This is a genomic window from Microcoleus sp. C2D2, assembly GCF_036702495.1.
Lineage (GTDB): Bacteria > Cyanobacteriota > Cyanobacteriia > Cyanobacteriales > Microcoleaceae > Microcoleus.
Genome location: NZ_JAUBTO010000012.1, coordinates 14,045 through 100,947, shown reverse-complemented (window position 1 = coordinate 100,947; position 86,903 = coordinate 14,045). Strand labels below are relative to the sequence as shown.

Below are 86,903 nucleotides of genomic sequence, written 5' to 3'. Positions count from 1 at the left end.
GATTCACAAGCAAATTCACTTGTATCTTTACTGTTGCCTAATGTTATATATCCTCGATTTTCTTGAGCATCGAAAATCCCATGTGGAATTACTTTTCCGTGACCTAAGCTCCAAAAATCATGATAAGACAGTAGTAACAGGCTCGGTTGTATAGAGAGTTCCCGGACGATACAAATTCCCTAAAACTTCTTTTTTTTTGTATCAAAACTAATAATTGGATTACCCGCTTCTCTATACTCTGTATCGAGTCTAGCAATATTTTCAAATTGAGCATTACGATTTTTATTAATTCCTGTTGTCTGTTTTTTTTGTGCTTTTCGCTTCACATATCCATGTTTTTTTAGGAGTTGTCCTACTAGAGGAAGACTCACACAAAATCCGGCGTTTTTCAGTCCGACAGCTATTTCTTTATGCGTCAAATTAGTCCATTTAATTAGCTCATTCATTGGGTCTCCCGCTGTCTGGAACTTTAAGACTTCTAAAAAGGCTTCATCAATACCGCTCCTGGTAGCTAAAATACTTTTTCTTCCTCCTCCTTTTTTTCTGATCCTTAAATTATTAATAGTCGTTTCATTCATTGTTTCTAAATCTTTAATTCCCTGGACAATAGTATTTCGACTGCATCCGCAAAGTTTCATTATATAGCTAATTCCACCCCATCCCAATTTTTGTGCCTCGAGCGCTGCATACCTTCTTTTATTTTTTTCTGATAAAGAGTTATAAAATTTCTTTATTTCCGACTCAATTGAACTAGAATAAAACATAGGTTTAAATGTCAGATAAAGTGGTAGAATAGAAAAATACCTTGCGAGTTTCTATCAATTTTAGAGAAAATAGCAATCAGGGCGCTGTTTTTGATTATATCCGACAATCCATCAAGTTATTTATTTTTCAGTCCTATGCACAGTCGAGAAATTGTCTCTTTGCTTGCCTTAGTCCCTACCGCCGATAGGCTAAAGCAAACCGATCGATCCCTGCTAAATCCGAAAATATCTGAACTTTGCCATAACTCCCGTGACTTTCCAGCATATCAGCTACCGCCTCAGCCTGTCCCGCCATCATCTCAACCAACCAAACTCCCCCGGATTCTAAATAATCGGGAGCCGTTTCTACCAAATGCCGGATGCAATCTAACCCGTCAAAACCGCCGTCTAAAGCCAGATGAGGTTCGTGTCGGACAACTTCTGGTTGCAGAGTCAGCACCGTGCTGCTGGGAATGTAAGGCGGGTTAGACACCATGCCGCTGACTTGACTTTTGAGAAATGCTAACGGTTCCCACCACAAACCTTGATAAAAATTAATTCGCGATCCAAAACCCAAATTCTCAGCATTCAGTCGAGCAACTGCCAAAGCTTCCGAACTGCAATCTACCGCATAAACCCTAGCATTTGTAAACGCACAAGCCAAGCCGATCGCGATCGCCCCGCTGCCCGTCCCCAAATCCACCCAATGGGATTTGGCAAATTCTCCCCCCCGAAGCTGGGATACGTTTAAATCTTCTCCCCCCGTTAGTAAGGGGGGGTTGGGGGGGGTAGATTTTTGATTGATATTTTCTGCTTCTAAACGGCTTTTAACAGCTTCTACAGCCAAATCGATCAGCAATTCCGTTTCAGGACGCGGAATTAGCACCGCCGGCGTTACTTGGAGCGAAAAATTCCGCCAATGTGCAACTCCCGTTAAATACTGCACCGGCACCCGTTCGTGCAAGCGCCGCTGCCACAATTGAGCAATTTCAGATAAAGACAACTTTAATTCAATTTTTGGCAAATCTTTAAACGACTCCAAACGCAGAGCCAACTTATCTAAACCTGCCAGCTCTTGCAGCAGCCAGTCGAGTTCTGCTAGGGGAATGTCATAATCGATCGCAAGAGCCTTAGCTTGATTCACCCATTGCCAAAGCTCTAAACCAGAAACAAACATAAGACTTTTTGGTAATTGGTAATTGCTAATTAGTAATTGCTAATTGGTAACTGGTAATTGGTAAATAGTAGGTTGAGTCTAGAAACCCAACCTACTAACTGATGACTGCTGACTGATGACTGCTGACTAAATATTAGGGCGTCGGCCGAGCTGGAGTTGGAGCCGGAGCCGGGGAGCCTGGAGCTGGCCGAGTTTGATTCGGAGCCGGGGAGCTTGGAGCAGGCCGAGCTGGAGCCGGAGAGCCTGGAGCCGGCCGAGTTTGATTCGGAGCAAGCTGTGGATTTTGGTTGCCAGCACCGGCAGGTTGGAGCGATCGGACAAATTCTAGCGACTCTTGTGACGGAACCAAAATCAATTGGCTCAAAAATGGATCGTTCTTAGTTCGCAAATCTTCCATAACGCCCTCCAAATTGACCACCTCAATCTTAAGTGTGGTAGTTACATTCGGCTGCTGCTGCTTGAAGAGATCCACCGCTGCCTGCAATTCCTCCTTGTTAAAAAACAACGGAATCACCTCTTGCTGACCCTGTTGAAAGGTCAAAACACCATCTTCCGTAGCGGTTCTGGCATAGAAAAGAGGCACTCCGTCGAACTCATTAACTTGTTGTCCAGTCTGCCGCAGCACCGTTTTCGCCGACTCAACTTGCTGCGGAGCCGGGATATAGCCAAATAGCAGCTCATTCGGCTTGTCTTTATTAGCTTGAGAAATCTGATAAATTTCCCCTAGCGACACCAGCGTTACCCGCGCCGAAGCCGCCAACTGAGGGTTTCTAGTTTTCAGTTGCTCGACAAAAGCTTGAGCATCCTTTTGGCTGATAAAAATTCTTGCCACCGAAGCATTGCCGCTTTGACCCTGACCTTGTTTAGGAACAGAATTAACTAGGGGTGTACCCTGAGCGTCTGTAATCGTAAATACTGGCACCTCGCGCAACTTTTCCAAAATTTGCGGCTCCGGCAGTGCCAGTGCAGACATCTTGCCAATTGGGGAGGGGCCCAGCAGAGCGCAGCCGACAATTCCCAATATTGCGCCCAAACGAACTAATGATTTCATATTTTTTCCATCAGGAGCGATCCTGAAACACATTAACGCAAAGACTGGCGACTTAACACGATCGGCAAAAACTGCCTGTGTTTTCCTTTTGACCAAATGTTTTGACCAAATGTCAACATCAGAGGCAGGTTGTGCCTCAATCTATTATTTAACATTGTGCGATCGGGATGACAGGATTTGAACCTGCGACATCCTGCTCCCAAAGCAGGCGCGCTACCAAGCTGCGCTACATCCCGGTGTTATAGTTAGCTAACCTCTAACAATTAACGCACAAAACCCATCGCTTGTCAAGCTTTTTTAAATATTTAGCTCTCGATGCAGCTAAGGCGAAGTTTTTTTCAGGTTGTGCGGTTTAACCCCGCGCAAAAACGGATACCGTGCCACGTACTCCTGTCGTGAGCTGCCCACAAATTTAGACCCTAGTTCAAGCTCCCATATTCATCTGTGGAATAAATCTCAAATCTCAAATAGTTCGACGGCTCGGGCGACTCGACGGCGAGACCTGGCGCTCGCCCCCGTCTCGCCCCCGTCTCGCCCCCGTCTCAAATCTCAAATCGACTGACAGTAATTGCACAGATTCATAAATGCCCTGCTGCCGGGATAAATCCTGTGCGTAACTGACCGCAACCCACAGGTGCAGTCGGTGTTGGCAGCGTCAATATTGTATTGTATTTCCTCAACAAATCAACGCCGACGGGCACCTCTAGGCTAATCTGGATACCAAAACATACCTTTAATCCCCTCTGGATCGGACATAAAGCCCAAATTGCGGTAAAAATCCACCACCTGAGGGTCAGCAAATAAGGTAATGTTGCTGATATCTTCACTGCGGAGTTTTTTAATGATGTATTTCATCAGCGCCTTGCCCATGCCTTTGCCCTGGTAATCAGGATGAACTACCACATCCCAAAGCGTGGCATTAAAAGCATGGTCTGAAGTCGCTCTGGCGAAACCCACCAGCCGTCGCTGGCTGCCCCGCATCTCCCACATAGAGACGACTAGGAAGCTGTGCTGAATAGCTTTTTTGACTTTACGCAGGGGACGGCGGGACCAACCCACTGCATTACAAAGTTCTTCGAGTTCGTAGAGGTCAATGTCCCGATCGCAACTGAAAAAGATGCGAGCGTTGCCGCTGGCGGGTTTGCGAAACGTTGGGGAAAGCGGATCGCCTAACCCAACAGCCACATCTTCCTCAAATTCCGCTGTTTGGGGTACAGAGGCAGACTCAGAACTACTAAATAAGTTTTTCCAAAAACCCATGCAGGCGCGGTTAAGGTAGTAGAAGTTGGACGACGAGAAAGAGAACCCGACAGATAAACCCACTCCGATCGGCGTGGGATGAATTGCCGGTAGCCTCTTGAGGAACAGTTTACGGTACACTCATCTTACGCCGAAAACAGGGATTTGTCGTCCTACATTGAGTCTGCGCTTTTTTGATTCTCGTCAAGTTTGGTAGAACTGTTCTGCTAGCCAGTGCCCGGACAACCCGCTTTTAAGGTAAAATTTGTTGCCGAACCAGGACACAGGCATTTTGGGAATTGCTTCTGTTGAGTGCCGCCGATCGCGCCGGAACTTATACCCTTGGTGGGAAATACCACTGGAATGGCGCAACGGTGACATTCGCGTGATACGTTCCAAAACAGATTTGGCTTCTGCTTTTACTGAGGAGTACAACTTAATCCCGAAAAAATTAGCTAAACTTGTTCATAGTTAATCGCCAAAAGAGGTTTGTATGTTTTGTGTCAAATTAGCCCTCAAATTGAATAATAGAGAAGCAACCTTGATGGCAAAACACGCAGGATTTCGGCGAGTTGTCTTTAACATGGGATTGAGTCTTCGGACTCAGATGTACAGTGAAGGTAAGTTTTCGGACTCAAAAGTAATTAACGAAGTCAAAAAAGTCTTGACCGATCGCGTCAACAAACTACCTGAATTTGCTTGGATGAATCAACTATCCAGCCGAGTGTATCAAAACGCATTAATTGATTTAAAAGATGCGTTTAGCAGATATCGCTCAGGAAAATCTGGTCATCCCACATTTGCAAGTCGTCGAAATAAGCAATCGTTTACTGTAGATTCGTCCAACGGAAAAGTTGTACTCAGTGCTGGAAACACAATTAAAATTCCTACACTGGGGACATTTCGACTTCATGAACCACTGGAATGTAGTTTTGTCTCTCAAACCTTTACCTTATCAAAAGAAGGAAGCCATTGGTTTGTCTCTTTCTGTGTTGATGTCGAACGTTTGCCAATCCAGCAACTCCAAGATTCGATAGGAATCGATCTAGGGGTGAAAGTTTTTGCTACGTTGTCAAACAATCAAGTATTTGATGCGCCGAAACCGTTGAAGCGAGCGAAAACCAAGCTAGCAATATTGCAACGTCAGGCCTCAAAACAAGTAAATGGTTCTAACAATCAGCGGAAAACCTACAATAAAATTAGTCGAATTCATTCACGAATATCCGCCAACCGCAAAGATTTCCTGCATAAGTTGACGACTTATTTGGCTAAGACTTTTAAGCTGATTAAGATTGAAGACTTGAATGTCTTGGGGATGATGGCTAACCATAAGCTGGCGGAAGCTATAGCGGTTCTCAATAAAATGAGGTACACACCGCTCGCAACTGATGCTCTATGCCCTATGCCCTATGCCCTATGCCCTATGCCCGCGAGAGCACCTCATGTTACTGAGAAAGGCTATATATCCGACTTAGGGTTTTACGAATTCAAGCGCCAACTGACTTACAAGTGTCAGATGTATGGAGCAAGTTTAGTGCTAATAGACCAGTGGTTTCCTAGTTCTAAGACTTGCTCGAACTGTGGAAACAAAAAAGATATGCCACTGAATCTCAGAACTTATGATTGTCCTGTTTGTGGCCGCTCAATTGACCGTGACTTAAACGCCAGTTTGAATATTTTAAACTGGGAACAACCCTCGGCTTGAGGGGGATAGCCTACTTATCTTGGGATGGCCGACCACCCAACAGCGTAGGAAGTAAACACTAATTACTCAAAGAATAACTTTGGGTAAGTCTAGATAAGTTTTATCGAGCAGATATACTAGGTATTTACTCTTCCATGCCTTATGGCGATGGGATTTTCGATTTGACGATTCGACTTAAGTTGTGCTCCTCTGCTCCCGCACCTTCCCCTCAATTATGGCTTCGGGTTTAAAACCATCTACACTAGAACTCCTCAAGCGCTTTAACCGAGCGTTTCCGCAGTTTTATGAGCAATTTGTCAGCAGCGAAATCCAGCTGCAAAACCTCAAATTAGCTTACCAGCTTTACAAAACTCGGCAAGCAGTCATCGAAATCCGAGCCGAAGGTAACAAAAGTGCCCTGCATTTTGCTTACCGGAACCAGTCTTTTCTACTGAGCGATATTTTTGGAGTGCTCGCGGCCTACGGACTTACGATTCACAGTCTGAGTCTGTACGGTCAAATTTACCCGCCCATGCTGGTATTTATCAAATTGGTCGTATCTCGCGGTGGCAAGGTACTGGCAGATAAAACAGCAGAAAACGTCTGTAGAGCAGTTCGAGAAGCCTTGGCGGGGCATTTTGAGGTTGAAGAGATGTTGGCGGTGGAATTTAATTTAGACGCGGGTTTGGAAGATGTGGCAACTGAATTCTACGTCGATCCGGTTTTCCACTTGCCAGCTTTGCTGATTGAAGCAGATAATCAACCTGGACTTTTTTACAAAGTTATGTATGCCATCTGGCAAGAAGATTTGTTGGTGGTAAATGCTAATTTGCTGGTTTGGCGGGGGCGAACTCGCCTGATTCTCTACTTGTTGGGGCCCAATGAAAGTTTAATTCCCGAGTATCTGGGGCAGAAAATCGCTGAGGGGGTGCGACAAAGATTGCTGGGCGAGCGGTTTTAGGGCAAGCTGCCGATCCCTAAATAACTAGATTTACCGAAAAATAGGCTCTAAAGCCCTCTCATAAGCTTGACGGCTTTTCTGAGGTGTATGCTAGAAACTTATCCTAGGCTAAAACGATAAGATGCTCATCTACGAAGCACTCGCTAGAAGGCACGCAAAATCAATACTAACGGCTTGACGAGGCTATTCGCACTGGTCGTTTTGTGCGTAATTCTATCATTCGTGCTTGGATGGATGGGCAAGTAAAAAGTCGGAATGATGCTTACACATACTGCAAAATATTAGCCGATAATTCCGAATTCCCTTGGGCGCGTCTGTTAAATTCTTAGACCCGACAAGCTCATCCTGAAAAAGCTTGGGCAAGCATCGAGAGGTTTTCTCAAAAATGCCGCTCACAAGTTACAGGGAAGAAGGGATTCCCTCTGTTCAAAAAACATCACGTTAGAGCATCAGTAGAGCATAAGGTTAGCGGGGGGAAGCTGTCAGAAGATAGACGCTACCTAGAATTCACCGATGGTATAAGCTGTCGCGCATTTAAATTGTATATTCAGGGCGGGCGGGACACCCCACAAGACTTTAAATTTTTTTACCTACAATTTAAATGCAGAACAGCTTAAAAGCTGGTGTATTCTTGATGGGGGAACGAGAAATTTGCACTTCTAGCAACTCAACCCAATTAAACGGGTAAGAGTTATCAGAAGATTCGTGAAGCCAGAGGTTATAACCGTACAAAAGCCGTAAATAAGCTCGCGAAACTACAGGCTTAAGTCGCAGATATCCGCAAAAATGCGCTCCATAAACTTACGTGTTACCTAGCAAAAAACCACGGTGAAGTAAAGATATAAAATTTATAGCGGTTCTCAAAAAAGTGAGGTATGCCCTATGCCCACGGAGGCCTATGCCCACGGAGGCCTATGCCCATGAGTACCTCATATGAGAGCTCGAAAGGCTATATAGCTTAAAACATTTTTGAATAATCGCAAGTTAGCGGGTGCAGTAGCCGACTGTGAAATGTATAAATTCCCAGCTCAAATAAAATACAAAAGTGAAAAGTTTTCATCTCAATTGACACTGATAGACTGAGGGTTTCCCAGTTCTCAAAACTTGCTGTGACTATTGGGAAATTATCGCCACAAAATGCCCTTAACAAATCGCGTTTATGTATGTCCAGATTGCGGTCAGACAGCAGATAGAGATTTGAATGCTGCAAAAAACATAGAACGCCGGTTTGAAGGAATATTTATTCCAGGGCGATCGGATAAAATGGCAAGCTATGCCAAGATTGCCTCTGAAGTGGACAAACATCTTGAGCGTCAGCTTAAGACCGCCCTGAAGCAGGAAGTAAGCGGTAAATCGATAGAGTTGAGTCTTTTTGACTGACTTACATAGGTTTACATAGGTCTTAGAGAGCGGATAAGATAAAATTATGACAACAATCGACATTCTAGGGGTTCGGCACGCTTACGATTTGACGGCTGCGACTGCAACTTCCCCGGTTCTGGTATTTGTCCACGGCTGGCTGTTAAGCCGTCGCTACTGGCAACCTTTGACCGATCGCTTGGCACCAAACTATCAGTGCCTGACCTACGATTTGCGGGGGTTTGGCGATTCTCAATCCGACGGAAGCGGCTATACCGGGCTTTCGGAACCGCTAAATTCCTGCTACACTCCCGCAGCTTACGCTCGCGATTTGGAAATTTTACTCGAAAAACTGGATATTTCTTGTGCTTGGCTGGTGGGACACTCTCTCGGCGGTACGATCGCTCTTTGGGGAGCCAGCAAATTGTCCGATCGCGTTAAAGGTGTCGTCTGCATCAATGCAGGCGGCGGCATCTATCTTAAGGAAGAATTCGAGCGGTTTCGCTCGGTCGGCAAGCAGCTAGTGAAAATGCGTCCCGGCTGGCTGTCTCACTTGCCGTTAGCAGATTTCGTGTTTGGCCGGGATTCTGTAGCCCGCTCGATCGGTCGCTCCTGGGGACGGCAGCGCTTGAGAGATTTCGTGAGAGCTCAGCCAGAGGCCGCTTTGGGGGCGCTGTTGGACTCGACCACAGAAGCCCAGATTCACCTCTTGCCACAAATTGTGTCCCAACTAAAGCAGCCTGTTTATTTTATTGCCGGCACTAAAGACAAAATTATGGAACCAAAATACGTGCTGCATTTGGCTAGCTTTCACTGGATGTTCCAAGGTTCCGGCGAGAATGTCCTTCAGCTTCCCGATTGCGGTCATTTGGCAATGGTGGAACAGCCGGATGCAGTGGCTAGTTACCTGCAAAATATTCTGCAAGAACACACTTAAAGGGCATTTCGTAAAGCGAAACCGAGGAATGGGGCCTTGGGCAGATCTCCGGTTCTCTGAAGCGAAGCTTCCCAAATAGAAAGTTACAAGTTAAAAGTTAAAACATTTTTCCCTGTTCATTCCCTCAACATCGATCCGTAAAATCCCGTACACAATCCGTAAAATCCCGTACACAATCCGTTGCCGAACTCACCGAAGCCTAAATCTGTTATCTTAAATAAATAACTCTGCCCGATCGCCCTTAAGGACAGAGCTTCTGACTCGATAGTGGCAAATTGTCTGAATACTAATTCTGCTTAAATATCTGTGCGCGTTAACCTCACCGATCGGCAACAACACATCCTTTGGGCAACGGTTCGCCACTACATAGCAACAGCGGAACCCGTTGGCTCAAAAGCTTTGGCTGACGAATTCAACCTCAGCGTCAGCCCAGCTACAATTCGCAATGCGATGGGGACTCTTGAAAAAGCTGGACTGCTTTATCAGCCCCACACTTCCGCAGGACGAGTCCCCTCTGACTCCGGCTACCGAATTTACGTAGACCAGTTGATTCAGCCGTCTGATACGCTGGCCCGCAAGGTGGAACAGGTACTAGACCAGCTCAATTGGTCGGACGGTCGCATGGACGCGGCACTCCGCGGCGCCGCTCAAATCCTGGCAACTATCAGCGGTTACATAGCCATGATCACCATACCGCAAACCAATATGGCTTGCTTGCGCCACTTGCAACTGGTGCAGCTAGAGCCGGGAAAGGTGATGCTGATCGTGGTGACGGATGCCTACGAAACTCAGTCGGTTTTGGTGCAGTTGCCGAGGGACGCAGAAGGTAACACGCCTGATGTCGAAATCGTCGATCGCCAATTGCAGATTTTGTCGAATTTTTTGAACACCAAGTTGCGGGGACGATCGCTCTCGGAACTCTCGACTGTAGACTGGAGCGAGTTAGACCGGGACTTTGAACTGTACGCTGAGTGGATGGGAACGATGCTGACTGCTTTGAGCAGCCGCCAAAGCAATCCAACCTACACGCGGATTCTGATCGGCGGTTTGGCAGAAGCGCTGCGCTTGCCTGAGTTTTCGCAGTTGCAGCAAGTTCAAACCCTGGTGCAACTGCTCGAACAAGAGCAAGAACTGCTTTGGCCTTTGATTTTTGAATCGCCTGAGTTGGACACCCCCGGGAAGCGGGTAACGGTGCGAATTGGTTCGGAAAATTCTTTAGAACCAATTCGTGGCTGTACTCTGATTTCTTCGACTTACCGCCGGGGATCGGTGCCGGTGGGTAGTGTAGGGGTTTTGGGGCCGACGCGGATGGTTTACGAAAATGCGATCGCGGTGGTGGAAGCTGCAGCGGATTATTTGTCAGAAGCTATTGGCGGAAATCGAGTTAGTTTTCCTGATGGCGATCGAGGGCGATCGGATAATCCGTTGTTAGATGCACCCTAATTTGATAGCCCTAAGCTTAACTGGCTTGGGGTTTTATTATCTGTGGACGCACTCGCCACCTTTATAAACCGGGTTTTGTGAGAAAAAACCTAGGCTTTTATACTCTTTTTGGGGCAAGAAAGTAAAGCATCGCGCTTGACGAGAGAGTTTCCTAAATAACCCGGTTTCTGCGTCCATGAGCGGCTCGGAAATTGGCAGGAGTTGCGGACGATCGACTGTCCGGGGATCGGGGAAAGAGATGGCGATGGCGAGCGCTCGCGCATTCACAGAAAGTGGTCGCCAAGCGCCAGTCGAACGGCGGGTTTAGCGGCCCAACCGATGAGTTTTGGTGCTTGCCTAGGTGCGCGGCCAACTCTAGGGATCGCGGCTGCGAAAAATGAATTGAGGACGCGTTCGCGACAATGGCGCGGAACCCGAAGCCAGCAAAATGTCAAAATATTAAGACATTTCAGAGAGTTTGTCAAAAAGAACTAAAAAAGATTAGTGTTGATATGAAAGCGATATTTCTTTTGGGAATAGCCCGGGTTAGACAATTGCAAATAACTTGCAGTAAATTTGGCTTGATTGCCACTTCATAAAAAATTTAACCGCTGAGTTAAGATCGAAACGAAATTTAGGGAATTTTCTTTTAGCATTCAATGAAATCGACCGATAAAACTAAAAATACCTTTGCGATCACCACGCCTCTGTATTATGTAAACGATTTACCTCACGTTGGCAGCGCTTACACGACTATGGCAGCCGATGCCCTAGCTCGATTTGAGCGGCTGCGGGGCAAATCAGTTTTGCTGGTGACGGGGACTGACGAACACGGGCAGAAAATTCAGCGGACAGCCGAGAGTTTGGGACGATCGCCTCAAGCTCACTGCGACTTAGTGGTTCCGGGGTTTGAGGCGCTTTGGGAGCAACTCTCTATCCAGTACGATCGCTTCATCCGCACCACTTCGCGGCGCCACGAGTACATTGTCAAAGAATTTTTCCAGCGCGTCTGGAACTCCGGCGACATCTACTTGAGCCAGCAACAAGGCTGGTACTGCGTCTCCTGCGAAGAATTCAAAGAAGAACGGGATTTGTTGTCTGGAAATCGGTGCTCTGTCCACACCAGCAAGGAAGTTGAGTGGCGCGACGAGGAAAATTACTTTTTCCGCCTGTCGCGGTATCAAGACCAACTCCTGGCCTTGTACGCAGAACGTCCCGACTTCATCGCGCCGGAAAGTCGCCGCAACGAAGTGCTGAGCTTCGTCAACTCTGGACTGCAAGACTTTTCGATTTCTAGAGTGAATCTGGAATGGGGTCTGCCGATGCCGGTTGACCCCAGTCACACCATCTACGTCTGGTTTGACGCTTTGCTGGGATACGTCACAGCCTTGCTAGATCCGGACAGCGACCCGACGTTGGAGAATGCTTTATCTAAATGGTGGCCGATTGACCTGCACTTGATCGGCAAAGATATTCTCCGCTTCCATGCTGTTTACTGGCCGGCAATGCTGGTGTCAGCGGGTCTGCCGGTGCCGGGCCGGCTCTTCGCTCACGGGTTTTTGACCAAAGACGGCAAAAAAATGGGGAAAACTGAGGGTAATACTTTAGATCCAGTCGAATTGGTCAAGAAATACGGCGCTGATGCAGTGCGTTACTATTTCCTCAAAGAAATTGAGTTCGGAGAGGACGGCGATTTTAACGAAACTCGGTTTATCAATATATTGAATGCTGAGCTAGCAAATGATTTGGGAAATTTGCTTAACCGCACTTTAAACATGGCTCGCAAATATTGCGGTGGCTGCGTACCAAATGTGTTGGGAGAAAACATTGACGGCGAGAACCTTCTCAAGAGTATGAGCCTGGATTTGGGCGATCGAGTAGCGGGTTTTTACCAAGAGTTGGCTTTGAGCAAGGCTTGCGAAGCCGTGCTCGCATTAGTTCGAGCCGGGAACAAGTTTATTGACGTGCAAGCACCTTGGAGTTTGTACAAGCAGGGACAGATAGAAAGTGTGGAACAAGTGCTATATTCTGTTCTGGAATCTGTTAGACTAGCATCTTACCTTTTATCGCCGATTATTCCGAATATCAGCAACGCTATCTATCAGCAGCTAGGTTTTTCAATTGACTTTAACGATCGGGTTACAGTTAACAGTTTAGCGAATTTTGCAGATCATGCTGCCTGGGGCGCTTTGCCGGCAAACCAAACTCTGGGGGAAGCCCAACCAGTGTTTAAGCGACTCGAACTGCTGGAAACAGTAACTTGATAGTTGGCAGCCAGCGCTCGGGGTGCTATGACAGATTACGAATTAGCAGTTATTTCCTTACCAATCTTTCATAAAAATTGAGGCATAAGAATCATGTTGAATAGAATAGAAAGCAATGACCTTTTTACCCCGGAACAGGTTCTAGAAAATCGGGGTCGAGTAGCAATTTTCATAGATGGCTCTAACCTTTTTTACGCGGCTTTGCAGTTAGGAATTGAGATTGATTACACTAAGCTGCTGTGCCGTTTAACTGCGGGTTCGCGGCTGCTGCGCTCTTTTTTCTACACGGGTGTCGATCGCACTAACGAGAAACAGCAGGGGTTTTTGCTGTGGATGCGCCGCAACGGCTACCGGGTGATTTCTAAGGATTTGGTACAGCTGCCAGATGGTTCTAAGAAGGCGAATTTAGATGTAGAAATCGCTGTGGATATGATGGCTTTAGTGGGGTCTTACGACACGGCGGTTTTGGTCAGCGGTGATGGCGATTTGGCTTATGCTGTGGATGCTGTGAGCTATCGCGGCGTGCGGGTTGAGGTGGTGAGTTTGCGATCGATGACGAGCGACAGTTTGATTAATGTAGCCGATCGCTATATTGATTTGGAAATGATTAAGGACGACATCCAAAAAACATCTCGCCCTAATTATGCTTACCGCCCTTTGTCAGGTCTGAGCTTGATGGAGGAACACGACGACAGATAGGAATTTGGTAATGGGTAATAGGTAACGGGTAATGGGTGATAGTTAATTGGTTGAATCATTGAGAATTAGAAGTTAAAAATTTAGACACAACATGACACATTTTTAATTTTTGATTAAGTGTTTTTCAATACCCAATTATCAATTACCAATTCCCCATTCCCCATTCCCCATTCCCCATTACCGATTAGACATTCCCAATTGCCAATGATTAATCTCAAATCCCAAATTCCCAATCTCAAATCCCCAAAATTGATGCTGCTATTTTTACCAGCACTGATTTTGGGGATTGCTGCTTGTGCGGCTCCCCAAGAGACTCAAAAGAACAAATTAGCTGAGGATATCAAAACTGCTCAACAGTCAAACAGCACTTTAACTTTGAACAAAGTAACTCTAGAACAAGCAAACGAAAAGGGCGAGACGTTCTGGAAAGTAAACTCGCAAAATGCTGTTTACAGCAAAGACAAAAAGATAGTTAACGTTCAGAAACCTGTGGGCAAATTGTTTCAGGACGGCAAAGAAATTTACGATATTCAGGGAGAAACGGGGCAGGTCTTTCAGGAAGGAAATCAGGTTTTTCTCAAAGGTAACATAGTCGCTAAAGACCTGAAAAATGGAGTGGTATTGCGGGGAAATGAGTTGGAGTGGCGGCCGAAGGAAGATGTTTTAGTTGTTCGCAACAATTTGACGGGAGAGAACAAACAGGTGACGGCTTCAGCGAAGGAAGCGCGGGTTTTCAGTAGGGCTAAGAGAATGGAGTTATTCGGCTCTGTGGTGGCCAATGTTAAAGATCCGGCTTTGCAATTGCGAACTGAGCACTTAGTGTGGTTTGTGGATCAACAAAAGGTAAACAGCGACAAACCGACTCAAATTGATAGATACAAAGACAAAATAGTAACAGACAGCGGTTTTGCCGACAAAGTAGATGTAGACTTAAAAACTAAGATTGCGACGCTGACGCAAAACGCTCAGTTGATGCCATCAGACCCGCCGCTGCAAATAGAAAGCAGTTTGATGAGTTGGAATTTTCCGGCGCAATCTGTGATATCGCCCGGGCCTGTGAAGGTTTTTCACCGCGTGGAAAAGGTGACGATGACTGGGGATACGGGGCGGGGAGATTTAGAGAAAAAAGTTTTTTATTTGACGGGAAATGTGGTTGGAATTGGGGAAAAACGTCAAGCTCAATTAAATACCGATCGAGTAACGTGGTATTTAACTAATCAGACTTTCGACGCGGAAGGAAATGTGGTATATCGGCAGCTAAATCCGGTGTTTAATTTGACTGGGCCGAGGGCGGCGGGAGAGTTGAAAAATCAAACTGTGATTGTCAAAGGCGACGGTGGCGGCGGCCAAGTGGTTACGGAATTTGTACCGGACGAGTATAAGGGAACTTTGGGACGGTAGATGGGATTGCAACCGCAGATGTCGGCAGATGAACGCAGATGAACGCAGATATAATTAAGATTGGATTGAGTAAGGAGCGGTTGGGGTGAGGCTGTCGTTTTTAGATGGGGTATTTAAGATTAGACATAGGCCTGGAAGAGAACATGAAACAGCCAAACAGCGGATTTCAACGCTGGTCGATCTGTTTTTGGAATATGCAGGGATTGACTTTACGCCAACGGGTTCGGTCACATTAGAAAGTGAAACTGGAAGGGTGAAGCGAGAAGCGGATCTGTCTTATGAATTGGAACCTAACCGAGAATTTCCTGATTTGGCGGTGGAAGTGGTGGTGAGTAGCGGCGGTATTAACAAGTTGGAAGCTTACAAACGCCTGCAAATTCCTGAAGTTTGGTTTTGGGAAAATGGCGCACTTCGTATGTATTCGTTGGGGGCTGATGGATATGCAGAGGTCGATCGCTCTTTTGTTCTACCTGATTTAGATGTTGTACTATTGGTGAGGTGTATTAATATTGAAAATCACCTTCAGGCTATGCGCGAATTTAAACAAACGATTCAAAGTTTTTAGCAGCCTTTTTTAGAGTAGATTATTGAACCGCGAAGACGCAAAGGACACGAAGGAAGAATGAGGAAGAAGATAGATTGTTGATAGGGATGCGGCCTACGGTATCTACTTCTTCCTTATACTACAACTGTCCGAAACCTTTTTTAGGCTTATCTTTTTTCTTTTTCTTCTTCTGCTGGGCACCCATATAGCCGCGGGAACCGGGCTGCATTCCGGGGCCGCCCATTCCGGGCATTCCGGGCATTCCGGGCAATCCTCCCATTCCTGTAAAGTTGCCTTGACTCATTTGCTGCATCATGGTGCGCATTTTCTGGAAGTCGCTGACGAGCTTTGTTACGTCGTTTTCTGCGTAGCCGGCGCCTTTGCCGATGCGGCGGCGGCGGGATGGAGAACTTGCTAAAAGTTCGGGGTTGCGGCGTTCTTCCACTGTCATGGAATTGATCATGGCTTCGGTGCGTTTTAGCTGCACTTCTCCCTGCCGCATTTGTTCATCTGAGAGTTTGTTCATCCCCGGAATCATTTTCATGATGCCACCGAGGGAACCCATATTTTTTAACAGTCTGGTTTGTTTGAGAAAGTCGGTAAAGTCAAACTTTGCCGTGAGCATTTTCTCTTGCATTTTTTCGGCGTCGGCGATGTCGAATTCTTCTTGCGCTTTTTCTACTAGCGTCAAGACATCGCCCATGCCGAGTATTCTCGATGCCATGCGATCGGGATAAAATGGTTGCAAGGCTTCCACTTTTTCGCCGACGCCGACAAATTTAATCGGCGCGCCGGATATTTGCCGCACGGATAAGGCTGCGCCGCCGCGGCTGTCGCCGTCTAATTTGGTTAAGATTGCGCCGGTAATGCCGATTTGTTCGTGAAAGGTACGGGTTAAATTTGCTGCTTCTTGCCCGGTCATGGCATCAACAACTAACAGCGTTTCGTGGGGTTGTACTGTTTGTTTGATGCGGCCCAATTCTGCCATCATGTCTTGGTCGATTTGCAGGCGGCCTGCTGTATCGACGATGATGGTATCAATGCCGATTTGTTTGCCGTGTTCGATGCCTTGGCGGGCAATTTCTACGGGGTCAATGTCTTTGCCTAATTCAAATACTGGTACGTCGATTTGTTTGCCGAGTGTGAGCAATTGGTCGATCGCGGCGGGTCGATAAATGTCGGTTGCGACTAGCAGTGCGGTGCGGTTTTGCTTGCGGAGGTGGAGTGCTAGTTTGGCGGTGGCTGTGGTTTTCCCGGTTCCTTGCAAACCAGCCATCAGGATCACTGTGGGCCCGGATTCGGCGGTGGCGAGGGGTACGTTGGTTTCCCCCATGACGCGCACGAGTTCGTCGTGGACGATTTTGATGAATTGTTGGTCGGGACGGACGCCTGAAACTACTTCTGCTCCTTGTGCTTTTGCTGCTACCTCTCCGATGAAGTTTTTGACGACTTGGAGGTTGACATCGGCTTCCAGGAGGGCGCGGCGGACTTCTTTGAGCGCGTCTTGGATGTTGGACTCGGAGATTTTATTTTGTCCGCGCAGTTTTTTCCAGGTGGATTCGAGTCGATCGGCAAGGGCTTCAAACATAGGGCTTTGTTGGCTAGTCAGTCTTTTTAATTTTAATGCTAAATGCGGAGGTTTGGATTAATGTTTTGCTAATTTTTGAATAATCCTTTCAGGGCGGGCTCGCGTGCCCACCCCACAAGAAAATTTATATATTGTGGAACAGGCATCTTGCCTGTTATTAAAACTGCTGCCACAAAATTCATCTATTGTGGAATAGGCATCTTGCCTGTTCCTAAAACTGCTGCCCTAAAATTCATCTATTGTGGAACAGGCATCTTGCCTGTTCCTAAAACTGCTGCCCTAAAATTCATCTATTGTGGAACAGGCATCTTGCCTGTTCTTAAAACTGCTATAAGATGTGAGTTTTTATGTATTCTGCGATTGCTGGTTGGAGTTTGAAGAGGGTTCGATCGCCTTTTTGGACTTTTTCGATTTTCGATTAATGACCTGCGTCTCAATGATGCGACGGCTTTTAGGAATTCTGAAGGGGATAATTCGAGAATGGCTGGCTTTTTGGAGATTTCTAGTGCTTTGATTTGATTTGCTAACCATGACATTACTTGTTTTTCGCTTTCTGACAATCGCTGAAAATGTTGGTGCAATAAATATTCTAAGTCTCCTAAAACTAGGCTATCATAGGATAAAAATTCAAAAACTTTGCCGCTAAATAAGTCTTGAATTGCAGCAGATACTATATTTAACCACAAGGGGTTGCCTCGGTAAAGGTCTATCAATTCTGACCATTTTTCCGATTCGGTTAAGCCTTTTTCTGTGAATATTTCTCGCGCTGCTTCGCCTAAACTATTGAGTTGCAATGTTTGAAAATTTTTGCGCTCGCCTTCTAATGCTGCAATTTCTCTGGGTTTTTCCCAACTAAGCAAAACTATGCAACTGTTGTGACATGATTCTGCTATTTGTTTGAAGAAAGTGCCATAATTTTCATAGCCTTGTTTGTAGTTTCCTGCTAGTTGTTGGCTGCTGAAGATTGTTTGCACGTCATCGAGGATGATGAGACAGCGGTGCGATCGTAAATAGTTGATTACCCCCCCCAGCCCCCCCTTGCTAAGGGGGGGAGACGGAGGTTGAATATCTTCGCCCCCCTTGGCGACGGAGGTTGAATATCTTCGCCCCCCCTTGATAAGGGGGGGTTGGAGGGGTTAGTTTCTTGCTGCTGCGAGAGGAATTTAATTAAGTCGGTTTGGAGTGTTTGGAGGGGTGGGGCGTCGCGGAGGCTTCGCCAGATTATACAGTCTAATTCATATTGAATGTGTTGGATTAGTTGGAGTGCGATCGCACTTTTGCCGCTTCCGCTTAATCCTAAGATGCTGATGAGACGGGTGCGGCCCAAAATCCAGTTTTCGAGGGTGGTGAGTTCGGATGTGCGATCGAAAAATGTCGAGATTTCTGGTGCGTCGCCTAAGTCTATGCGGGGCTGTTTTGCTGTTGGTTGGGGGTTTTGGGGCGAAGTGGGCGATCGGGCTTTTTCACGACAAATGTTAAGCTTATTATTAACTGTTATACTCTCGCCTATTATATTTTCAACAATTGCTGATTAATAATTATAAATTTTACCCTTCTCTAATATAGTCCTAAAATTGGCTTTAGTAATATTTTTTCCTAATTCTTTAGAAAGTATTTTCCAAAGTTGTGATCCGACATTTCTGACATGACTTGGACTTGAGTAAACTTCTTGAGCAATTTGCGTGTAAGTTGTGTCTTGTAAAGTTCCCCCCAGGATAGCTTCTTGAACGTAATCTAAATGCTTTCCCGTCTTAGCAAAAATTAGCTGATCTGCCAGTGTCAAAACTTCGGCAATATCCATAGATTAGGGAGAAGCTGGAGTTTACGCCATTCATTATACCTGACATTTCGTACAATCGTGACATTTTTGATTTTGTCATCTATCTAAAGTCAGGATTTTTCCTACACAGCTCATCCTTTATATTAATTGATTAAGGTATTAGCAGGATATTTATATGAAGCGAGTGCGGTGGCTCAGCGGTTTGTTCTCGGCTGGGGTGTTGTCTTTTACTCTAGCGACAGTTGGCGCACAAGTGGCACAGGCCCAGCGCCCAATCCATGTACTCGACCTGCAATGTCTTGTTACAGGGGGTTACCTTGATAATCGGGGCAACTTACAATATGTTAACAGGCGGCCTACAGACATTTCCATAAGCCGACAACTATACACCAGTATTATGAGTGTACGTGAAGCCAGTTGGACTTGTAAACTTCCCGGTGGTCGTGCTTCTCTCCGATTAGAGTATGGAGTTGACGATCGAGATGAGATTTCACCCCCCAAAATAGAGGTTTATGTAGATGGAAATCAAGTAGCTTCTCAGGTGGGCAAGCCGGGGAAAATCAATAGAATGCTTGTAGATGTTAGTAATGGTAAAAGTCTAGCTCTTGAGATTTATTTCCACACAAAAAAGATGTAATTACAGGTCTTATCACTTCTTCAAACTTAATCTAGAGCCGGGGGCAAGTTCTCCAGGGAGTAGATAAATTATGAGTATTACCCGCCGTCAATTTAGTCGGATCGTCATCTGGGGTGGCGCTTCTTTTGCTGCTTCCGCAACATCCGGCATCTTTTTCCCCAAACCTGCTGAAGCTTATTCTCTAGAATTTCCGATTAGTGCCTTATCAGCCGATCGCGTTTTCAACGGTATTCAAAAATATTGTGGAGCACAGCCCATTCCCGGGGTTCTATCACCAATCTTGCAAGGCAATACTAATGTTAGCAGTAAAATAGAGGCAAGTGCCGCTAACGTTATTCGCACAGCCGACCAAGAATTTGTCGCTCGAAATTTTACTAGCAAAAGAACCGAATTAGCCTTGACCGGGGAAGGTATTCAGGAAAATAGAACTATCAGTCGTTGGTGGGGTAGGCAAGGACAGGATAAGTTCGGTCCTAATGTTGGCTTTGGCTTCGTGGAAAAGGTTAATGATCTATATAGCGATTCCAAAATTTCCGGGCCGACAATGTGCGCTATTCATAATGCTCAACAAGTCTTAGCCGATCAAAGATTAACACCTCCAGAAATCGCCGCTTCTATCTTACCAACTCGATCGGGATTGGATGATTGGGGTTCTTGGGGAGGAGATGCCGATGCGTCTGCTGGAAGAAATCCCGGTGCTGTTTTTGCTCAATACGATACAGCCGCAGGTACGGTGACATCTCGCTATGATTTAGTTGAACCGGGGCCTAAAGGTTTTGGGCGTGTTGAGTATATTATTGAAGCGGAAGATCAGCCTCGGCGGGTGATTTTGGTGACGGTGAGGTTTTAGGGGAAATCAGCATCACGATGATCCTGTAGGGGCGGGTTTCACGAGTATTTCTAATTCACATCCAGGGTATTTATAAACCCGCCCCTACCCTATTCGTGGGATTGGGGCGGGTTTATTTTACCTGTTTGTTTGTTTGTTTCAAATATTGTTGGTGAACCCGCCCGTTGTATCTTGAAAAAGGTAGATTGCGATTTGCCGTTGGGTGGGGCGGGTTTACAAGATTGTTTGTTTCAGGCAATTATTGTCGGTGAAACCCGCCCCTACAGGGTTAATTACCATAGATGCAAAATATAAAATTAATTTTACCTTTGCAGTTGACCAATCAAATCTAATGCTTTTTGAGCATCTGCCGCCATTCCTTGAGCTCTAAATAAATTAGCAGCTTGTTGCAATGCTGGTGAGGGAATCAAACCGCGAATAACCCCTATTCATAGGTGCTTGATAAAGAGTAAGATTTTTTATACTTAGGACTTACGCATCGGAGTCCAGAAACCGGGTTTTTTGCTGAGAAGACGCGTTATAACCCACAGATTCGGTAAAAAACCCGGTTTATTTGGTCGAAATGCGTAAGTCCTAATACTCCGAATAGTATAAATGAAAATGAAGTGTCCGCAAACAATAAATACTGGAGGTTTTCCGATGATTTCGATTTTTATGACATTTCGTCCATTTCGTATATTTCCGCCATTGCCGACATTACTCGGCCATATTTTATTTGTATATCTTCTAGGTTAACCAGCTCGAACTGCATCCCGAAACACTTTCAAAGCTTCTTTTTCTTCCGACATTTGCAGGCATCTCCCCAGCAATTCTAGATCCAAATCCGGCAACAGCATACTCCGAGAAACCAGATCGTAACCCTCCGAGTTCAGTTGGTAAATCGAAAATACTCCGTCTTCCCAAAACCAAACTTCCGCTACGTTAAATCTGCGGTAGTATTCCAGTTTATTAATAGTTCCGCTAGTAAAAATAACTTCGATCGCCAAATCGGGTGTTTCTCGCTGCCGTCGGTCTTCGCCAAAATAGTAAGATAAATCTGGTTCCTTGCTGCTGCCTTTTGCTTCCCCTTGGAGTGTAGCGCTACCCGTCGGTCTAAAACTAATATCTTTTTCTACGAAAAAGGTCATTAACATTCCTGCCAGCAGGCATTTAATGGTTTCATGTTCTGGCGAAAGTGTCATAATTTCCACATATCCGTCGAGGTAAGACAAGCGAACACTGCGAGTGTACTCTAGCAAGGAATCCAAAGCTTTGAACTGTTCCCAAGTCATTGATAGCGGCAAAATCAACCGCTGTTGGGGGAGTGCAGTTAATTTGGGGTGAGTCGCAAGGGTCATATATACTTTCCCAGAGTTGGATTTTCTACTTTTAGATTAGCATAAAAAATATTTAAAGGGATAACTATTTTAATATCAATTCTGCAAAGTACGGTTGCTTAAAGATAGATTTCCCGCTATCTCTAGGGACACGGCACTGCCGTGTCCCCTACCCGTAATTAGCCCGATCGCCCGTCTAGTTCCCTACAGATAACTAAGCCAAAAACTGGAATTGAGAACCATTAATTGCCAAAGCAAACGGACTAGCCTGTTCAAATGCACCAGTAAGTTCAAAGCTGTTGGTATTTAAAACTACCCCCACAATCTGTCCGGTAATTATGTTTTCAATCACCATGTCGTTGATAATTCCGTCATTATCGTAAGCAATCAAATTGTCGTCTTCAAAGAAAAGGTCTAGTTCTGTTAAACCGTCCGTCAAACCGATGCGATCGCCCTCGTCAAAGTTAAAATCGGTAATGACATCTGCTCCATTTATACCAAATGCTTCATCGTTGCTTCTGAGCACACATATGTCAGCACCCGAGCCTCCCGTGAGCACGTCAACTCCCCGATCGCCCGCTAAGAAATCGTTGCCCTCATTGCCGTCTAAATCGTCGTCTCCTTGCCCTCCCCGCAGGATATCGTTCCCGAACCCTCCAAAGATCATGTCGTTTCCGGCGTCGCCCCTAACTACGTCGTTGCCATCATTTCCATCCAGGAGATCGTTATCTTTCCCGCCGTAAATAATGTCATTTCCGCCACCACCGCCGATCGCATCATTGCCATTATTTCCTAACAGCCGTTCATTGGAATCCGACGAACCTCCTATAGTATCGTTGCCGTCGAGTCCCCAAACTCCCCAGGGAAAAGACGACAAATTTCCACCCTCTACGTCAATCTCATCGGGTGTAGCAAATCCCAAAAGACGTGGTCCACCGCCAGCAAATACAGGAAATCCTGTCCGATCGCTGATGAGATTGTTAATCCTTAAAGCCATAAGTATGTCCTTTTCCCAATGCTGTTAGCTGTATTATATATTTTAATACTTGCGTTGCCAAATAGCCAGTATATTTAAGTTTTGGTCGCAAGTTTATTTGCTAAATTAGTGACAAGCAACCTGCTTGCCAATTGCCAATTACTAATTACCAATTACCAATTACCAATTACCAATTCCCAGGGCTGTGCCTCATTAACCCAAACCTGCTATATATCTCGCCTCTGAGTCAAATAGCATTAGTTGCTGACACTATCCGCTACTATATACCGCTTATAATGGGTGTTACCCCCTAGGTGGTACACACGTTAATATCACCTATAACGTTGAGACTGAGAGGTTGTTTGTGAATAAAAGTAACAGTCCCTGGGCCCATCGTCCGAGAAAAAACCCAGTTTCCCATACCCATACACAAACTTTACAAACAGGCTCAAAGTTCTTTACAAAGCCATAATCGCCGATCGCTGATATTCTTTGGCAAAATCCACTGCTTTCAGGTCTTTTACTCATGTCAACTCCTAACTCGTCTTCCCATCAAAACAACAACAACTCTGTAAAATCACTGCCAGCGACAGATATCGTCCCAACACAGCAAGACAGTAACAATCTGCCCAGCGAACCAAGTATAGAACAGCTACTGGAAGCTTTGGCGGGCAAAGTACCCACTGAATCTGCTGAAATTGAACGCTTGAAAACGTGGAAACAAGATTTCAAGCGACTGTTTCAATTTCTAGGCGACCGCCGCGTTTTAATCGCAGTAATGGAACCGGGAACTTTTGCCCTGCGTTACGCTAACGCTGCATTTTGTCGCTTGGCCGGTTGGGAGGGTACGTCCTTGGCAACTCAATCTACCAACGGTGGGTTTGCAGAAACCGGCATCACTCTGCTGGAAATGTTCGAGGATTGGAAGGGCAAAACAGCAGGACAATTGTACCGCCACCACCTTTTGCACTGGGTATTTAAGCAATATTATCAAATTGATATCGACGGTTTGCAGGTGCTAGACGAACCTGTCACGGCGAGTGTAAAAAACCCCAAACACCGACAAGCCAGATTTATTGAATTTTGGCTGTGTTCGGAACAGTTGAAAATTAGTCGGATTGACTCAAAAATAGATGAATTTGCGGATGTTTCTTTAAAATTAATGCCTGTTGCGGAACGGGAAGCTTGGCTAATGCAGCCGAATCAACTGGAAAATTTAGCCGATCGATTGCAGTTGGATAATTACCGCGTAGAAGGTTTGCTGCTGCTAGAAGGTTTTGATGTCACCGTGCAGGAACAAATTCGGCGGCTGACTCAGTTATTGATCGATCGAGATTCAATGCTGCAGCCAGAAAAATTTGAGAGAATCGATCGGTGTTTGCGATCGCTCTTCAATGCTGACGGCACTTTGCTGCTGCGCCCCGACGACGAACAGGTACAGCTATTAGTTGCAAAAGACGGCCAACATTTACAGCCGATTCTTTATTCAATGCACTCCCTAGAAGATTCTCACTTTTTGAAGGCCACAGCAGCAAATCAAGTTTGGAACGTGCCAGACTTGCGCCGGGAGTGCGAAACCGAGTGCGATCGAACTTTGCGGAAAATGGGGACTCGATCGATGCTGCTAGTGCCCTTGGTAGTCAAATCTATCACCCGCGAGGGGTGCGGGCAGCAGATTTTGGGTGTCGTGGGGCTGTTGTGCGATCGGCCCAACCACTTCAACGGCATTGACGCTCAACACGCCCAAGAACTCATTCCCGCCTTCATTGCAGCCCTGCGGCAAGCTATCCAAGAGCGGTTTACCCACATTCACAACATCCACCCCGCAGTCGAGTGGCGGTTCGCCCAAGAAGCAGAAAGGCGAAGTTGGGGACTGCCCGCAGAAACAATCGTATTTGCTGACGTTCATCCGCTGTACGGAATTTCGGACATTCGCGGTTCTAGCGACGAAAGAAACCGAGCCATTCAAACTGATTTGCTCGAACAATTCCGCTTAGCTTTAGTCATAGCTGATGCCGTTTGCGAAACACAAACTACCCACCTCGGCGAGCAACTCCGGCTCGACTTGCTCGACTACATCCAGCATTTAAAAGAAAAAGTAACAGTTGATATGGAGGTGCGAGCAGCCGAGTATTTAAACGAGCATTTAGAAGTATATTTTGACTATTTTATGCAGTGCGACCCCATGGTTCAGGCAGCCGTTGAAGCTTACCGAGCAGCCTGTGAAAACGAACACAACTGCGTTTACAGCGATCGCACCCGCTACGACCAAATGCTGAACCTAATCAGCACCAAACTCCAAGAAACCTGGACCCGCTGGCAAGAAAAAATGCAGCAAATTCTCCCCCACTACTGCGACATCGAATGCACCGACGGCATCGATCACATGATTTATGTAGGAAAATCGATCGACCCCAAATTCAGCCCGTTTCACCTGCACAGTTTGCGGTACGAACAACTGCGAGCAATTTGCGACTGCGGCCGCACAGTTTTTCGCCTGCAAGCCGAGTCTCACATTAACATGGAACTCGCACATTTAGTTTTAGTGCAGAATACCACGATCGACATTTTTCACAATGAAAACACAGAAAAAATGTTTGACGTAAAAGGCACTCGCGACATCCGCTACGAACTCGTGAAAAAGCGGATCGAAAAAGCCGTTGACAAAGACTTACAAGAGCGAATTACCCAGCCAGGAATGTTAACCGTTGTTTATTCAGCGGAAGACGAATGGGAAGAGTACCAACAATACTTGCGCTACTTGTCTCGCGAAGGTTGGGTAGAGGCAAAAGTTCAAACGGGCCTAGTAGAATCACTGCAAGGAGTCAGCGGTTTAAAATTCGCTCGCGTGCGTATTTTGCCGGAGCCAGAATCAATTTCTACTATCTGTGAAGTTACGGTTATTACTGATTGACAACCCGTTCAAGTGCCTGTTTTGGGCGGAGTGCGATCGCTCCCATCTCCTCCTGTTTTAGGCGGAGTGCGATCGCTCCCCTCCCCCCTTAAAAAGGGTGAAGCGAAAGCATTCGGGACTCACACACAAGACCGATATTACATTTAAGATGTTTGTTGATACCCACGATCCCTGCCGCGTTTTCACTTAGTGTATGTGCGGTGTGATAGGAGATACATCGCAAAATATACGAGCTGAATCACACAAAATCAAGAGAAAGTAGTGTTAATCTAATGATAATTATATTCTGTAAACTATCAGTTAAGTTATGTTAAAACTATCCGGATACCAAATTAATGGTACTCTGCACGAAGGCGTCGAAACAATAATCTATCGCGGACAAACACCGACAGACGAGTCCGCAGCAATTCTGAAAGTCCTCAAAGCCGAATATCCGACACTCGAAGCCATTACCAGGCTCAAACACGAATATCAAATCCGTCAAAATTTAGACAGCGAACAAATCGTCAAAGCCATCAGTCTCGAAACATTTGACCACCGATTAGGAATCGTTTTAGAAGACTTTGGCGGCGAATCCCTCGCCAAACTGCTGGAAAGAGAAACCTTGAGCCCGCGAGCAAATTTAAACATCGCCATCCCAATAGTCAAAGCCTTACAATACCTGCATTTTCAGCACATTATCCACAAAGACATCAAACCCAGCAATATCATTATCAACTCGCAAACAAAACAAGTAAAACTCACCGACTTCGGCATTGCCACAAAACTCAACAAAGAAAACCCGCAATTTAACAATCCCAACTCAGTCGAAGGCACATTAGCCTATATGTCACCCGAACAAACCGGGAGAATGAATCGCACCCTCGACTACCGCACCGACTTTTATTCCCTCGGTATCACATTATATGAAATGCTGACCGGAAAATTGCCTTTCCCCAGCAATGACCCCTTAGAAATAGTTTACAGCCACATCGCAGTTCAACCAATATATCCCCACCAAATCAATCCAGAAATACCTGTCCCCATCTCTGAGATAGTGATGAAATTGCTGACCAAAAATGCCGAAGATAGATATCAAAGTGCGGCAGGATTGTTAGCCGATTTAGAAATTTCTTTGCATCAGTTAGAAACCACCGGACAAATTGCCGACTTCATCCCCGGACGCTTAGATATTCTCAGCCAATTGTTAATCCCCCAAAAATTGTACGGTAGGGAAAATCAGGTTAATCAATTGCTAGCAGCATTTGAACGTGTAGGGGCGGGTTTAGCCAACAATCTCTTAGAAAAACCAACAACCTTAGAACCAAAGCTGCCCCCATCAGGAACCAGCGAATTAATGCTAGTATCTGGCTACTCAGGCATCGGCAAATCAGCCGTAGTCAACGAAGTTAGCAAACCCATTACCAGGTCAAAAGGTTACTTCATCAGCGGCAAATTTGACCAATTAAAACGCAATATTCCTTATGCCTCATTAATCCAAGCATTTAACTCCTTGCTGCAGCAATTGCTAACAGAAAGTGCAGTTTCATTAGAAATATGGCGCACTAAAATTTTAACAGCATTGGGAACAGACGGGCAAGTAATTGCCGACGTAATTCCAAAAGTTGAATTAATCATCGGCAAACAGCCAGAAGTGCCGGAAGTCAGCCCGACAGAAGCACAAAATCGCTTCAATCGGCTTTTCAAAGAATTTCTGCGAGTTTTCGCGCAAAAAGAACACCCGCTAATCATATTTTTAGACGATTTGCAGTGGGCTGATTCAGCAACATTGAAATTAATGCAATTGCTAATTACTGACCCAGAGCAGCAATATCTCTTGCTAATTGGTGCTTATCGAGACAATGAAGTTAGTCCGACCCACCCCTTAATTCATACTGTAGAAGAGATTGAAAAAACTGGTACAATTGTCAACAATATCGTGCTGCAACCGCTGGATTTAGCAAATGTGACTGAATTAGTCACTGAAACACTTAACACTTGCACAGAAAAAGTAACAAATCTAGCCGAGTTAATCTGGAATAAAACGGGCGGCAATCCTTTTTTCTTGACTCAATTACTCCAAGCACTGTATCAAGACTCTCTTTTAAAATTTGAATTTAATCACATTACAAATGAGGTAAGTCAAAGTGGCTGGTATTGGAGTATCGATGAAATCCAAGCCATTGGAATCACCGATAAAAGTGTGGTGGAACTGGTAGCTTCTCGCATTGAAAAGCTGCCCGCGCCCACGCAAGAAGTGTTGAAGCTAGCAGCTTGCGTGGGAGATAAATTTGCTCTAGATGTGCTGTCACTTGTTAGCGAAAAGTCAGCTAATACTACAGCTACTGAACTTTATTCAGCTTTGCAAGCCGGGTTGATTCTGCCCTTGAGCGATGCTTATCGTATTCCTTTAGTTTTCGATCGAGCCGAATCAATCAATCTCAAGTTAGACACTTCGCGGGTTAGTTACAAATTTTTGCACGATCGCGTTCAGCAAGCCGCATATTCGCTAATTCCCGAAGACCAAAAGCAATCCACCCATTTAAAAATCGGTCAATTACTGTTAAACAATACTCCACCCGACAAGCTAGAAGAAAACATTTTTGATATCGTCAATCAATTGAATGTCGGAATTGACACGATTAGCCAACAGTCAGAAAAAACTCAGTTGGCACAATTAAATTTAACTGCTGGACGCAAGGCCAAAGCGGCTGCTGCGTATGAAGCTGCTGTTAGGTATTTGCGGGTTGCTATGGAATTATTGCCAGCGGATTGTTGGCACAGTCAGTATGACTTAACGTTAGCAATTTACGAGTCAACAGCCGAATCTGAATATTTAAACATCAACTATGAATATTCAAAAAACGTGGTCGATATCGTACTTAAAAAATCTAAATCTTTACTGGATAAAGTGAATGTTTATGAACTTCAAATTCAGTCTTATAATGCTCAAAATAGACCGTTAGAAGCACTCAATACAGGACTGGAAGTCCTGAAACTGTTAGGCATTTCTTTTCCTCAAAATCCCAAGGCGCTAAATATTGTGGTGGGACTGATTAATACAAAACTGAGCTTAGGATTGAAACGAATGGAGGATTTAGCTAACTTGCCAGAAATGACATATCCTGACAAACAAGCAGCCATGCGGATTTTATCAGGGATTCTCAGCAGTGCTATTCAGGCCAAACCCCTACTGGTACCGCTGCTTACATTTAGGATGGTCAACCTGTGCATTAAATATGGCAATTCGCCTTATGCAAGTATTGCCTACGTTTATTATGGCGTAATTCTGTGCAGGGTAGGGGACATTAGTTTGGCATACCAATTCGGCCAACTGGCAATTAGGCTGTTAGGCAAATTTCCATCCCGTTCAATCAAAAGTAGAGTTTATGCAGTCTTTGGTTCTTTTATTCAACAATGGAAAACCGATCTCAAGTCAGGATTAGGCGATATCAAGGAAGGTTTTCAAACCGGGATGGAAACTGGAGAGTTGGAATATGCGGCTTATTCTCTTAATATATATTGTACTTATAAACTGTCGATGGGAGAGCGTCTCGATCTGGTTGAGCAGGAGACTGGTAAGTATGTGAAATTAATGCAGCAATCTCAACTAGAAATGGCTGTACAGTATATAAGTGTAGAGAGACAGACAGCCCTCAATTTGTGTGGCACAACTGTCGAACCATGCAATTTAGTAGGGGAGAGTTTTAATGAATTCAAAACCCTACAAATTTTAATAGACGCTAAAAGCTTTATGGTAGTTTGTTTGGTTTACAATGCCAAAACAATGCTTAATTTTATCTTCCGAAACTACGCGCAAGCCTTAGAAAATTCAAGGTTATTTGAGAAATATGCAGAAGCCGCATCCGGACTTTATGTAGTTTCCGTGAATAATTTTTACTTTTCTCTCAGTCTCCTCGCTTTGTATCCAGCAACTGGCAAAGGGGAACAAAAGCAATATCTGAAAAAAGTGCTGCACAACCAAAAAAAGATGAAAAAATGGGCAGTTCATGCTCCGATGAATTATCAACACAAGTACGACTTGGTAGCAGCGGAAACAGCGCGAGTTTTGGGGCAAAATACCGAAGCAATGGAATTGTACGATCGCGCAATTTCTGGATCTGCCAAAAATGGTTACATTCAAGAGGAAGCATTAGCCTATGAATTAGCAGGAGAATTTTATCAAGCTTTGGGTAAAGAGGTAGTTTTTCAAGCATATCTGACTAAAGCCTATTATGGATATATCAATTGGGGAGCCACAGCTAAAGTTAAAGACTTGGAATCAACACATCCTTTCTTAGCAGCACAGACGCGCACAATTCAAACCCAAACCCTCGATGTCAGCCGCACAACCACTGGAAATACTACCAGTGGTAGTTTAGGCGATTTCTTAGACTTAGCTACTTTTATTAAGTCGGCGGAAGCCCTTAACGGTGAAATTGTTCTTGAAAAATTGTTGATAAAATTAATCAAAATTATTTTAGAAAATGCGGCGGCTCAAAAAGTCGTGCTGCTGCTGCTGAAAAAGGATATCCTCTGCATAGAAGCTACTGGCAGTTTTGCGGAGGATAAAGTGACACTTTTACCGTCTATTCCCGTAGAAAATCGTCAAGATGTACCCCTGTCTGTGATTAATTACGTACACCGCAGTCAAAAGCATCTGGTTTTAGACAATGCGACTGTCGCCGAACCTTTTAAGGTGGACACCTACATTCAGAAATATCAACCAAAATCAATCCTCTGTTTGCCGATGATTTATCAATCTCAGGGGCGCGGAATAATTTATCTAGAAAATGCTTTGACGGTAGGAGCTTTTACAGCAGAGAGAGTAGAAGTATTCAAAGTGTTAATTTCTCAAGTTGCTATTGCCGTAGAAAATGCTGGTTTGTACGCGCGGGAGAAAGAAAAATCTCAACAGTTAGAAAAATCTTTCAATGAACTACAACAGGCCCAACTGCAACTCATTCAAAGCGAAAAAATGTCGGCTCTAGGCAATTTGATTGCAGGGGTTGCTCACGAAATTAACAATCCGCTCGGTTTTATTGCGGGCAATGTTGATGCTGCTGCTGAGGCCAGCTTAGATTTGATTGATTACTTGCAACTTTACCAAGAAAAATTTCCTAAGCCTGGAGATGAATTAGAGGATAAAGCATTGGAGATTGATTTAGAATATTTGATGGAAGATTTGCCAAAAATGCTTTTATCTATGAAATCAGGTACAGAGCGCATCCGCAATATTAGCACGTCTTTGCGGACTTTTTCCCGCGCTGACAGTGCGAATAAAGTGTCAGCAAATATTCATGAGGGCATCGACAGCACTTTGATGATTTTACAGTATCGCCTGAAAGCTACAGATACTCGCCCCGCGATTAAAATTATCAAAGAATACGGAGATATCCCCCCTGTTAAATGTTATTTTGGGCAACTGAATCAGGTATTTATGAATTTGCTGGCAAATGCGATCGAGTGTTTTGACGAATCCAATCAGGGCCGCACTTACGCTGAAATTGAAGCTTTACCGAATACGATCGCCATTATCACTCAAGTCTCCGAGGATAGCCACAGCGTGGTGATTAAAATCAAAGATAACGGTCAAGGGATGTCATCGGAGGTCAAGTCGAAAATATTTGACCATTTATTTACTACCAAAGGAGTAGGAAAAGGTACGGGTTTGGGGTTGTCTATCAGCCGGCAAATTGTGGAAGAAACCCACGGCGGTAAACTAACTTGCGAATCGGTGCTGGGAGAAGGTTCGGAATTTGCGATCGCCCTGCCGCTTTGATAAAATTTATTCACCACCCTTACCGAATTCAGTCATTGCCAATGCTTCAATCTAAAATCGATTTACCCCACAGATAAATCTGGGAGCTTGAACTAGGGTCTAAAATTTTTATCTTTCCACGACTTAAGTACGTGGCACGGTATCCGTTTTTGGACTGGGTCAATGCTTCAATTCTTTAATCTCAAATCTCAAATCTAAAATCGATTGACTTGTGCTTAACACACACTTTGAAATTTGTCAATTCCTAAATATCTATCAAATAGTCCACAGTTCAGTGTTTAAAGCAGGCAGTATGCAGTTACATTGTTAGCTAAATCATGTAATAACTGTATTTGATAGGAGTTTTTCGAGTGAACGCTGCCGAACAAGCCAGAAATATAGAAGTGGCCAGCAAAATTGCTGCCGTTGTTAATTTATTCAAGTCCGAATTCCCGGATACGAAAGTCGATTTGAAGCCTTGGATGAATGACGAGGATACCAGGGAACTTGTAGATCCAGATTCGATCGACATTGGTTTCCATTTCCCCGGTAGAAGCCGCTTGCTGCAAAGCCGCAGCATCCTGATTCAAATCCGATTTTACCAAGATCCGGTAGAAGGAAGCCGTCGGGCGATCGGGGTTGAGGCGGCCGGTTACGATCATACTGGTCAGCAGTGGCGCTTTTCCACCGTGGAAAATTGGAGTTTTTTCGGTCAAACCGAACCCGCTGCGGAGTCGGCCCAAAAGCTCAAAAACTTTTGCCGCGAGATATTCGGTTTGTTTAATAGTTAAGTTCCAGGGATTGTAGCAGGGATTTGGCGCCACATCCTAAGTAAATTGATATCAATTATCTTGCACCATTGGTAATAATCCCTTTAGAGGCGTTGCTGAGAGCAACGGCCCACAATAAAATTAAATTTTTGTGGAACAGGCATCCTGCCTGTTCTTGAGAATAATGCGAAGGAGTGAGTTATTTCACACTATCGCAATTGTCGATCGACCTACAGCCAACAGGATAAGCAGATTTGTAAGTCGTCGGACGCTTGCCAAACAAAGTATAGCGGTTATCGCGGACTTGTTCGTACACGCGATCGCCCATCCACTTCATCCCCGGCATTGCCCGGTAAGCAGCCACAAACACCTCACCTCCGGGCAGTATCCGCCCGATTTCCTCCGCCGCATCGCTGCCCTGCCAGCGCCGTTCCGGGGTATTGCCATCTATCAAAATCATCCCCATTTCGCAGTCGCCAGACGTAATCCCAAAGCGATTTAATTGCTCTAAATCTTGCATGGGAATATACTCAAACCGCTGGCCTTGGTCTAAATTTTCTAGTAACTGTACCAAGGTAACGCAGAGATTGCAAGTGCCGTCGTAAATTACGTTATATTTCATTAGTTGACTGTTGACTGTTGACTGTTGACTGTTGACTGTTGACTGTTAGCTGTTAGCTGTTGACTGTTGACTGTTAACTAATGACTACTGCCAACTGCCAACTGACTAAAGACTAAAGACTAATGACTAATGACTACTGACTACTGACTATTCGCCACAGGAATCTCGATCGCAAATTCCGTGCCTTGACCCGGCGCAGAATTGCACAAAAGCCGCCCGCCGTGTTTCTCCACCACAATTTGATAGCTGATAGACAGCCCCAAACCAGTACCTTTACCAGGTTCTTTCGTAGTAAAAAACGGATCGAACAGCCTTTCGTGAACATCTACCGGAATCCCTGGCCCGTTGTCAGCAATCCGAATCACAATATGAGAAGGATGCCGAATTGAACCATCAGAAACAGCAGAATCTGCCTGCATCAAAGCATCCTGTTCATATTTTACCTCCGTACAAATCCGCAGCGTCGGCGAAGGACAATAAGGAATAGGCGCCAGTTCGCCGTCCGCCCACTGTCCAGTCTCCATTGCCTCTTCCAAAGCATCAATTGCATTGCTAATAATATTCATAAATACCTGATTCAACTGTCCTGCATAACACTGTACGCGGGGCAAATTTCCGAACTCTTTGAGCAGCGTAATTTTCGGATGTCCTGCCGTTTCTTTGAACCTGTGCTGCAAAATCAACAAAGTGCTTTCAATCCCTTCGTGAATATCCACCTGCTTTTGTTCGGCTTCGTCCAATCGCGAAAAATTCTTCAGCGACAGGACGATCTGGCGAATTCGCTCTGCTCCCATTTTCATCGAGTTTAACAGCTTCGGCAAATCTGCGAGCAGAAAATTCAAATCCATATTATCTATCTCTCGTTGAATTGCCCGTGTTGGGTGCGGGTATTCCTGCTGGTAAAGTTGCAGCATTTTTAGCAAGTCTTGAAAGTAATCGTCAGCGTGCATGACGTTACCGTAAATAAAGCTAACTGGATTGTTGATTTCGTGAGCAACGCCAGCGACTAATTGCCCCAAACTTACCATTTTTTCATTTTGAACCATCATGCTTTGAGTTTTCTGCACGTCCCGCAGGGCTTTTGCCAATTCTTGATTTTTAGTTCTCAATTGACTTTCCGAAAGCCGCACCGCTTCTTCTGCGTGTTTGCGCTGGGTAATATCTTTACGAATTGCTACATATTGATGGGGTTCTCCGCTGCTATTTAAGAAAGGTACAATCGTAGTATCCAACCAGAATAATGTGCCGTCTTTAGCTTGATTTTTCATTTCTCCCCGCCAAACCTTTCCCTGGCGGATGGTTGACCAAAGCTGCTTGAAAAAATCTGCTGGGTGATAGCCAGAATTAACAAGTCTGTGGGTTTTGCCTATCAGTTCTTCTCGGGAATATTTAAATAGTTCGCAAAATTGCTCGTTGACATAGGTAATGACTCCGAATTCGTTGGTATTCGAGACAATCGCTGATTGATCCAAAGCAAATTTTTCAAATTCCAACTCTTGGAGAGTTTGGCGCAATTCTGCTTCTGCTTGTTTGCGATCGCTAATATCGGTAATCATCCGCAAAACCCCGGAAAATTTGCCCTCAGCGTCGAAGGTTGGCGTCGCCGATACGATCGCCCACAAGTGAGATCCGTCTTTGCGAGTAAACATAAAATCGTGGCGTTCGCGAATGCCTTGCCGCCTGCGCTGCACGTAACTTTCTGCTATTTCCCTAGATTCTGCGTCGATAAAATCAAATAGCGATCGCCCCAGCATTTCCTCCACAGTATACCCCAGCATTTCGGCCATCCGACAGTTAGCAAAAGTCGTGATGCTTTCGGCGTCAAACATCCAAACACCCTCCGAAGCCGTCTCGACAATGCAGCGGTAATAACTCTCGCTTTCCCTGACTGTTGCCTCTGCTTGCTTGCGCTCGGTAATATCAGTTTGCACCGCAATAAAACCTTCGAGTTCCCCGGTTTCTTGATAAATTGGGGCGATGGAAAGCGCCACCCAATAACCCCTTCCATCCTTGTTGTAATTGTAAATTTCCTGATTGAACGGCACGCCCGTAGCCAAAGCCGATCGCAGTTGAGCAATTGTTAGCGGGTCTGTTTGAGGACCTTGCAGTACATCACCCGGTTTTTTTCCCTTCATTTCTGCCAGCACGTAACCGCTAATCCGAGTAAACCCTTCATTCACCCATTCAATGCAGCCTTGAGCATCAGTAATAATCACACCCTTTTGCGTTTTTTGAGCCACAATGGCCAAGCGCGACAATTCTATTTCAGTTTTTTTGCTTTCCGTAATATCTTCAGCAATACCCAGAATGTACTTAGGCGCGCCCGACTCGTCAAACAAAGGAACTTTTTTCTTGTGTACAATTCGCTTTCCCCGGCGCGGAAGTTGGATAGTTTCTTCTGGCAAATCGACGCATTTTCTCGTTGCCAACACTTCTAAATCTTGTGCTTGGAAGTAATTAGCCTGCTCTGCATCCAACAAATCAGCAGCATTGTTTAACATCACTTCATCCTTGGAATAGCCAAACAATTCTTCGCTAGCAGTATTCCAATAAATAAATTTTTGTTCGACAGCATCTTTAATAAAGACACTAATCGGCAGATTTTGCAGTACCGCATTCAGAAAATCTTGAGTGTTTCGCAAATTTTCCTCAGTTCGCTTTCGCTCAGTAATATCCAAAATCACTCCGTCGAGATAAACAACCCGAGACAGAGAATTTGCGATCGGCAAAACCGGAGAAATCGGCGAAACCCGTGCTGCCAAAAATCCCTCTATTTCCCCTTGTCTCTCTTGTCGAACTCTACTCTCCTCGGCCTCACAGCCAACAGCTCGACCTTTTTCGTAAACCCACCTAATTTCGCCGTCAGCCCGGACAATGCGGTATTCAAGGATGTACGGAGTTCCAGTTGCTACACTTTTTTTGACAGCAGCATCCACATTTGTGCGGTCTTGAGGATGGATAATGCTGGCAAAAGAACGGACGCAATCGTTGATAAAATCAGAGGATGGATAGCCTGATATTTCTTGAACAGCCTCGCTCAAAAACGCCATTGTCCTTGTTAATGGACCGTCGGGGCTTGTACAGTCGCAGGTACAGCGGTAGACAGCACCGGGAATATTAGCTACTAAATTTTTATATTTTTCTTCGCTGCTTAACAAAGATGAGCTGTCTTCGTTATTGCGCTCGCCGTTCTTAAATTTAGAAGAATTCGAGGAAATTTGCATGATTTTTTCACTTGTGAGTGCGGAAGCAAGTGTTAGAGTAGATGACCGTATTAAAAGTGAATTTAATTTGCGAAATAATCCGTTATAAACTAATATAGTACAAAATTAGTTCTGCGTACATTCTGAAAATTTGATGGTGGCTAATAGGTAGAGCTAATTAAGCCTAGAGAGGTAGAAAACAGTTCGGTAACGGATTTAACGGATTTAACGGATTTAACGGATGGATGTTGAGGTTCGAGGGTTCGAGGGAAGATTTTCCCACTTTGCCACTTTCCTACTTTCCCACTCCCCCCATCTCCCCATCTCGGGCTCGGACACTGCCCCACTCCCCCACTCCCTCACTCCCCCACTCTCGTTACAATAAGATAACTTGCCTTGCTACCGTGAGCCCCTCAAACAAAACACCATGACTCAACAACAACCCCGGATTTGCATTCTCGGCGGAGGCTTCGGCGGACTCTACACAGCCCTGCGCTTGAGTCAGTTACCCTTCTCCAAAACCGAAAAACCCGAAATTGTCCTAGTTGACCGCCGCGATCGATTTTTGTTCGTTCCCCTGCTGTACGAACTCCTCACAGGCGAACTCCAAACCTGGGAAATTGCCCCTCCGTTTGCCGAACTCTTGCAAAACACAGGTGTGCGCTTTTGTCAAGGTACTGTCTCCGGCATCGATTTGGAGGAAAAGCGAGTGCAGTTACACGACGGGCCAGAAATTCCGTGCGATCGCCTTGTTTTAGCATTAGGCGGCGAAACCCCCCTAGATATGGTCAAAGGTGCCGTTGAATACGCTTACTCATTTCGTACCCTCGACGACGCCTACCGCTTAGAAGAAAGACTGCGGTTTTTAGAAGCCAGCAACACCGATAAAATCCGGGTTGCGATCGTCGGCGCAGGTTATTCGGGAGTAGAATTAGCTTGTAAATTAGCCGATCGACTCGGAGACAAAGGTCGCGTGCGGTTAGTCGAACAAGGCGACATGATTCTGCGGACATCACCCGAGTTCAACCGCGAAGCCGCCAGCAAAGCTTTAGAAAAACGGAAAGTGTGGATCGACTTAGAAACAGCAGTAGAGGCGATCGAAGCGGACACAATATCCTTACTTTACAAAGGACAATTAGATGTTCTCCCCGTAGACATAGTATTGTGGACAGTAGGAACTCAAGTTAGTCAAGCAGTGCGATCGCTACCCCTCAAACAAAACCGCCGCGGTCAATTAACAGTCAATCCGACAATGCAAATTATCGATTATCCAGACATATTTGCCTTGGGAGACTTAGCTGAATGTCACGATGCAACTGGTCAAAAAGTCCCCGCAACAGCGCAAACAGCCTTCCAGCAAGCTGACTACACCGCCTGGAACATTTGGGCATCCCTCACCGGCCGCCCATTACTTCCTTTCCGGTATCAGCCGCTAGGAGAAATGATGACATTAGGCATTGACAACGCCACCCTAGCCGGTGTAGGAATTCAACTCGACGGACAACTAGCACACATTGCTCGTCGCCTAGCCTATCTCTATCGGATGCCAACATTTGACCATAAACTAAAAGTTGGTTTTAATTGGATTAGCAAGCCGATTCAAGAGTTGCTAAAAAGTTAATCGATGCTTCTTCAAATAGATCGGCAACAGGCAAGATGCCTGTTCCACCAAGATTCAGTTTTTTTGTGGGGTGGGCATCCTGCCCGCCCCTCAGCAACAGGCAAGATGCCTGTTCCACAAATAATTAGTTTTATTGTTCAGCAACAGGCAAGATGCCTGTTTCACCAAGATTCAGTTTTTTTGTGGGGTGGGCATCCTGCCCGCCCGTCAGCTAGGCAATCTTAGGCACAAAAAAAATGCAAAATTTAACATTTCAACAGTCAAAAACCGAACTGCCACCGTTAATCGAGCGGGAAATACTGTTCGGAAATTCCGAAAAAACTAGCCCCAGACTTTCACCCGACGGCAAGTATCTCGCCTACATTGCACCCGATGAAAACAACGTTTTGCAAGTGCAATTGCGTACCGTCGGTCAAGCAGACGATCGCCAACTGACAGCAGATAAAAAACAAGGCATCTGGATATTTTTCTGGACTTACAGCGGCGAAGAGTTAATTTACCTCCAAGATGCCGACGGTGATGAAAACTGGCATTTATTCTCAGTCAATATCCACTCAAATCAGGTTCGCGACTTGACACCATTTCAAGGCGTTCAAGCTGAACCGATCGCCTTTGACCGCAACTTCCCCAATGACATATTAGTGGGAATGAACATCCGCGATCGCAGCAAACACGACCTTTACCGCATCAACCTCAAAAATGGTGCCGTTGAATTTGACACCGACAACCCAGGTAACATCGTCGATTGGACTGCTGACGCCCAATTTCAAGTGCGGGCGGCCACAGCCAAAACTGCCGACGGCGGCTCAGAAGTGCTGTTTCGGGAAACTGCGGACAAGTCTTGGGAAAGCCTGCGAAGCTGGGGGCCCGATGACCAAGGCGATGCCGTCATGTTCTCAGAAAACGGCAAAATTCTTTACATCATCGGTAATCACGATGCTAACGCCAAACGTTTGATCGCACTAGACTTAGAAACCAAACAAGAAACCGATCTCGCCTCTGACCCAGAATACGATGTCGGCAACATTGTCGTACACCCCACCAAGCGAGAGATTCAGGCGGTTTCCTTTTACAAGGACAAGCAAGAGTGGCAGATTTTAGACCAAAGCATAGCAGAGGATTTTGAGGATCTCGGCAAATTTCGCCCCGGCGAATTCTCCATCACCAGCCGCAACCTCGCCGATACCACTTGGCTAGTCGCTTACATGACAGACGACGGCCCAGTTTACTACTATGCGTTCGATCGCGCCTCCAAAACCTTCACCTTCCTGTTCAGCAACCAACCCAAACTCGAAGGGCTACCGCTATCATCAATGGAACCCATTTCTTACACCGCAAGAGATGGTTTAACCATTCACGGCTACCTGACAAAACCGGTTGGTGTCTCAACACCCGTACCGACAGTCTTGCTTGTTCACGGCGGCCCCTGGGCACGCGATACCTGGCGTTACGATTCAGAAGTCCAATGGCTGGCAAACCGAGGTTACGCCGTTTTGCAAATCAATTTTCGCGGTTCCATCGGCTACGGCAAAGCCTTTTTCAATGCCGGCAATCGCGAATGGGCGGGTAAGATGCACGACGACTTGCTAGATGGGGTTAATTGGCTTGTAGAAACTGGAATTTCCCAACCAGATAAAATTGCGATTATGGGCGGTTCTTACGGTGGTTATGCTGCCTTAGTGGGATTGACTTTTAGTCCCGATGTTTTTGCCTGCGCCGTCGATATTGTCGGGCCAAGCAATTTGATTACACTGCTGCAAACTATTCCCCCTTACTGGGAATCGAGAAAAGCAAGTCTGTTTCACCGCATCGGCAATTTGGAAACAGAACCAGAGTTTCTCAAATCGATCTCGCCTTTATTTTTTGTCGATCGCATCCAGAAACCTTTACTAATCGGCCAAGGTGCCAACGACCCGCGAGTCAAAGAATCAGAAAGCGATCAAATTGTCAATGCCATGAACCAAGCCGGCAAACCTGTAGAATACGTGCTTTATACAGACGAAGGACACGGATTTGGGCGCCCGGAAAATCGGCTGCACTTTTATGCGATCGCCGAAGAATTCCTAGCCAAATATTTAGGAGGCAGATTTGAACCTGCGGCCAACATTGCCAATCATTCTGGCGTGGTGAATCCGCAAACAACTCACAACTGAAAAAGTTTGTAGTGCTGAGATGTTGCGCCATTCTCAATAAGCTTTTTAGGAACAGGCTTTCCGGCCTGTGAAGCGAGAAAATTCACTCTTCGCTTCACAGGCATCTTGCCTGTTCTTGAGAATGGTGCAAGATGTGAGTAGTGAGGGCTGAAGTCCTCCAACCTAAAATCCTAGGCAATCAGGACTAAAGTCCTTACTACAAACCCATAACAAATAGCAAATAGCAAATAACAAATGACCGAAGTAATTTTTTTAGACGCCGCCGGTACACTATTTGACGTTTGCGGCAGCGTCGGCGAAGTCTACGGAAAATTCGCCCGCAGTTGGGGAATAACAGTTTCTAACGAAGACTTAAATACAGCTTTTTCCCAAAGTTTTGCTGACTCAAATCCGATGGCATTTCCCGGAAGAGAATTAGCAAAAATTCCCCAACTAGAATTTGAATGGTGGCAAGCAGTTGCCGCGAAAGCTTTTCAAATAGCAGGCGTTTTCAACCAATTTTCAGACTTTCCCAAATTCTTTGTCGAACTCTACGCTCATTTTGCCACCGCCGAACCTTGGTTCGTCTATCCCGACGTATTCCCAGCATTAAATAAGTGGCAGCAACAAGGAATTGAATTAGCAGTAGTATCGAATTTCGATTCCAGAATTTATGCAGTATTAAAAGCACTCAATTTAGCCGAATATTTCACATCAGTGACAATTTCTACCGAAGTTGGTGCAGCAAAACCCGACTCTCAAATTTTTACCGCTGCTTTGCAAAAGCACAACTGCATTGCCGAGAATGTGTGGCATATCGGCGACAGCTTCAAAGCAGATTATTGCGGTGCTAAAGCCGCTGGATTAAAAGCAATTTGGTTGAACCGAGAACAGGAAAAAGTAGAATCCGGCAAATTGCCTTTAACTGAAACAAAAATAGAACAGTGCAGCAGCCTTGATTATTTGGCATTTTAACTTTACAATTTTAAGTAACGTACACAATTTAATAAATCAATTATCTGTAGGGTGCGCCGGGCCGCGGACCTTAGGGTTATCCGTAGCGTGCGCGCTGCACACCTTACCGTTATTAACTAACGTACAAGATTTAATACATCAATAGCTTTACTGCTATAGGGAGACCGTAGTATCTAATCATGAAAAAAACATCGCTGACAACTATATTAACAGACACAATCACCGTGTTTTGGGGAGAATGGTTAGATTTGCGAGTCCGAATCCTGCCAGTTGCCGCCGCTGGTTTAGTATCCCCAGTCATTTACATTCTAGCTTTTGGTTTTGGGTTGGGAAGTTCCTTGCCTAAACCTGCAATTGGCGGCAATTATCTAGAATTTATGCTGCCGGGAATGGTAGCACTCTCATCGATGACAGTAAGTTTTACCGGCACAGTATTTTCGATTTGCGGCGAACGCCTTTTTACTAAAACATTTGAGGAATTGCTGTTGTTGCCAGTACACCCCCTCGCTTTGCACGCGGGCAAAATGCTAGCAGGAATATTGCGGGGAATGCTGACTTCAGTTTCCGTGATTTTAGTAGCAGTTTTGTTTACTCAAAAGCTCGTCTTTCTGAATCCACTATTTTTGTTAGTGATAATTCTCAACTCCGCTGTATTTGCGGGCCTGGGAGTGATAGTTGGGTTAACCGTAAAATCTCTGGAATCTGTGGGATTGTACAACAATTTTCTGATAACTCCCATGTCATTTTTAGGAGCGACATTTTTCGACCCAGCCTCGCTACCCGTAGCCCTGAAAGGAATAGTTTATCTGTTGCCGCTGACTTATGCCAGCATTGGATTGAGAGCTGCTGCTTACGATGTGGCAAAGTTTCCTTGGTACAGCATACCTGTTTTGTTAGTGGCTGCGATCGCCTTTTCTTTAATCGGCGCCCGTCAGTTTACTACACAGCAAGACTGAAGAAAGCGATTAGTCATTGGTCATTGGTCATTAGTCATTGGTCATTGGTCATTGGTCATTAGTCATTAGTCATTAGTCATTGGTCATTAGTCATTGGTCATTAGTCATTGGTCCAAAACTTAAATAATAGCGGTAAGGTGCGCGACCCGGCGCACCCTAAATCATAGCAGTTGTGAGTCCAGAAATGTGCTTATTAGTCATTAAGTATCCGGTTAAAAGATATTAGAAAGTAACTTATAAACCAACCGAAAAATAGCTGTTCCAGCGATCGCCCCCAAAGCACCCAACCATCCCACAAACAACACGCCAGTGATGGGAGAATTTGGGTAAATCGCAACTGCCGCCGTCTGTAAAGCCGGGAAAAACCACAGCATAGCCAGAGTACCAGCGCCAATAATCAACATCTCAGTTTGTTCGATCGCCCTGCGGTACTGGCCGTAAATCAGGCCCGCCACAATCATCCCCAACAATCCGATACCAACGCCCGGAGACAGCGGCAAACTCGTAAGGGCGATCGCCAGCAGCCCCCCCTCAAAACCCGTAAACGCCGCGCCGGACAAAACCTCCCAAATCGAAAAAGTCGCTCTCTGCGAAGGTTGCAGCCCTCCAGGAGGTGTTGCAGGAACCCGTACAGGAGGCCCAGGAGTCGGTTGAATAGGTATCGGAGGCGGCGCCACCACGACTGTAGGTGGTTGAGAATGTTGTTGAGGCCGAGACATCAGAGCCGCTTCCACCTCACTCGCAGATTGAAAACGCTGGCTGGGAGCTGATAATAACATTCGATCGAGAACGTGAGCCAAACGCGAACTTACCTGCACCCGCGAATGCCAATTCCACTCATTTCTGTAACTATCAAACAACTCCGTCGGCTGCAAACCGCTCAGCAAAGTAATGCAAGTCACACCCAAAGCATACAAATCCGTTGCCGGATACACTTCTTGCCCGCTCATCTGTTCTGGGGGAGCGTAACCCAAAGAATAAATACCAGTCGAAGCTTTTGCACTCCCAACACTTTGTGTTACTTGTTTAACAGCCCCAAAATCTAATAAATAAAGCCGACCATTTTTAGCCCGCATAATATTAGCAGGTTTAATATCCCGGTGAATCGAACCGCGAGAGTGCACAAAATCGAGAATCTTCAAAATTTCCCGCAGCACCTCCACCGTCTGGGCCTCCGAAAACTTGCCTTTAACAGCTAGTTCATCCTCCAAATTTTCACCGTCAATAAATTCTTGAACCAAATAGAAAAACTGATCGTTTTTCCCCGGCTGCAAACTCGAAACAGTCAGCTCAAAAAACGCCAGCAAACTCGGAATTTGCGAATGTTCGTTTCCCAGCTCTTCCAGCACCGCCGCTTCCCGTTCAAAAAGAGTTTGAGCGATTTTTAGCTGTGCCGGAGTCAGACTTACCGACGGCTGCAAAAGTTTAGCAACGCACTGCCGCATCGCCGGAGTATAGCGGTCTCTGGCCAAAAACGCCGCCCCAAAACCGCCTTGACCCAACAACCTCACGGGCAAATAGCGGCCGCTCAAAATCAGGGGCATCCCGCAAGTCGTGCAAAACTTTTGCTGCACCGTTTTTAGCAGCGAACTGTCATCGAGGTCGGGAAAATAGTTTTGAGGGCGCGGGCAGCCCGGGCGGGTGCAGTAAACTTCCATTTTGGTTTGGTAATTGGTTGTTGGTAATTGGGAATTGGTAATTGGGAATTGGTAATTGGGAATTGGCAATTTTTCCCAGGGGTTATCAAACCAGATTTTAATCTCTCAACTAACCGCAAACTGCTAACAACCGGCGACCTAATAGATTAAGCTCCCGCCGAGTTGGGAGTTGCTATTTCTATGAATCCCAAATCGATCGCTGGGGGTTCTTTCTTCTCGTGGATGGTGGAATAAGTAGCAAAGGAAGGCAAAATTTCATTGCTGAAAGCCTCTGCTGCTTTAGAACGGTAGCGGTTGGGGTTGTAAATCAGCGACAAAATCCGAGTTACCAAAACTTCGTCCATTTGAGATTTGTGCAAGACGCCCATGAGCAACTCTTTTTCGATCGCCGAAACCGAGACAAAAGCAGCTCCCAGCCCCGACTGAACCGCATTTTTAATTGCTTCGATCGAGTTTAGCTCCATCTCAATTTTCAAGCGGCGCGTGTCAATGCCGCAGCGAGTCAGTACCTGATCGATTACTTTGCGGATAGTAGACTGGGAATCGAGGGAAATAAACTGCAATTTGTAAAGGTCTTCTTTTTGGATAGTTTCTTGTTGTACCATCGGGTGAGATGGAGGGAGAATCAGAGCCAGTTCGTCCTCAGCGTAAGGAACAATTTCTAAAGCTTCTACAAGTTCGGTAGGAATTTCTCCGCCAACAATTGCCAAATCGATTTGCCCGTTGGCCACACTCCACGCCGTGCGGCGGGTCGAGTGAACGTGAAGCTGTACCGCTACATCCGGGTACTTTTGGCGAAACATCCCGATCATCCGGGGCAGCAAATACGTCCCCGTTGTTTGAGAAGCGCCCACGATCAAAGTACCGCCTTGCAGATTTTGCAAGTCTTCCAGAGCTCGACAAGTTTCCTGGCAAAGCGATAAAATTTTCTCGCCGTAACTCAGCAGCAGGTGTCCGGCTTCGGTCAGTTGAGCCCGCCGCCCCCCCCGGTCAAACAGTGGCACGTCCAATTGTCTCTCTAAGTTTTGCACCTGCAAGCTAACAGCAGGCTGGGATACATAGAGGCTGTCTGCGGCGCGTTTGAAGCTTCCTTCAGAGGCGATCGCCTTGAGAATGCGTAACTGGTCTAAAGTGAAAGGAAGGTCAGACATATATCTAAATTGTCAGTTGGTGTAGGGGCGGGTCTTCTGTCAATCTCTGGGGTCAATCGACAAGCTGGTTCGATCGGCTGTGCAAAAGTCGGAGTTGACTTCGAGGCCAGTCATTTGACTGCAACAGACGCAACCTTACAGGCAGTTGTACTCGTCCTCGGTCCTCCGTCTTTAGTTGTGATCCGGTCACTAATGACAGATGACAGATGACAGATGACTGATAACCGCTGATTGCTCCCATAGATACTTTGTGACACAAATTGGCCGAGAATCAATAACTTTTCTTAATATTTGCAATGACGATCGACTTGGCGCTCGACTCCCACTTAGTTATTCTGGGCCTGTTACTGGTTTTTGCGATCGCCCACAGCGGTTTAGCAGCCCTCCGGCCCTCCGGTGAAAAGCTGATCGGGCCGAGACTTTACCGGGTTTTGTTTGCCCTTGTCAGTTTGCCGCTAGCCGTCATTCTGATTGTCTACTTTTTCAACCACCGCTACGACGGTTTGCAGCTTTGGCAAGTACAGGGATTACCCGGAGTTAAACCTGCTGTTTGGATACTTTCGGCAATTTCTTTTCTGTTTCTGTACCCAGCAACTTTCAACCTCCTAGAAATTGCCGCCGTCCAAAAGCCCCAAGTTCACCTCTACGAAGCCGGCATCATTCGCATCACCCGTCACCCGCAAATGGTTGGACAAGTGATTTGGTGCGTGGCCCACACCCTGTGGATTGGCACTAGCTTTACCCTCGTCACTTCCCTCGGTTTGGTACTTCACCACCTGTTCGGAGTGTGGCACGGCGACAGGAGACTTCAGGCTCGTTTTGGAGAATCCTTTGAAACCATCAAATCTCGAACCTCAATAATTCCATTTTTGGCAATCCTACAAAAGCGTCAAACCCTTGATTTGCTTGAGTTTCTGCGTCCTTCCTACGTAGGTGTAGTCATTTTTACGGGCCTGCTGTGGAAAATTCATCCTTTTTTGATGCGTGTCACTAGGAACACATACTGGTAGCATGATCCCTAGGATAGTAAAAAATTATTAAATTTTGAGGGATCATGGTGTTGTCGGTTAGCGAACGCACTTTTGCACAAGAGGTGTTTCAAGCCTCTACCCCCGTTTTAGTTCACTTTTCGGCGCCTTGGTGCGGTTTGTGCCGCGCGATCGACCCCACGCTTAAGACTTTTGAGTCCCAGTGGGCAGGAAAAGTCAAGCTTGTAGGGGTGAATGCCGATCAATGTTTCAAGTTGGCCCACACTTACCGGCTGACAAGTTTGCCCACGCTGATTTTGTTTGAGGGCGATAAAGTTCGATTTAGATTTGAACATTATCAAGGACGCGAGGAACTGCAGCGGACTCTGGATTCCTGGATGCTCGCGGCTCACGTAGCTTCCCCATCTCAACGGCTGCAACGCCAGGAAGTAGCCAACAGGTAACATCTTTAACTGGCATAGCTGTTAGATCCCCGACTTCTTAAAGAAGTCGGAGATCTGGGTCTTCTGTTTTTTTAAGTGGGCTTACTTACTGACCCAAAATTTTGGGTCCGGGGCCCCTTCTGAGCGTGGCCGGCTTTATGTTAGAATTTAATTGGTTGAAATACCCACCTAAGATTGCAGCGATATATACTCATTTTGAGTTGAAACCGGGACTGATCCAGTAATAGGGAAAGACTGAAGGGCAATGGTTAACATCCAACCTGGAAGCAAAATAAAAAGTATTGTTAATGTTTTTCAAACAAAACGATACATATAGTCGGGATAGGGCATTGCCACGACTTAAAATGAACATGGAGACGCTCGTAAAACTACTTCGGTAGTATTGGTCGATGAAGTGTTAAAAATCCCCGCACATGAAAGGTCGGGGAGTATGTCAAATTAGTGCAAGATATCAGTTTGAACTCACATCTTGCATCATTCTCGCTTAACAGGCCTTTCGGGCCTGTTCCACAAAGAGTGAATTTGATTGTGGGGTGGGCTATGGCGCTCCCGCCCTTGAAAGGCTGATTGAGAATGGTGCCCGATCTCAGTTTGAAGATACTCCTTTGATTGTTCGCTCGCGAGGAACCTTTGGTAAGCTTCCTCGTTTGGGCCAAAGGAATCAACTGAAACCTTGCTGATGGTTTCGCGGGTCATCGCTTCAATCTCTTCGGGAGATAAAGGCTGACGCTCACAGTAAGCAATTGTCACCGAAGAACGGGCGGGAAGCCCCTGGCTTCTGACATGGGGAGGAACCCTGCTGCGGTTTTAACCGCCTTGAACTATCTTTGTCATATGTGATACAATTGGCGGCATGAAACAAGTATTGACAGTAGCTTGCAAGATTGAAGTCTCTCCTGAAGTTGCCCCTAAATTGGACGAAACGCTTCAGGCGTTTTCTGATGCTTGCACCTATATCAATCAAACTGTCGATCCTAAACTGACAAATAAACCTCGCATTCAAGGCTTGGTTTATGAGCAGGTGAGGGAGCAATTTGAGCTGTCTGCTAACTTGGCGATTCGGGCAATTGCCCGTGTCTGTAGCAACCGTAAAACCGCCAAACAAAACGGCAAGCCTGTCCGAGCATTCAAACCAACTAGCGTTGACTATGATGCTCGGATCTTTGCATTTAGAGAGAAGGATTGGACAGTTAGCCTGACGTTGGTAGGTGGACGGGAGCGATTCAAACTCGCTATTGGCAACTATCAGCTTGGACTGCTTAAGGGAACTTCTCCTAGCAGTGCGACCCTGTGTAAGCGCCAAGATGGAAGCTACTACGTCAACATCCAGATTAAGTCTGAAGCCCCAGATCCCATGCCATCCAAACGAGTGATTGGCGTAGATATGGGTCGCAGAGATATTGCAGTTACCTCCATTGGGGATAAGTGGGATGGACAGCAGATAACGGATATCAGAGACAAATTTGTCAGAGTCAGAGCATCGCTCCAACAAAAAGCCTCGAAAGGCACAAGATCTACTCGCAGACGAGCGAGACAGATTTTGCAACGGCTGTCGGGCACAGAGCGGCGTTATCAGACTTGGCTGAACCATAACATCAGCAAATTGATTGTGCTGTCGGCACTTCAACACAATGCCATCATTGCGATTGAAGATTTGACAGGTATCAGAGAACCCACCAATCAGCAACCGAGAAACAAGACTGAACGCAGGCGCTCTAACAGTTGGGCATTTTTCCAACTGCGATTGTTCTTAACCTATAAGAGCGTCAAGTTAGGGGTTGAATTGGTTGCCGTCAATCCGGCATACACTTCTCAAACTTGCCACAAGTGCTTGCACATTCATCCGGCCAAAGGCAAGTCTTATCGGAGTGGCAAAGCGTTTAAGTGTGGGCATTGTGACAATCATTGCGATGAAACATGAAAATGGTTCAAAGGTAATTGAACTCGTTGGGGGTTCCGTAAACAACCCCAGAGGTTCGGTATTGTCTTGCAATCTTGCAGACCATATCAGGGCTACAGAAAGCCCCCGGCTTCTAGCCGTGGGGTAGTTTACAGACAAAACTCCTAATCTTGGCGATCGTACCAATCATCTGGAAAGCTGGTTTGCGGCCCCTTGAACACGCAAACCAGCTTTCCAGAATTCGACCTTCGGTTGGCTCAACTCGTTTCCATTCCCCATTGTGATTCTGTGCCATCTTTTGGCAATAAGATGGCAGATGTCGCAGAATGCCTATTCTTCCTCGGTATCGTCATTATCTTTGTCGAATAACGATGCAATAATTCTTAATTCTCCTTTGGTGGAATCAAAGTTTTGACCCAATCTCGAACAGCTTCGGACATTGAGATATTTCGAGACTCTGCATACTTCTTGAGGGCATGAAGTTCCATATCGGAGAGCCTTACCCGAATTATATTGGTGCGTTCCATGCCTACGATTGTAGGCTATAATCCCAAAAATAAATCAAGCATTGATGCCCAGTCGGGCAGGCGTGTGTCACAATTGTTTACAGTTTTGGCAATATCTAGTAGAAACTTTAAACTACCTATCAGTCATGGAACTGCTTTATCAATACGCTTGGCTGATTCCAGTCCTGCCACTGGCAGGCGCAATGCTAGTAGGTCTAGGCTTAATCACCTTTAACCAGGCAACCAACAAACTCCGACAAGCGAATGCGATATTAATCGTCTCCGCGCTCGGAGGGTCAATGGTACTCTCCTTCGCATTGCTGTGGAGTCAACTACAGGGCCACGCACCCTACACCCGCACTATTCAGTGGGCTTCTGCTGGCGACTTCTCGCTGAATATGGGCTATATCATCGACCCCCTGACGGCGGTAATGCTGGCGATCGTAACCACGGTCGCCTTTTTGGTGATGATTTACACCGACGGCTACATGGCTCACGATGACGGGTACGTGCGCTTTTACGCCTACCTGAGCATCTTCAGCGCGTCGATGTTGGGTCTGGTCATCAGCCCGAACATCGTTCAGATTTACATTTTTTGGGAACTCGTAGGTATGTGTTCGTACCTGCTAGTCGGATTTTGGTACGATCGCAAACCCGCTGCTGACGCTTGCCAAAAAGCTTTTGTCACCAACCGCGTCGGCGACTTCGGCCTGCTGCTGGGCATCCTCGGCATTTACTGGGCCACCGGCAGCTTTGAATTTGAGGTGATGGGCGAACGCCTGCACTCATTAGTCGAATCCGGTGCTCTTTCGGCGACTCTGGCGACAATCTTCGGCGTTCTCATATTTTTGGGACCAGCAGCCAAATCAGCTCAATTCCCCCTCCACGTCTGGCTCCCAGACGCAATGGAAGGTCCGACACCGATTTCGGCCTTAATCCACGCCGCGACAATGGTAGCCGCCGGCGTATTCCTGATCGCTCGGATGTACCCGGTGTTTGAAGGGCTGCCGGCAGTCATGAATTTGATCGCCTGCACCGGCTGTTTTACGGCATTTATGGGTGCTTCGATCGCCATTACCCAAAATGACATCAAAAAAGGCTTAGCCTACTCCACCATCTCCCAACTCGGCTACATGGTGATGGCAATGGGCGTCGGCGCTTACAGTGCCGGACTTTTCCACTTGATGACACACGCTTACTTCAAAGCAATGCTGTTCCTGTGTTCGGGTTCAGTCATTCACGGTATGGAAGATGTCGTCGGCCACAACCCGGCTCTCGCTCAAGATATGCGAGTCATGGGCGGCTTGCGGAAATATATGCCGATTACCGCTTCTTGCTTTTTAATCGGCAATTTGGCAATCTGCGGAATTCCGCCGTTTGCAGGTTTCTGGTCAAAAGACGAAATTCTCGCCAGCGCCTTCGCAGCAAATCCCGCTCTGTGGGCTGTTAGCTGGCTGACGGCCGGGATGACCGCGTTTTATATGTTCCGGATGTATTTCAGCACCTTTGAGGGCGAATTCCGGGGCAATAACAGCGCCATCAAGCAGCAACTCCTGCAACCCGGTGTTGTTTTTGGCCCTGGAGCGATGAACGTTAAGGAATTGGCATCAACTGGCGAAAGTCACGACGAACACGACCATTTCCCTCACGAATCTCCTCTGACAATGGCTCTGCCGCTAGTGTTGCTGGCAGTACCTTCTGTGTTTATCGGTTTTCTCGGTACGCCGTTTGCCAATTATTTCGAGCAGTTTGTTCGCGCTCCTGGCGAGTCTCTCGAAGAAGTTTTGGAACACGCTGCTGAGTTCAATTTGACGGAATTTTTGATTATGGGCGGAAGCTCTGTAGGTATTGCTTTGCTGGGCATTACTTTGGCTTCTCTGATGTATTTGAGCCGTAAAATTGATGCTGGGGCGATCGCCCAAAAAATCAAACCGCTTTACGAGTTCTCCCTCAACAAGTGGTATCTCGACGATATCAACGAATTTCTCTTTGTCAAAGGCAGCCGCCGTTTAGCGCGGCAAGTCATGGAAGTGGATTTGCGGGTCGTCGATGGTGCAGTCAACTTAACAGGGCTGATCGCCCTGGTTACGGGCGAAGGTTTGAAATACTTTGAGAGCGGTCGCGCTCAATTTTATGCCCTGATTGTGTTTGTCGCAGTTCTGGGTTTTGCGATCGTTTCGGGAGTCAGTTAAATCGGTAGGGACACGACCTTGTCCAAATGGTGTCAACAACCATGTCAAACCTAGTACGGGTCTGCTGTCTGACGATTAGGGTTCGATACCCCGGGCGCCCCCCATCTTAAGGGGGGGGATAGGAATCTACTCAAAGTCCCCCTTCTTAAGGGGGATTTAGGGGGATCTAGACTCAGGTAAAAGCAATATTTATCAAGGGTTTTAGGCTTAAGCTCACAGGCTTTGGGCATTGCCGTATCCCCACTAGGAGATATTTTTAGAAATGATATTAGGTTAATAAATCACAATTGACAATTAGCAAATATAACAATCCTTGCAGGAGTCATAAATTTTTTACCCCACCCCAAGCCTCCCCGATGCCTTGGGGTGGGAGTAAGAAATTCACAAATGATTTAGGATTGCTATAGGAATAAATTTTTCATTAAACTTAACTGTGGCGATCGCATAATTTGTCCAAATAAGAGCCAAAAAAATAGTTCCGTCTAAAGAAAGTATAAAATTTAGGCCAAAATTGCCAAAATGTGTTTAAACCTAATAACTGATGGCTCATTTTAAAACGCAATGGATACAGCTAACTTTCCCTGGTTGACAACAACAATCCTGTTTCCCATTGCTGCGTCCTTGCTGATTCCTTTCATTCCCGATAAGGATGGCAAGACGGTGCGGTGGTATGCTTTGATTGTCGGTTTGATTGATTTTGCTCTGCTTGTTTACGCTTTTTACACTGAGTACGACTTTAACAATCCGGGACTGCAACTGGTAGAAAGTTACTCTTGGGTGCCGCAACTCGATTTAAATTGGTCTGTGGGTGCTGACGGTTTATCGATGCCGCTGATTTTGCTCACAGGTTTTATTACGACTTTAGCTACTTTAGCAGCTTGGCCGGTCACTTTTAAACCGAAGCTATTTTACTTTTTGATGCTGGCAATGTACGGCGGCCAAATAGCAGTTTTTGCCGTGCAGGATATGCTGCTGTTTTTCCTGGTTTGGGAACTGGAATTAGTCCCGGTTTACCTGATTTTGTCAATCTGGGGCGGCAAAAAGCGCCTTTACGCAGCAACTAAGTTTATCCTGTACACGGCAGGGGGTTCGCTGTTTATTTTGGTTGGCGCGCTGACGATGGCGTTTTACGGCGATACGGTGACTTTTGATATGCGGGCGATCGCAGCTAAAGATTACGCCCCCAATGTAGAATTGCTGCTGTACGCAGGTTTCTTAATAGCTTACGGCGTCAAACTGCCAATTTTTCCCTTGCACACTTGGCTCCCTGACGCTCACGGGGAAGCAACCGCACCCGCCCATATGTTGCTAGCAGGAATTCTGCTAAAAATGGGCGGCTACGCTTTGCTGCGGATGAATGCGGGAATGCTCCCGGATGCTCACGCTACCTTCGCACCCATCTTGGTAATTTTGGGTGTGGTAAATATTGTTTACGCCGCCTTAACTTCTTTTGCTCAGCGCAATTTGAAGCGGAAAATTGCTTATTCTTCCATTTCGCACATGGGGTTTGTGCTGATTGGGATAGCTTCGTTTACTGATTTGGGAACTAGCGGTGCAATGCTGCAAATGGTTTCCCACGGTTTAATCGGGGCGAGTTTGTTCTTTATGGTGGGTTGCACTTACGATCGCACTCACACGCTCATGCTCGACGAAATGGGCGGTGTAGGGAAGAAAATGCGCAAGGTTTTCGCGATGTGGACTGCTTGTTCTATGGCTTCTTTGGCTTTGCCGGGAATGAGCGGTTTTGTAGCAGAATTAATGGTGTTTGTAGGTTTTGCAACCAGCGATGCTTACAATCCTGTGTTTAAGGTTTGCGTGGTATTTCTAGCTGCTGTCGGGGTGATTTTGACTCCGATTTATCTGCTGTCGATGCTGCGCGAAATCTTCTACGGGCCTGAAAATAAGGAATTGTCGGAGCACGAAGAGTTGGTGGATGCGGAACCGCGAGAAGTGTTTATCATTGCTTCGCTGTTGGTGCCGATTATTGGCATTGGTTTGTATCCGAAAATTCTGACTCAGGTTTATGATGCGACTACTGTACAGTTGACTGCTAAGTTGCGCGATTCTGTGCCGTCGCTTGTGGCTAAGGCTGCTGCGGATAAAACTGTGTCTCTTCGTGCTCCGGCGATCGAGCCGAGCAAGTTGTAATTTGAACGAAATGTAGGAAGAAAACCCCCAAAATCTTAGAAAGATAGAGTTTGGGGGTTTTCTATTTTTATTGATAGACAAATCAGGGAAACTTTGGCTCTCAAGCAATTTGGAGTTGGGTTTGAGAAATAAAATGGGCAGGCGGTAAATGAGGGCGATCGGAGTGTTAGACCGCAACTGCGATATAATTAATAGTTATGTGGCTCAGTCTTTGGTGGAGGCGTATTGCAAGGTTATTTGTTCGTGCTTGGTACTTCACATTTTGGTTAGGTGAACAGTGAGTGTTGACGATATCGTTAAGCTATTCGACGCTATTACAAAATTGCTCAGCGTCCTCATCTGGCCGGGAGTAATTTTGTTCATCCTGATCCGGTTTGGTCAGGACTTGCGTGAGTTCTTCTCAAGCTTGGGGGAGCTATCGCTTAAAGGGGCTGGATTTGAGGCCTCCTTAAAGAGAAAACAAGCCGAAGTTGTTGCTGCTCTGTCTGCTGCTGCTGCTGCTGCTGCTGCATCTAAACCTAATGAAGATAAGACTCGTGAGAGCGTTGCGAAAGAAGCGATGATTGCTGCAGATGTTGTCGCTGAAGTTGTTACACCTCGCGCCCTAAGACGTGCGAGTAGATCGACAGTCCTTTGGGTGGACGATAACCCCAATAACAATAGCTATCAACGCCAAGCACTTGAAGCGATAGGAGTTAGTTTTGTGTTGGCAAAATCGACAGATGAGGCGCTAAAGAAAATTTCTAAACAACGTTTCGATGCAATTATTTCCGACATGGGGCGACCACCTGATTCCCGGGCAGGTTATACGCTTCTCGATAAGCTACGATCTAGTGGGGATCAAACTCCATTTATCATTTATGCTGGTTCAAGAAATCCAGAACACGTTGCGGAGTCACGCCGTCACGGTGCTATGGGATGTACTAATAATGCAAACGAGTTGTTTGAGATGGTATTGTCTGCGTTAGGTCGCGTCGCATAATAACCCCAATGTACACCGACCGCTGAGAGCTTATCTATTGAGTGTACTGAGAACAACTTAATTGATATTATTCCTTTCTCGATCGAGCAGGGAATAACTATTGATGATGTGCGTCAAGGTATGCGATCGAGCTAAGTAAGTGAGCTATCATATCCATAATAGGATCAAAAGTTACAAAAAAGGGCAAATGTATGCAAACAATCCTTTTGAGTCGTGAAGAAGTCGCGCGTCGTGCGAAACATATGTATGAGAGCACCATCCGCCAAAAAATTGAATTAGAAGAGAATATTGGCAAGATGGTCATCATTGATATTGAAACAGGTGACTACGAAGTTGATAAAACTGGGCTAAAAGCCGCACGTAGTCTGATGGCAAAGCATCCGTATGCTCGACTTTTTGGCATTCGTATTGGTTACAATGTGGCTGCTTCGTTGGGTGGTGTAATGGAGCGTGTCAACAACTGATTTCTGGTATTGTGACCGATCGGCACGCGATCGTCGCGTTGACGTTTCTCCTCCCAAGCGGCTCTACTTTCCCGATCGAGTTTGTCATAGATACGGGCTTCACTGACTACCTATGTTTGCCACCGGAGGCAGTTACCTTACTGGGGTTGCCGTTCCTGTACGATATGCCTGTAAACTTAGCAGAAACAGTGAAGTCCTAGTAGCAGTTCACGAAGCAATCATCCTTTGGGACGGGGAAGAACGAGAAGTTCGTGTATTTGCTACAGGGCGAAGGCCTCTGATTGGAACTGCTTTGCTGGACGAGCAAGAACTTGTGATTCAGTTCACTGAGGGGGGGTTAGTGACGATTGATGAGTTGTAGTTTCCAACGCTCGATCGCAAAACCCAATACTTCAAAATTACCATTTGGTCGATCGCTCTTTAATTCACTAATTATGATTCAAGACTTATCCTAACTGCGAGCCTACGCTCCATCATCTACAATTGAGTGAGGCGGAGTATTCTCAATTGAGCTTTATACTGAGGAATTTTTATGTTGAACGTGACAGTTGACGAAATTCAGCGCGATCCTTCAAAGTATCTGCGTCAAGTGGAAGCAGGTGCAACTTTTGTTATCCTGCAAGCAGATAAGCCGATCGCCGAACTAAGACCTATTTCTAGCAGCAAGCAATTACGACCATTCGGTTTGTGTGCAGGCGAGTTTACCGTTCCAGATGATTTCGACGCTCCTTTGCCGGAAGATATCCTCAGTGCATTTGAAGGTAAATGAAGATTCTGCTAGATACGCACATCTTTTTATGGTTCATCAGTGGTGACGCCCAGTTATCAACAGATGTTCGAGATGCAATTCGCGATCCAGATAATGAAGTATATTTGAGTGCTGTTTCAGTCTGGGAAGCAATTGTCAAGTACCAGTTGGGTAAGTTACCTCTGCCGGAGCATCCCGAAACATATTTACCCAAACAGCGCGAACTTCATCAAATTGTCAGTCTTTCTCTTGATGAAAGTAGCGTAGCTCAACTGGCTAAACTGCCACCATTACATCGCGATCCATTTGACAGAATGCTTATCTGTCAAGCTTTAGAGAATGGTCTGACTATTGCGACAGTTGATGGGGCAATTCGTGCCTACTCGGTCAGCGTTATGTAGCAGTTCACGCTTATTTGCCGTCGCACAACTTCATGACGCCATTCACGATCGCAAAACCCAATACTTCAAAATTACCAGTAGGTCGATCGCTCTTCAATTCGGTATTGCGATCGCTCTCGGAGTTTCTAGCCTTATTGTTCTGCGAAGAGTGCGATGTTTGTCAAGGGCGATCGAAGTGTTAGACCGCAACTAAGCTGTTGCGGCATTTAAATTGTATGTTAAAAAAAATCAAAGTCTTGTGGGGTGGGCGTCCCGCCCGCCCTGAATATACAATTTAAATGCGCGACAGCTTACAGTATAATTAATAGTTATGCCATATGAGTTATCTTTTCAGGCATAATTGTAAGGTTACTCGTGGGTAATGAAGATTTATGAGCTATTCAGAAGCATTTTCACCCAACTACATTACTGCACGAGAGCGATTTCGAGCAGCATCTTCATCTTTGGGTTATCCGCACAGAGCCTATCCAATCGATCGGGTCAGTCCAACTGGTGAAGAATTAACTATTGATGTGGCGATCGCTGGTTCTTCAAACCCACGACGATGTGTAGTCATTTCTAGTGGCTTGCATGGAGTAGAAGGCTTTTTGGGTTCGGCAATCCAACTTACCTTATTAGAAAAGCAGCAACTTCTCACATCGTTGTCACCTGATATTAAAGTTGTACTTATTCATGCTCTGAATCCTTATGGTTTTGCATGGCGACGACGCTGGAATGAAAATAACATAGATTTAAATCGTAATTTTTTATTGTCAGAAGAAGTTTTTGATGGCAGCCCAAAGGATTATCCTAAATTCAATTCTTTTTTAAACCCAACTTTACCTCCATCACGCTTTGAACCTTATATTATTCAAGCTATCTGGCTGATACTGAGATATGGAATGACCAGTTTGACAAACACTTTTCCTGTAGGGCAATACGATTTTCCAAAGGGGCTTTTTTTTGGGGGTCATGCTCCATCCAAAACTCAAGAGATTCTAGCTAGCAATTTGCCCCAATGGATTGGTAATGCTTCAGAGGTAGTGCATATTGATTTCCACACAGGTTTAGGACGCTCGGGAACATATAAGCTTTTGCTTGACACATATGCAACATCAGAATCTTGTTCAAGACTAGCTCAACGATTTGGAGCAGAAACAATAGAGCCTTTCAGCCCAGAAGGTGTGTCATATAAAATTCGCGGTGGATTAGGCACTTGGTGCCAAACTCTTCTACCAGAGTGTCGCTATGATTTACTAACCGCAGAATTTGGCACTTACTCAACGATTCAAGTCTTGAAGGCATTGCGGGCGGAGAATCGTGCTTACTGGTGGGGTAAGTCAGACCAGAGCTATGAATGGACAAAAGACCAGTTGGTAGAAATGTTTGCACCCATATCTCGCAAGTGGCGAGAACAATGCTTAACTCAAGGACTCGATCTTTGTAAACGAGCCTTGATTGACTGAAGGAGTTGCGAGGGTAAGCGCTCGCAATACCGAATACTTCAAAATTACCAGTAGGTCGATCGCTCTTTAATGCTGTGCGAGCGCTCTTTTAGTGTTTAGTCTTAATTTTTCTTGTTTCTATACTTGGTAGAATACAAGAGAATACTAACGGAACATTGGCTTCAAACCTTGCTTCACAGAATTCTAGGCAATCCAAATTTACTTCCCAATTTGACTGCTTAAGCTATCGGTGTGGCATGACCTTGAAGCCATCTTCAGTATCTACCTTGAAAGATTAGGCTCCCTCACATTTGGAAAGCTTTCAAAATTGCGTCGTACCCAGTCCATCCCCACTTCATTATTGAGTTTAATTTTCTGAGGCGTATCGGGATAAATTTTTCCTAAAATATCCGCATCTTGATCCACGACAACTTTGCCAAAATTGAGATACGTCCCCCCCAACACCTTAAATATAGGATGCTTTGCTTGACCGAACAGCAAAATATAAGTCCGTGTTCGATTCTCGGCTTCTGGTACGAATATATGACACTGTGCAGCTTTGCCGAATGGCATTTCTCCATGAAAAATTACTAGGGATGGGAAATGATTTTCTAGGTGCGCTTTAATTGTGCTGGGCAGTAGCAATAAATCTGGCTTTCTGAGCTTTTCTACCAAGCTGTAAGGGGCAGTAGGCATATCGTAAAACGCATGGGATTGATGTCCTTCATCAATGAATTGATGAAATTCCACATCGGTAATCCTAAACAAGTCCCGGTGAGTGCCGTTTTGATGATTATAGTCGTGCATATTTAGCAGCATGGTCAGCAAATCCGTCTCGATACTGCGATCGGCGGTATGCCCGATGAAGTAGTAAGTTTCTGCGATTTCCTTGAGCACATTGGGAATGGGGACTTGCGGCTCGTATCCCCCATAAGACCAAATGAAGTCATCTTGAATAATCAGCTCTAACGGTTTTAGTAAGGGCAATGTTTTTTTATTAGATCCGGGTAATACGGTGCAGCCTTCAGCATCAAACTTCAGGGCATGGAACGGGCAGACGACACCGCTTGTGCGATCGCTTTCGGCTTCGCACCATCCTTCCGACAGCATTGCTCCCATGTGCGGACAGGCATTGGGCAAGGCATGGATGGTTCCGGCAATATCTTTCCACACCACATAGTCGGTGCCATACAAGGAAATTTTTCGAGGTTGGTTCGCTGCCAGCATTGACTTATGTGCCAACAGCCAAGGCGCACCGGGAAGCATAGACTGCATGGTGTTCTCCTTTAGACATAAAATTGTGAGAGATTTGTCGCTTTTCTAGAATATGACAGAATATTCACATTCGTCAAGCAGTTTGCGCCGTCAACCGAAACAGCAGCGCGGTAAAGAAAGAGTCGAAAAAATCTTGGATGCTGCAGCAGCAGTGTTTGACGAGGTGGGCTATTGGGAGGCGACTACCCATCTAATTGCAGCAAAAGCAGGGACAGCCATCGGTTCTCTGTATCAGTTTTTTCCTGATAAAGCTGCCATTTTTAACGCAATGGAGCTGCGTCATGCCGATCGGGTTAAGGCGATGTGGGCGCAGGCGAACACAGCGGAAATCATTCAATTACCGCTGCGTGAAATGATCCATACCCTTGTCACTGCTGTTGCAGAGATGTTTGAACAGCCTGTATCGCGGGTGGTGTTCGTGCAGTTTTATATAGCGCGCGAGATTTTCCAGTCGATCGATGAAAGTATGACTCAGGAAGCGATCGACTTTATGGCGAGTCTTTTGCAGCAGAGAAATCCCAGCTTGGGGGAGGCGCAATGTAGCTTGTTAGCGGAGGTTTGCGTTCACAGCAGTAATGCGGTCATTCTGTCGGCACTTCGCAACCCCGATCGACAGCATCGCCAACAACTGGTACAGCAGATTGAGGACTTGTTGGTGTCGTATTTAGAGTCGTATGTGGGGGAAGGTCGGTCAAGCCATGTAATGAAAGTAATGAAATGTCTTCATTGTCAATCGGAGCAGTTGTCCAAAAACGGTTATCGACGGGGGAAGCAGTGCTATCGCTGTAAGGAATGTGGCAAACAGTTTGTAGAGAATTCCCAGCGATCGGTTATTTTGAAGATGAATTTGGTCGATCGAACGTGAGTACAGGCGATCGCTCTCTTAATTTCTATAATTATTGTTATACGGAGAGTGCGATCTTTGGAAAGGGCGATCGCGCTTCTAAAATTCTTACGGCTTGAGATCGAGCAGTTGGCGGTAATTGACACCCTGATTGATTGTTGTACCGCCTCAGATTGTTTGAGGGCTGCACTGAACCCGAAGTGGTTAAGATTCAGCAGCGATCGGGAATCCTGAAATTGTCTGTTGCCGAATAGGGATCTGAATCACAAACTCAGTGCCTGAGCCAGGTGTAGAAAAACACTTGATTTGACCGCCATGTTTTTCAGTAATGATGTGATAACTAATCGACATTCCCAAACCCGTACCTTTACCCATGGGTTTGGTGGTGAAAAAGGGGTCAAAAATGCGCCGCTTCACTCGGTCTGGCATACCGATGCCGTTGTCAGCGATCGCCACCTCCACCCATTGATTGTCGATCGCAGAAGTCCGAATCGTAATTTGGTTCGGGGCGTCTTTAAGCTCCTGATAGGAGCGTTTGCTATTCATCTCATCTAAGGCATCCAGGGCATTGACCAAAATATTCATGAATACCTGATTGAGTTGTCCGGGGAAACATTCCACCTTGGGCAATTTGCCATAGTCTTTGATCGTTACCACACCTGGACACTCTGGTTTATCTTTGAGCCGGTGTTGCAAAATCAGCAATGTACTTTCAATTCCCTCATGAATATCAACATTTTTGAAGTCTGCTTCATCCATGCGAGAAAAGTTTCGCAACGAGACGACAATACCGCGAATTCGCTCGGTGCCTACCCTTATAGATGAAATTATCTTTTGGGTATCTTCAGTGAGGAATTCCAAATCGATTTCCTCTGCCATTGCTTGCACCTCTGGATCGTTGCTGGGATGGCGCTGTTGATAGAGTTCTATCATCTGCAGCAGATTTTGGGTATATTCCTCCAGGTGGGTGAGATTACCGTGGATGAAGTTGACCGGGTTATTGATTTCATGGGCAATTCCCGCAACCAACTGTCCCAAGCTAGACATTTTTTCGCTTTGGATAACTTGCATCTGGGCTGTTTTTAGTTCGTTTAGGATCGTCTCTAGTTCTTTAGCTTGCACAGTCGAGGAAATTGCTAGTTCTTCGATCGCAGCAACCTGGGGCAGAGTTGTCCAGCAAGCAATCGCCACTCCCACAAATGCCAGCGTCATCAACACAATAATCAGCAGATAGGGATTGCTGGTTCCGGCTTCTACCCGCAGCCTGGAGCGGATCAGCCAACTGATCGTCGCTGTACCACAAATCAGCGCAATCAAAATTCCGACCTGAAGCACCACAAAGTATTCGTTTTTAGGAGCAGTTACTGGCTTGCTATGGAGTCTATCCCACCACGGTAAATGCAAAGATGCCCAAGGAATCCGCAGAATCGCAGCGTCGAGCGCAATCACTGCTAACGGCAACAGCAACCCGAGGCCAAAATTCATCCATCCCCAGCTAACACCACCCACCACCAGGGAAAAGAAATCCACCACCAGTAATGCTAAGGATAGTCGCCCCCAACGCACGACTGGATCGTGGCGCTGCATCCACAGCCCCAAGTGCAACCCCATGATAGAAATAAATAAACTCACCCCTGACACCACGATAATTCGAGTCGTGTTGCCCCATACTAAAAATCCTAAACTACAGATAAAGCTTAGCAGCAGCGCGGGTTCTAGGGCACCCCGACGGGACGCTGCGCCAAACACTGGAGACAACAGCCCATCCTGCGCGAGTTGGAAAAGGATGCGGGGCGTATTGCAAACGCTAGTCGCAGATCCCAACAAATAGGTAGCCGCAACCAGCAATGTGACTATGACAGGGGCAGCGTCTCCCCAGAAAGGCTTGGCAGCCACCAGGAAATTGCCGTACAAATTGCCTTCTAAACCGGGATCGGTTGCCAACTGCAACAACACTAAAGTGCCACCCACAAACACCAGAGGCATGAACCAGGCAACCCAAGACAGCGCCTTGAGGGTATCTTTTGGGTGGACACTGTCTGCTACAAAGGATGAAGCTGTATCACAGCCATAGAAGCCATAAGCGGCAAACAAGTACCATTTCAGCCAGCCCTGGACACTGATGGTATCAATGCTGCTGGGCAACAGTCCGGGGCTTTGGGGCGAAAAGGCAAGCCAGCCTAAACCCTGAACGCAGAAGAGGAGTAAAAAGCCGATCGAAGGAAAGATAAAAAAGAGGTGCAGGATGGCGACGGCGCGGGTGCCACTGAATGCTAAAAAGTAAGCGATCGCAGTAAAACCGATCTCAAACACTTTTTCTGGAATATTCAGCCCCATCGGTTCTAAATGCAATTGGATCAAATCTGTGATGACGATCGCATTAATGGGCGGAAAGGAAACCCACCCCAAGTAGTAGGCAATCCCCAAGTACCGGGAAAGAGCAGGGTAACGATGGAGCAATCGCGTGATGTAATTTGGTGTTCCCCCAGATACATCTGGATATTTCTCACCCAAACTCTGAACTTGAAGGTTAAACAGAATTCCGACGATAACACCAGGAATCCAAACCAACAGCGATGCGGAGCCAATTTCTGCTTGCATCGACGGCGCTAAGGCAAACCACATCAGATATCCAACCACACTAAAGCCCCAAGCTTCTGCTGAGGACATGGTGCGCCGGAGGCGATTGAGAAATGGCACACGATCTATTTCCATAACAAGCAGATAGGAGTAATCCTATTGTGATACACTTGTAATTTCCCCAGCCCAGAAAAAAAACACCTACCTAGTGTTTCCTTCTCGGGCCCAAAATTGTCAGCTCGATTTGATCTAGCGGTGAAAGATTGAGGCGTAATCAGTTGAGGTTGCTAGCGATCGCCATACTCAATACCCAATAATTCAAAATTACCAGTGAGTCAAGCGCCATTCAATGAGCGTTCGTAAGCGTTGCCCTCGAAGAGGATCGTTCTTTTAGTTTCTAGTGCGATCGTTCTTTTTTGTGAGACATATAGATATCCTATAATTAAAGCTGTTGGTGTCGTACTACGATAATTTCTATGCTACAAATTACAAGCTGAATAGCGATCGACAGTGGGACATTACCATGAGAATTGACCGAGTAGAAATCGAAAACTTCAAGAAATTTTCAGACTATACCCTTGACTTGCATCCCCAATTTACCTTGCTAGTTGGGGACAATGGCACAGGTAAAACGACGATCCTCGATGCTTTGGCGATCGCGGCTGGAATTTGGCTGGTCAACTCCCCCGACACAACCCTCAACAATAGCGGCCGTAACATTCTTCCCTCAGAAATTCGCTTAGAAGCGATCGAATCCGACACCATCACCCAATTTATAGAACGAAAACCCGTCCAGATTAAAGCGATCGGCACGATTAACAGTCAGCCAGTCCAATGGCTCAGACAAATCAAAACTAACGGCTCTAGAACCTCCAACACAGAAGCCAAACAAGCTCTAGCAATTATCTCCACTTTATTTCAACAGGTGGAAGCAGGCGAAAAAATTTGGCTACCCATCATCGCCTACTACGGAGCAGGTCGAGCTTGGCTACCCTCCAACAAACGTGACCCCAAAGCCACTACCCAAACCAGCCCCGCCCGCCGTTGGGATGCCTTCTATGACTGCTTTGAAGAACGGATTAGAATCGCCGATCTCCATACTTGGTTTCAGAAAGAAGCGATCGCTTCGGTCAATCGACAGGGACAAATGCGCCCTGGTTACAAGGTGGTAAAGTTGGCTATTTTGCGTTGTATTCCCAATGCAGATGACCTATGGTTTGACCCAGAGCGATCGGAAATAGTTGTTTCTATCCAAAGCAACCCCCAACCATTTAGTAACCTTAGTGCAGGTCAAAAAATGATGGTAGGTCTAATTGCCGATATTGCCATCAAAATCGTTACTCAAAATGCCTCTTTCCTATCAGAATATATATCTAGTCAAAAATTGCCTCTGATTTTGCAAGAAACACCAGGGCTAGTCCTAATTGATGAAATAGATGTACATCTCCATCCGAAATGGCAACGTCAAGTCGTAGATGACCTCAAAACGACATTCCCATCAATTCAGTTTGTTTGCACCACCCATTCACCCTTTATTATTCAATCGATCGCTCAAGGTGAGTTGAGAAGCTTCGAGATTGAAGATATAGAGTCTCTAGAATACGAAAACCAATCGATCGAAGACATTGCCGAAGATATTCAATTGGTGGAAGTTCCGCAACAAAGTTTAAAGGCTCACGAACTAAATGAAGCCACAGAAAGATATTTTGAACTACTCCAAAACCCAGAAGAAAGCCACTCTGGGCAACTAGAAGCAGCAGAAGCAGCCTATCGCCAAGCAGTGGAACCCTTCTCCAGTAATCCTGGATTAAGTGCATTGCTCAAGCTGGAGGCAATGGCTAAGGCTAAGGAGAGATCCCAATGAGACCTGTGGAACGCGGAGTAGCCCCCAAAATCTATATCCGATATCAAGATGCGATTGGAGATCTTGAAGAACGATTAGGCATCTATTGCAGCTATTGCGAACGTAGTCTCCCTGTAGGTCTGGCAGTCGAGCATATTATCCCCAAAGTTTTGCATCCAGAGCTGGAAACTGAGTGGACTAATTTTTTATTGGGTTGTACCAACTGCAACTCGGTTAAAGGCGATCGAACCGTTGAAATTGACAACTTTCTCTGGCCAGATCGTGATAATACTTTGCTTGCTTTTGTTTACTCAAAAGGTGGGTTTGTGCGGTTAACCGATAATATGAATAACCAGCAGAAAACTAAAGCGCAAGCATTGCTAGATTTAGTAGGTTTACAACGGCATCAAGCCTCTGGTTGGGCTAGGCCAGCACCAAGGGATAAACGATGGCAGCAGCGTGAAGAAATATGGACAGCAGCAGAAAAATGTAGAGATCTTTTTGAAACTTTAGATCGATGCGTTCAAGCTAGAGATCTGGTGCTGGAATTTGCTCAAAGCAAGGGTTTCTTTTCTGTATGGATGACAGTATTTGATAATTATCCCGATATGAAGAGAGAATTGATTAAATTGTTTCCAGGCACTGCGATGTCCTGTTTCGATTCAGATGGAAAACCGATCGATCGCCCAGCTTCGATAATCTAGGAAATATTGCTATTAAAAGAACTTCCGAATGAGCCTTTGAAAATGCGATCGAAGATGTCCTCCCAGAACCGATCGCCATTAGGGGATGAGAACGCATCCTTCTGTCAGCATGGCACCGAGGGAGAGACCAAGCCAACGTGTTCCGGGGAGTTTAATGTTTCATTTTTACACTTGACAAATGGTATTTTGTCGCCGAAAGCTCTGCAACCATTTCTGCACGAGATGAAACCTCAAGCTTACGGAACATTCGCTTCAAAGCTTGCTTCACTGAATTCTCAGTAATCCAAAGTTCCCTCCCGATTCCTGCGTTGGTTCGCCCCAAAGCAACCAATTCGGCAATTTGCAATTCACGAGGCGTTAGGCGTGAGGTCTTCAAAGGTTGGTGTTGCGATTCCCTACGGGATAGCTTCGCCGCGCGTACTGTTGCAGCCCAAACAGACAAATGCAAACATATCGCACTCAAATCCGCTAGATTTTCTGTATCGAAGGCGGGCATTGACCGATCGCGCGTACAACCCACTACACCCATTAATTGACCGCGGCTGACGATCGGCCCCGCCATCACGTGCCAATGATCGGGTCGGGGACAAATTATTGTCCAAACCTTGGGAGATGCCACCAATGCTTCATGGACAGGAGCGTGACGCTCCACTAGATAACGCACAACAGGATTATGTTCGATTGATAGTCCAATTTGCAGTGTTTTCTGAAGATTGCTATCTACCAAGGGCAGTCGATCGAAGAAAAAGATTCCCGATCGCTTAGCTGCAAAATACTCACCGATTTTGGGCACGACTTGCGATCGCAAATCTTGTTCATCCGTCACCTGGTCGATTTCTTTAAATAAAAGCTGCAAGGAAATTGTCATGCTGTCAAAAAGAGTACCCGATCGAGGACTAGGCGAAGTCGGTTGCTACTTCTAGTATAAGGACAGATTTAATCGCAATCGCCCCAAGGAGATGAATTCATGACTGACTCACAAAAGCATATCATTGGTTTGGTATTTTATCCTGGCATGACATCGCTGGATATGGTGGGACCACAGCAAGTTTTTAGTGCATTGCCAGGTGTCCAGATTCATCGGATCTGGAAAACGCTAGATCCGATTAAAACCGATGACGGCATGATGGTTTTGCCTGATACCACCTTTGAAAATTGCCCGCGCTTGGACGTTATCTGTATTGGCGGCGGCTTGGAGCAAGGCGCAGTAGAAGACGATCCAGAGATACTAGCATTTCTTCGCAAACAAGGCAGCACCGCCAAATTTATCACTTCTGTCTGCGGTGGATCGGTATTTCTGGCGAAAAGCGGACTGCTGTTCGGCTATCGAGCCGCGACTCACTGGGCAATGCGCCAACAACTCGCAAATTTGGGCGTTGAGGTTGGCACAGAGCGCATAGTAATCGATCGCAATCGTATTACTGGTGGAGGCGTGACAGCAGGTATCGATTTTGGCCTGACGATCGCTAGCATCCTTTGTGGTGAGGAAGTAGCCAAGATTATTCAACTATTGCTGGAGTACAATCCCGCCCCGCCATTTGATGTCGGTTCGCCAGAAAAAGCGGGGGCTGAGTTGGTCGATAAGGCAATCTTATTTTTGCAGGGGATATCGAGTTTAGAAGTAGCAAAACAGGCAGTTTGACATGAGCACAACTTCGGAAATCGATCGCGGTCGTACTCCCACACATTGGGTACAGATAGGTTTTTATACAACTTCAATCGTCTTTAACCTCTGCTTGATTGCTCAGTTATTAACAGTTGGAGTTGCCTACTTCAATGACCCTTCCTGGTGGAATATTCATGTTTGGCTAGTGCGAGGCTATGGTGGATTGTCATTAATATTATGGGGATGGTCATCGCTCGCCCCATTCTCACGCAAAATACGACATCTCGCTGCCACTTTACCTGTGCTGCTCGGGCTGCAATTTGTCAGCATTCATCTCAAAACGCCACTCCATCTAGAGGTGTTCCATCCTCTGATTGGATTTTCGCTCCTCTATGTTTCTTCAACCCTTGTACACAGCACATCGCGCATTTTATCACCCACCAACCATCAGAATGAGCAAGCTTGAGAGTTAGAAATGACGCAAGATGCAATCTTTACTCCCTTCTTTGCAACAGTGCAGCACTTATCCACTTTGGCACAATTGATTAACCTCGCTCAAATGAGCTAGAAGTTATCAACAGTCGCCGAACAATGAGCGTGCAGCGGAAAGCCCGCCCTGTTTCTGCCTGTGTGTTCGGGGTCTTGCGGGGCGGTATGCCACTGAACCGAGCCCTTAGCTCGCGATCGCAATACCCAATACTTTAAAAATACCAGTAGAGCGATCGCCCTTCAATGTTAGTCATTAGTCATCAGTCATTAGTCATTAGTCATCAGTCATTAGTCATTAGTCAACAGTCAACAGTCAACAGCCAACAGTCAACAGTCAACAATGATAAGGAGTGCAACCGGAATCGATATTAGTTTCTAGCCTGATTATTCTGCGAAGAGTCCGATATTGGTCAAGGGCGATCGCACCGAACAAGTTTTGATTCGATCGCGCTCTGACAGGCAAAAAACATAGCAAGAAAACCCCCAAATTAAGTTTAAAAATGCGGTTTGGGGGAATTCGTTGAGGCTCCGAAGCATTCTCATCCGGCTAATATCGTTACCGATCGCGATCTTGGACGGAATTTTCCCATGTGATATCAAATCCGTTAGCATCGAAATTATTCATCTCTCTCTTCTCTGACTCTGCGTTAAGAGCGTACTCTGCGGTTTAATCATTCCAATGCAACCGGAATTGATATGAATGAACCGTGGATTGCAGCAGCCCAGGAACCGCCACAGCAACGAACCCCTCAACTCCCGGAAGCGATTCGCATCGCAATATCGGCGTACTGTAGAATTTCTCACCACATTTGCCGACAGATGAATCGGTGAATTCTGATGTGCGGGAATCAGCGGCGATTTCTTGATTTTGGTTGAATTTGGTAATGAATTATACGCGAATAGAATAGTTCTATTTTACATTTGTTTTGGGCGTTTTTTCAGGTAATGACATCCAGAAAAGTTCTTGCTATCATCGACAAACAACAGCGTTGAGGCTGCATAGATGAGTGGCAAAGCTCAGACCGGGACTAGACAATTATTGCGCAGGTGTTGGTTGACCTTAACGAAATGGCGATCGCTCAGTGTCCTCTGCGTTTTGACACTGGCGGTTAGCCTGATTGTGAATGCTTGTAGCCTTGCACCACAACAATTAGCTCCTTTGCGCGTTGGCATCACCAGTTGGGCAGGATTTGATATTGTACTTTATGCTCAGGAAGCAGGCTTATTCAAACAGCGCGGATTGGACGTGCAACTCATTCGATTTGAGAATCAACAAGATTCGACTCGCGCCATGCTGCGCGGTACTCTAGACGCGACTTTTGTCTCTTTGTGGGATGTGGTGCAGTCTGATTCGGGTAGTGACAAGCCTGTCGTGCTGATGGTAACAAATATTTCTCACGGGGCTGATGGTATTGTTGCTCAACCTGCAATCAAGTCAGTGGCAAACCTTCGCGGTAAAAGAGTCGGAGCGAAACTGGGAACAGTGAATCATCTGATTTTATTGGAAGCCCTCAAGTTGCACCAGATTAAACCCGCAGACGTCAAGATTGAAGATATTTCTAACGAAACAGCGGTTAATTTGATGCAGCAGGGACGTTTAGATGCCGCCGTGCTCTGGCAACCGCTTCTAGGCGAAACTGCCCAAGCAATCAAGGGGAATATTATTTTTACCACTCAGGAATTTGATAGTTTAGTTATTGATACCTTGGTTTCTCGGTCAACTATTATTCACAATAAAAAAGCTGAATTGAAGCAATTTATTATGGCTTGGTTTGATATTATGAGTGCGGTGGAAACAAAGCCTAAGGTCGTGTTTCAAAAAGTTGCTCAAAACCTGGGACAGAAGGGAGAGGCTTTTGCTAAAGATTACGCTGGTCTGAAAAAGGGTGACATTGCCATGCAGCAGAAGATGTTTCTGTCTGGTAGGTTGCCAGAGGCGATCGCTCAAATGGCTGAACTATTAAAATCTGACCCTCGTGCCGGACGGATGCCGCGTCAGGATGTGGAGATTAACACTGAGATCGTAACTACAGCAATCAATGAATAAAAATTATGACGAAATTCCTGCATCCCCATAGCTTGTCGCAGCGCTTGCTGGTTAGCGTTGGGTTGTCGATTACCACAGTTGGACTGGCAACTCTGGGACTTAACTATCGGCTGATGCAGTCTGACTTACAAACGCAAGTTCATAACCGGGCTCAATCAATTACACAATCTCTGGAGTTTTCTACAGAAGGCTTACTAGAGTTAAAGAATAAAAGCATTCTGCGACGGGTTGTGCAAAATTTTGCCACCATGCCCGGTGTGCTGGAAATTGCGATTGTCGATCCATCTGGAATGGCGATCGCCCGCAGTCCTCAGAATACGACTAATGGGCCATACACTTCGATCTATCCACAACTCGCGATCGCGATCGATCGGGCGGCAACCGCAGGCATTGAAGTCAGGCAAGATATCGTCGTGGACAACCAGCCTGCGATCGCACAAATTCTGCCTTTTAGTAGTACCTTGTTTGGCGCATCTCAACGACGGGGAGTGGCGATCGTGCTACTCGATCTCAACCAAATGAAGCAAGCAGCCGACAGAACCTTCATTACCTCAACTTTGTCATTGCTAGTTGGCATCATCACAATTTTGTTAATCATGGGGATACTCCTTCAGAAGAATGTATTGCAGCCCTTGCGCGACTTAAACGAAGCAGTTTCTCAAAGTAAAAAAACAGGCATTTTTCCTATGCCAAAGACAATTCCAGCTAACGAAATTCAATTTTTAGCAAGCACATTTGAGGAAGTATTCCGACAATTGGAAATCCACGACCAACTCACCGCCGAAATAGCTCAACGGAAACAAATAGAAGTCACATTACGCGATAGCGAAGCCAGAGAACGAGACAAATCTCAGCAGCTAGAGCAGGCACTTGAGAATTTAAAACGAACGCAAACCCAACTGATTCAGACCGAAAAAATCTCATCCTTGGGGCAATTAGTTGCAGGAGTAGCCCATGAAATTAACAATCCGGTCTGCTTCATTCATGGCAACCTAATTCATGTACAATATTATGCTGAGAGTCTATTAAATTTGGTACACCTATATCAAAAGCATTATCCAAACCCAATTGGCGAAATTGAGAAAGAAGTAGAAAATATTGACCTGGATTTTTTGCAATATGATTTACCTAAAATTCTGAGTTCAATGAGAATTGGGACCGATCGCATTCGCCAGATTGTGCTGTCACTCCGCAATTTTTCCAGGATGGATGAGTCAGAATTTAAAGAAGTTGATATCCATGAAGGAATTGATAGCACCCTATTAATTTTGCAACATCGTCTCAAAGCGGGGCTAGAAAATCTAGAAATTAAAGTCATTCGAGACTATGGTGATTTACCGCTAGTTGAGTGTTGTGCCGGACAACTTAACCAAGTATTTATGAATATTTTGGCAAACGCTATTGATGCACTCGAAGAAATAAATACTCAACAGGTAGCTTGCTCGCTCGAGAAGCACCCATGTTGTATTACAATTTCTACCTCGGTGGTAGATTCGCAATGGGTTAAAATTGCGATCGCCGATAATGGCAATGGAATTCCAGAATCAATTCAAACACAGATATTCAATCCATTTTTTACAACAAAGCCTGTAGGGAAGGGAACAGGAATGGGAATGGCGATTAGTTATCAGATTATTACTGAAAAACATGGTGGGACGCTTAGGTGTTTTTCCACGCCAGAAAAAGGGACGGAGTTTGAGATTTGTATTCCTGTTCAGCAGCAGGAGTTGACGATGGGTAAAAATTTGGTATAATTAATGCTTCTAATACTGTAAAATGAAATCGTAAGTTGTCATTTTAGCAAAATATTTATGAAAGTCAAAGTCAAAAATCTTGGTGTTTTAAAGCAAGCCGAATTCACCCTTGGCGACCTAACAATTATTTGTGGTGGCAATAATACTGGTAAAACCTACGCTACTTATGCACTATTTGGCTTTTTGTTTACTTGGCAACAAATATTTTCAATCAAAATCAAAGACGATAAAATTCAGCAACTCCTTACTGACGGAGTAATTCGTCTTGATCTACAAGAATATGTCAATCAGGTTGAACTTGAACAAATAGTTGCTATAGCTTGTAATGCCTACACACAGCGATTGCCTCAGATTTTTGCAGCACCGACTGAACGATTTAAAGACACAGACTTTGAGGTAAGTATAGATCTAAAAAATATTAGTTTTGCAGACAGATTTGAGCGAACAATAGGATCTGCCAATGCCCAAATATTCTCGCTGATAAAAAGTGAAGGTAGTAGAGAATTAGTGATCACTCTGCTAGTGGATAAAGAAAGGGTAAAAATTCCCAACGAGATACTTAAAATTACCATTGCTAATACACTGAAAGACATTATTTTTGCTAAAATTATTCCTCGCCCTTTCATAGCTAGTGTAGAACGTACTGGGGCTGCAATTTTTCGTAAAGAGTTAAACTTTGCCCGCAATCGATTGCTTGAAGAAATGGGTCAACTTAACAATAATATTAATCCAATGGAGCTTTCATTCAATATTTCTGAGGATTATGCTCTGCCGATTAAGACGAATGTAGATTTTACCAGAGAAATTGAAAATATTGTTAGAATAACCAGTTTTATTGCTAAAAACCATCCCGATGTATTGACATATTTTGCTGATATCATAGGCGGTGATTATACTGTCACCCGAAACGATGAGCTTTATTATGTGCCGAAAAAAGATAAACAGCTCAAGCTTTCTATAAATCAAAGTTCTAGTGCTGTGCGTTCTCTATTAGACATCGGTTTTTACCTGAAACATGAGGCTCAAATTGGCGATTTATTGATGGTAGATGAACCTGAATTGAATCTACATCCTGAAAATCAGCGCCGCATCGCACGGCTATTTGCCAGACTGGTAAATCTAGGCATTAAAGTGTTTATAACTACCCATAGCGATTACATTATTAAAGAACTAAATACTTTGATTATGCTTAACCATGATAAACCTCATCTGAAGCGAATTGCTGAAGAAGAAGGTTATCGCGAAGTGGAACTGATCTCGGCTGAAAAAATTAAAGTTTATATTGCAGAAAAAGCATCAATCCTTTTAGAAGGGAAGAAAAGAAAAACTCAATGTCAAACCCTGACACCAGCAGATATTGATCCAGAAATGGGTATTGAAGCTCGCAGTTTTGATACAACTATTGAGACTATGAACCGGATTCAGGAAGCGATTGTCTGGGGTAAGGATTAATGTCTGATATTGCTATCCTCAAAGAGATGATTAAACAAAGTGCTACAGTGCCATTGGTAGAAGATAGCTATGGCAAAAAGCAAGTGAAACTCACAGAACCCGCTCTCCCCAACTGCTTTGTGACAATTCGTGGAATGCCCAATGACGATCAAGTTATTATCATTAAAGTAGATGATTTTACATCACCTGAAGCGATATTTTGTGGTTCAAAAGGTGAATGCAAACGTGCAGATTTTGTGATAATTGCTGATACTGGTAAGAAAAAAGTTATCCTTTGTATTGAGATGAAGGCAAAACCTACAACAAGCCCAGAATGGAAAATTATTCAGCAACTTAAAGGTGCACAGTGTTTTGTCGCGTATTGTCAGAAAATTGGCAAAGAATTTTGGTCTGCAAAGCAATTCCTTGATGCTTATGTCTATCGATTTGTCACTATCAGAAATATCAATATTCATAAGAAACCAACACGGGAGGCAATGACTGATAATCATGACTGTCCAGAAAATATGCTGAAAATCAGTTCCCCGCATTACCTTCAATTCAATTTTTTGATCGGAGGGAGATAGATAATATCCTGGCCAACATCAAAATCAGTCTTTTGGGACTTAGCTCTTAGTTTTCCAACAACCTGTAACCCGTTACCCTTTTCTCCTTTCAACCTTAAAAACATCCTCAATACTTTTCCCCCCCGTTTTCTCCTCCCACCCCATCGCCATCAAAAAACTCTCAGCAGACTGAGTTTCCACCACATCCACCCCCCATTCTCCCGTTTGCAACGCATCAGCATCGCTAGTCAAAGGCGGAGTCTTCTTTAACCCCGCTAAAATCAAAATATCAGGAAAAGAATCATCAGTTTTCCCCTGACTCATCCGCTTATCCACCAAACTTTGAGCACAAAATTCTCCCACTTGAGGCGGAGAAAAAGCATCAGTAGAAAATAAAACTTCTACCATCCAATGACCGTGATTTAATTGACGACACTTAATCTCAGGATATTGACTTAAACCCTCAGCAAATACCCGAGTAAATTCTTCCCTACTTAAAGTGGGAAAAACACCCTCGGGCATATCAAAATTATGAGAAAGCAACATCCGCCCCGTTCCCGATTCAGTCATACTTTTAGTTACTTAATTTGAGAAATGGCCAACTTAATCACACCTTGAACCGCCGCTTCCGACTCTTTTTCCAATGCAGCTTGTAGCGGTTCGATCGCAGCCCGATCGCCCACTTTCATCAACGACAAAGCCGCCGCCCTACGAGTTTCCCCATCACCACTATCCAGCAACTCAATCAGATTAGGAATTGCAGGTTTATAAGCCAGATTTCCTAAAGCCGCCGCCGCCTCACAACGCACATCAACATCAACATCCGTCAGAGACTTAACCAAAATCTCGAATAATTCATCCTTCGGTTCTTCCTGTGCAACCTTCGCGATCGCACCCACCACCGCACCGCGCACCACAGGCGAATCAGACGCGATCGCCCGATACAAATACTCCTTCGCCCCCGCCCCAATAAAAGCCAACGCCCAAGCCGCATGACCGATCGTACTCTCAGGCAAATCAGTTGACCCTAAAATATCCAACAAAGCCTGCACAGACGGTTCCCCAATCCTCGCCAACGCCCCAATTGATGAACCCTTAACCACAGTATCCTCATCGTTCAACAAAGCATGAATTAAATGAGGAACCGCAGTCGGATCGGCAATCAAAGTCAGAGTTTTAGCAGAAGCACGCCGCACAACCGGATTAACATGATTTGCCAAAGCATCTAACAAAAAAGGAGTCGCCACTTCACCAATTTCAGCCAAAGTTTCCGCACAGCGCAGTCGAGTCATCCCCCGCGTATCGCCCAAAGATTCAACCAGAAGGTGCAAAGTTTCCGCATCATTAGCATCGAAAGTATCTAAATCTATTTGTTCCGTAACCCTTCCCAGTAAAACATCTGTTTCAGTCTGAGCCAATAAAATTGGATCGGCCTCCGCTTGAGCATTAGAATTGACCATCATCATCACCTAATTATTAGTAGTTAGAGCCGCCAAGTGAGCGCGAAGATTCTCCAGTCCAGCATCAATCTTAGCAAGTTCCGGCTCAATCTTAGCCATCGCCGCCTTCTGAGGTAATTTTGCCTTTTGTGCCGCAGCCATCGTTTCATTAACCAAACGTTCGCGATATTTCTCAAATTCAGCAATTACTTCTGCCACTTCTTCAACATTAGTCTCTCTTGAATTAGCAACAGTTTCATCATTATCAGAATCCGATGGATTAAATTCTTCGTTTTCAGACATAGTTTTGATACTTTAATAATTAGTCCGCCTCGGGAAAATTTGTGTGTGTAGCCGCGATTGCAATCGCCCGGATATTTTTTGTTTATCTTACCGCAATTTCAATCACCGGGATATTTCGACTTTGTGTGTGCAGCCGCGCCCGATTGCAATCGCCGGGATATTAGTGCTTTAAGGTGACAGCACACCCACCCCAGAAAACCTCAAGCGATTGTGTTCTAACATCTCTTCTAAAGCAGAGTGAGAAACACAACGACGCTCAGAACAGTATGCCATTTGTTTAACCCCATTGATCATCTGCACAGTCATCACCCGTACCCGAAAATGATCGTTAATAAACCAACAGCGTTCCTGTCCTTGATTAGTCTCATATTCCGTCTCAATAGTCAACACCCCATCATCCGCAAAATGGTAAACACCGATGACCGGAATACCTTCAACATAGCCTCGATTTCGCAGAAACTTGCCCGTTCTCGGATTACTAGGATTAGGCACATCTACAAGAATAGCAGCATAGTTTTCGTTAGGGACAGTATCATCTAAATTATCCTGCCACATAAAACTGCATCCCCCACTAACTAAAGCGGGATCCACATTCTGCTGTTGACAAACGTCTAAAATTCTGGGATCATCTGTTGACAAGACATCAACGATGACATTGGATTCTCCCGACTCATCAGCCGCAGCAGTATCAAAATTATGGACTGTTCGCTGAGTAAACCAAACGCCCTCACTCTTGCGAAAGAAATCCATCATAGTCATAGGTGGTGTTAGCAGCATTTCTGTGTCAAATTAGCTATAGGAATCAGAGGCATTGAGACAAAGCTCCTTGAAAAACCGATATTTAGGCTTTGACCTGAGCTTAGCCGAACTGGGAATCCGATCTGATTTTGGTTAAGAAAAATAAACAAACGTCAGTCTGGAATCCTTCAAATTCTAGGATAAATGACACAGGACAAATTTGAGCAACTCGATCAATAAATTTTCAGAAAAATATAATGTCACCCCGTCAACACTCATCTTTCCTCTCCCAACCCCTTTCGCCAACAGAAATCTTACCAGCCATTCAGCAAGGCAAAAGTCTAGCTCAAACCAACCTCCCGGGAATCAACCTCAGCAAGATGGATTTATCTGGTATTGATTTCAGTGGAGCAAACTTGATAGGGGCAAACCTCAGTCAAACCAATTTGCAAGGGGCAAATCTCAAAGGAGTTGATTTACGAAGGGCCAATCTCAGAGATGCCAATTTGAGTGGAGCGAATTTACAAGAAAGCTATCTTTTTCGTGCAGATTTACAGGGCTGTAATTTAGTCGATGCCAAGCTACAAGAGGCAAAATTAAAATTCGCTCAATATGATGCTCATACCCTGTGGCCAGAAGGATTCAATTACAAAAATTCGGGAGCTCTTGGTCCCCAAGCCAATCTCAGTGGAGCTTTTCTGAATACAGCTTACCTCAGAGGCGCAGATTTACACGGCTGCAATCTGCGAGGTGCTTATCTCAGTGGAGCCGATTTAACTGGGGCAAATTTAGAGGGAGCAGCCTTAAGTGGGGCGAGTCTTCAGAATGCCTTTCTGACTGGTGCTTATTTACGGAATGCTATCTTAATTGGAGTCGAATTACAAGGAGCGGATTTACGAGCGGCTGACTTAACCGGGGCAAATTTAGAGCAATTAAAAAGTATTGCTGGCGCAGATTTTACCCTAGCACAAGGACTCACCCAAGAGATGAAAGCCATGCTTTGTAGTCGCGATCCTAAAGAATTAGGAACTTGGAATACTTTTACTCGTAACAATACCGCTCAGAGTCTTGGCTCTCAGGTAGGATAAATTTACACTGATTGTGGAACTTCAAGAAGGTGGCGTTCTAAATCGAACAGAAAACCGTGAATATATTCCTCAGTCCACTCCTCACCATAGAACCGCGTAAACATCCCCCTCGCCGGATCTTTGGCAGCACGATAATTAATATAACGTCGCTGTGCCTCAAGAATCTCTCCAAGTCGCTGACTATCTGTGACAGGTTGCGCTTGCTCAACCAAATCGAGATAAGCTTGAAGATAATCCTTAAAAGCTTCAAAGACCGTAGTTTGCACAGCCACTGTTTCCTTGGGACGAGTCCAAAGAAAAGCAGGAGAAAAGAAAGGTTTTGCCTCGTCAGGAAAATCTCCTCCCCAAGGCAACTCCTTTTGATAAGTGTTGAAAATCGGTAAAATCGGCTCTGAGTATTGCTTCTGATAAGTCGCATCGTGAAAAAGAGGCTGCATATCTAAAGCAATTAAATGTCCCCCCGGCAAGGTTACTAAGTCCGCCCCAAAAAAAGGCACGTCATAATTTAACTGGGGAAAAATCACAAAATTAAGTACCTGGAGAGCATCACCACCCTCAACATGAGCCGCCCGAATTTGCCGTAATTTTGAGGACTTAAAAGCATGACTTGTCGTCATAACCAACTGCTCTTTTTTCCCCTTCCCAGTTAGAGATTCTTTCCGTTCAAAACCTGCGGGAATGGGATAGGGCGCCAAGTCAAGTCGTTCTTTGAGAAGTGGGATAGCGTAATCTAAGAAAGGCTGATAAAGAGTCATTTTTAACTTATCTTACCCCCGCTGGAACTGCTAAGGGAACAGCATCTTCAAACAAAAACTCGTACAGAAATCGCTCTGACCATTCATGCCCAAAATAGCTGCCGAATAGCCCTGATGCTGGATCGCGTTCCGCACTATACTGATCGTAATCTTTCTGTGCCTTCACAATCCGCTGAATCTCTTCGGGAGTGTTAAGCCCAGAGGCTTGCTCTAGCATTTGCCAATACAACTCGACATATTCTTGATAGGCAGGAAACAAACGAGTTACAACCGTTTCTGCATCAGTTTTAGCAAATAGCAAGTTCTTGGAAAAATACTGGTTCGCATCGTAAAACTTCATTTCTAAGTCTTGCGTTAAATCTTTGTATTTCTCCTTAAGTGCGCTCATTGGCCCGATATATTTGTCTAGATAGGCTTCATCGCGGAATAAAGGTTGAAAATCCAAGACAACCAAGATTTTCTTCTGTCCAAAGGCTAAAAAATCAATTCCTAGTAAGGGCAGATCGTAATTATAATTCGGATAAATGACACTATTGAAAATTTGTGCCGTTTCTCCAGCATCAATGTAGGTGTAACGAATCTTTCGCAATTCGGGACATTGATAGCACCAACTTTGAATCGTGGCGGGATTTTTGCCTCTTTCACTCACCACCGATTCCAACCCAGAGGGAATGGGACGACTCTCTAGAGCAAAACGTCCAAACAGTTCTTTTTCTAAGAATTCCTGAAACGGCTTAAACATAGATTAAAATTTAGCTCCTTCAATCTTTCCCTCAAAACACAATCATAAGGGATTGCCTTAAATCTTGTCTCTGTTTTTGACAAACAAAGTAATATTTCGTTACGAAATTCTGTTGTGCGCTCAGGATTCCCAAGAAAAAGCTTGTACCAACCATCATTAAACTGCTGTAACTGTAATAAATCTTAACAAAATTTCTCATAATTTTAGTCTATGCTAGTAAACTATGTGTAATTTAATGACTATGCAATTAAGTGAAAGAGCAAAGCAATTAATTCCCCAAGCCAGAATAGTCAGTTTTGCCAGTTGGAAAAACTTATATTCAGATGAAGTAATTGCCATTTTTCAAGAGGCTGACAATCAAAGTCGATATCTCACAGATGAGGATTTAGAACGCATTAAAAATCTTGCTCCTAATCTGTCTTTAATGCTAGAAAAAGCCAGATTATTGCGAGAGCAAGCTCCTAATCTTGTTGCTGATGCGAGGAAAAAGGTATTAGCCGACTTTCCCCATATCACTGAGCTTGGTAATGACCTTTATCCTCCCGAACGTGCTGAAGCCTGTTGGCGAGATTTTTGGCAGTTCCTACGCTGTATCACCTATGGAATTGCAGGTAACAGTCCTCAATTTACGAGCCAAGAAGGACTCAAAAACATGGAGCTACTCTATCAAGAATTGCGGGTTCCTATTTCGGCGATGCTCTGTGGACTAGAACAGTTGAAAACAGTTAGCTTGCAGCAATTTAATTTTGAAGAGCGGGATTTATTGAGTCTCTATTTTGACCATTTAATCACTGGGTTAAAAACTTTTAGTCAAGCTTAATCTACTCTCACAGTATCAGATTTCTTACTATTTATTCTCTAAAGCAGATTTTCTAAAGCAGTAGCAACGACTCGATGATTTGAGTCTTGCCCAAGTTGACTTAAAATTTCCTTAGCCTGCGGATCGTCAAAATGTTGCAAAGCAGATGCGACGTGCTGACGCATACGTTCAGACTCAGAATTAGCCAGCATTAATAACTGAGAAAGTGCAGCCTGTTCCTGATTAGTTCCGGCTAATGTACCAAGTGCATCCACAGCGGCTTCCTGGGTGGTCATATCTTCACCAGCTAAGGCTTCCATACAGACCTCAAAGAGTTCGCTTTCGCACTCCATATCAACCAAAACAGCCAGAATACTACGACGAACTAACCAGTGGTCATCCTGAAAAAAAGTCAAGACTAAATGAGATGCAGCACATCGACCAAAAAGCGAAAGAGAATTAGCAGCCTCAGCTCGCACATTCGGCGTATTATCAAATTTCATGATTTGGAGCAATGCGGCGAAGGAATCGGCGGTTTGTTGTGTCCCAAATGCCCGGCTGACAAAGGAACGTACTAAGAATTCCGGGTCATCGAGTTTGCCCTTGAGCAAGGGAACGGCAATCTCTGGTTGATAATCCTTGAGAGCCGCGACCGCCTTGAGTCGATACTGAAAATCAGGATTGTTCAGAGACGTTTCGATTTCGTGAATATCCATAAGCACAACAAAGTATAATTTTTCTTTATTTTAACCAAAAAGTTCCTAATTGTGCAAATAACCAAAGAGATTTTAACACTTAATAACCTTGGCGGTTGTTAGTGCTAAGCTCTTTGATCGAATCGAGTCTGAAAACAGCCGTACTTGAACCAATATTGTCGCAGTTCATGATGAGGTGTATGCAAACTGGCTTTAGCCTGATAGAGAATCACTTGTCGATGATTTCCCATCCAAAGTCGTTTGCCTGGTTCAACAGAAATTAAGCACCCTCCTAGAATGTTAACACATTCCTCAAATCGCTCAACTGCTGGATAGTCTAAAGTTTCAAAAATTAGCAATTGACCGGAAAAAATTAGGTGACGACTTCTGATCCAAGCCTGCATTTTTTTACAAGCTATTGGGGGTAGCATCTTTAAGATACTCAGCTTGAAAACCGAGTGATTTATTTTTATTTTCAAGGTGGACAGAGAAAAAGAGCGAATAATAAACTCGCTCTAGAGAAAGTAGGAGATACGAAACTTAAAGGAAGACAAAGGTGAAGTCTAGGTAAATTTAGCCAACTTCAGTAATACTGAGAATTTTGCCTCCCATTTTCTGAATATTTTTAATTTGCTTAGACATTTGAGCATAGCTGACTTCATAGCTGATATTGCTCAATCTGACATTAGCACCACCAGACTTAGCAGCAGTAATCCGAAAACGTTTACCAGTTGTGCTAGAGGCTCCACTGGTACCAACGCTAGAAAGTTTGATTTTCTGAGGCAGATTGCTCGCAACCGTAGCAATTAATTGAGCTTGATTACTGCTATCGCTAGTAGCTGAGCCTCGGAGCAAAGAAAGCATCCGATTAAACCCGACATTCTTGATACCAGTTTGGCTGCGAATGCTCCGAGGATAAGGCACAATATTCTCACCAAAGTTCTGGATGTAATCGTCACTATCTATATAAGAATCGATTTCGGCTTCATAGCCTTGACCGTTACAAATTTGGACGTGAGCCGAAATCTCCGTCTGTTCTAAAGGAGCGCGACCAAGCAAATGCTTGCAGTTTAACTCGATGAACCGATAGGCAGAATTGGTGTTAAAAAATAGCGACTGATACAGGTCGGATTTTGCCACTTGTCTGACAAAATCACGCACCGTAATATCACGATTGCGAAGCAATGATTCGGCACTGGTGAGACGCTGACTTTCCATCAAGTGAGCATTTCCTAACACCTGTCGGTAAGCAGCACGAATGACGACTTGTAAATCGTCTTCCGTTGCATTGGCTCGCAGTTCTACTGGGTCACTGAGGAAAGCTGCTGTTAAACTAGACATTGTTTTTTCCTAACGTTAATTAAAGTTAATTAAAGTTTGATTGAGACTGTCAAAAGATGTTACTGTTGGTTGAAATAGCTTAACAGATGCGATCGCATCTGTTATCTAGACAGAGGAACACTATCTGTTTCTATCGTTATCGCTTTCATAATTGCGAGGGGATAAGATAAAAATCGCGATGGTTTCCGAGAGGGTAGAGAAGCACATCTTTACTTCTCTACCCGCGAATCACTCTATGCCTCAAGCAACTTCTGTGATGCTGACAATTTTGCCGCCTGCACGATGAATGCGCTGAATTTGCGGAGTCATATTCGCACCGGATACAAGATATTCAGTGTTACTTACTCGGCGAGGACTATCAAATTTAGACCCCTTGACTAAAATCTTGAAGGTCTTTTCGGTAGCATCTTTGTAAGCGCTGATCCGACCGCCTGTTGTTGGTAAAGTAATCTTTTTACCGCTATTGCCAGCCACAGAGTCTACTAAGCGAGAAGCGGTAAAAGCACTATCAACTCCTGCATAACCTTGATACAGGGAAAGGGTGCGATTATAGCCGATTTGCTTTTGTCCGACTTGACTTTTGGCCCCTTTATAATAAGGGACTGTATTCTCGCCAAATTTTTCCTGATATTCTGGACTATCGAGGTAAGAATCAATTTCTGCCTCGTAGCCTTCTTGGGTACACCGACAAATATGCTCAGAAAGTTCCTCTTGAGCTAAAGGAGCGCGACCCAACAAATGTTTGAAGTTTAGCTCGACAAAGCGGTAAGGAGCGCAGGATTCAAAATACCGACTGCGATAAAAGTCAGATTTAGCCACAGCGCGGACAAATTCTCGTACCGTTATCGTGCCATCGCACAACTTGGATTCTGCACTCGTCAGGCGTTCACTTTCCATGACATGGGGATTGCCCAACACTTGCTTGTAAACAGCGCGAATTACCGCCTGTTTATCCTCGGAGCTGCTGGTAGGCCAAAGTTCTACTGGCGCATCTAAAACGACACTCATTGAGTTTCTCCTAAGAAAAAATAACCTTTCAAAACAGGGAATTAGGGATTGTCAAAAACACGCTCAGGGAGATAATTCCCCAAGTCGTTAAGGCAGAAGTTTGAGCGGTTGTTAGTTGACAGCAGTAATGCTGGAAATTACGCCGCCTTGTTTGTGGATGCGTTGATATTCTTGCGAGAGCCTTTCAAAGGGTACGAGATAGGCTTGATTGCTAGAGCGAAATTTAGAGACTCGGTTGATCCCAGTCGCTGCTGAAGAACGATATCCAGTCACAGTAATGCGATAAACTTTGCCTTCTGTTGAGCTGCCTAATCCAGCACGAGTACGTGAATTAATAGCAGACTCTTGGAATGCCCAACCATCTCCAACTGCACCACCTGAAGGGGGAACTATCGGTACGGGGGTTTGCTGAATCACAAATTTATTCAGAACAGGGGATTTTCCTGAAAGACTGCCTTTGAGGTCGCTACTGGAAGCTCCCCGCAACAGAGCAAACAGATGAGTAAACCCAACCATATTTTGTCCTGGCTGGGTTTTGTAGCCTCGGTAATAGGGAACGATATTTTCCCCGTAGGCATTTTGGTATTCATCGCTGTCGAGGTAAGAATCAATTTCTGCCTCGAAGCCTTCAGTATCTAAAATGGTGCTGTGTGCTCTCATTTCTTCTAAGCCATCAGGAGCCCGACCTAGAAGATGTTTGAAATTGAGTTCAATAAACCGATAGCGAGGAGAAGTATCGAAAAAGCGAGAGCGGTAAGCGTCTGATTTTGCCAGAGCGCGGACAAATGCGCGCACGCTGAGTTCACCACTTTTTAATTTGGATTCAGGAATCGTCGCTCGTTCACTTTCCATGACGTAAGCATTACCCAAAACTTGCCGATAAACGGCACGAATAATGGTTTCTACTTCTTCTTCTGAACGTCCTGGCGTCAGTTCTAAACGGGGTGTTTCTTCAAATAAACTGACTCCAAGTCGAGATGCAGGTCCAAAAACCATTGAAAAAATCTCCACAATTGTATTACATGAAAAACTACCATACTTAGACGTTCTATTAGAAAACTTAACATAAGTTAACATTAGACCTGATTTGGAAGCTTATTTGTAGTACAGAAAGAGGTCGAGATATTGGCTCGGAGTCTCTCCTTGCAATCAGTTTCCTGTAGTACGAAATGAAGGATTGTAATATATGGCGAATGTGAGTTGAAATTAGTAAGCGGATAAGCTATAAGATGTGAGGTAACTCAGTGGCAAAACTTTGACGCTTTTCAAAATGTAGAGAGCCAAAAGCCGAACCCCAAACCTGTTGATGAGTATTCACATCCAGACCTCGATCGAGGCTACTCCAAGTTGTTTCTGTAATCTCTACCTCACTAACTAGGTAGGTTGAACAACCTCTTTTTTCAATGAGACAAAGGTTTCCAGGTTCCACACTGCCTCGAAACATTTGGCCGTCTCGTTTAAAAATCATGGAACAGTGATAGCGTCGTTGCAGACTATCTGGTTTAATAGTTTTGAGAATGCTTAATTCTCGTGCGGCTCCGGCGTACTGTATTGGGTCTTCGAGGCTATAATTTTCAATATAAATTTGATCTCCCTGGTCAATTAAGCGATGAACTCCCTGACGATAGGGAGTCCACAGATCGTGGTCGTAGACCTGTTCAGAGTAAAAGCCAATGGCATTGAAAAATTCAAAGGGTAAGGGACGAAAAAATATCCGAATATGGGCAAATTGTTTGGGGTTATCAAAGGATTGTTGATTGTTGCTAAAATCCCCAGCCATCCACTGAGCTAAAGTGATTAAATCATTGCTTTTAACTGAATTCATAAGCTAAGAAGAAGGTAGAAGAAAGTTTGAGGGAAATTAGCAATTAACTAATTCCCGGAAAGCGAACGAATCTCTGAGGAAAATGAGGCTGTTACTACCCCACTTCCTCCACTGGTTTTAATTAGGGAAACACGAAACCGTAAATTAGGATTAGCAAACCAGATTTTTTCTTCGGCTGCGGCGCGATCGTAGCTAGTCAACAGCACAAAAGTTCCATCCTCTGTGATGTGATAGTCACTTGCTGCGGCCATAGTTTCAGCATAACCTCGATCTCGTAATAATTTACCACGATTAGGCACATTTGGATCGGGGATTGGTACAAGAATACAAGTCCCCTTAACTTCAGAATTCTCATCCCAATCTGACTCACCCTCCCAACTCATTTGAAAAGGGATTACGGCTTGGGATGGGTCAACCTTATACAATTGGCAGAGCTCAATTACGGCCGGATCGTCCGGTGAGATAGCAACGATATCAATGACTGACTGCACAGCTTCAAAGTGTCTGAATGTCAAATGATGGGCGCTGCGCTGCGATCGCCACCGTCCTAGAGAATTTTCAACAAACTGCTTAATATTGTTCATGGAAAACATTGTACAGGGGCAAGAGCCAAAATATTCTTGTCTTCAGAACTCCACTTTTTGCGCCCCTGTCCTCGAAAAAAAGTGCTTTTAGCAACAAAAGTAACAAATTGTTACTTTGTTTCTCAGGAAGGAGACAAAGGGAACACCCCAGAGATATATTCAAAACCATCAAGTTAGTCACCAAGTTGACCAACTCCGATCAAAAATAATTTTTCTAAGTTAAGGAGAACTCAATGCTTGACGCTTTTTCAAGAGCTGTAGTTTCAGCCGATGCCAGCACCTCGACCGTCGGTGATATTGCTGCCCTCAGAGAATTTGTTGCCAGCGGCAACCGACGCTTGGATGCTGTAAACGCGATCGCCAGCAACGCTAGCTGCATGGTTTCTGATGCTGTTGCCGGTATGATCTGCGAAAACCAAGGCTTGATTCAAGCTGGTGGTAACTGCTATCCTAACCGCCGCATGGCTGCTTGCTTGCGCGATGCAGAAATCATTCTGCGCTATGTCACCTACGCTTTGTTGGCTGGTGATGCTTCTGTTCTTGATGACCGTTGCTTGAATGGTTTGAAAGAAACCTACGCAGCTTTGGGCGTGCCCACCACCTCCACCGTGCGTGCCGTTCAAATCATGAAGGCTCAAGTCGCTGCTCACATCCAAGACAACCCCAGCGAAAAATTTGCTGGTGCTAAGTTGCGGAAAATGGGACCTACCTTAGTTGAAGATCGTTGCGCGACGCTCGTTGCCGAAGCTTCCAGCTACTTCGACCGCGTCAGTTCTGCACTGAGCTAGTCCATTGCTAATCGCAATTCGCTCAGCAAAATAGAAACTACGCTCACTGTCAAAATCACTTTAGGAGATTTAGGAAATGAAATCAGTTCTCACCACCGCTATCGCCTCTGCTGATGCAGCAGGCCGCTTCCCTAGCACCTCAGATCTAGAATCAGTTCAAGGTTCTATCCAACGCTCAGCTGCTCGTTTAGAAGCTGCTGAAAAGCTCGGCAGCAACCTCGACGCAGTTGCTAAAGAAGCTTATGATGCTTGCATCAAGAAGTATCCTTACCTGAACAATGCTGGTGAAGCTAATTCCACCGATACTTTCAAAGCAAAATGCCATCGTGACGTCAAGCACTACCTGCGCTTGATCCAATACAGCTTAGTTGTTGGCGGCACAGGCCCTCTGGACGAATGGGGTATTGCTGGTCAACGCGAAGTTTATCGCGCTTTGGGCTTGCCTACTGCTCCTTACGTTGAAGCATTGAGCTTTGCTCGCAACCGCGGTTGCGCTCCTCGCGATTTGTCTCCTCAAGCTTTGACTGAGTACAATGCTCTTCTTGACTACGCGATCAACTCCCTGTCCTAATTAACTGACAGGTTTGTAATGTCGTGACTGGGTAGTTTCTACCCAACAAGTCTAGGAACTCTTGGCTCGTTGCTTTACCGATTTTGGTGGGGTAAGGGTAAAGAATTCTTAGGCTTGTTATTGTGTTTTAATAGGCATATCATATTATAGTTATTGCAGAGTGCTAATTTTATGGATAAACGCTTTTTTAGTTTTTTTAATTTAACGGAAGACCAGGCGATCGCCCTTTTAGATACGCCCCAAGCTGAAATCGGTGAAGAGGATTCCCGCTACATAGCTGCTTCCCACTTGATCAATTTCTCAACAGATCGATCGATCGCAGCACTGATGCGAGCAGTACAACAAACCGATCCGGTGCTGGACAACCGGATTGTGCGCCGCAAATCGGTGGAAACCTTGGGAAGACTGCAAGCTGTGCAAGCATTGCCGGTGATTCGCACCTGTCTGGCGGATGATGACTGCTACACGGTGGAAAATGCCGTTTGGGCGATCGGCGAAATTGGCACTCAAGATCCTGATATTTTAGCCGAAATTGCTCAATTGCTGGATAAACCGGGACAAACCTACCGGGTAATTATCCACACCCTGACTAAATTAGATTATCAGCCAGCGGTAGCCAGAATTCGCAGATTTGTCGATGATATTGACCCGCCGACTGCTAGTGCTGCGATCGCCGCAATTTGTCGCTTAACCAGAGACTTTTCTCAAATGGGAAAAGTTGTGGCGATGTTGCAACACAAAAATGTCCTTGGGCGCAGATTATCTATTCAGGATTTGATAGATGCGCGTTACTACGATGCAATTGGCAATATTGCCAGATGTCCGGTTTCTTTAGTCTTTCGGCTCAGAGGAATTAGGATGTTAGCCGAAGCAGGAATTGCTGACAAAACCCTTATCTTTGCCTCCATTCAGCCGTATTTGGAACAAACCTTAAGAGACTATCCAGGGGATTTAGATTTAGTACACAGTTATGAAAACTTACCAGATTTACCGTTTCTGATTCACCAGTTATATGAAACGGATTTTGGACGTTGCTATTTAGCGGCTAAAACGATACTTGAAAATTACTCAGAGGAGGCACCAGCCGCTCTGTTTGCGACCTTTGCTGAAGAAGCAAATAATGACTATGGAGCGCATTTTCATGTGGTAAAATTGTTTGGTTGGTTAAAACATTCTCCAGCCTATGATTTGTTATTGGAAGCTTTGCATAACTCCCAACCCCAGTTTCAGAAATCCCGTGCTGGGGCGGCGATCGCCCTGGGGGAACTGGGAGAAAAACGTGCTATTCCAGAATTGAAAGCCTGTCTGGAAACTAAAATCTGGGATTTGAAGTATGCTGCATTAATGGCACTAGAAAAACTTGGCGATCTCACGGGTTATGAAATCGCTGCGGCCGACCCAGATTGGTTGGTTCGAGCTAAAGTAGATGCTCATACTTCTGTAACATCCGGACTATCTTAATAGGGAATAGGGAATAGGGCATAGGGCATAGGGCATAGGGCATAGGGCATAGGGCATACCTCACCACGCGATCGAACCGCCATACAACTGTCAACTATCAACTGTCAACTGTCAACTGTCAACTGTCAACTGTCAACTGCTATAAAACCACAAAAATTATGACAACAGATGCTTTGTTTGAACAACTAAAACACCCGAATCCTCATCTGCGCGAGCGGGCAATGTTTGAAATTGCCGATTCCCGCGATGAAAATACAATTTCTCGACTGGTGGGCATTTTAGATGAAGAAGATGTCACCTATCGTCGGGCGGCGGTAAAAGCCTTGGGCGTGATTGGTGAAGATGCTGTGCCATCGGTGGTTGAGGCATTGTTACACAGTGATAATGTGACTGTGCGAGGGAGTGCGGCGAAGGTATTGGCACAAATTGCGATTAATTATCCAGATTTGCCGTTTCCTGAGGCGGGCTTGCAGGGATTAAAAAAGGCGATCGACGATCCGAATCCTGTGGTTAATATTGCTTCTGTGATGGCCTTGGGCCAGATGGGTTCCTCTGCTTTTGATATTTTGGTGGAGTCGCTGAATACAACGGATAATGTGGCGGTACAAGTGGCGATCGTCAATGCTCTTGCTTCTGTGGGCGATCGACGTTGTGTAGAAGTTCTTACCACATTTGCGAATGATGAATCGGTGGATTCTTATGTGCGGGAATCAGCGACAAGTTCTTTATCGCGGTTGGATTTGGTGATGAATTATAAGCGTGCAGATAGTTAGATTTAGTGACAGTTTTGATCTCTCTCTTGAGCGCAGACAGCACTTGCAGCCGACTGAGCTACGATCGAACTTTGGGCGTTGCTGATTCACGGTATGAATCAGCTTTTCCCTTCAAGTTACAAAACTCACCCTCAAGCGGGCTTATAGCTATTGGGAAATCTTGAATTTATAAGCTGCTACGCATCTAAATTTAATACAGAGACGGGCAGGATTTAATACAGAGACGGGCAGGATTTAATACAGAGACGGGCAGGATTTAATACAGAGACGGGCAGGATTTAATACAG

The 86,903-nt window shown here is 45.3% G+C and carries 78 protein-coding genes, 1 tRNA gene and 2 pseudogenes; 48 read left to right on the top strand and 33 right to left on the bottom strand.

The genetic code is table 11. The features are described from left to right. From QUB61_RS06975 to QUB61_RS06955, 5 genes and pseudogenes are all read right to left on the bottom strand, one after another. Window positions 1–578 (bottom strand): annotated as a pseudogene (locus tag QUB61_RS06975) (ISAzo13-like element transposase-related protein); the annotation flags it as partial. Between the two features lie 361 nt (window positions 579–939). Then, window positions 940–1,920 (bottom strand): HemK/PrmC family methyltransferase, encoded by a 981-nt coding sequence (locus QUB61_RS06970; RefSeq protein ID WP_333125389.1) that lies wholly within the window; start codon window positions 1,918–1,920, stop codon window positions 940–942. Between the two features lie 133 nt (window positions 1,921–2,053). Then, entirely contained in the window at window positions 2,054–2,971 is a 918-nt protein-coding gene (locus QUB61_RS06965) for a Tic22 family protein (protein ID WP_333125391.1), read from the bottom strand. A gap of 162 nt (window positions 2,972–3,133) precedes the next feature. Then, window positions 3,134–3,207 (bottom strand) — tRNA-Pro (locus QUB61_RS06960). Between the two features lie 472 nt (window positions 3,208–3,679). Beyond that, a complete protein-coding gene (locus QUB61_RS06955; RefSeq protein WP_006631880.1) occupies window positions 3,680–4,231 on the bottom strand; it encodes a GNAT family N-acetyltransferase in 552 nt (183 codons plus the stop codon). A gap of 247 nt (window positions 4,232–4,478) precedes the next feature. On the opposite strand from QUB61_RS06955, the gene QUB61_RS06950 reads away from it, so the two are divergent. The 11 genes and pseudogenes from QUB61_RS06950 (at window position 4,479) to QUB61_RS06900 (ending at window position 15,502) form a co-directional block, all read left to right on the top strand. Next, complete coding sequence (locus tag QUB61_RS06950; protein WP_333125394.1) at window positions 4,479–4,685, top strand: hypothetical protein; 207 nt, start codon at window positions 4,479–4,481, stop codon at window positions 4,683–4,685. An 18-nt stretch (window positions 4,686–4,703) separates the two neighbouring features. Beyond that, window positions 4,704–5,915, top strand: coding sequence for an RNA-guided endonuclease TnpB family protein (locus QUB61_RS06945; RefSeq protein ID WP_333125397.1), 1,212 nt, complete (start codon window positions 4,704–4,706; stop codon window positions 5,913–5,915). 214 nt (window positions 5,916–6,129) lie between these two features. Beyond that, complete coding sequence (locus tag QUB61_RS06940; RefSeq protein WP_006631881.1) at window positions 6,130–6,855, top strand: hypothetical protein; 726 nt, start codon at window positions 6,130–6,132, stop codon at window positions 6,853–6,855. Between the two features lie 121 nt (window positions 6,856–6,976). Next, a pseudogene (locus QUB61_RS06935) lies at window positions 6,977–7,400 on the top strand (RNA-guided endonuclease TnpB family protein); the annotation flags it as partial. 592 nt (window positions 7,401–7,992) lie between these two features. Then, a complete protein-coding gene (locus QUB61_RS06930; RefSeq protein WP_333125400.1) occupies window positions 7,993–8,235 on the top strand; it encodes a zinc ribbon domain-containing protein in 243 nt (80 codons plus the stop codon). A gap of 46 nt (window positions 8,236–8,281) precedes the next feature. Then, a complete protein-coding gene (locus QUB61_RS06925; RefSeq protein WP_333125403.1) occupies window positions 8,282–9,151 on the top strand; it encodes an alpha/beta hydrolase in 870 nt (289 codons plus the stop codon). Window positions 9,152–9,451: 300 nt separating this feature from the next. Then, complete coding sequence (hrcA, locus tag QUB61_RS06920) at window positions 9,452–10,594, top strand: heat-inducible transcriptional repressor HrcA (RefSeq protein WP_445300200.1); 1,143 nt, start codon at window positions 9,452–9,454, stop codon at window positions 10,592–10,594. Between the two features lie 638 nt (window positions 10,595–11,232). Next, the gene (gene metG / locus QUB61_RS06915; protein WP_333125408.1) at window positions 11,233–12,837 is read left to right on the top strand and encodes a methionine--tRNA ligase; all 1,605 of its coding nucleotides are present in this window, start codon (window positions 11,233–11,235) and stop codon (window positions 12,835–12,837) included. A gap of 93 nt (window positions 12,838–12,930) precedes the next feature. Next, a complete protein-coding gene (locus tag QUB61_RS06910) occupies window positions 12,931–13,536 on the top strand; it encodes a LabA-like NYN domain-containing protein (protein ID WP_006631885.1) in 606 nt (201 codons plus the stop codon). Between the two features lie 204 nt (window positions 13,537–13,740). Continuing rightward, on the top strand, window positions 13,741–14,937 hold the full coding sequence (gene lptC, locus QUB61_RS06905; RefSeq protein WP_333125410.1) for an LPS export ABC transporter periplasmic protein LptC: 1,197 nt from the start codon (window positions 13,741–13,743) through the stop codon (window positions 14,935–14,937). 85 nt (window positions 14,938–15,022) lie between these two features. Beyond that, a complete protein-coding gene (locus tag QUB61_RS06900; protein WP_333125412.1) occupies window positions 15,023–15,502 on the top strand; it encodes a Uma2 family endonuclease in 480 nt (159 codons plus the stop codon). Window positions 15,503–15,620: 118 nt separating this feature from the next. Here QUB61_RS06900 and ffh read toward each other — a convergent pair whose 3' ends face one another. Together ffh and QUB61_RS06890 are read right to left on the bottom strand one after the other, a co-directional pair. After that, window positions 15,621–17,069 carry a signal recognition particle protein gene (ffh, locus tag QUB61_RS06895; RefSeq protein WP_333035131.1) on the bottom strand — a complete coding sequence of 483 codons (1,449 nt, stop codon included), beginning with the start codon at window positions 17,067–17,069 and terminating at the stop codon, window positions 15,621–15,623. A gap of 290 nt (window positions 17,070–17,359) precedes the next feature. Then, complete coding sequence (locus QUB61_RS06890; RefSeq protein WP_333125414.1) at window positions 17,360–18,043, bottom strand: hypothetical protein; 684 nt, start codon at window positions 18,041–18,043, stop codon at window positions 17,360–17,362. A gap of 270 nt (window positions 18,044–18,313) precedes the next feature. Here QUB61_RS06890 and QUB61_RS06885 point away from each other — a divergent pair, with 270 nt between their 5' ends. After that, on the top strand, window positions 18,314–18,604 hold the full coding sequence (locus QUB61_RS06885) for a hypothetical protein (RefSeq protein ID WP_333125416.1): 291 nt from the start codon (window positions 18,314–18,316) through the stop codon (window positions 18,602–18,604). Here QUB61_RS06885 and QUB61_RS06880 read toward each other — a convergent pair. Further along, window positions 18,601–18,870, bottom strand: a complete 270-nt coding sequence (locus QUB61_RS06880; RefSeq protein ID WP_333125419.1) for a hypothetical protein — start codon at window positions 18,868–18,870, stop codon at window positions 18,601–18,603. The two genes, QUB61_RS06885 and QUB61_RS06880, sit on opposite strands and share 4 nt — an antisense overlap. A 376-nt stretch (window positions 18,871–19,246) precedes the next feature. On the opposite strand from QUB61_RS06880, the gene QUB61_RS06875 reads away from it, so the two are divergent. Both QUB61_RS06875 and QUB61_RS06870 read left to right on the top strand, forming a co-directional pair. After that, window positions 19,247–19,486: a hypothetical protein gene (locus QUB61_RS06875; protein ID WP_333125421.1), complete on the top strand. Its 240-nt coding sequence runs from the start codon at window positions 19,247–19,249 to the stop codon at window positions 19,484–19,486. 70 nt (window positions 19,487–19,556) lie between these two features. After that, the gene (locus QUB61_RS06870) at window positions 19,557–20,336 is read left to right on the top strand and encodes a Tat pathway signal protein (protein WP_333125423.1); all 780 of its coding nucleotides are present in this window, start codon (window positions 19,557–19,559) and stop codon (window positions 20,334–20,336) included. A gap of 731 nt (window positions 20,337–21,067) precedes the next feature. Here QUB61_RS06870 and QUB61_RS06865 read toward each other — a convergent pair. Beyond that, the gene (locus QUB61_RS06865; protein WP_333125425.1) at window positions 21,068–21,673 is read right to left on the bottom strand and encodes a Uma2 family endonuclease; all 606 of its coding nucleotides are present in this window, start codon (window positions 21,671–21,673) and stop codon (window positions 21,068–21,070) included. Window positions 21,674–21,866: 193 nt separating this feature from the next. Next, window positions 21,867–22,649, bottom strand: coding sequence for a calcium-binding protein (locus QUB61_RS06860; protein ID WP_333125430.1), 783 nt, complete (start codon window positions 22,647–22,649; stop codon window positions 21,867–21,869). 505 nt (window positions 22,650–23,154) lie between these two features. On the opposite strand from QUB61_RS06860, the gene QUB61_RS06855 reads away from it, so the two are divergent. The 3 genes from QUB61_RS06855 (at window position 23,155) to QUB61_RS06845 (ending at window position 32,073) form a co-directional block, all read left to right on the top strand. Then, entirely contained in the window at window positions 23,155–25,542 is a 2,388-nt protein-coding gene (locus tag QUB61_RS06855) for a GAF domain-containing protein (RefSeq protein WP_333125432.1), read from the top strand. Window positions 25,543–25,849: 307 nt separating this feature from the next. Next, the gene (locus tag QUB61_RS06850) at window positions 25,850–31,303 is read left to right on the top strand and encodes an AAA family ATPase (RefSeq protein WP_333125435.1); all 5,454 of its coding nucleotides are present in this window, start codon (window positions 25,850–25,852) and stop codon (window positions 31,301–31,303) included. 350 nt (window positions 31,304–31,653) lie between these two features. After that, complete coding sequence (locus QUB61_RS06845) at window positions 31,654–32,073, top strand: hypothetical protein (RefSeq protein ID WP_333125438.1); 420 nt, start codon at window positions 31,654–31,656, stop codon at window positions 32,071–32,073. 178 nt (window positions 32,074–32,251) lie between these two features. On the opposite strand, the gene QUB61_RS06840 is transcribed toward QUB61_RS06845, so the two are convergent. Both QUB61_RS06840 and QUB61_RS06835 read right to left on the bottom strand, forming a co-directional pair. Beyond that, entirely contained in the window at window positions 32,252–32,674 is a 423-nt protein-coding gene (locus QUB61_RS06840; protein WP_333125441.1) for a DCC1-like thiol-disulfide oxidoreductase family protein, read from the bottom strand. A gap of 140 nt (window positions 32,675–32,814) precedes the next feature. After that, window positions 32,815–35,898 carry a PAS domain S-box protein gene (locus QUB61_RS06835; protein WP_333125443.1) on the bottom strand — a complete coding sequence of 1,028 codons (3,084 nt, stop codon included), beginning with the start codon at window positions 35,896–35,898 and terminating at the stop codon, window positions 32,815–32,817. Window positions 35,899–36,304: 406 nt separating this feature from the next. On the opposite strand from QUB61_RS06835, the gene QUB61_RS06830 reads away from it, so the two are divergent. The 4 genes from QUB61_RS06830 (at window position 36,305) to QUB61_RS06815 (ending at window position 41,561) form a co-directional block, all read left to right on the top strand. Continuing rightward, a complete protein-coding gene (locus QUB61_RS06830) occupies window positions 36,305–37,498 on the top strand; it encodes an NAD(P)/FAD-dependent oxidoreductase (protein ID WP_333125446.1) in 1,194 nt (397 codons plus the stop codon). Between the two features lie 236 nt (window positions 37,499–37,734). Beyond that, complete coding sequence (locus QUB61_RS06825; RefSeq protein WP_333125448.1) at window positions 37,735–39,651, top strand: S9 family peptidase; 1,917 nt, start codon at window positions 37,735–37,737, stop codon at window positions 39,649–39,651. A gap of 234 nt (window positions 39,652–39,885) precedes the next feature. Beyond that, the gene (locus QUB61_RS06820) at window positions 39,886–40,605 is read left to right on the top strand and encodes an HAD-IA family hydrolase (RefSeq protein ID WP_333125451.1); all 720 of its coding nucleotides are present in this window, start codon (window positions 39,886–39,888) and stop codon (window positions 40,603–40,605) included. Window positions 40,606–40,784: 179 nt separating this feature from the next. Further along, on the top strand, window positions 40,785–41,561 hold the full coding sequence (locus QUB61_RS06815; RefSeq protein WP_333125453.1) for an ABC transporter permease: 777 nt from the start codon (window positions 40,785–40,787) through the stop codon (window positions 41,559–41,561). A 212-nt stretch (window positions 41,562–41,773) separates the two neighbouring features. Here QUB61_RS06815 and QUB61_RS06810 read toward each other — a convergent pair whose 3' ends face one another. Together QUB61_RS06810 and QUB61_RS06805 are read right to left on the bottom strand one after the other, a co-directional pair. Next, the gene (locus QUB61_RS06810) at window positions 41,774–43,219 is read right to left on the bottom strand and encodes a serine/threonine-protein kinase (protein ID WP_333125600.1); all 1,446 of its coding nucleotides are present in this window, start codon (window positions 43,217–43,219) and stop codon (window positions 41,774–41,776) included. 146 nt (window positions 43,220–43,365) lie between these two features. Beyond that, the gene (locus tag QUB61_RS06805; RefSeq protein WP_333125455.1) at window positions 43,366–44,370 is read right to left on the bottom strand and encodes a LysR family transcriptional regulator; all 1,005 of its coding nucleotides are present in this window, start codon (window positions 44,368–44,370) and stop codon (window positions 43,366–43,368) included. Between the two features lie 296 nt (window positions 44,371–44,666). Here QUB61_RS06805 and QUB61_RS06800 point away from each other — a divergent pair, with 296 nt between their 5' ends. The 3 genes from QUB61_RS06800 (at window position 44,667) to QUB61_RS06790 (ending at window position 47,723) form a co-directional block, all read left to right on the top strand. Next, complete coding sequence (locus QUB61_RS06800; protein ID WP_333125458.1) at window positions 44,667–45,380, top strand: NnrU family protein; 714 nt, start codon at window positions 44,667–44,669, stop codon at window positions 45,378–45,380. A 44-nt stretch (window positions 45,381–45,424) separates the two neighbouring features. Further along, window positions 45,425–45,802 carry a thioredoxin family protein gene (locus QUB61_RS06795; RefSeq protein ID WP_333125460.1) on the top strand — a complete coding sequence of 126 codons (378 nt, stop codon included), beginning with the start codon at window positions 45,425–45,427 and terminating at the stop codon, window positions 45,800–45,802. An 853-nt stretch (window positions 45,803–46,655) separates the two neighbouring features. Then, window positions 46,656–47,723 carry a transposase gene (locus QUB61_RS06790; protein WP_333125463.1) on the top strand — a complete coding sequence of 356 codons (1,068 nt, stop codon included), beginning with the start codon at window positions 46,656–46,658 and terminating at the stop codon, window positions 47,721–47,723. A 112-nt stretch (window positions 47,724–47,835) separates the two neighbouring features. On the opposite strand, the gene QUB61_RS06785 is transcribed toward QUB61_RS06790, so the two are convergent. Together QUB61_RS06785 and QUB61_RS06780 are read right to left on the bottom strand one after the other, a co-directional pair. Beyond that, window positions 47,836–47,997 carry a hypothetical protein gene (locus QUB61_RS06785; RefSeq protein ID WP_333125464.1) on the bottom strand — a complete coding sequence of 54 codons (162 nt, stop codon included), beginning with the start codon at window positions 47,995–47,997 and terminating at the stop codon, window positions 47,836–47,838. 88 nt (window positions 47,998–48,085) lie between these two features. Further along, window positions 48,086–48,229 carry a DUF6290 family protein gene (locus QUB61_RS06780; RefSeq protein ID WP_333125468.1) on the bottom strand — a complete coding sequence of 48 codons (144 nt, stop codon included), beginning with the start codon at window positions 48,227–48,229 and terminating at the stop codon, window positions 48,086–48,088. A 125-nt stretch (window positions 48,230–48,354) separates the two neighbouring features. Here QUB61_RS06780 and QUB61_RS06775 point away from each other — a divergent pair, with 125 nt between their 5' ends. The 9 genes from QUB61_RS06775 (at window position 48,355) to QUB61_RS06735 (ending at window position 56,588) form a co-directional block, all read left to right on the top strand. Then, complete coding sequence (locus QUB61_RS06775; RefSeq protein ID WP_333125602.1) at window positions 48,355–50,400, top strand: NAD(P)H-quinone oxidoreductase subunit 5; 2,046 nt, start codon at window positions 48,355–48,357, stop codon at window positions 50,398–50,400. A gap of 561 nt (window positions 50,401–50,961) precedes the next feature. Continuing rightward, entirely contained in the window at window positions 50,962–52,548 is a 1,587-nt protein-coding gene (ndhD1, locus tag QUB61_RS06770) for a photosynthetic/respiratory NAD(P)H-quinone oxidoreductase subunit D1 (RefSeq protein ID WP_445300199.1), read from the top strand. A 277-nt stretch (window positions 52,549–52,825) separates the two neighbouring features. Beyond that, window positions 52,826–53,530: a response regulator gene (locus tag QUB61_RS06765; RefSeq protein WP_333125471.1), complete on the top strand. Its 705-nt coding sequence runs from the start codon at window positions 52,826–52,828 to the stop codon at window positions 53,528–53,530. A gap of 191 nt (window positions 53,531–53,721) precedes the next feature. Next, entirely contained in the window at window positions 53,722–53,994 is a 273-nt protein-coding gene (locus QUB61_RS06760; RefSeq protein ID WP_333125474.1) for a hypothetical protein, read from the top strand. A gap of 112 nt (window positions 53,995–54,106) precedes the next feature. Continuing rightward, window positions 54,107–54,355 carry a hypothetical protein gene (locus QUB61_RS06755; RefSeq protein WP_333125478.1) on the top strand — a complete coding sequence of 83 codons (249 nt, stop codon included), beginning with the start codon at window positions 54,107–54,109 and terminating at the stop codon, window positions 54,353–54,355. A 171-nt stretch (window positions 54,356–54,526) separates the two neighbouring features. Continuing rightward, a complete protein-coding gene (locus QUB61_RS06750; RefSeq protein WP_333032448.1) occupies window positions 54,527–54,763 on the top strand; it encodes a type II toxin-antitoxin system Phd/YefM family antitoxin in 237 nt (78 codons plus the stop codon). Beyond that, the gene (locus QUB61_RS06745) at window positions 54,760–55,143 is read left to right on the top strand and encodes a type II toxin-antitoxin system VapC family toxin (RefSeq protein WP_333125481.1); all 384 of its coding nucleotides are present in this window, start codon (window positions 54,760–54,762) and stop codon (window positions 55,141–55,143) included. Before QUB61_RS06750 ends, QUB61_RS06745 begins: the two co-directional genes overlap by 4 nt. Then, window positions 55,118–55,336 (top strand): hypothetical protein, encoded by a 219-nt coding sequence (locus tag QUB61_RS06740; RefSeq protein WP_333125484.1) that lies wholly within the window; start codon window positions 55,118–55,120, stop codon window positions 55,334–55,336. Before QUB61_RS06745 ends, QUB61_RS06740 begins: the two co-directional genes overlap by 26 nt. Before the next feature lie 178 nt (window positions 55,337–55,514). After that, the gene (locus QUB61_RS06735; RefSeq protein ID WP_333125486.1) at window positions 55,515–56,588 is read left to right on the top strand and encodes a M14 family metallopeptidase; all 1,074 of its coding nucleotides are present in this window, start codon (window positions 55,515–55,517) and stop codon (window positions 56,586–56,588) included. A 261-nt stretch (window positions 56,589–56,849) separates the two neighbouring features. On the opposite strand, the gene QUB61_RS06730 is transcribed toward QUB61_RS06735, so the two are convergent. Then, the gene (locus QUB61_RS06730) at window positions 56,850–57,842 is read right to left on the bottom strand and encodes a Rieske 2Fe-2S domain-containing protein (protein ID WP_333125489.1); all 993 of its coding nucleotides are present in this window, start codon (window positions 57,840–57,842) and stop codon (window positions 56,850–56,852) included. Between the two features lie 52 nt (window positions 57,843–57,894). Between QUB61_RS06730 and QUB61_RS06725 the strand changes: the two genes are divergently transcribed. Then, a complete protein-coding gene (locus QUB61_RS06725) occupies window positions 57,895–58,707 on the top strand; it encodes a TetR family transcriptional regulator (protein ID WP_445300198.1) in 813 nt (270 codons plus the stop codon). A gap of 183 nt (window positions 58,708–58,890) precedes the next feature. Here QUB61_RS06725 and QUB61_RS06715 read toward each other — a convergent pair whose 3' ends face one another. Then, on the bottom strand, window positions 58,891–61,386 hold the full coding sequence (locus QUB61_RS06715) for an ATP-binding protein (RefSeq protein WP_445300197.1): 2,496 nt from the start codon (window positions 61,384–61,386) through the stop codon (window positions 58,891–58,893). 334 nt (window positions 61,387–61,720) lie between these two features. On the opposite strand from QUB61_RS06715, the gene QUB61_RS06710 reads away from it, so the two are divergent. Together QUB61_RS06710 and QUB61_RS06705 are read left to right on the top strand one after the other, a co-directional pair. Continuing rightward, complete coding sequence (locus QUB61_RS06710; RefSeq protein ID WP_333125495.1) at window positions 61,721–63,130, top strand: AAA family ATPase; 1,410 nt, start codon at window positions 61,721–61,723, stop codon at window positions 63,128–63,130. Then, on the top strand, window positions 63,127–63,813 hold the full coding sequence (locus tag QUB61_RS06705) for an HNH endonuclease (RefSeq protein WP_333125498.1): 687 nt from the start codon (window positions 63,127–63,129) through the stop codon (window positions 63,811–63,813). The genes QUB61_RS06710 and QUB61_RS06705 overlap by 4 nt, the downstream gene beginning before the upstream one ends. 151 nt (window positions 63,814–63,964) lie before the next feature. Here the strand turns inward: QUB61_RS06705 and QUB61_RS06700 are convergent, their stop codons facing one another. Then, on the bottom strand, window positions 63,965–64,681 hold the full coding sequence (locus QUB61_RS06700) for a LuxR C-terminal-related transcriptional regulator (RefSeq protein WP_333125500.1): 717 nt from the start codon (window positions 64,679–64,681) through the stop codon (window positions 63,965–63,967). A 99-nt stretch (window positions 64,682–64,780) separates the two neighbouring features. Between QUB61_RS06700 and QUB61_RS06695 the strand changes: the two genes are divergently transcribed. Next, the gene (locus tag QUB61_RS06695) at window positions 64,781–65,455 is read left to right on the top strand and encodes a DJ-1/PfpI family protein (protein ID WP_333125503.1); all 675 of its coding nucleotides are present in this window, start codon (window positions 64,781–64,783) and stop codon (window positions 65,453–65,455) included. 1 nt (window position 65,456) lies between these two features. Then, window positions 65,457–65,885, top strand: a complete 429-nt coding sequence (locus tag QUB61_RS06690; RefSeq protein WP_333125506.1) for a DUF6220 domain-containing protein — start codon at window positions 65,457–65,459, stop codon at window positions 65,883–65,885. Window positions 65,886–66,292: 407 nt separating this feature from the next. Here the strand turns inward: QUB61_RS06690 and QUB61_RS06685 are convergent, their stop codons facing one another. After that, complete coding sequence (locus QUB61_RS06685; protein WP_333125509.1) at window positions 66,293–66,520, bottom strand: hypothetical protein; 228 nt, start codon at window positions 66,518–66,520, stop codon at window positions 66,293–66,295. Between the two features lie 442 nt (window positions 66,521–66,962). On the opposite strand from QUB61_RS06685, the gene QUB61_RS06680 reads away from it, so the two are divergent. Genes QUB61_RS06680 through QUB61_RS06665 form a run of 4 tightly spaced genes read left to right on the top strand, consistent with a single transcriptional unit; the run spans window position 66,963 to window position 71,727 of the window. Beyond that, a complete protein-coding gene (locus tag QUB61_RS06680; protein WP_333125511.1) occupies window positions 66,963–67,955 on the top strand; it encodes an ABC transporter substrate-binding protein in 993 nt (330 codons plus the stop codon). 5 nt (window positions 67,956–67,960) lie between these two features. Continuing rightward, the gene (locus QUB61_RS06675) at window positions 67,961–69,709 is read left to right on the top strand and encodes an ATP-binding protein (protein ID WP_333125514.1); all 1,749 of its coding nucleotides are present in this window, start codon (window positions 67,961–67,963) and stop codon (window positions 69,707–69,709) included. 57 nt (window positions 69,710–69,766) lie between these two features. Then, window positions 69,767–71,161: an ATP-binding protein gene (locus tag QUB61_RS06670; RefSeq protein ID WP_333125518.1), complete on the top strand. Its 1,395-nt coding sequence runs from the start codon at window positions 69,767–69,769 to the stop codon at window positions 71,159–71,161. Further along, window positions 71,161–71,727, top strand: coding sequence for a hypothetical protein (locus QUB61_RS06665; protein ID WP_333125521.1), 567 nt, complete (start codon window positions 71,161–71,163; stop codon window positions 71,725–71,727). Before QUB61_RS06670 ends, QUB61_RS06665 begins: the two co-directional genes overlap by 1 nt. Window positions 71,728–71,799: 72 nt before the next feature. Here the strand turns inward: QUB61_RS06665 and QUB61_RS06660 are convergent, their stop codons facing one another. The 4 genes from QUB61_RS06660 to QUB61_RS06645 all read right to left on the bottom strand — a co-directional run bounded on the left by QUB61_RS06660 (window position 71,800) and on the right by QUB61_RS06645 (window position 74,225). Continuing rightward, complete coding sequence (locus QUB61_RS06660; RefSeq protein WP_333125524.1) at window positions 71,800–72,276, bottom strand: DUF2656 domain-containing protein; 477 nt, start codon at window positions 72,274–72,276, stop codon at window positions 71,800–71,802. 8 nt (window positions 72,277–72,284) lie between these two features. Further along, window positions 72,285–73,172 (bottom strand): HEAT repeat domain-containing protein, encoded by an 888-nt coding sequence (locus QUB61_RS06655; protein ID WP_333125526.1) that lies wholly within the window; start codon window positions 73,170–73,172, stop codon window positions 72,285–72,287. A gap of 3 nt (window positions 73,173–73,175) precedes the next feature. Further along, complete coding sequence (locus tag QUB61_RS06650; RefSeq protein WP_333125528.1) at window positions 73,176–73,448, bottom strand: hypothetical protein; 273 nt, start codon at window positions 73,446–73,448, stop codon at window positions 73,176–73,178. 168 nt (window positions 73,449–73,616) lie between these two features. Next, a complete protein-coding gene (locus QUB61_RS06645; RefSeq protein WP_333125530.1) occupies window positions 73,617–74,225 on the bottom strand; it encodes a phycobiliprotein lyase in 609 nt (202 codons plus the stop codon). A 218-nt stretch (window positions 74,226–74,443) separates the two neighbouring features. Here QUB61_RS06645 and QUB61_RS06640 point away from each other — a divergent pair, with 218 nt between their 5' ends. Then, window positions 74,444–75,274: a pentapeptide repeat-containing protein gene (locus tag QUB61_RS06640; RefSeq protein WP_333125533.1), complete on the top strand. Its 831-nt coding sequence runs from the start codon at window positions 74,444–74,446 to the stop codon at window positions 75,272–75,274. 2 nt (window positions 75,275–75,276) lie between these two features. Here the strand turns inward: QUB61_RS06640 and QUB61_RS06635 are convergent, their stop codons facing one another. Next, on the bottom strand, window positions 75,277–76,029 hold the full coding sequence (locus QUB61_RS06635) for a phycoerythrobilin:ferredoxin oxidoreductase (RefSeq protein ID WP_333125536.1): 753 nt from the start codon (window positions 76,027–76,029) through the stop codon (window positions 75,277–75,279). 7 nt (window positions 76,030–76,036) lie between these two features. Beyond that, complete coding sequence (locus tag QUB61_RS06630; RefSeq protein WP_333125539.1) at window positions 76,037–76,771, bottom strand: 15,16-dihydrobiliverdin:ferredoxin oxidoreductase; 735 nt, start codon at window positions 76,769–76,771, stop codon at window positions 76,037–76,039. Window positions 76,772–77,012: 241 nt separating this feature from the next. Between QUB61_RS06630 and QUB61_RS06625 the strand changes: the two genes are divergently transcribed. Beyond that, window positions 77,013–77,591 carry a phycobilisome protein gene (locus QUB61_RS06625; RefSeq protein ID WP_333125542.1) on the top strand — a complete coding sequence of 193 codons (579 nt, stop codon included), beginning with the start codon at window positions 77,013–77,015 and terminating at the stop codon, window positions 77,589–77,591. A gap of 38 nt (window positions 77,592–77,629) precedes the next feature. Here QUB61_RS06625 and QUB61_RS06620 read toward each other — a convergent pair whose 3' ends face one another. From QUB61_RS06620 to QUB61_RS06590, 7 genes are all read right to left on the bottom strand, one after another. Continuing rightward, complete coding sequence (locus tag QUB61_RS06620) at window positions 77,630–78,286, bottom strand: HEAT repeat domain-containing protein (RefSeq protein WP_333125546.1); 657 nt, start codon at window positions 78,284–78,286, stop codon at window positions 77,630–77,632. 104 nt (window positions 78,287–78,390) lie between these two features. Then, the gene (locus tag QUB61_RS06615; RefSeq protein ID WP_172186505.1) at window positions 78,391–78,696 is read right to left on the bottom strand and encodes a CpeR family transcriptional regulator; all 306 of its coding nucleotides are present in this window, start codon (window positions 78,694–78,696) and stop codon (window positions 78,391–78,393) included. 142 nt (window positions 78,697–78,838) lie between these two features. Then, a complete protein-coding gene (locus QUB61_RS06610; RefSeq protein ID WP_333125549.1) occupies window positions 78,839–79,606 on the bottom strand; it encodes a phycobilisome rod-core linker polypeptide in 768 nt (255 codons plus the stop codon). A 240-nt stretch (window positions 79,607–79,846) separates the two neighbouring features. Continuing rightward, complete coding sequence (locus QUB61_RS06605; protein WP_333125552.1) at window positions 79,847–80,614, bottom strand: phycobilisome rod-core linker polypeptide; 768 nt, start codon at window positions 80,612–80,614, stop codon at window positions 79,847–79,849. A 111-nt stretch (window positions 80,615–80,725) separates the two neighbouring features. Next, on the bottom strand, window positions 80,726–81,610 hold the full coding sequence (locus QUB61_RS06600) for a phycobilisome linker polypeptide (RefSeq protein WP_333125555.1): 885 nt from the start codon (window positions 81,608–81,610) through the stop codon (window positions 80,726–80,728). Between the two features lie 226 nt (window positions 81,611–81,836). Continuing rightward, entirely contained in the window at window positions 81,837–82,439 is a 603-nt protein-coding gene (locus tag QUB61_RS06595; RefSeq protein WP_333125557.1) for a chromophore lyase CpcT/CpeT, read from the bottom strand. Between the two features lie 47 nt (window positions 82,440–82,486). Continuing rightward, window positions 82,487–83,023 (bottom strand): phycobiliprotein lyase, encoded by a 537-nt coding sequence (locus QUB61_RS06590; RefSeq protein WP_333125559.1) that lies wholly within the window; start codon window positions 83,021–83,023, stop codon window positions 82,487–82,489. A 233-nt stretch (window positions 83,024–83,256) separates the two neighbouring features. On the opposite strand from QUB61_RS06590, the gene cpeB reads away from it, so the two are divergent. The 4 genes from cpeB (at window position 83,257) to QUB61_RS06570 (ending at window position 86,616) form a co-directional block, all read left to right on the top strand. Then, window positions 83,257–83,811: a C-phycoerythrin subunit beta gene (gene cpeB / locus QUB61_RS06585; RefSeq protein WP_333125562.1), complete on the top strand. Its 555-nt coding sequence runs from the start codon at window positions 83,257–83,259 to the stop codon at window positions 83,809–83,811. 76 nt (window positions 83,812–83,887) lie between these two features. Further along, window positions 83,888–84,382: a bleomycin hydrolase gene (locus QUB61_RS06580; RefSeq protein WP_333125565.1), complete on the top strand. Its 495-nt coding sequence runs from the start codon at window positions 83,888–83,890 to the stop codon at window positions 84,380–84,382. Window positions 84,383–84,553: 171 nt separating this feature from the next. Beyond that, window positions 84,554–85,843, top strand: coding sequence for a HEAT repeat domain-containing protein (locus QUB61_RS06575; protein WP_333125567.1), 1,290 nt, complete (start codon window positions 84,554–84,556; stop codon window positions 85,841–85,843). A gap of 158 nt (window positions 85,844–86,001) precedes the next feature. Then, window positions 86,002–86,616: a HEAT repeat domain-containing protein gene (locus QUB61_RS06570; RefSeq protein WP_333125570.1), complete on the top strand. Its 615-nt coding sequence runs from the start codon at window positions 86,002–86,004 to the stop codon at window positions 86,614–86,616. Window positions 86,617–86,903: the final 287 nt, after the last annotated feature.

Bases quoted from the DNA above. Each gene is read 5' to 3' on its own strand.
- QUB61_RS06970 (WP_333125389.1), bottom strand. From the start codon at position 1,920: ATGTTTGTTTCTGGTTTAGAGCTTTGGCAATGGGTGAATCAAGCTAAG.
- QUB61_RS06965 (WP_333125391.1), bottom strand. From the start codon at position 2,971: ATGAAATCATTAGTTCGTTTGGGCGCAATATTGGGAATTGTCGGCTGC.
- QUB61_RS06955 (WP_006631880.1), bottom strand. From the start codon at position 4,231: ATGGGTTTTTGGAAAAACTTATTTAGTAGTTCTGAGTCTGCCTCTGTA.
- QUB61_RS06945 (WP_333125397.1), top strand. From the start codon at position 4,704: ATGTTTTGTGTCAAATTAGCCCTCAAATTGAATAATAGAGAAGCAACC.
- QUB61_RS06940 (WP_006631881.1), top strand. From the start codon at position 6,130: ATGGCTTCGGGTTTAAAACCATCTACACTAGAACTCCTCAAGCGCTTT.
- QUB61_RS06930 (WP_333125400.1), top strand. From the start codon at position 7,993: ATGCCCTTAACAAATCGCGTTTATGTATGTCCAGATTGCGGTCAGACA.
- QUB61_RS06925 (WP_333125403.1), top strand. From the start codon at position 8,282: ATGACAACAATCGACATTCTAGGGGTTCGGCACGCTTACGATTTGACG.
- metG (WP_333125408.1), top strand. From the start codon at position 11,233: ATGAAATCGACCGATAAAACTAAAAATACCTTTGCGATCACCACGCCT.
- QUB61_RS06910 (WP_006631885.1), top strand. From the start codon at position 12,931: ATGTTGAATAGAATAGAAAGCAATGACCTTTTTACCCCGGAACAGGTT.
- lptC (WP_333125410.1), top strand. From the start codon at position 13,741: ATGATTAATCTCAAATCCCAAATTCCCAATCTCAAATCCCCAAAATTG.
- ffh (WP_333035131.1), bottom strand. From the start codon at position 17,069: ATGTTTGAAGCCCTTGCCGATCGACTCGAATCCACCTGGAAAAAACTG.
- QUB61_RS06885 (WP_333125416.1), top strand. From the start codon at position 18,314: ATGTGTTGGATTAGTTGGAGTGCGATCGCACTTTTGCCGCTTCCGCTT.
- QUB61_RS06880 (WP_333125419.1), bottom strand. From the start codon at position 18,870: ATGGATATTGCCGAAGTTTTGACACTGGCAGATCAGCTAATTTTTGCT.
- QUB61_RS06875 (WP_333125421.1), top strand. From the start codon at position 19,247: ATGAGTGTACGTGAAGCCAGTTGGACTTGTAAACTTCCCGGTGGTCGT.
- QUB61_RS06870 (WP_333125423.1), top strand. From the start codon at position 19,557: ATGAGTATTACCCGCCGTCAATTTAGTCGGATCGTCATCTGGGGTGGC.
- QUB61_RS06865 (WP_333125425.1), bottom strand. From the start codon at position 21,673: ATGACCCTTGCGACTCACCCCAAATTAACTGCACTCCCCCAACAGCGG.
- QUB61_RS06860 (WP_333125430.1), bottom strand. From the start codon at position 22,649: ATGGCTTTAAGGATTAACAATCTCATCAGCGATCGGACAGGATTTCCT.
- QUB61_RS06855 (WP_333125432.1), top strand. From the start codon at position 23,155: ATGTCAACTCCTAACTCGTCTTCCCATCAAAACAACAACAACTCTGTA.
- QUB61_RS06850 (WP_333125435.1), top strand. From the start codon at position 25,850: ATGTTAAAACTATCCGGATACCAAATTAATGGTACTCTGCACGAAGGC.
- QUB61_RS06840 (WP_333125441.1), bottom strand. From the start codon at position 32,674: ATGAAATATAACGTAATTTACGACGGCACTTGCAATCTCTGCGTTACC.
- QUB61_RS06835 (WP_333125443.1), bottom strand. From the start codon at position 35,898: ATGCAAATTTCCTCGAATTCTTCTAAATTTAAGAACGGCGAGCGCAAT.
- QUB61_RS06830 (WP_333125446.1), top strand. From the start codon at position 36,305: ATGACTCAACAACAACCCCGGATTTGCATTCTCGGCGGAGGCTTCGGC.
- QUB61_RS06825 (WP_333125448.1), top strand. From the start codon at position 37,735: ATGCAAAATTTAACATTTCAACAGTCAAAAACCGAACTGCCACCGTTA.
- QUB61_RS06820 (WP_333125451.1), top strand. From the start codon at position 39,886: ATGACCGAAGTAATTTTTTTAGACGCCGCCGGTACACTATTTGACGTT.
- QUB61_RS06815 (WP_333125453.1), top strand. From the start codon at position 40,785: ATGAAAAAAACATCGCTGACAACTATATTAACAGACACAATCACCGTG.
- QUB61_RS06810 (WP_333125600.1), bottom strand. From the start codon at position 43,219: ATGGAAGTTTACTGCACCCGCCCGGGCTGCCCGCGCCCTCAAAACTAT.
- QUB61_RS06805 (WP_333125455.1), bottom strand. From the start codon at position 44,370: ATGTCTGACCTTCCTTTCACTTTAGACCAGTTACGCATTCTCAAGGCG.
- QUB61_RS06800 (WP_333125458.1), top strand. From the start codon at position 44,667: ATGACGATCGACTTGGCGCTCGACTCCCACTTAGTTATTCTGGGCCTG.
- QUB61_RS06795 (WP_333125460.1), top strand. From the start codon at position 45,425: ATGGTGTTGTCGGTTAGCGAACGCACTTTTGCACAAGAGGTGTTTCAA.
- QUB61_RS06790 (WP_333125463.1), top strand. From the start codon at position 46,656: ATGAAACAAGTATTGACAGTAGCTTGCAAGATTGAAGTCTCTCCTGAA.
- QUB61_RS06785 (WP_333125464.1), bottom strand. From the start codon at position 47,997: ATGGCACAGAATCACAATGGGGAATGGAAACGAGTTGAGCCAACCGAA.
- QUB61_RS06780 (WP_333125468.1), bottom strand. From the start codon at position 48,229: ATGGAACGCACCAATATAATTCGGGTAAGGCTCTCCGATATGGAACTT.
- QUB61_RS06775 (WP_333125602.1), top strand. From the start codon at position 48,355: ATGGAACTGCTTTATCAATACGCTTGGCTGATTCCAGTCCTGCCACTG.
- ndhD1 (WP_445300199.1), top strand. From the start codon at position 50,962: ATGGATACAGCTAACTTTCCCTGGTTGACAACAACAATCCTGTTTCCC.
- QUB61_RS06760 (WP_333125474.1), top strand. From the start codon at position 53,722: ATGCAAACAATCCTTTTGAGTCGTGAAGAAGTCGCGCGTCGTGCGAAA.
- QUB61_RS06755 (WP_333125478.1), top strand. From the start codon at position 54,107: ATGTTTGCCACCGGAGGCAGTTACCTTACTGGGGTTGCCGTTCCTGTA.
- QUB61_RS06750 (WP_333032448.1), top strand. From the start codon at position 54,527: ATGTTGAACGTGACAGTTGACGAAATTCAGCGCGATCCTTCAAAGTAT.
- QUB61_RS06745 (WP_333125481.1), top strand. From the start codon at position 54,760: ATGAAGATTCTGCTAGATACGCACATCTTTTTATGGTTCATCAGTGGT.
- QUB61_RS06735 (WP_333125486.1), top strand. From the start codon at position 55,515: ATGAGCTATTCAGAAGCATTTTCACCCAACTACATTACTGCACGAGAG.
- QUB61_RS06730 (WP_333125489.1), bottom strand. From the start codon at position 57,842: ATGCAGTCTATGCTTCCCGGTGCGCCTTGGCTGTTGGCACATAAGTCA.
- QUB61_RS06725 (WP_445300198.1), top strand. From the start codon at position 57,895: ATGACAGAATATTCACATTCGTCAAGCAGTTTGCGCCGTCAACCGAAA.
- QUB61_RS06705 (WP_333125498.1), top strand. From the start codon at position 63,127: ATGAGACCTGTGGAACGCGGAGTAGCCCCCAAAATCTATATCCGATAT.
- QUB61_RS06700 (WP_333125500.1), bottom strand. From the start codon at position 64,681: ATGACAATTTCCTTGCAGCTTTTATTTAAAGAAATCGACCAGGTGACG.
- QUB61_RS06695 (WP_333125503.1), top strand. From the start codon at position 64,781: ATGACTGACTCACAAAAGCATATCATTGGTTTGGTATTTTATCCTGGC.
- QUB61_RS06690 (WP_333125506.1), top strand. From the start codon at position 65,457: ATGAGCACAACTTCGGAAATCGATCGCGGTCGTACTCCCACACATTGG.
- QUB61_RS06685 (WP_333125509.1), bottom strand. From the start codon at position 66,520: ATGCTAACGGATTTGATATCACATGGGAAAATTCCGTCCAAGATCGCG.
- QUB61_RS06675 (WP_333125514.1), top strand. From the start codon at position 67,961: ATGACGAAATTCCTGCATCCCCATAGCTTGTCGCAGCGCTTGCTGGTT.
- QUB61_RS06670 (WP_333125518.1), top strand. From the start codon at position 69,767: ATGAAAGTCAAAGTCAAAAATCTTGGTGTTTTAAAGCAAGCCGAATTC.
- QUB61_RS06665 (WP_333125521.1), top strand. From the start codon at position 71,161: ATGTCTGATATTGCTATCCTCAAAGAGATGATTAAACAAAGTGCTACA.
- QUB61_RS06660 (WP_333125524.1), bottom strand. From the start codon at position 72,276: ATGACTGAATCGGGAACGGGGCGGATGTTGCTTTCTCATAATTTTGAT.
- QUB61_RS06655 (WP_333125526.1), bottom strand. From the start codon at position 73,172: ATGATGATGGTCAATTCTAATGCTCAAGCGGAGGCCGATCCAATTTTA.
- QUB61_RS06650 (WP_333125528.1), bottom strand. From the start codon at position 73,448: ATGTCTGAAAACGAAGAATTTAATCCATCGGATTCTGATAATGATGAA.
- QUB61_RS06645 (WP_333125530.1), bottom strand. From the start codon at position 74,225: ATGCTGCTAACACCACCTATGACTATGATGGATTTCTTTCGCAAGAGT.
- QUB61_RS06640 (WP_333125533.1), top strand. From the start codon at position 74,444: ATGTCACCCCGTCAACACTCATCTTTCCTCTCCCAACCCCTTTCGCCA.
- QUB61_RS06635 (WP_333125536.1), bottom strand. From the start codon at position 76,029: ATGACTCTTTATCAGCCTTTCTTAGATTACGCTATCCCACTTCTCAAA.
- QUB61_RS06630 (WP_333125539.1), bottom strand. From the start codon at position 76,771: ATGTTTAAGCCGTTTCAGGAATTCTTAGAAAAAGAACTGTTTGGACGT.
- QUB61_RS06625 (WP_333125542.1), top strand. From the start codon at position 77,013: ATGCAATTAAGTGAAAGAGCAAAGCAATTAATTCCCCAAGCCAGAATA.
- QUB61_RS06620 (WP_333125546.1), bottom strand. From the start codon at position 78,286: ATGGATATTCACGAAATCGAAACGTCTCTGAACAATCCTGATTTTCAG.
- QUB61_RS06615 (WP_172186505.1), bottom strand. From the start codon at position 78,696: ATGCTACCCCCAATAGCTTGTAAAAAAATGCAGGCTTGGATCAGAAGT.
- QUB61_RS06610 (WP_333125549.1), bottom strand. From the start codon at position 79,606: ATGTCTAGTTTAACAGCAGCTTTCCTCAGTGACCCAGTAGAACTGCGA.
- QUB61_RS06605 (WP_333125552.1), bottom strand. From the start codon at position 80,614: ATGAGTGTCGTTTTAGATGCGCCAGTAGAACTTTGGCCTACCAGCAGC.
- QUB61_RS06600 (WP_333125555.1), bottom strand. From the start codon at position 81,610: ATGGTTTTTGGACCTGCATCTCGACTTGGAGTCAGTTTATTTGAAGAA.
- QUB61_RS06595 (WP_333125557.1), bottom strand. From the start codon at position 82,439: ATGAATTCAGTTAAAAGCAATGATTTAATCACTTTAGCTCAGTGGATG.
- QUB61_RS06590 (WP_333125559.1), bottom strand. From the start codon at position 83,023: ATGAACAATATTAAGCAGTTTGTTGAAAATTCTCTAGGACGGTGGCGA.
- cpeB (WP_333125562.1), top strand. From the start codon at position 83,257: ATGCTTGACGCTTTTTCAAGAGCTGTAGTTTCAGCCGATGCCAGCACC.
- QUB61_RS06580 (WP_333125565.1), top strand. From the start codon at position 83,888: ATGAAATCAGTTCTCACCACCGCTATCGCCTCTGCTGATGCAGCAGGC.
- QUB61_RS06575 (WP_333125567.1), top strand. From the start codon at position 84,554: ATGGATAAACGCTTTTTTAGTTTTTTTAATTTAACGGAAGACCAGGCG.
- QUB61_RS06570 (WP_333125570.1), top strand. From the start codon at position 86,002: ATGACAACAGATGCTTTGTTTGAACAACTAAAACACCCGAATCCTCAT.